This is a genomic window from Pseudoalteromonas sp. THAF3, from assembly GCF_009363775.1.
In the GTDB taxonomy this organism is placed as follows: domain Bacteria; phylum Pseudomonadota; class Gammaproteobacteria; order Enterobacterales; family Alteromonadaceae; genus Pseudoalteromonas; species Pseudoalteromonas ruthenica.
Genome location: NZ_CP045418.1, coordinates 2,877,309 through 2,992,651, shown reverse-complemented (window position 1 = coordinate 2,992,651; position 115,343 = coordinate 2,877,309). Strand labels below are relative to the sequence as shown.

The 115,343-nt window shown below is 47.3% G+C and carries 116 protein-coding genes (2 of these 116 cut by a window edge); 85 read left to right on the top strand and 31 right to left on the bottom strand.

The genetic code is table 11. From position 1 onward, the window contains the following. A protein-coding gene (gene lepB, locus FIU82_RS14025) for a signal peptidase I (RefSeq protein ID WP_172972734.1) crosses the window boundary here: on the bottom strand, positions 1-417 show its 5' portion. 435 nt of this gene lie to the left of the window's left edge; 417 of the gene's 852 nt are visible here — the first part of the coding sequence; it begins with the start codon at positions 415-417; the stop codon falls past the left edge of the window. Between the two features lie 580 nt (positions 418-997). On the opposite strand from lepB, the gene FIU82_RS14020 reads away from it, so the two are divergent. Next, entirely contained in the window at positions 998-2,089 is a 1,092-nt protein-coding gene (locus FIU82_RS14020) for a hypothetical protein (RefSeq protein ID WP_152441327.1), read from the top strand. A gap of 717 nt (positions 2,090-2,806) precedes the next feature. Here the strand turns inward: FIU82_RS14020 and FIU82_RS14015 are convergent. The 4 genes from FIU82_RS14015 to grxB all read right to left on the bottom strand — a co-directional run bounded on the left by FIU82_RS14015 (position 2,807) and on the right by grxB (position 4,642). Beyond that, entirely contained in the window at positions 2,807-3,208 is a 402-nt protein-coding gene (locus FIU82_RS14015) for a lysozyme inhibitor LprI family protein (RefSeq protein ID WP_152441326.1), read from the bottom strand. Next, on the bottom strand, positions 3,208-3,339 hold the full coding sequence (locus tag FIU82_RS18800; protein ID WP_301539932.1) for a hypothetical protein: 132 nt from the start codon (positions 3,337-3,339) through the stop codon (positions 3,208-3,210). Before FIU82_RS18800 ends, FIU82_RS14015 begins: the two co-directional genes overlap by 1 nt. A 199-nt stretch (positions 3,340-3,538) precedes the next feature. Then, a complete protein-coding gene (locus FIU82_RS14010) occupies positions 3,539-3,997 on the bottom strand; it encodes a PaaI family thioesterase (RefSeq protein WP_152441325.1) in 459 nt (152 codons plus the stop codon). A gap of 9 nt (positions 3,998-4,006) precedes the next feature. Further along, a complete protein-coding gene (grxB, locus tag FIU82_RS14005) occupies positions 4,007-4,642 on the bottom strand; it encodes a glutaredoxin 2 (protein WP_152441324.1) in 636 nt (211 codons plus the stop codon). A gap of 98 nt (positions 4,643-4,740) precedes the next feature. Between grxB and FIU82_RS14000 the strand changes: the two genes are divergently transcribed. Continuing rightward, complete coding sequence (locus FIU82_RS14000; RefSeq protein ID WP_152441323.1) at positions 4,741-5,271, top strand: DUF924 family protein; 531 nt, start codon at positions 4,741-4,743, stop codon at positions 5,269-5,271. On the opposite strand, the gene FIU82_RS13995 is transcribed toward FIU82_RS14000, so the two are convergent. Continuing rightward, on the bottom strand, positions 5,272-5,637 hold the full coding sequence (locus tag FIU82_RS13995) for an STAS/SEC14 domain-containing protein (RefSeq protein ID WP_152441322.1): 366 nt from the start codon (positions 5,635-5,637) through the stop codon (positions 5,272-5,274). Positions 5,638-5,702: 65 nt separating this feature from the next. Continuing rightward, complete coding sequence (locus FIU82_RS13990; RefSeq protein WP_152441321.1) at positions 5,703-6,452, bottom strand: HNH endonuclease family protein; 750 nt, start codon at positions 6,450-6,452, stop codon at positions 5,703-5,705. A 219-nt stretch (positions 6,453-6,671) separates the two neighbouring features. Here FIU82_RS13990 and lexA point away from each other — a divergent pair, with 219 nt between their 5' ends. The 5 genes from lexA to FIU82_RS13965 all read left to right on the top strand — a co-directional run bounded on the left by lexA (position 6,672) and on the right by FIU82_RS13965 (position 11,749). Beyond that, a complete protein-coding gene (lexA, locus tag FIU82_RS13985) occupies positions 6,672-7,289 on the top strand; it encodes a transcriptional repressor LexA (RefSeq protein WP_022943698.1) in 618 nt (205 codons plus the stop codon). A gap of 318 nt (positions 7,290-7,607) precedes the next feature. Continuing rightward, positions 7,608-8,741 carry a cytochrome c oxidase subunit II gene (coxB, locus tag FIU82_RS13980; protein ID WP_022943699.1) on the top strand — a complete coding sequence of 378 codons (1,134 nt, stop codon included), beginning with the start codon at positions 7,608-7,610 and terminating at the stop codon, positions 8,739-8,741. Continuing rightward, the gene (ctaD, locus tag FIU82_RS13975; protein WP_022943700.1) at positions 8,738-10,312 is read left to right on the top strand and encodes a cytochrome c oxidase subunit I; all 1,575 of its coding nucleotides are present in this window, start codon (positions 8,738-8,740) and stop codon (positions 10,310-10,312) included. Before coxB ends, ctaD begins: the two co-directional genes overlap by 4 nt. Then, on the top strand, positions 10,312-10,854 hold the full coding sequence (locus tag FIU82_RS13970) for a cytochrome c oxidase assembly protein (protein WP_022943701.1): 543 nt from the start codon (positions 10,312-10,314) through the stop codon (positions 10,852-10,854). Before ctaD ends, FIU82_RS13970 begins: the two co-directional genes overlap by 1 nt. 19 nt (positions 10,855-10,873) lie before the next feature. After that, positions 10,874-11,749, top strand: a complete 876-nt coding sequence (locus tag FIU82_RS13965; protein WP_045979080.1) for a cytochrome c oxidase subunit 3 — start codon at positions 10,874-10,876, stop codon at positions 11,747-11,749. On the opposite strand, the gene FIU82_RS13960 is transcribed toward FIU82_RS13965, so the two are convergent. Further along, positions 11,649-11,888, bottom strand: coding sequence for a DUF2909 domain-containing protein (locus tag FIU82_RS13960; protein ID WP_231658027.1), 240 nt, complete (start codon positions 11,886-11,888; stop codon positions 11,649-11,651). The two genes, FIU82_RS13965 and FIU82_RS13960, sit on opposite strands and share 101 nt — an antisense overlap. Positions 11,889-11,980: 92 nt before the next feature. Here FIU82_RS13960 and FIU82_RS13955 point away from each other — a divergent pair, with 92 nt between their 5' ends. The 13 genes from FIU82_RS13955 (at position 11,981) to FIU82_RS13895 (ending at position 24,390) form a co-directional block, all read left to right on the top strand. Beyond that, positions 11,981-12,715, top strand: coding sequence for an SURF1 family protein (locus FIU82_RS13955; protein ID WP_172972733.1), 735 nt, complete (start codon positions 11,981-11,983; stop codon positions 12,713-12,715). Beyond that, positions 12,702-13,205 (top strand): transmembrane cytochrome oxidase associated protein, encoded by a 504-nt coding sequence (locus FIU82_RS13950; protein ID WP_152441319.1) that lies wholly within the window; start codon positions 12,702-12,704, stop codon positions 13,203-13,205. The genes FIU82_RS13955 and FIU82_RS13950 overlap by 14 nt, the downstream gene beginning before the upstream one ends. Before the next feature lie 10 nt (positions 13,206-13,215). Continuing rightward, entirely contained in the window at positions 13,216-14,205 is a 990-nt protein-coding gene (locus tag FIU82_RS13945) for a heme A synthase (RefSeq protein WP_152441318.1), read from the top strand. Between the two features lie 14 nt (positions 14,206-14,219). Next, positions 14,220-15,128 (top strand): heme o synthase, encoded by a 909-nt coding sequence (gene cyoE, locus FIU82_RS13940; protein ID WP_022943706.1) that lies wholly within the window; start codon positions 14,220-14,222, stop codon positions 15,126-15,128. Continuing rightward, positions 15,118-15,723 (top strand): SCO family protein, encoded by a 606-nt coding sequence (locus FIU82_RS13935; protein ID WP_152441317.1) that lies wholly within the window; start codon positions 15,118-15,120, stop codon positions 15,721-15,723. The genes cyoE and FIU82_RS13935 overlap by 11 nt, the downstream gene beginning before the upstream one ends. Positions 15,724-15,881: 158 nt before the next feature. Beyond that, positions 15,882-16,151: a lipid asymmetry maintenance protein MlaB gene (locus FIU82_RS13930; RefSeq protein WP_022943708.1), complete on the top strand. Its 270-nt coding sequence runs from the start codon at positions 15,882-15,884 to the stop codon at positions 16,149-16,151. A 13-nt stretch (positions 16,152-16,164) separates the two neighbouring features. Then, positions 16,165-16,527 carry a response regulator gene (locus FIU82_RS13925; RefSeq protein ID WP_026110938.1) on the top strand — a complete coding sequence of 121 codons (363 nt, stop codon included), beginning with the start codon at positions 16,165-16,167 and terminating at the stop codon, positions 16,525-16,527. Positions 16,528-16,539: 12 nt separating this feature from the next. Then, positions 16,540-18,636 carry a chemotaxis protein CheA gene (locus tag FIU82_RS13920; protein ID WP_152441316.1) on the top strand — a complete coding sequence of 699 codons (2,097 nt, stop codon included), beginning with the start codon at positions 16,540-16,542 and terminating at the stop codon, positions 18,634-18,636. After that, positions 18,633-19,115, top strand: coding sequence for a chemotaxis protein CheW (locus FIU82_RS13915; RefSeq protein WP_138508125.1), 483 nt, complete (start codon positions 18,633-18,635; stop codon positions 19,113-19,115). Before FIU82_RS13920 ends, FIU82_RS13915 begins: the two co-directional genes overlap by 4 nt. Positions 19,116-19,146: 31 nt before the next feature. After that, entirely contained in the window at positions 19,147-21,855 is a 2,709-nt protein-coding gene (locus FIU82_RS13910) for a methyl-accepting chemotaxis protein (protein WP_152441315.1), read from the top strand. A gap of 59 nt (positions 21,856-21,914) precedes the next feature. Then, the gene (locus FIU82_RS13905; protein WP_152441314.1) at positions 21,915-22,736 is read left to right on the top strand and encodes a protein-glutamate O-methyltransferase CheR; all 822 of its coding nucleotides are present in this window, start codon (positions 21,915-21,917) and stop codon (positions 22,734-22,736) included. After that, the gene (gene cheD, locus FIU82_RS13900) at positions 22,733-23,350 is read left to right on the top strand and encodes a chemoreceptor glutamine deamidase CheD (protein WP_138508122.1); all 618 of its coding nucleotides are present in this window, start codon (positions 22,733-22,735) and stop codon (positions 23,348-23,350) included. Before FIU82_RS13905 ends, cheD begins: the two co-directional genes overlap by 4 nt. A gap of 8 nt (positions 23,351-23,358) precedes the next feature. Beyond that, a complete protein-coding gene (locus FIU82_RS13895; protein ID WP_045979087.1) occupies positions 23,359-24,390 on the top strand; it encodes a chemotaxis response regulator protein-glutamate methylesterase in 1,032 nt (343 codons plus the stop codon). Here FIU82_RS13895 and FIU82_RS13890 read toward each other — a convergent pair. Further along, positions 24,368-25,411 (bottom strand): polysaccharide deacetylase family protein, encoded by a 1,044-nt coding sequence (locus FIU82_RS13890; protein ID WP_152441313.1) that lies wholly within the window; start codon positions 25,409-25,411, stop codon positions 24,368-24,370. The genes FIU82_RS13895 and FIU82_RS13890 overlap by 23 nt on opposite strands. A 39-nt stretch (positions 25,412-25,450) precedes the next feature. Between FIU82_RS13890 and dinF the strand changes: the two genes are divergently transcribed. Next, entirely contained in the window at positions 25,451-26,722 is a 1,272-nt protein-coding gene (gene dinF, locus FIU82_RS13885) for an MATE family efflux transporter DinF (protein ID WP_249364393.1), read from the top strand. On the opposite strand, the gene FIU82_RS18765 is transcribed toward dinF, so the two are convergent. After that, the gene (locus tag FIU82_RS18765; RefSeq protein ID WP_045979089.1) at positions 26,667-26,963 is read right to left on the bottom strand and encodes a hypothetical protein; all 297 of its coding nucleotides are present in this window, start codon (positions 26,961-26,963) and stop codon (positions 26,667-26,669) included. The genes dinF and FIU82_RS18765 overlap by 56 nt on opposite strands. Further along, positions 26,941-27,516, bottom strand: coding sequence for a Fe-S biogenesis protein NfuA (nfuA, locus tag FIU82_RS13875; protein WP_022943718.1), 576 nt, complete (start codon positions 27,514-27,516; stop codon positions 26,941-26,943). Before nfuA ends, FIU82_RS18765 begins: the two co-directional genes overlap by 23 nt. A 150-nt stretch (positions 27,517-27,666) precedes the next feature. Here nfuA and FIU82_RS13870 point away from each other — a divergent pair, with 150 nt between their 5' ends. Further along, a complete protein-coding gene (locus FIU82_RS13870) occupies positions 27,667-30,216 on the top strand; it encodes a M14 metallopeptidase family protein (RefSeq protein ID WP_152441312.1) in 2,550 nt (849 codons plus the stop codon). A gap of 29 nt (positions 30,217-30,245) precedes the next feature. On the opposite strand, the gene FIU82_RS13865 is transcribed toward FIU82_RS13870, so the two are convergent. Further along, positions 30,246-30,923: a ComF family protein gene (locus FIU82_RS13865; RefSeq protein ID WP_152441311.1), complete on the bottom strand. Its 678-nt coding sequence runs from the start codon at positions 30,921-30,923 to the stop codon at positions 30,246-30,248. A gap of 95 nt (positions 30,924-31,018) precedes the next feature. Here FIU82_RS13865 and bioH point away from each other — a divergent pair, with 95 nt between their 5' ends. The 3 genes from bioH to FIU82_RS13850 all read left to right on the top strand — a co-directional run bounded on the left by bioH (position 31,019) and on the right by FIU82_RS13850 (position 32,964). Further along, complete coding sequence (gene bioH, locus FIU82_RS13860) at positions 31,019-31,753, top strand: pimeloyl-ACP methyl ester esterase BioH (protein WP_152441310.1); 735 nt, start codon at positions 31,019-31,021, stop codon at positions 31,751-31,753. Between the two features lie 96 nt (positions 31,754-31,849). After that, positions 31,850-32,158 (top strand): hypothetical protein, encoded by a 309-nt coding sequence (locus tag FIU82_RS13855; RefSeq protein ID WP_152441309.1) that lies wholly within the window; start codon positions 31,850-31,852, stop codon positions 32,156-32,158. 2 nt (positions 32,159-32,160) lie between these two features. Further along, positions 32,161-32,964 (top strand): putative metalloprotease CJM1_0395 family protein, encoded by an 804-nt coding sequence (locus FIU82_RS13850; RefSeq protein ID WP_152441308.1) that lies wholly within the window; start codon positions 32,161-32,163, stop codon positions 32,962-32,964. A gap of 161 nt (positions 32,965-33,125) precedes the next feature. Here the strand turns inward: FIU82_RS13850 and FIU82_RS13845 are convergent, their stop codons facing one another. The 3 genes from FIU82_RS13845 to FIU82_RS13835 all read right to left on the bottom strand — a co-directional run bounded on the left by FIU82_RS13845 (position 33,126) and on the right by FIU82_RS13835 (position 36,511). Then, positions 33,126-35,450 (bottom strand): Tex family protein, encoded by a 2,325-nt coding sequence (locus tag FIU82_RS13845; RefSeq protein WP_152441307.1) that lies wholly within the window; start codon positions 35,448-35,450, stop codon positions 33,126-33,128. Between the two features lie 133 nt (positions 35,451-35,583). Further along, a complete protein-coding gene (locus FIU82_RS13840) occupies positions 35,584-36,162 on the bottom strand; it encodes a hypothetical protein (protein ID WP_152441306.1) in 579 nt (192 codons plus the stop codon). Positions 36,163-36,196: 34 nt separating this feature from the next. After that, the gene (locus tag FIU82_RS13835; RefSeq protein WP_152441305.1) at positions 36,197-36,511 is read right to left on the bottom strand and encodes a hypothetical protein; all 315 of its coding nucleotides are present in this window, start codon (positions 36,509-36,511) and stop codon (positions 36,197-36,199) included. A gap of 75 nt (positions 36,512-36,586) precedes the next feature. Here FIU82_RS13835 and greB point away from each other — a divergent pair, with 75 nt between their 5' ends. From greB to envZ, 3 genes are all read left to right on the top strand, one after another. After that, positions 36,587-37,069: a transcription elongation factor GreB gene (gene greB / locus FIU82_RS13830; RefSeq protein WP_152441304.1), complete on the top strand. Its 483-nt coding sequence runs from the start codon at positions 36,587-36,589 to the stop codon at positions 37,067-37,069. Positions 37,070-37,167: 98 nt separating this feature from the next. Then, on the top strand, positions 37,168-37,887 hold the full coding sequence (gene ompR / locus FIU82_RS13825) for a two-component system response regulator OmpR (protein WP_022943728.1): 720 nt from the start codon (positions 37,168-37,170) through the stop codon (positions 37,885-37,887). After that, positions 37,888-39,195, top strand: a complete 1,308-nt coding sequence (gene envZ / locus FIU82_RS13820) for a two-component system sensor histidine kinase EnvZ (protein WP_022943729.1) — start codon at positions 37,888-37,890, stop codon at positions 39,193-39,195. It begins immediately after the preceding gene. 57 nt (positions 39,196-39,252) lie between these two features. Here the strand turns inward: envZ and FIU82_RS13815 are convergent, their stop codons facing one another. The 3 genes from FIU82_RS13815 to hslR all read right to left on the bottom strand — a co-directional run bounded on the left by FIU82_RS13815 (position 39,253) and on the right by hslR (position 42,313). Continuing rightward, a complete protein-coding gene (locus FIU82_RS13815) occupies positions 39,253-40,791 on the bottom strand; it encodes a phosphoenolpyruvate carboxykinase (RefSeq protein WP_022943730.1) in 1,539 nt (512 codons plus the stop codon). A 263-nt stretch (positions 40,792-41,054) separates the two neighbouring features. Next, the gene (gene hslO, locus FIU82_RS13810) at positions 41,055-41,900 is read right to left on the bottom strand and encodes an Hsp33 family molecular chaperone HslO (protein WP_138508111.1); all 846 of its coding nucleotides are present in this window, start codon (positions 41,898-41,900) and stop codon (positions 41,055-41,057) included. 8 nt (positions 41,901-41,908) lie between these two features. After that, positions 41,909-42,313, bottom strand: coding sequence for a ribosome-associated heat shock protein Hsp15 (gene hslR / locus FIU82_RS13805; protein ID WP_022943732.1), 405 nt, complete (start codon positions 42,311-42,313; stop codon positions 41,909-41,911). Positions 42,314-42,525: 212 nt separating this feature from the next. On the opposite strand from hslR, the gene gspC reads away from it, so the two are divergent. Genes gspC through FIU82_RS13740 form a run of 13 tightly spaced genes read left to right on the top strand, consistent with a single transcriptional unit; the run spans position 42,526 to position 54,440 of the window. Then, positions 42,526-43,452: a type II secretion system protein GspC gene (gspC, locus tag FIU82_RS13800; RefSeq protein ID WP_138508110.1), complete on the top strand. Its 927-nt coding sequence runs from the start codon at positions 42,526-42,528 to the stop codon at positions 43,450-43,452. Positions 43,453-43,474: 22 nt separating this feature from the next. After that, positions 43,475-45,541: a type II secretion system secretin GspD gene (gspD, locus tag FIU82_RS13795; RefSeq protein WP_130147076.1), complete on the top strand. Its 2,067-nt coding sequence runs from the start codon at positions 43,475-43,477 to the stop codon at positions 45,539-45,541. Between the two features lie 52 nt (positions 45,542-45,593). Beyond that, entirely contained in the window at positions 45,594-47,090 is a 1,497-nt protein-coding gene (gspE, locus tag FIU82_RS13790; protein WP_231658024.1) for a type II secretion system ATPase GspE, read from the top strand. Beyond that, positions 47,090-48,322 (top strand): type II secretion system inner membrane protein GspF, encoded by a 1,233-nt coding sequence (gene gspF / locus FIU82_RS13785; protein ID WP_022943736.1) that lies wholly within the window; start codon positions 47,090-47,092, stop codon positions 48,320-48,322. The genes gspE and gspF overlap by 1 nt, the downstream gene beginning before the upstream one ends. Positions 48,323-48,363: 41 nt before the next feature. Next, complete coding sequence (gene gspG / locus FIU82_RS13780) at positions 48,364-48,786, top strand: type II secretion system major pseudopilin GspG (protein ID WP_026110940.1); 423 nt, start codon at positions 48,364-48,366, stop codon at positions 48,784-48,786. 5 nt (positions 48,787-48,791) lie between these two features. Further along, a complete protein-coding gene (gene gspH / locus FIU82_RS13775; RefSeq protein WP_152441303.1) occupies positions 48,792-49,370 on the top strand; it encodes a type II secretion system minor pseudopilin GspH in 579 nt (192 codons plus the stop codon). Further along, a complete protein-coding gene (gspI, locus tag FIU82_RS13770) occupies positions 49,367-49,771 on the top strand; it encodes a type II secretion system minor pseudopilin GspI (RefSeq protein ID WP_045979099.1) in 405 nt (134 codons plus the stop codon). Before gspH ends, gspI begins: the two co-directional genes overlap by 4 nt. Continuing rightward, positions 49,758-50,414, top strand: coding sequence for a type II secretion system minor pseudopilin GspJ (gene gspJ / locus FIU82_RS13765; RefSeq protein WP_045979100.1), 657 nt, complete (start codon positions 49,758-49,760; stop codon positions 50,412-50,414). The genes gspI and gspJ overlap by 14 nt, the downstream gene beginning before the upstream one ends. Then, entirely contained in the window at positions 50,401-51,399 is a 999-nt protein-coding gene (gene gspK / locus FIU82_RS13760; protein WP_022943741.1) for a type II secretion system minor pseudopilin GspK, read from the top strand. The genes gspJ and gspK overlap by 14 nt, the downstream gene beginning before the upstream one ends. Further along, positions 51,396-52,604 carry a type II secretion system protein GspL gene (gene gspL, locus FIU82_RS13755; protein WP_172972732.1) on the top strand — a complete coding sequence of 403 codons (1,209 nt, stop codon included), beginning with the start codon at positions 51,396-51,398 and terminating at the stop codon, positions 52,602-52,604. Before gspK ends, gspL begins: the two co-directional genes overlap by 4 nt. Continuing rightward, positions 52,601-53,068, top strand: a complete 468-nt coding sequence (gspM, locus tag FIU82_RS13750; RefSeq protein WP_022943743.1) for a type II secretion system protein GspM — start codon at positions 52,601-52,603, stop codon at positions 53,066-53,068. The genes gspL and gspM overlap by 4 nt, the downstream gene beginning before the upstream one ends. A 2-nt stretch (positions 53,069-53,070) precedes the next feature. Continuing rightward, positions 53,071-53,835 (top strand): type II secretion system protein N, encoded by a 765-nt coding sequence (locus tag FIU82_RS13745; protein ID WP_130147082.1) that lies wholly within the window; start codon positions 53,071-53,073, stop codon positions 53,833-53,835. Further along, positions 53,835-54,440, top strand: coding sequence for a UPF0149 family protein (locus FIU82_RS13740; RefSeq protein WP_022943745.1), 606 nt, complete (start codon positions 53,835-53,837; stop codon positions 54,438-54,440). Before FIU82_RS13745 ends, FIU82_RS13740 begins: the two co-directional genes overlap by 1 nt. 197 nt (positions 54,441-54,637) lie before the next feature. Here FIU82_RS13740 and FIU82_RS13730 read toward each other — a convergent pair whose 3' ends face one another. Then, on the bottom strand, positions 54,638-54,979 hold the full coding sequence (locus tag FIU82_RS13730) for a hypothetical protein (RefSeq protein ID WP_152441301.1): 342 nt from the start codon (positions 54,977-54,979) through the stop codon (positions 54,638-54,640). 187 nt (positions 54,980-55,166) lie between these two features. Between FIU82_RS13730 and ccoG the strand changes: the two genes are divergently transcribed. Genes ccoG through FIU82_RS13710 form a run of 4 tightly spaced genes read left to right on the top strand, consistent with a single transcriptional unit; the run spans position 55,167 to position 58,885 of the window. After that, positions 55,167-56,600 carry a cytochrome c oxidase accessory protein CcoG gene (gene ccoG, locus FIU82_RS13725; RefSeq protein WP_022943748.1) on the top strand — a complete coding sequence of 478 codons (1,434 nt, stop codon included), beginning with the start codon at positions 55,167-55,169 and terminating at the stop codon, positions 56,598-56,600. 1 nt (position 56,601) lies between these two features. Further along, on the top strand, positions 56,602-57,579 hold the full coding sequence (locus tag FIU82_RS13720) for a serine/threonine protein kinase (protein ID WP_152441300.1): 978 nt from the start codon (positions 56,602-56,604) through the stop codon (positions 57,577-57,579). Positions 57,580-57,619: 40 nt separating this feature from the next. Further along, on the top strand, positions 57,620-58,240 hold the full coding sequence (locus FIU82_RS13715) for a thiol:disulfide interchange protein DsbA/DsbL (protein WP_152441299.1): 621 nt from the start codon (positions 57,620-57,622) through the stop codon (positions 58,238-58,240). Between the two features lie 12 nt (positions 58,241-58,252). Further along, entirely contained in the window at positions 58,253-58,885 is a 633-nt protein-coding gene (locus tag FIU82_RS13710) for a thiol:disulfide interchange protein DsbA/DsbL (RefSeq protein ID WP_022943751.1), read from the top strand. A 65-nt stretch (positions 58,886-58,950) separates the two neighbouring features. Here FIU82_RS13710 and trmA read toward each other — a convergent pair whose 3' ends face one another. Continuing rightward, complete coding sequence (gene trmA / locus FIU82_RS13705) at positions 58,951-60,048, bottom strand: tRNA (uridine(54)-C5)-methyltransferase TrmA (RefSeq protein WP_152441298.1); 1,098 nt, start codon at positions 60,046-60,048, stop codon at positions 58,951-58,953. A gap of 195 nt (positions 60,049-60,243) precedes the next feature. Between trmA and FIU82_RS13700 the strand changes: the two genes are divergently transcribed. From FIU82_RS13700 to FIU82_RS13680, 5 genes are all read left to right on the top strand, one after another. Then, positions 60,244-61,395, top strand: a complete 1,152-nt coding sequence (locus FIU82_RS13700; RefSeq protein WP_138548677.1) for a DUF5610 domain-containing protein — start codon at positions 60,244-60,246, stop codon at positions 61,393-61,395. A 371-nt stretch (positions 61,396-61,766) separates the two neighbouring features. Beyond that, entirely contained in the window at positions 61,767-62,828 is a 1,062-nt protein-coding gene (locus FIU82_RS13695; protein ID WP_152441297.1) for an OmpA family protein, read from the top strand. A gap of 257 nt (positions 62,829-63,085) precedes the next feature. Then, a complete protein-coding gene (gene acnB / locus FIU82_RS13690; RefSeq protein WP_138587342.1) occupies positions 63,086-65,683 on the top strand; it encodes a bifunctional aconitate hydratase 2/2-methylisocitrate dehydratase in 2,598 nt (865 codons plus the stop codon). A 229-nt stretch (positions 65,684-65,912) separates the two neighbouring features. After that, positions 65,913-66,545: a 2OG-Fe dioxygenase family protein gene (locus FIU82_RS13685; protein ID WP_022945502.1), complete on the top strand. Its 633-nt coding sequence runs from the start codon at positions 65,913-65,915 to the stop codon at positions 66,543-66,545. Positions 66,546-66,554: 9 nt separating this feature from the next. Further along, on the top strand, positions 66,555-67,796 hold the full coding sequence (locus FIU82_RS13680) for a cysteine desulfurase-like protein (protein WP_022945503.1): 1,242 nt from the start codon (positions 66,555-66,557) through the stop codon (positions 67,794-67,796). A gap of 40 nt (positions 67,797-67,836) precedes the next feature. On the opposite strand, the gene FIU82_RS13675 is transcribed toward FIU82_RS13680, so the two are convergent. After that, positions 67,837-68,541, bottom strand: a complete 705-nt coding sequence (locus FIU82_RS13675; protein WP_022945504.1) for a 2OG-Fe(II) oxygenase — start codon at positions 68,539-68,541, stop codon at positions 67,837-67,839. A 27-nt stretch (positions 68,542-68,568) separates the two neighbouring features. On the opposite strand from FIU82_RS13675, the gene FIU82_RS13670 reads away from it, so the two are divergent. Beyond that, complete coding sequence (locus FIU82_RS13670) at positions 68,569-68,961, top strand: thioesterase family protein (protein WP_022945505.1); 393 nt, start codon at positions 68,569-68,571, stop codon at positions 68,959-68,961. A gap of 149 nt (positions 68,962-69,110) precedes the next feature. On the opposite strand, the gene FIU82_RS13665 is transcribed toward FIU82_RS13670, so the two are convergent. The 3 genes from FIU82_RS13665 to FIU82_RS13655 are packed head-to-tail and all read right to left on the bottom strand — an operon-like array spanning position 69,111 to position 69,873. Continuing rightward, positions 69,111-69,368 carry a hypothetical protein gene (locus FIU82_RS13665; RefSeq protein WP_152441296.1) on the bottom strand — a complete coding sequence of 86 codons (258 nt, stop codon included), beginning with the start codon at positions 69,366-69,368 and terminating at the stop codon, positions 69,111-69,113. Then, positions 69,365-69,634, bottom strand: a complete 270-nt coding sequence (locus tag FIU82_RS13660; RefSeq protein ID WP_152441295.1) for a hypothetical protein — start codon at positions 69,632-69,634, stop codon at positions 69,365-69,367. Before FIU82_RS13660 ends, FIU82_RS13665 begins: the two co-directional genes overlap by 4 nt. 11 nt (positions 69,635-69,645) lie before the next feature. After that, the gene (locus FIU82_RS13655; RefSeq protein WP_152441294.1) at positions 69,646-69,873 is read right to left on the bottom strand and encodes a hypothetical protein; all 228 of its coding nucleotides are present in this window, start codon (positions 69,871-69,873) and stop codon (positions 69,646-69,648) included. Positions 69,874-70,139: 266 nt separating this feature from the next. On the opposite strand from FIU82_RS13655, the gene FIU82_RS13650 reads away from it, so the two are divergent. Continuing rightward, a complete protein-coding gene (locus FIU82_RS13650) occupies positions 70,140-72,275 on the top strand; it encodes a winged helix-turn-helix domain-containing protein (protein WP_152441293.1) in 2,136 nt (711 codons plus the stop codon). A gap of 45 nt (positions 72,276-72,320) precedes the next feature. Here the strand turns inward: FIU82_RS13650 and uvrA are convergent, their stop codons facing one another. Further along, positions 72,321-75,143 carry an excinuclease ABC subunit UvrA gene (uvrA, locus tag FIU82_RS13645; protein ID WP_152441292.1) on the bottom strand — a complete coding sequence of 941 codons (2,823 nt, stop codon included), beginning with the start codon at positions 75,141-75,143 and terminating at the stop codon, positions 72,321-72,323. A 242-nt stretch (positions 75,144-75,385) separates the two neighbouring features. On the opposite strand from uvrA, the gene FIU82_RS13640 reads away from it, so the two are divergent. From FIU82_RS13640 to FIU82_RS13630, 3 genes are all read left to right on the top strand, one after another. Then, complete coding sequence (locus tag FIU82_RS13640; protein WP_152441291.1) at positions 75,386-76,753, top strand: MFS transporter; 1,368 nt, start codon at positions 75,386-75,388, stop codon at positions 76,751-76,753. A gap of 19 nt (positions 76,754-76,772) precedes the next feature. Continuing rightward, on the top strand, positions 76,773-77,480 hold the full coding sequence (gene ssb, locus FIU82_RS13635) for a single-stranded DNA-binding protein (protein WP_152441290.1): 708 nt from the start codon (positions 76,773-76,775) through the stop codon (positions 77,478-77,480). 153 nt (positions 77,481-77,633) lie between these two features. Then, on the top strand, positions 77,634-79,229 hold the full coding sequence (locus FIU82_RS13630; protein WP_152441289.1) for an EAL domain-containing protein: 1,596 nt from the start codon (positions 77,634-77,636) through the stop codon (positions 79,227-79,229). Here FIU82_RS13630 and FIU82_RS13625 read toward each other — a convergent pair. Beyond that, a complete protein-coding gene (locus tag FIU82_RS13625) occupies positions 79,216-80,124 on the bottom strand; it encodes a 1-aminocyclopropane-1-carboxylate deaminase/D-cysteine desulfhydrase (RefSeq protein ID WP_152441288.1) in 909 nt (302 codons plus the stop codon). The two genes, FIU82_RS13630 and FIU82_RS13625, sit on opposite strands and share 14 nt — an antisense overlap. Before the next feature lie 91 nt (positions 80,125-80,215). Here FIU82_RS13625 and FIU82_RS13620 point away from each other — a divergent pair, with 91 nt between their 5' ends. From FIU82_RS13620 to tldD, 26 genes are all read left to right on the top strand, one after another. Further along, positions 80,216-81,151, top strand: a complete 936-nt coding sequence (locus tag FIU82_RS13620) for an MSHA biogenesis protein MshI (protein WP_152441287.1) — start codon at positions 80,216-80,218, stop codon at positions 81,149-81,151. Continuing rightward, a complete protein-coding gene (locus tag FIU82_RS13615; protein ID WP_152441286.1) occupies positions 81,148-81,741 on the top strand; it encodes a PilN domain-containing protein in 594 nt (197 codons plus the stop codon). The genes FIU82_RS13620 and FIU82_RS13615 overlap by 4 nt, the downstream gene beginning before the upstream one ends. Further along, positions 81,738-82,394, top strand: coding sequence for an agglutinin biogenesis protein MshJ (locus FIU82_RS13610; RefSeq protein ID WP_152441285.1), 657 nt, complete (start codon positions 81,738-81,740; stop codon positions 82,392-82,394). The genes FIU82_RS13615 and FIU82_RS13610 overlap by 4 nt, the downstream gene beginning before the upstream one ends. Then, positions 82,372-82,689, top strand: a complete 318-nt coding sequence (locus tag FIU82_RS13605; protein WP_138508094.1) for a hypothetical protein — start codon at positions 82,372-82,374, stop codon at positions 82,687-82,689. The genes FIU82_RS13610 and FIU82_RS13605 overlap by 23 nt, the downstream gene beginning before the upstream one ends. Further along, on the top strand, positions 82,673-84,364 hold the full coding sequence (gene mshL, locus FIU82_RS13600) for a pilus (MSHA type) biogenesis protein MshL (protein ID WP_138587335.1): 1,692 nt from the start codon (positions 82,673-82,675) through the stop codon (positions 84,362-84,364). The genes FIU82_RS13605 and mshL overlap by 17 nt, the downstream gene beginning before the upstream one ends. Next, positions 84,364-85,266 (top strand): ExeA family protein, encoded by a 903-nt coding sequence (locus tag FIU82_RS13595; protein WP_152441284.1) that lies wholly within the window; start codon positions 84,364-84,366, stop codon positions 85,264-85,266. Before mshL ends, FIU82_RS13595 begins: the two co-directional genes overlap by 1 nt. Next, positions 85,263-86,483: a lipopolysaccharide assembly protein LapB gene (locus tag FIU82_RS13590; RefSeq protein ID WP_152441283.1), complete on the top strand. Its 1,221-nt coding sequence runs from the start codon at positions 85,263-85,265 to the stop codon at positions 86,481-86,483. Before FIU82_RS13595 ends, FIU82_RS13590 begins: the two co-directional genes overlap by 4 nt. Continuing rightward, on the top strand, positions 86,483-88,195 hold the full coding sequence (locus FIU82_RS13585) for a GspE/PulE family protein (RefSeq protein ID WP_272946260.1): 1,713 nt from the start codon (positions 86,483-86,485) through the stop codon (positions 88,193-88,195). Before FIU82_RS13590 ends, FIU82_RS13585 begins: the two co-directional genes overlap by 1 nt. Beyond that, complete coding sequence (locus FIU82_RS13580; protein ID WP_022945523.1) at positions 88,195-89,421, top strand: type II secretion system F family protein; 1,227 nt, start codon at positions 88,195-88,197, stop codon at positions 89,419-89,421. Before FIU82_RS13585 ends, FIU82_RS13580 begins: the two co-directional genes overlap by 1 nt. 1 nt (position 89,422) lies before the next feature. Further along, on the top strand, positions 89,423-89,911 hold the full coding sequence (locus tag FIU82_RS13575) for a hypothetical protein (RefSeq protein ID WP_138508089.1): 489 nt from the start codon (positions 89,423-89,425) through the stop codon (positions 89,909-89,911). A 77-nt stretch (positions 89,912-89,988) separates the two neighbouring features. Then, complete coding sequence (locus FIU82_RS13570) at positions 89,989-90,567, top strand: prepilin-type N-terminal cleavage/methylation domain-containing protein (RefSeq protein WP_138508088.1); 579 nt, start codon at positions 89,989-89,991, stop codon at positions 90,565-90,567. A gap of 21 nt (positions 90,568-90,588) precedes the next feature. Next, the gene (locus FIU82_RS18795; RefSeq protein ID WP_138548661.1) at positions 90,589-91,134 is read left to right on the top strand and encodes a prepilin-type N-terminal cleavage/methylation domain-containing protein; all 546 of its coding nucleotides are present in this window, start codon (positions 90,589-90,591) and stop codon (positions 91,132-91,134) included. Positions 91,135-91,137: 3 nt separating this feature from the next. Next, positions 91,138-91,596: a type II secretion system protein gene (locus FIU82_RS13560; RefSeq protein WP_138508087.1), complete on the top strand. Its 459-nt coding sequence runs from the start codon at positions 91,138-91,140 to the stop codon at positions 91,594-91,596. Then, entirely contained in the window at positions 91,586-92,146 is a 561-nt protein-coding gene (locus FIU82_RS13555; protein WP_152441282.1) for a prepilin-type N-terminal cleavage/methylation domain-containing protein, read from the top strand. The genes FIU82_RS13560 and FIU82_RS13555 overlap by 11 nt, the downstream gene beginning before the upstream one ends. Beyond that, complete coding sequence (locus FIU82_RS13550) at positions 92,146-92,847, top strand: type II secretion system protein J (protein ID WP_152441281.1); 702 nt, start codon at positions 92,146-92,148, stop codon at positions 92,845-92,847. Before FIU82_RS13555 ends, FIU82_RS13550 begins: the two co-directional genes overlap by 1 nt. 34 nt (positions 92,848-92,881) lie before the next feature. Then, positions 92,882-93,322: a hypothetical protein gene (locus FIU82_RS13545; protein ID WP_138508084.1), complete on the top strand. Its 441-nt coding sequence runs from the start codon at positions 92,882-92,884 to the stop codon at positions 93,320-93,322. Further along, a complete protein-coding gene (locus FIU82_RS13540) occupies positions 93,319-96,969 on the top strand; it encodes an H-type lectin domain-containing protein (protein ID WP_152441280.1) in 3,651 nt (1,216 codons plus the stop codon). The genes FIU82_RS13545 and FIU82_RS13540 overlap by 4 nt, the downstream gene beginning before the upstream one ends. A gap of 109 nt (positions 96,970-97,078) precedes the next feature. Continuing rightward, positions 97,079-98,296 (top strand): PEGA domain-containing protein, encoded by a 1,218-nt coding sequence (locus tag FIU82_RS13535; RefSeq protein WP_152441279.1) that lies wholly within the window; start codon positions 97,079-97,081, stop codon positions 98,294-98,296. Between the two features lie 148 nt (positions 98,297-98,444). After that, entirely contained in the window at positions 98,445-99,488 is a 1,044-nt protein-coding gene (locus tag FIU82_RS13530) for a rod shape-determining protein (protein ID WP_022945533.1), read from the top strand. Then, positions 99,488-100,333 (top strand): rod shape-determining protein MreC, encoded by an 846-nt coding sequence (gene mreC / locus FIU82_RS13525; protein WP_152441278.1) that lies wholly within the window; start codon positions 99,488-99,490, stop codon positions 100,331-100,333. The genes FIU82_RS13530 and mreC overlap by 1 nt, the downstream gene beginning before the upstream one ends. Then, a complete protein-coding gene (gene mreD / locus FIU82_RS13520) occupies positions 100,326-100,805 on the top strand; it encodes a rod shape-determining protein MreD (protein WP_022945535.1) in 480 nt (159 codons plus the stop codon). Before mreC ends, mreD begins: the two co-directional genes overlap by 8 nt. A 2-nt stretch (positions 100,806-100,807) precedes the next feature. Continuing rightward, positions 100,808-101,365 carry a nucleoside triphosphate pyrophosphatase gene (locus tag FIU82_RS13515; RefSeq protein WP_152441277.1) on the top strand — a complete coding sequence of 186 codons (558 nt, stop codon included), beginning with the start codon at positions 100,808-100,810 and terminating at the stop codon, positions 101,363-101,365. A 2-nt stretch (positions 101,366-101,367) separates the two neighbouring features. Continuing rightward, positions 101,368-102,840, top strand: a complete 1,473-nt coding sequence (gene rng / locus FIU82_RS13510) for a ribonuclease G (protein ID WP_152441276.1) — start codon at positions 101,368-101,370, stop codon at positions 102,838-102,840. 29 nt (positions 102,841-102,869) lie between these two features. Further along, positions 102,870-106,679 carry a YhdP family protein gene (locus FIU82_RS13505; protein WP_253946325.1) on the top strand — a complete coding sequence of 1,270 codons (3,810 nt, stop codon included), beginning with the start codon at positions 102,870-102,872 and terminating at the stop codon, positions 106,677-106,679. Further along, complete coding sequence (locus FIU82_RS13500) at positions 106,676-107,506, top strand: carbon-nitrogen hydrolase family protein (RefSeq protein ID WP_253946324.1); 831 nt, start codon at positions 106,676-106,678, stop codon at positions 107,504-107,506. The genes FIU82_RS13505 and FIU82_RS13500 overlap by 4 nt, the downstream gene beginning before the upstream one ends. After that, positions 107,503-108,942, top strand: a complete 1,440-nt coding sequence (tldD, locus tag FIU82_RS13495; protein WP_022945540.1) for a metalloprotease TldD — start codon at positions 107,503-107,505, stop codon at positions 108,940-108,942. Before FIU82_RS13500 ends, tldD begins: the two co-directional genes overlap by 4 nt. A gap of 70 nt (positions 108,943-109,012) precedes the next feature. Here the strand turns inward: tldD and yjgA are convergent, their stop codons facing one another. Continuing rightward, on the bottom strand, positions 109,013-109,525 hold the full coding sequence (gene yjgA, locus FIU82_RS13490; protein WP_045979155.1) for a ribosome biogenesis factor YjgA: 513 nt from the start codon (positions 109,523-109,525) through the stop codon (positions 109,013-109,015). A gap of 100 nt (positions 109,526-109,625) precedes the next feature. Here yjgA and pmbA point away from each other — a divergent pair, with 100 nt between their 5' ends. From pmbA to FIU82_RS13470, 4 genes are all read left to right on the top strand, one after another. After that, the gene (pmbA, locus tag FIU82_RS13485; protein WP_152441274.1) at positions 109,626-110,975 is read left to right on the top strand and encodes a metalloprotease PmbA; all 1,350 of its coding nucleotides are present in this window, start codon (positions 109,626-109,628) and stop codon (positions 110,973-110,975) included. 134 nt (positions 110,976-111,109) lie between these two features. Next, positions 111,110-111,526, top strand: a complete 417-nt coding sequence (locus tag FIU82_RS13480; RefSeq protein ID WP_152441273.1) for a VOC family protein — start codon at positions 111,110-111,112, stop codon at positions 111,524-111,526. A 224-nt stretch (positions 111,527-111,750) separates the two neighbouring features. Then, positions 111,751-112,314, top strand: coding sequence for a BON domain-containing protein (locus tag FIU82_RS13475; RefSeq protein WP_022945544.1), 564 nt, complete (start codon positions 111,751-111,753; stop codon positions 112,312-112,314). A gap of 81 nt (positions 112,315-112,395) precedes the next feature. Beyond that, on the top strand, positions 112,396-112,554 hold the full coding sequence (locus FIU82_RS13470; RefSeq protein ID WP_022945545.1) for a YqaE/Pmp3 family membrane protein: 159 nt from the start codon (positions 112,396-112,398) through the stop codon (positions 112,552-112,554). Here FIU82_RS13470 and mgtE read toward each other — a convergent pair. From mgtE to ptsN, 4 genes are all read right to left on the bottom strand, one after another. Beyond that, on the bottom strand, positions 112,551-113,909 hold the full coding sequence (mgtE, locus tag FIU82_RS13465; RefSeq protein WP_022945546.1) for a magnesium transporter: 1,359 nt from the start codon (positions 113,907-113,909) through the stop codon (positions 112,551-112,553). The two genes, FIU82_RS13470 and mgtE, sit on opposite strands and share 4 nt — an antisense overlap. Before the next feature lie 116 nt (positions 113,910-114,025). Then, positions 114,026-114,298 (bottom strand): HPr family phosphocarrier protein, encoded by a 273-nt coding sequence (locus tag FIU82_RS13460; RefSeq protein WP_053909878.1) that lies wholly within the window; start codon positions 114,296-114,298, stop codon positions 114,026-114,028. After that, positions 114,298-115,143, bottom strand: coding sequence for an RNase adapter RapZ (rapZ, locus tag FIU82_RS13455; RefSeq protein ID WP_022945548.1), 846 nt, complete (start codon positions 115,141-115,143; stop codon positions 114,298-114,300). Before rapZ ends, FIU82_RS13460 begins: the two co-directional genes overlap by 1 nt. 66 nt (positions 115,144-115,209) lie before the next feature. Next, positions 115,210-115,343 carry the final stretch of a PTS IIA-like nitrogen regulatory protein PtsN gene (gene ptsN, locus FIU82_RS13450; protein WP_022945549.1) on the bottom strand. The gene runs 313 nt beyond the window's last position, so only the last 134 of its 447 coding nucleotides appear in the window; its start codon lies off the right edge, out of view; it ends in the stop codon at positions 115,210-115,212.

The following is a 115,343-nucleotide window of genomic DNA, read 5'->3' as shown; positions in this document are numbered from 1 at the left end:
TTTGGAAGGGGATTCTTTTTTTAGTTGAATGCCCGCTAAGCGATGATTTTCATAACCGAGCTTATTTACCACCACAACGCTATTAGGCGTTAACGTAGGGCTCATTGAAGAGGATGGTGCAGCAAACAATTCAAAGGCATTGATTCGCGTAAACAATATAAGTACCAGAAATAGGATGAAACCTAACAGCGATATCCACCAGTTAGCATACCAACTACGGGGTTGGTTGCTGTCATAGTTTTTTGCGAGCCAAAGAGTGTGGATGAACATCAATATAAGTAATAAAAATGCGAGATCGATGTAGCTAGGTAAAAAAGGTGTCAGCTTGGGGCCTAATAGAGCGACCAGTGCAAAAAGGCCCAAATATGCGAAAAGTAATTGTCCTCTGTTAACATAAAGGAACGCGAAAGGTTGCATAAAAACACCTAAAATGACTGAAACCCAAGTATTTGGTTTCCATAGCTGTTTTTGAGTTGTCATACTTATCCTTGTATATCTTATTCTCCATGGTGGGAGTCATGACTCTACAACAATTCCTATTAAAGGCCAAAGGTATGGTGTTTTTTCAGTTAGGTTGAAGCGCGGTGTTTCTATTCGCTATTTACTGAATACCTTAAACCTTATTTTCCGTGTATCCATGTCGATGCAGAGGGATTGGGCTGATACATTGATGCTTATAAAAAGAAATGAGCATATGGTTGTAGGTCAGTCTTTAGCCCAGCCATATTTAGCATGATCATATACTAGAAATAGAGGTGCAAATACGGATGCTATAAGCTCGTTACTTCTGCAACTCCTGCTAATGCGTTAATAGCTTGGTTATGCTAACTTTTTGTTTTCCCTTTGACGAATTGGAGCAGTATGAAAGCAAGGCGATCGAGTTACATGTTGCGACATGGGGTATGTCGAAAGGAAAGCTGCTATTACATTCGGTTACCCCTCAACGATCACTTACCTTTTCAGATTTTATGACCTATTACTACGGGCTTGTAGCTGCATGATGAACCCCTTATTCCTAGCTCTTATTTTATGCTTTTTCTCATTTGGTCTTTCGGCAGATCAGCTGACAATTAAGCATGAAAATATGATGCCTAAAACTTTGGATGCAAAGGTGTCTTATTTAGGGTATAGCCCGAACGGAGGGGCGTTGCTGTTGTCCTCTTTTGTGCGAAAGGAGGCCTTTGTTGTCGCTTCTGATGGAAGTTTAAAGGCACTCGCTTTAACGCCAGCAGTAGATGAGCAAAGAATGGCTTACACTGATGAAGCCTTGTATTTTTTGGCGGGCTCGCAACTGTATAAATTGTTGGATAATGGAGAGTTGTTATCTATTAATCAGGCTGAGCCTGCTTTAGGTTATGATCTCGATGTCAGTCGCTCAGGCCACTACGTACTTTCAGGTAATTATGAATTGTTGCGCATTAACTCCTTGGATGCAGCAGCTAGAATGCTTAACGTATCGGGAGTTCACCCCAGCGATGATTTTACTATGGGATATGAAGTGCTATCGATGCAACGTGAAGTATCAACATGGTTAAGTGATAAAACTTTGCTTAGAGCGTGGAAGTTAGCTGATGCCCAAACGATCAATGACATCGAAGTTAGAGGTAAAGTGCGGACACATATTATTCTGAATGAAGCAGAATTTATCATTGCATACATCGTAGGCGATACAGTGCGCTTTTGGAATTACAAAACCAATACGCTATTAAAGCAACAACTGGAATTTGGGAATGATATCAGCTTAGGTAAATGGAATAATAAAGTTTGGCTACTTAGTGGCAAAACGCTCTACAGGCTTGTATGGGACGGAAATAGCGCCACTGCGCAGGAAGTATATCAAAGCAATGCTGATGAAGTCATTGACCCCCTCAGTCGGCATAACTTTTCTAGTGATGGTAAATATGCTGTGTTAACCGAGCGCAAGGGAGAGGCGTTCGACACTGCACTCTATCGGCAGGACCGCGATAGACAGTTTGTTAAGCTGAGTGAGCTTACTTTTGGACCTGGTCGTCTCAGCCTTCACCCAACAAAACGGGAGCTGGCACACTTCAGCTATGACGATAATACTCTGCGAATATACAGCTTTTAACTATGTGGTACCTCACTCGTATCATAATTGAGATGAGTGTATTGCGCTACCTTGTAGGCTAGGCCATCAGCCTTGCAATCGACAAAGACGCTCATATCATCAAAATTTGGGCTTTAGCGTTCAAACGTGTTTTTCACATAACGGTTAGGCTGAAGCCCAACCTACAGGGAGAGGTCACCCTGTTGGCAAGGCCTTCAGCCTTGTGATTGCAACCGACAAATACATTCCAGATTTCTGGGCTGAGAACACAAATGTGTTTGTCACATATGGTTAGGCTAAAGCCCAACCTACAGGGGAGGTCACTCTGTAGGCAAGGCCCTCAGCCTTGTGATTGCGACCGACAAATACATTCCAGATTTCTGGGCCGAGAACACAAATGTGTTTTTCACATAACGGTTAGGCTAAAGCCCAACCTACAGGGAGAGGTTACTCTATTGGCAAGGTCTTCAGCCTTGTGATTGCGACCGACAAATACATTCCAGGTTTCTGGGCTGAGAACACAAATGTGTTTGTCACATATGGTTAGGCTGAAGCCCAACCTACAGGGGAGGTCACTCTGTTGGCAAGGCCTTTAGCCTTGTGATTACGACCGACAAATACATTCCAGGTTTCTGGGCTGAGAACACAAATGTGTTTGTCACATATGGTTAGGCTAAAGCCCAAACTACAGGGGAGGTAGCTCTGTAGGCAAGGCTTCAGCCTTGCTACTCCAAAGGGCTAATTAAGTATCTGGGAAAGAGCCTTTATCCTAGTTTGGTTCATACGCAACTCACAATTATTTATAGCGGTCTCATACGCACTTGTGCCTTGCTCAATCTCGAATGCCTCAAGTTGACAACTTTGAGCCTTAAAATCGCTCCATGCCAATTGAGTTTTTTCTACTTGGTCGATTAATGTGTTACCTAATTCAGCCTCTGCAGCATAAGCCATCTGAATTTGCTCCCGTAAAAGCCTTAACTTGTTTGTTAGGCGGTGTTCGGACTCGTCTTTTTTCTGCGCTATGCATTGCTCGAGTTCAAGACTGTTGGTGGCATCTTCGCAATGGAGCTTTGTATTACTGGAATTAGCGGCACAACTAAATGTAATCAATGCCATGATAGCAAAGTATAATGCTTTCATTAGTTCACACCTTCGGTGGCTTTAGGTTTACGCTGTTCTAAATACTTCACACGATTTCTAGCCAGTTCATAGAGCCTTAAAGTAGTGGAGTTGCGAATACAGTCGATGAGCTCATTAAAGTCGTTATTCATACCAGCTTTCATCGAGGGATTATAGTAAAGTCTTGGTGTAAGAAGTTTACAAAGGCGTCTCTAATTAGAGGCTCTAAACGTTGCTCTCCGATCCTGAGAAACATTCCGAAAAAGCTCAATTCAAAGCGCCTTTGGCAAGGCTAAAGCCTTGCCTATTTATTGTCGGACTGAAGTCTGACCTACAGGTGAGCATCCCGCCTTAAAGCCCAGCGCTTTTGCTTCTTTTCTCCACCACCGCAGCAGTCATCCTTGAAATACAACACAAATCGCCAGCGCTGTTGTAAATTTTTATCTCCCACACTGATGAGCGGCCGCCTAGGTGCACGGGCTTGGCCACGGCTTTGAGTGTGCCGGTGCGTGAGGCTTTAAGGTGGTTGGCGTTGATCTCTTGGCCGACGCAGTAGTATTTGCGGGTATCGACCACAAAATTGGCGGCGTAGCTGGCCACGGTTTCGGCTAATGCCACGTAAACGCCGCCATGAACAATGCCCATGGGGTTATATAATTCGTTGCTCACAGGGAGGCAGGCGACCAGGTAATCGTCGCCTATCTCTGTGATCTCAATGCCGAGTTTAGTCATTAAGGTGCCTTTTTCACCTACACCTAAATCAAGCTTTTTACATAAGGCTAAATCAATCTCTTGGGCCCAAATACTCATCTGTACTCCTTAAACTGCAACGCGGGTAAAGGTTTTAATTCGGTGTTCAGTGGCTAATGTATCGACATAGTTGAGTACATGCTCTGGAAAGGTTAAGTCTTTGACTACAGTGAGGTTGCGCAGAAAAGGAAATAACGCCACATCGGCCCAAGTAATATGTTCTGGGGTTTGCAGCCATGTTAACTCACTCAATGCGTGTTCCATTGTGGCGATGTCAGCGTCGCTATTGGCTAACACGCTATCGAAAGATTCGCCCAAGCGCTGCTCTTTCTTCTCGCGAAAATAGCTGATAGCTGTATCAATAGCGTATTCCGGCAGGGCCAGTTGCGGCCAACGCACAAAGGTCAGCCGTAAAAAGGTTTCAAGATGCTTTTCAACCCACTGTTGGGCTTGATTAAAGTGCTCTCCCAGTGACAGCTCCTTGTTGGCAAGAGTACAGAAATACTCGGCAATATCTAAGCTTTCGGCCATCGCGGTATCATCATCTTTGACCAAAATAGGCACTATTTTTTTACCCACTAACTGGTTGGGCGTGGCCTCGTCATCGTTGAGTAGGAAGCGCACGTCCACCTCTAGCCCCAAGGCGCGTGCAACCAGTAATGACTTTATACAATAGGGGCAATGTTCAAATATAAATAGCTTCATAAAAAATACCTCAGAGCTTGCGAATTACTACCTTTTGGCCTTAGCTGTAACTAAACAATAGTTGCCGGACGAAAGCAAACTTTCGCCATTAGATCATCATGCAATATGAATCCGTTTACGAATTTTGGTTTACTCACAGCAGTCCACAGGATTGGTTTAAAAAAAGCGCCGATTTTGACGCCACAGTAAAAAAGCAATTTTTACCTACTTACGAGGCAGCGCGCCAAGGCGAGCTTTATTCTTGGCGAAAATCTGCTCGAGGCGCGTTATGTGAAATTATAGTGCTGGATCAGTTTCCTCGTAATATGTTCCGCGATACGGCCCAAGCGTTTGCAACCGATGCACTGGCTTTATGTTTGGCGCAGAATGCGGTGGAGAAAAAGTTTGCTTTAGAGCTTGATGATACCGAGCGTAGTTTCTTATACATGCCCTATATGCACAGTGAGAGCCAGGCGATTCATGTGGTGGCCGAGCAGCTTTTTCGGCCCTTAAGTAACTATAAATATGAACTGGCTCACAAAGAAATCATTGACCGTTTTGGGCGTTATCCACATCGTAATGATATTCTCGGTCGGCAATCGAGCGACACTGAACAGGCGTTTTTGAATCAGCCTGGTAGCCGCTTTTAGTTAAGGGCTTTGTGCCCAGCGCTTCGCTTGTTCACGTTGTTCATAACGAAAGGATTTAACTTCTGCATGAATAAAGTGTGCGCCAAGGTGCTGGGCAAAGTTACCAAGCAACGAATTGGTGGCAATGGCTACTTTATTCACCTTTTGATGATGGTCGCGCACAAATTGCAGATGAGAGAGTAATGCGGCAAATGAGTCCCAACCCGGAAAGTGTTCAGTAGCAATAATGAGAGCATGTAGCTTTGTATGCTGTTCAATATAAGGGTCGATAATACGCACGGCTGCTGCAAAGTCTTCTGCTGTCAGCTGGCCTTGTGGTTCGAGTAGGGCGGTATTGTGTGTTTCGTGTATAGTGATATTGAGCATATATCCTCGCCAACGAGTTCATTGGATGCTCTATCAATATAGAATATTTACTTACAAGCGGTTGGTTATTGGTGCAAGGTTGTAGGTAGTGCGCTGAGGTTTAAAGTTTCACCTACGCAGCTTTGCAGCAAACTCTGAACTTGGTCTTTTTCGTTTTGCGAGTAGCGAAGGTCATACTTGCTCATGATGTAATTAAAGCGCTGAATGTACTGACAGCGGTAATCTTGATGCGGCGGCAACCATTGCCAAGGGCCTTTTGCGCCTTTGCTACGATTTAGGCCATCATCAACAGCAAGCAAATTCTCCATATCGTTGGCAAATTGTGCCTTTTGCGAACGACTCCAGGTGGCAGCACCGTGTTCATAGGCAAATTTAAGCGGCACAATATGGTCTATATCTAAGTCATCGTCATTGCGTAGTAACTGCCCCGAATAAGGGTCATGCCACTGGCCGCTGGTGACGGTGCAGCGCGCTTGAGTGGTGTAGCTTACATCACTGTGTGATTGGGCAATCAGCACTTCAGCACGGGCATCTTGGCAGTCGTGATCGGTGTCTAGCCAATGTGGCCAGTTACCCCGATGATAACTATTTTCTGATGTTTGTTTAGTGTAGTTCTTTGGTAAACGTCCACCGTCTGCTAGACAGCTTTCTAAGTTCGCATAGGGAGTGAAAGATTGAGTGCGTTGATAATGAGCCGAGTCTTCAGGGTGACAAAGGCCGCTGCGCGACATCTTGACCGTATCGGCTTTGCACGCACCTATCGTCAGTGCCGAAATAAGTAAAAGGAACGCTGAAAATACACCTTGGCGAGTCATCTAACTGCTTAATAACATGACTAAAATAGCGCTACTTTAAAGCATTGTCGCGCATTCGTCACCTATCACTTTATGAGTATGAGGTGAGGTTGCATATGAATAAAAGCGAAGTTGCATTAATTAAGGTTGCAATGGTCAGCAAATTCCCTGATTTTATTTGCGATTTTCATTTAACTGTATATACTCACAGTTAAATGTACTGTATGGAAACCCAGTTGTATGCGCCCATTAACTAAACGCCAATCGCAAATTCTTGAGCTGATTAAAGTCTTTATTAAAGATACCGGCATGCCGCCGACGCGTGCAGAAATTGCACAAACACTGGGGTTTCGCAGTGCTAACGCCGCAGAAGAACATCTTAAGGCGTTGGCTAAGAAAGGCGTAATCAAAATGAAGCCTGGCGCGAGTCGAGGTATTCAATTGGTCGAGGAAGAAGAACCCGAACAATTGGGCCTGCCTTTAATTGGCCGTGTTGCTGCGGGCGAGCCCATTCTTGCCCAACAGCATATAGAGAGTCACTGCCAGATAGACCCATTGTTGTTCAAGCCTGCTGCAGATTATTTGCTGCGCGTAAATGGCATGAGTATGAAAGATATCGGCATTATGGATGGTGACTTATTAGCGGTACATCGCACTCAGGTGGCTGAAAACGGCCAAGTGGTGGTCGCGCGGGTTGATGAAGATGTCACCGTGAAGCGCTTAGAAAAAGCAGGGCGTAAGGTTCTGCTGCATGCAGAGAATGAAGAATTCACACCCATCGAAGTCGATTTAGAGAACGAATCCTTTAATATTGAAGGCTTAGCTGTAGGTGTGATCCGAAACGCCGACTGGATGTAATTAAATTTACTTATTTTGCCTCTAATAGGTCTGTTATTAGGGGCTTTCCCCATGTTTCCTCCTTAGCCACAGTGCTTTCTAACAGCTTGAATCTCCCTGTTAATTTATTAATAAAACGTAAACAAAAATAGTGTATTAACTTGCTATTAGCTCAATCTTTGACTAATTGGTTATATTACAGGCTTTGCTGGTCGGTTTTTCAACAGTTTATTTAGGGTCAAAGTTGTCGACTGGTAAAAGCATAATAATAACGAAGATTGGGTATTAAGCTGTAACCGCCTCTTCCTTGCATTGCGCAACAATAAGGAGATGGTACACATGAAGAAGCTGAGCTCCCTCATGTTGCTATGTCTGTTATTCCCTCAATTGGTGTCCGCGAATAGCAAGTACAACTTGCGCCAAGGGGTAACTGACATTAGCGAAAATGTTTACCAACTACACATGACCATATTTATTATATGCTGTGTGATTGGTGTGGTTGTTTTCGCGGTGATGTTTTGGGCGCTGCTCAAACACCGCAAGTCAAAAGGGGTCACCCCCGCTACCTTTCATGAAAGCACCAAAGTAGAAATACTTTGGACAGCGATTCCATTTGTTATTCTCATAGCCATGGCTGTACCGGCCACCAAAACCCTGATTGCTATGGAGGATACAACAAAGGCCGATATCACTATTAAGGTGACTGGTTCACAATGGAAATGGCACTACGAGTATATGGGCCACGATGTGGGCTTTTACTCACTGCTGTCAACGCCTCAAGAGCAAATCAAAAATGCGCAAAATAAGGGCGACAATTACCTCCTCGAAGTAGATAAACCCTTGGTTATTCCCACTAATCAAAAAGTACGTTTTTTAATGACCTCAGATGACGTCATTCACTCTTGGTGGGTGCCCGATTTTGCAGTAAAGAAAGACGCTAACCCTGGGTTTATCAACGAAGCTTGGACACGCGTAAACGAACCGGGTACGTATCGCGGCCAGTGCGCCGAGTTATGCGGTAAAGACCACGGTTTTATGCCGGTGGTCGTAGAAGCAAAACCCCCTGAAGAGTTTGACGCTTGGCTGGCAGAGCAGAAACAAGCGAAGCAAGCTCAGGCGCAGGCCGATGCTGAGCTGCTAGAACAAATCCTCTCTGAAGATGAGCTAATGGCATCGGGCGAGCAAGTGTACATCACGCGCTGCGCAGCTTGTCATCAGCCTACGGGGCTTGGTTTACCTGGAGTCTTCCCCGCCATAAAAGGCAGTCCAATAGCCACCGGCGATATTAACGACCATATCGATATTGTGGTGCACGGTAAGCCAGGGACTGCGATGCAGGCATTTGTCGGTCAACTTACGCTTAAAGAGTTGGCTGCGGTGGTTACTTACCAACGCAATGCCTTTGGTAATGAAACCGGTGACATCGTTCAACCAAGCGTGATTCAGGCCTATATTGATGGGGAGGAACAATGAGTACAGCAGCTGCAACACATGAACATCACGGGCCTGCAACCGGAATAAAACGCTGGCTTTTTACTACTAACCACAAAGACATCGGCACCTTGTACTTATTATTTTCGTTGTTGATGTTTTTAACCGGTGGCGCCATGGCAATGGTGATCCGAGCCGAGTTATTCCAACCAGGACTTCAGCTGGTTGACCCTCATTTTTTCAACCAAATGACCACAGTACATGGTTTGATTATGGTCTTCGGCGCCGTGATGCCTGCCTTCACGGGCTTAGCTAACTGGATGATCCCCATGATGATTGGCGCGCCAGATATGGCTTTGCCGCGAATGAATAACTGGAGCTTTTGGATTCTGCCATTCGCTTTTGCCATCCTATTGCTGTCGCTGTTTATGGAAGGCGGCGGTCCAGCCTTTGGATGGACCTTCTATGCGCCCTTATCAACCACCTACAGCAACGACAATACTGCCCTGTTTGTATTTGCCATTCACATTATGGGGATAAGTTCCATCATGGGGGCCATTAATGTCATTGTGACCATCGTTAATATGCGTGCTCCAGGGATGAAGTGGATGAAATTACCGCTATTTGTGTGGACCTGGTTGATCACTGCGTTTTTATTAATTGCAGTGATGCCGGTGTTGGCGGGTGCGGTGACCATGGTGCTCACTGATAAGTATTTTGGCACTGATTTCTTCAATGCAGCCGGTGGTGGCGACCCTGTGATGTTCCAGCATATCTTTTGGTTCTTTGGTCACCCGGAAGTGTACATTATGATTTTGCCAGCGTTTGGCATTATCTCCACCATAGTTCCTACCTTTTCACGCAAAAAACTGTTCGGCTATTCGTCCATGGTATATGCCACGGCCTCCATCGCCTTGCTGTCTTTTGTGGTGTGGGCCCACCATATGTTTACCACCGGTATGCCACTGGCCGGGGAATTGTTCTTTATGTACTCGACCATGTTGATATCGGTGCCAACGGGAGTAAAAGTATTTAACTGGGTAGCCACTATGTGGCGCGGTGCCATCAGCTTTGAAATACCAATGATGTTTGCTATCGCCTTTATTGTGTTGTTTACCCTCGGGGGCTTCTCAGGATTGATGTTGGCAATTACCCCAGTGGATTTCCAGTACCATGACACCTACTTCGTGGTGGCGCACTTCCATTATGTTTTAGTGACAGGGGCGGTGTTCTCGATTATGGCCGCTGCTTATTACTGGCTGCCAAAATGGACTGGGCACATGTATAGCACCACGTTAGCGAAATGGCATTTCTGGCTGTCGTTGGTTAGCGTTAATGTGCTGTTCTTCCCCATGCATTTTGTAGGTTTGGCGGGTATGCCACGACGTATTCCAGACTATGCGCTGCAGTTTGCTGATTTTAACGCCATTATCAGTATTGGTGGTTTCGCCTTTGGTCTCTCTCAACTGCTGTTCGTTGCCGTGGTGTTCAAGTGCATCAAGGCTGGAGAGCAAGCACCAGCGAAAGTGTGGGATGGCGCAGAAGGCTTGGAGTGGGAGGTGGCATCTCCGGCACCCTACCACACCTTTGAAACGCCACCTAAGGTGCAGTAATGAACCACGCACCGTTATTAAAGAAACTAGTCATCAGCGTCATCGGCATGTTTGCGTTCGCCTTTGCCTTGGTGCCGCTTTACGACGTGTTCTGCGAAGTAACAGGGCTTAATGGTAAGCCCTCACTCGAACAGGCGCAGCAAAGCGAGCATGTGGATGACTCTCGCGAAGTGACGGTGAGCTTTACAACCCATGCGCAAAGTGGTGCCCCCTTTGAAGTGTTAGCGCAAAAGCAAGAAGTGGTGGTGAAACCCGGGGCGATGACAGTGGTGACATTCGCCGCAGCGAATACCAGTGGTGAGCCGAGAGTCATGCAGGCTATTCCATCTGTTTCTCCAGGGCTCGCAGCCAAGTATTTACACAAATTGGCGTGTTTTTGCTTTGACCAGCAGCCGCTACAAGCCAATGAACGGCTTGAATACCAATTGCGCTTTTATGTCGACCCTGCGTTGCCGCAGGAGTATGAGGAATTAACGCTATCTTACACCCTCTTTGATATCAGCGCTAAGCGACAAGACTTACTCGCAGCGCAAGCGCGATAAACCGAGCGAGGTTAACGAAATGAGTAATCAATACGAAAAATATTATGTTCCGGAGCAAAGCCCCTGGCCGATAGTGGGGGCTGTTGCGTTGTTTTTTATCGCTGTGGGCGCGGGTCTTAGCGTTATGCAGTTAGAGCAAGGCGGTGGCTCTGGTACCTATTGGCTTATTGCTGGTATTGCGGTGCTGGTGTACATGCTGGTGGGGTGGTTTCGCAATGTGATTAATGAGTCACAAAGTGGCTTGTATTCGGCGCAAATGGATCGTTCTTTTAAACAAGGAATGAGCTGGTTCATTTTCTCAGAAGTCATGTTCTTTGGCGCTTTTTTTGGGGCGCTATTTTATGCCCGTATGTTGGCTGTACCTTGGCTTGGTGGTGAGGGTAATAACTTGATGACCAACGAAGTGTTATGGCCTGAATTTAGCGCCTCATGGCCGCTAGAGTTAACACCAGGCGGTGATACAACTCAGGCTATGGGATGGCAAGGTTTGCCGCTAATTAATACCATTATTTTGCTAGTTTCTTCGGTGACTTTACAGTTTGCGCATACTGCAATTGAGAAAGACAACCGTAAACAGCTTACGGTGTTTCTTGCTCTGACGGTGATACTCGGCGCGGTATTTCTGTTTCTTCAAGGGGAAGAATACATTCACGCATATCAGGATCTAGGCCTTAAGTTAGACTCGGGTATTTATGGCAATACCTTCTTCTTGCTCACAGGCTTCCACGGTATGCATGTCACCTTAGGGGCGATCATGCTTACCGTGGTACTCATTCGCGTAATCAAAGGGCACTTTAGCAGTGAAAAGCACTTCGCATTTCAGGCTGCGGCTTGGTATTGGCACTTTGTTGATGTGGTGTGGTTGTGTCTATTCGTATTTGTGTATGTGTTGTGATAGGAGAAGGGTTAAAGCGCAGCAAGCCAGCTTGCTGTGCGAGCAGAATAATAATCAGGACGATGGCGCACAAGGCAACACGTTTGCCTAAGTAGTGCGACATCGGCACCTTGGAGTCAGACTTCAGCATAGCCAACATGGCACGGAATAAGGTGTATATGACAAAAAGTAGCAGCGCAACAATAATAATTTTTATAAGCACAGTGCAGTTTTCCTCTAATTGGTGTGCGAGTGAATACTCATAAGCTTAGCGCATTTTTGTGGAGTAGCATTGTCGTGTTAGTAGTAAGTACTTGTGTAGGCTTGGGTTTCTGGCAGTTAGATCGTGCCGAGCAAAAGCAAGCGCGCGAGCAGCTATTGCAGCAATGGGCCAGTAAAGGGTGCATTCCTTTTACCCAAGCTCAGCGCCTGATCAATTCAGATGTTGATGCCACAGGTATGCAAACCGCAGTGTCTGGTCGTGTGCTTCAGCATTACTGGTTGCTTGATAACCAGGTTTATCAAGGCCGGGTTGGCTATGACGTATTGGTGCTGGTTATGCCTCAAGGAGCTAGTCGGTGGCTACTGATCAACCTTGGCTTCATTGTTGCGCCAACAACACGTGAGCAACTGCCTCAGTTGCAGCTACCGACACAGATAACGCTTGATGATGTGCTCATTAAAGAAGGCCCGTTAGGGTCAATTACCTTGGCGCAAAGCTCACCATCAATGGGTTGGCCTAAGCGTGTACAGCAAATCGACATAACACAAATCGCGAATCAAGCGAGAGTTCCCGTTTATAATTTTATGGCGTATGCGCAAACGCCTTCGCCGTTAGTTGCTACCGAGCCACATTACCAGCCTGTGACCATGCCTGCAGAAAAGCATATAGCCTATGCATGGCAGTGGTTTCTCATCGCCTTAGCGGCGTTATTGATTGCGCTTACCGCCTTTTGGCGTGCAAGGAGAGGGTATGACAAATCGTAAACCATTAGTGATTTTTATTGCTTGTTTCATTATTCCCGTTGTTGCGGCTATTGCCGTTCTTAAAAGTGGCTGGCTACCAGCAAGTACCAGTAATAACGGCACTTTAATGAGTGAGCAGGTGGAACTTGAACAGTGGGGCCAGTACCCCGTGTCGCCCTGGACTATCGCGCTAGTGAATCAAGCTGATTGTGGCCCTTGCCAAGCTCAGTGGCAAGACATGCAGTCGCTCTATGTAGCGCTCGGGAAAAACCAAAGTAAGGTGCGCATGGCAGTACTAGGGGAGAGGCCACGCAGCGCCGAGGTACCCGAGGTGTTGCATGTGGATTCAGTGCCCAGTGCATTAAAAGCAGGTCATCTGTACTTGATAGATCGCCATGGTTTGGTGGTATTGGAATATGACTACGCTGAGCAGGAGCAGCAAAACCGACTTATCCACAAAGGATTACTAAAAGACATTAAAAAACTACTTAACTATTCTCGCAGCAGCTAACGAGGCCAGTATGACAAAAAATTATAAAACTCTGGTGTTATGCACTGCCATTCTCGCAGTGTTGGTGGTGGGCTTGGGCGCTTATACACGTTTAAGTGATGCAGGGCTTGGGTGCCCGGACTGGCCCGGTTGTTATGGCTTTCTCACCGTACCCGATCAAGCCCATGAAATACAAAAAGTGCAGCAGCACTTTCCTGGTGCGCAGGTAGATCAAGGTAAAGCCCTCAAAGAGATGGTGCATCGCTATTTTGCCGGCGGCCTAGGCTTATTGATCCTAGCTTTAGCAGTGTATGCATTACGCCATGCAAAGTTGCCCCATGTCCCGTTGCGTCTACCAATGGTGTTGTTGTTACTGGTTATTTTCCAAGCCTTACTGGGCATGTGGACGGTGACCATGAATTTACAGCCTTTGGTGGTGATGGGGCATCTTCTTGGTGGCTTTTCCATTGCTAGCTTACTGTGGTTACTTTACCTGCGAACCCATTCTCAGCCCGTATTTGGTGGCGACCCCGGAGCGCGAGCAAGTCTAGGTTGGAGCCTGTCCGCGTTATTTGTGGTGGTGATACAGGTTGCCTTAGGGGGATGGCTCGCGGCAAATTATGCAGCCACACATTGTATTGGTTTCCCGATGTGTGCGGGCAGTGAGGCGTTCTCACTCAGTAGTGTTTTCCAGCTACCTACCGAGCACAGTAATTATGAATTTGGGGTGTTGTCGTTCGAATCGCGTATGTCTATTCATCTATTGCATCGCTTTGGCGCACTCATTACCGCCGTGGTGTTGCTCAGTGCCATGTGGCAGGTATTTCGCAGTGCGCAATCACAGATGATTAAACAGGCGTGTGGCTGGGTTGTGGCGGCCTTAGTGGCGCAAATAAGTTTAGGTATCGCGTTAGTACAGATGAGTATTCCGTTAAATGTGGCACTTGCCCATAACTTGATGGCGCTATTGCTATTACTGACCTTAGTGCGGTTGTGTTATCTACAAAAATCAAAAAGTTAATAAGGGAGCAGGCTATGAGCAAAGCGATTTATTGGCAGTACGGAGATAGTAAAGACACCACATGGCGCGATTATTTAGCCATGTGCAAAGCGAAGGTTGTGCTGATGTTGGTATTAACCGCTTGGGTTGGCGTAGCTTTAGCTCCCGACATGGGGCGTAGTTGGTTATTGCAAGCAGTGAGCCTACTGGGTATCGGCTTATTATCAGCAGCCGCAGCGGTAATTAACCATATTGTGGACCGAGAAATTGATATGAAAATGGCCCGCACCCGCCATCGCCCTGTGGCCCGTGGCAGAGTGAGTGAACGCAATGGCTTTATGTTTGCAGCACTGATTGGTGGGCTTGGGTTTGCTGCTTTGGTTAGCGCTGCTAACTGGCTGTGTGCCATTTTGACGCTGATGGCACTGGTGGGTTACGCAGTTGTATATACATTATTTCTAAAGCGGGCAACGCCTCAAAATATCGTTATCGGGGGGCTTGCAGGGGCGATGCCTCCTTTGCTTGGTTGGGTTAGTGAAACGGGGCAACTTGCTGCAGCACCATGGCTCTTGGTGATGATCATTTTTACTTGGACCCCTCCGCATTTTTGGGCTTTAGCTATTGCTAGAGAGGCAGATTATCGCCGAGCGAATGTGCCTATGCTGCCTGTGACGCACGGTATCGATTTTTGTAAAACATGTGTATTGGCGTATACCGTGATTCTCGCCTTAGTGTGCGTCTTGCCCTATTTAATTGGTATGTCAGGGCTATTTTACTTGTTATCAGCAGTTATTCTTAATGGTGTGTTTATTGCCTACGCTTGGCGTTTAAAGCGCGAACAGGATCATCGCAGTGCAATGGCCGTTTTTAAGTTTTCAATTGTGCATTTAATGGTACTCTTTGTCGCATTATTCATAGATAAGTGGATGTTTTATGTGGCGTAAATTAGGCGCTGCCGCGCTATTTTCTGTTCTGCTACAAGGGTGTTCAAAGCCGACATTAGAGGTTGATGCGCTGGTGTATGAGCCAGCCAAAGTCGTGAAGCCATTTAAGCTGAAAAATCAACACGGCAACGATGTCGGCGTTGATGACTTAAAATCGCAGTGGGATTTGCTGTTTTTAGGTTACACCAGTTGTCCTGATGTGTGTCCCATGACCTTGGCAAAGCTCCGGCAGGTAGAAAAAAAGCTTGCCATAGAAGATATAAACGTTTGGTTTATATCAGTAGATCCTAATCGCGATACTGCACAAAAGCGTCTACAGTATATTAATTACTTTAATCCTAATTATCAGGCCGTGTCGGGACCGCACAAGGCGCTTTACCCCTTTGTCCAGAATTTAGGGCTAATTTATGCAGTGACTGAAGAGCAAACAGGAGACTATTTAGTGGACCACAGTGCCTCGGTGGTACTGGTCGATCCGCATGGGAAAATACGGGCTATCTTCAAACCTGAATTTAAAGCTGGCAGTGTACCAACCATTAATACAGACACCATGATCAAGGACCTTAAATCTATACTCAGCTACTACGGTGGCTGAGCCAGTACCAGCGTGTCCCTTTCGGTTGTCTATACTTAGGCAGCCAACTCACCTAACTCTCTATTTATTTAAAGATTTTTTTACAAAATTCGCTGGCAATCTAACTAACTAGGTCTAAGCTTTTGATATGAGAAATGTTAAATGCTCAAGCATAATTTATGTTTAGGTTGCCTAACGAATTAACCATTTCACAAGTTGAAAATTTACAGGCAGAGCTACTGAAGCAGCTCCAGCAGGGCAGTGATCTATGTTTGGATATGAGCGATGTAACTCGCGCCGATACTGCCTGTATTCAGCTTTTGTGTGCGTTACAAAAAGCATTACAACTTGGCGATCACAGCATTACATGGGAAGGCTCGAGTGAAGCGCTCATAAACGCTTGTCAAAGCTTGGGTGTAGCCAATTATTTAGCGCTAAATGGAAACTAAATTAGGGGTGGGTATGACGAAGATTCTAGCCGTGGATGACTCAGCTTCAATGCGTCAAATGGTGAGCTTTACCTTGAAAAAGGCAGGTTATGAAGTCACTGAAGCGAAAGATGGCAGTGAAGCGTTAGCGATCGCCAAAAAGGATAAGTTCGATGCTGTGATTTCAGACGTCAATATGCCTGTTATGGATGGCATCACCTTGATTCGAGAGCTAAGAACCTTAGGTGACTACAAATTTACCCCTTTGCTTATGCTTACTACCGAATCCGGGCTAGATAAAAAGTCTGAGGGCAAGGCTGCGGGGGCCACCGGCTGGATAGTTAAACCCTTTAATCCAGACCAACTACTTGCAGTAATGAAAAAAGTAATTCGCTAAGGCTGCGCGGCTATGAGTATCGATCTCAGCCAATTTTTCGAAGTCTTCTTTGAGGAGAGTTTCGAGGGCCTTGATGCCATGGAGAGTGAGCTTTTAAACCTTACTCCAGGCGAAGCCGATAGCGAAACGCTCAATACCATCTTCCGCGCAGCCCACTCAATCAAAGGCGGCAGTGGTACTTTTGGGTTTACTTCAGTGTCCGATTTTACCCACGTTTTAGAAACCTTGCTGGACCAAATACGCCAAGGTCAGCGTCAACTTGAAGCACAGCACGTAAACCTGCTATTGCGTTCGGTCGACTGCTTGCGAGAGATGTTGCAGGCACTGCAAAGCGAACAAGAGCCAGAGCTAGACACTGCCAAGGAGCTACAGCAACAATTTGAGGAAATTCTTGGTCTAAGTGAAGGGGAAGTGGCGGCCAACGAAAACGAAGCGAGCGCTTCACCGTCGCAGCAAGCAGAAACTAACACCTATCAAATTTTATTTAAACCGCACCATCATTTATTCAAAACAGGCAATGAACCCCTGTTTATGCTCAGTGACTTGGGGGATCTAGGATCCATTGAAGTTGAAGCTGATTTATCCGCCATCCCTGAAATTCAGAATCTACAGGGTGATGAATGCTTCATGTCTTGGAAAGTATTTTTGCAAACTGAAGCAACACAAGAGCAAATAAAGGAAGTGTTTGAGTGGGTAGAAGATGATGCTGATATCGATATTAGTCTGTGCGGAGGCTTGTTCTCAGAGCAAGAGCCATCCGCACCGGCTGAGCCACTGGAGCACGATGATGCTGCACCGCAATCAAGTGAAAACGAACCGGTGGCCCAAGCGACTCAAGCACCGGCAAGTAAAGGCAAAGCAAATAAAGCTAAATCTAATGAGTCGACTTCCATTCGTGTTGGCATAGACAAAATTGACTCGTTAATCAATATGGTGGGTGAACTGGTTATTACGCAATCCATGCTCAGCCAACTGGGTGAGCAGGAAGTGACCGAAAATACCCTGGCTGCACTGCAGGAGGGGCTTGCACAGTTAGCGCATAATACCCGCGATTTACAAGAAAATGTCATGCGTATTCGCATGCTGCCAATTAGCTTTGTATTCAGCCGATTCCCACGTTTAGTGCGAGATATATCGCAAAAACTCGGTAAGCAGGTGGAGTTAAAAATTCTTGGCGAGGGTACCGAGCTTGATAAAACAGTGATGGAGAAGATCTCTGATCCCATGGTGCATTTAGTGCGCAACTCGTTGGATCACGGCCTAGAGACGCCAGAACAGCGTAAACAAAGTGGTAAACCTGAAATTGGCACGGTGACACTCAACGCCTTTCATCAAGGCGGCAATATTGTGATTGAAATAATGGACGATGGCCGAGGCCTAAATACCGAAAAAATCAGAGAAAAAGCTATCGCTAATGGCCTAATCGATGGCAATGAAGAGCTCAGTGACGACGACATTAACGAGCTCATTTTCGAACCAGGGTTTTCCACAGCCGACGAAGTGAGTGACATCTCCGGGCGCGGTGTCGGGATGGATGTGGTGCGCCAGAACATTAGCTCCTTAAGCGGTTCTATCGAAGTGGTGTCGACACCCGGTACGGGGTCAACTTTTACCATCCGTTTGCCACTAACGCTCGCTATTTTAGATGGTCAACTGGTCCGCATTGCCGAACATACCTATATCGTGCCGCTCATTACCATCGTTGAGTCATTACAAATTGATACGAATAAGGTCAGTCGGGTCGGCAAAAGCTTGGAGGTACTGCGCCTGCGTGATGAATATATTCCCATTTTGCGGTTATACCAATTGTTCAATCATCATGATGCCATTACCGAACTTGATAAAGCTCTTCTGGTCGTGGTCGAGTGTGATAACCAAAAAGTGGGCCTGCTGGTGGACGACTTACTGGCGCAACAGCAAGTGGTAATAAAAAGTTTAGAGGCGAACTATCAGAAGGTTGATGGTGTTTCCGGTGCGACTATTCTCGGTGATGGGCGGGTATCGCTGATTGTTGATATTGCCGGTTTAACCAAAATGGCCGGTTTGAAAAAGCCAGGTGCACAAGAGGCACTCATTGATGCTGCAGCCCTGCATGAGGAGCAGGTATGAAAGTAGAAGGCATTAACGAACATATTATCTTGCAGAATAATCAGGGTCACATTCAGCAATACCTGACATTCATGATGGCTGACGAAGAGTACGGCATGGATATCCTGAGTGTACAAGAAATACGTGGTTGGGAGGAAATAACCGCGATTCCTAATGCCCCAGATTATATCAAAGGGGTCATTAACCTCAGAGGAACTATTGTACCGATCATTGACTTGCGTTTGCGCTTTGGGATTGAGCCTCAGCCTTACGGGCCACTGACGGTCGTCATCGTGGTTAAAGAGCAAGTAAGAGAGAAAACTAAGGTAATGGGCTTGGTGGTTGACGCTGTGTCCGATGTTTACGCAATTAATCAACAGGATGCGAAAGGGATCCCGGAATTTAACGATTCAAGCGACAACGAATTGGTGGAGCGACTCGTTAATGTAGGGGAAACCATGGTCATTCTTCTGGATTTGCCAAAAATACTCAATTGTTAATGGCGAACAAGTACTAACAGGGTGGAAAAGCATGGGCTGGTTTACAAAGGAATCTAACACTTCAAACGAAGACACAATGCTATTAAAAGCATTAAACAGGTCTCAAGCAGTGATCGAATTCACCCCATCGGGGAACATCTTAACCGCTAATGATAACTTCCTGCGCGTGATGGGTTATAACCTTGAAGAAATCCAAGGTCAACATCACCGATTATTTGTCGACGCCAAGGAGGCTTCAAGCCCTGAATATAAACGTTTTTGGCAGCGCTTGAGCGCCGGCGAATATATTGCTAATGAGTTTCGGCGTGTAGGTAAATCCGGGGAAGATGTCTGGATCCAAGCATCGTATAACCCCGTCATGAATCAGCAGGGTGAGGTCGTTAAGGTGGTCAAGTTTGCCACTGATATTACCGAAATTAAGCTCGAGCGCGCTGAGCTAGAAGGGCGGGCAAAAGCGATATCACGGGTTCAAGCAGTGATAGAGTTCGAGTTAGATGGCACCATTATCACTGCCAATGATAACTTTTTATCAACCTTAGGCTACCGCTTGGAAGAGATTAAAGGCCAGCATCACCGCATGTTTGTCACCCCTGAGGAGGCGGCAAGCCCTGAGTATACCGTGTTTTGGCAGCGCTTAAGCCAAGGAGAATATCACTCGGGGCAATACAAACGTATCGGTAAAAATGGTGTAGAAATATGGATCCAAGCATCTTATAACCCTATTTTTGATATGAATGGCGATCCCGTAAAAGTAGTGAAATATGCCACTGATATCACCGAGCAGCGCCAACAAGAGCGACAAGCGCGGGAGTCTGCGCGCCTAGCTAGTGCATTAAAGGTCTGCCAAGCCAATGTCATGATGGCTGACAACGACCTTAATATTGTGTTTGCCAACGAACAAGTCAAAACCATGCTGCGCAATCGCGAAAAGCAAATTCAATCAGCATTGCCTAACTTTAAAGTGGATGACTTGATAGGAACGTGCGTGGATGACTTCCATGCTAAACCATCGCACCAGCGAGCAATGCTGGCAAAACTTGATGACCCCTACAACACTAACCTTAAACTTGCAGGGCTGACTTTCAACCTAATAGCATCGCCTTGGGTCGACGAAGATGGCAAGCGTTTAGGAACCATTGTTGAATGGCAGGATTTGACCGAAGAGCTTGCTCGTGAGGAGAAACAAAAACAGGCAGCACGAGAGAACCTACGTGTACGCCGTGCCTTAGATAATGTCTCGACCAATACCATGATTGCCGACAATGACCATAATATTGTGTATTTGAACGAGGCGGTGGTCAACATGATGCGCAATGCTGAGCGAGACTTACGCAAAGACTTACCCAACTTCGACAGTAGCAACTTGCTTGGTCAAAACATTGATGTATTCCATAAAAACCCAGCGCATCAACGCTCAATGTTAGAGAAACTCTCTACCACCTACAGCACAGAGATTGTCGTCGGTGGGCGGACCTTCGGGTTAGTTGCCAACCCAATATTAACCGAGGAAGGTGAGCGTGCGGGGACCGTAGTCGAGTGGGACGATCGCACCGCCGAGGTCTCTATTGAGAAAGAAATCAATGACTTAGTAGGCGCTGCTCGCAGAGGAGAGCTGAATGCTCGCGTGAGTTTAGATGGCAAAGATGACTTCTTCCTGCGTTTATCTAAAGGCCTTAACCAACTGGTAGAGGTGGTGGATGAAGCAGTGGATGAAACGGCCACTATGCTGGATTCATTAGCTCATGGTGATTTAACTAAGCGTATTGATAGTGACTTCCAGGGAGCCTTCGAAAAGCTCAAGCGTGATGCCAACAGTACCGCTGATAAGCTCACCGAGATGATTGAGAAGATCACCAGCTCAGCCAACTTGGTGGCCACTGGAGCGGAGGAAATCTCACAAGGTAACACCGACTTAAGCCAGCGTACCGAGGAACAAGCCTCATCGCTGGAAGAAACCGCATCGAGTATGGAAGAGATGACCAGCACGGTGAAGCAAAATGCCGATAATGCCAAGGTTGCCAGTGAGCTTGCAGAGAAAACGTGCGACAAGGCCAAGCAAGGTGGCGACGTGGTTAACCGTGCTGTCTCAGGCATGGCAGAGATTAACGAAGCGAGTAAGAAAATTGCCGATATTATTGGTGTTATTGATGAGATTGCTTTTCAAACCAATCTGCTTGCACTTAATGCCGCCGTGGAAGCGGCCCGAGCTGGTGAGCAAGGTCGCGGCTTTGCGGTGGTTGCCGGTGAGGTGCGTAACTTAGCACAACGTTCAGCGGGTGCGGCCAAAGAAATTAAGGAGCTTATCCGTGACAGTGTCGGCAAGGTTGAGGATGGCACCGTATTAGTGAATGAATCAGGTGCAACGTTGCAGGACATTGTTGAGTCGGTGCAAAAAGTAACGCAAATGATCTCTGATATTTCAGAAGCTTCCATTGAGCAAAGTGCAGGTATTGAACAAGTAAATAAAGCCGTGGCGCAAATGGATGAGATGACTCAACAAAATGCAGCCTTGGTTGAACAAGCCTCTGCTGCTAGCGAATCGATGGCGGAGCAGGCCAATAGTATGCGCCAGCTACTGAGTTTTTTCTCCATCAATATGCAAGCAGCTCTTCCGGATATAAGTACGAGCCCGAGTAATGCTATGAAACGTTTGAACGGAGCTAAAACGCAAGCAAATAAATCACCTGCCCCCTCAGGGAATAACTTTGTTGATGATGGAGACGAGTGGGAAGAATTTTAATAGCGTAGTGGCTACATGATGTGCCCAACTAAAGTGCGTATTGGCGAGGAGGCCCAGCAATGTCGGAGTTTATTTTTACAGATAAAGACTTTAAAAGTATTGCTGGGCAAGTTTATCAAGCGTGCGGCATCGTGCTCGGACCGCATAAACGAGAAATGGTGTATTCGCGGCTGGCAAAACGGTTGCGCCAATACGGGTTTACCAAATTCAAGCAATATCTAGCGTTTTTGGAGCAGCATCCGGAGCAGGAGCTTAGCCACTTTATCAACGCATTGACCACCAATCTAACGTCATTTTACCGTGAGAAGCACCACTTCGATTACCTAGAAAAGGAGCTGCTTCCGCGAGCGTTAAAAGAAAATACTCGCGATCATAAAATTCGTATCTGGTCGGCAGGGTGTTCCACAGGCGAGGAACCATACTCCATTGCGATGTCGGTTGCCAAAGTTTGTCCGCGTGTTGGCTGGGATATCAAGATTCTCGCGACCGATTTAGATTCCAATGTGCTGCACAGCGCACAACAGGGAGTGTACAACCTGCGACAGGTCTCAGGGATCCCGGAGCCACTGTTGAAAACATGGTTTTTAAAAAGCCGCAGTGGCGAACAAATGAAAGTGAAGCAGGCGCTACAGAAGTACATAACCTTTAAGCGCTTAAACTTACTCGAGCCTTGGCCTATGAAGGGCCAATTCGACGTTATTTTTTGCCGAAATGTAGTGATTTACTTCGACAAAGTGACCAAAGAGCACCTCTACAATTTATTTGCACAGCGGCTCAAACCCGGAGGGCACTTATTTTTAGGCCACTCCGAAACCATGGGTAAAGAGCAAACTCAGTTCAATAACCTAGGTCGTACTATGTATTCTAAGGTAGGTTCATGAACCCAGCATTCAAGCCAACCTTACGCGGGTTTGAGCAAATAAAGCGGTTTTGGGACTCAGGCCGCAATAAAGTGATGGCTAAGGTGTTGCCCGGTGAGTTTTATGTCACCAAGCAAGATGAGTTGGTGTCAACGGTACTGGGGTCATGTATTGCTGCGTGTATCTACGACCCGGTAATGGGAATCGGTGGTATGAATCATTTTATGTTACCCAGCTCTTTGCAGCTGGAGCAAATAGATCCCGATAGCACCGACTGCCGCTATGGGAACTGGGCAATGGAATTTTTGATTAATGAAATTGTTAAAAATGGTGGACTGCGCAAGAACCTACAAGTGAAACTATTTGGTGGCGGTAAGATTATTCGCTCTATGACCGATGTCGGTATGGGCAATATCCGCTTTGCCAATGCATACCTAAAGGAGGAAGGGCTCAACTTGGTTGCGCATGATGTAGGTGGCCCTTGGCCGAGGAAAGTGCTCTTTCACCCAGAATCAGGCGCAGTGAAGGTGAAAAAGCTGCGCACAATGCACAACGACACCATTGAGAAACGAGAACTGAAATACCTTCGTGATCTTGAGCAGACAGACAGCAATAGCGATATTGAGCTGTTTTAGGAGTGACCATGATCCGTGTATTAATTATCGATGACTCAGCGCTAATCCAGTCACTATTAAAGGAAATTATTACTGACGCCCATGATATGGAGGTGGTGGGCTGTGCCAGCGATCCCTACCAGGCAAGGGAGATGATAAAACAGCTCAACCCCGATGTGCTCACTCTCGATATTGAAATGCCAAAAATGGATGGCATCAGCTTTTTAAAAAACCTCATGCGCTTGCGACCAATGCCGGTGGTGATGATTTCGACACTGACCCAGCAGGGCGCACCTATTACACTCGAAGCGTTGGAGTTGGGAGCTGTAGACTTTGTTGCTAAGCCCACCAATAATGTTCGCGCCCAAATGCAAGCTTATGCAGGTTCAGTACAGCAAAAAGTGCGCACTGCGGCTAAGGCCAACATTCGTCGTCATTCCAGTAAAACACTTGCGCCGGTAACAGTTCAAAAAGACCAACAGTTTAAACTCAACCACCTCGTAGCCATAGGTGCATCTACCGGTGGTACAGAAGCTATTAAAGAAGTGATTACTCGCTTACCTGAAAACTTCCCTGCGGTGGTTATCACCCAACACATACCACCGGTATTCAGCCAGTCTTTTGCCATACGTATGAATAATGTTTGTGCGATGCAGGTGCATGAGGCAAGTGACGAGCAAGTCATTAAGGCGGGCAATATCTATATCGCGCCAGGTGGCGAGCACCTGATGGTGCAGCGTAAAGGCGGTAAACTAGTGTGTCGGTTGTCATCAAGCGAACCGGTTAATCGTCATCGTCCAGCGGTGGATGTGATGTTTTCGTCCATTGTTGAGCAACAACTAGCTAAGCACACCTGTGCACTATTGCTAACGGGCATGGGGGCTGATGGTGCCAAGGGGCTGTTACAGTTAAAACAGGCAGGAGCAGTAACAGCGGCCCAGGATCAGGCAAGTTCAGTGGTTTGGGGCATGCCCAAGGCCGCCATTGACCTTGGGGCCGCACAGGTAACCTTGAGTTTAGCTAAATCTCCGCAATGGCTTATTGAGCAGGCGAAGAAGTGATCACCCAAGGTTGTGAAAACCAAAAGTAGCGCCCGCTCGCTTGTTGTGAAGGCGCAGTGCAGTTGTAACGGGCACGCCCGTCTCCCAACTCTTGTTTAGCGGTGATTTTAACCTGCTTAGCAGAGAGCCAGTTGAGTTCGGCCCGACCTTGACCAGACACATAGCAAGCGAATTGATTTTGATGAAAGCCTTTTTCTTTGAAAGAGATCGTCAGTTCAGGTTGGCGCTTTGTCGTGACTGTATCGTCATAGGTTAAGGTATCGATATGAAACGGCAGGGATGCCAGTTTAGTAGACAGGGTATCCAAGTCTGCATAAAAACCAGATGCGGGAAAACGTGGTAAACGCGTAAAGTCGTTGTCTGGGCCTACGGCCCCTGAATGTTGTCCTATGCCAACATAACCCATGTCTTGCACCAGTTGTTGTAAGGCTCGGTCAAATTCGCCATAAGGGTAGGCTAAATACTTTAAGCTGTAACCCAACTCTTCCTCTATACGTTTTTCTGAATACTGTAAATCCGCGCGGATACGCTCTTGCCATTGGGCGTCACTCTCGCCATCTAAGCGGTGGTGCAGATAGTCATGCTGAGCGCTATGATTAGCGATAAGGGCACCTTGCTGACTGAGTGTCTTGAGCTGCTCCCAGGTCATGACATAGCTGCGCTGCTCATCAATAAGTTTGGGGTTAACAAATATGGTATAGGGGTAGCCGAACTCGTTAAGAATAGGCGCTGCTTGCTCAATGTTGTTGTCGTAACCATCATCAAAGGTAATGGCCACGGTTTTATTATTATAGCTTTCGCCCTGTTTGAGTCCTTCAATCAGAGTGTCTAACGCAATGACTTTAAAATCATTTTTTTTAAGGTACTGCATATGAGCACGAAATGTACTGGCATCAACACTGGTGACCTTAGGCAAGGTTTTACTTACGTGATGATACTGTAGAATAACGGCAGCTTGAGCCGATGCGCACGCCAGTGCAAAGAAAGAGAAAATTACTACATGGGACACTTTTTTAAACATAATACCCACCATAAAAGCTTATTGATGCTTGCTGGGCCTATGATTCTATCGAATATCACCGTGCCATTACTAGGCTTGGTTGATACGGCGGTCATAGGTCACCTCGGGAGTGCCCATTATTTAGCAGGTATAGCCCTAGGTGCAACGGTTATTTCCATGTTGTTTTGGCTGGCGGGCTTTTTGCGCATGAGTACCACCGGGCTTATTGCTACGGCTTATGGCGAACAGAACAAGCGCCAGCTTGTGGCCTCGCTACAGAAAAGTATCATGTTAGCGCTGCTGGTGGCGCTACTACTCATTGTTTGCCAGCATCCTTTAGCCTGGTTAATGGCACAACTCTCCGATGCCTCGGCGCAAACAATTGAGCAAGCCAATCATTACTTTTATATTCGTATTTACAGTGCCCCCGCAGCACTGAGTAACTTGGTGTTGTTGGGTTGGATGCTCGGTGTACAGTATGGTCGTGGCCCTTTCCTACTGGTGTTATTAACCAATGTGGTCAATATAGCACTCGATCTTTACTTCGTATTGGGCCTAGAAATGGGAGTCAAAGGTGCGGCCTTAGCATCCGTGATGGCTGATTACTGTGCTCTCGGGTTTGCACTGTGGTTAGTGAGCCGTTTATTTAAACGCCATCAATTGCAATGGCACTGGTATTTATCCCCTAAGCTACTGCAGTTAGGCGCCTTGCTGCGTCTCAATGGCGATATTTTCTTTCGTTCGTTGATGCTGCAGCTGTGCTTTAGCTTTATGACTTTTTACGGGGCGCGCCTTGGTGATGTGGTGTTGGCGGCGAACGCGGTGTTAATGAATTTCTTATTGCTAATCAGTTTTGCTATGGATGGTATTGCTTATGCAGCGGAGGCCAAAGTGGGGCAGGCTAAAGGAGCCAAGGATGAGCAACGTGTGCGTATGTGGGTACGTATCAGTATGCAATGGGGCTTAGTTTTTGCGTTGCTATATGCACTTATCTTCCTACTCGGTGGTGCGCAAATTATTCGTCTGCTGACCGATGTGCCCGCAGTTAACGCTATGGCGATTACTTATTTACCTTGGCTTATCGCCATGCCACTTATCGCTATGGGCTGTTTTCTATTCGATGGTGTTTTTGTGGGGCTAATGCGGGCCAAGGATATGCGCAATACCATGATCTTCTCAGCAGCTGTGGGCTTCTTTGGTGTTTTTGCCCTGACTCAAGGTTTAGGTAATCACGCGCTGTGGGCGGCGATGACGGCCTTTATGGGCTTGCGCGGGATTACTTTGGCGCTGCGTTATCATCGTCTGGCCAAGTCACATCAGTTGCTGATATAACCTGCGAAAAGCGATTAGCAAAAATTCCCAGGTAGCCCCAAAAGGCAAAAAATAGGGCAACGGCGAGTAGAATAAGGCCAGGGACTTGTAACAGTGGTACATAAAAGTAGCCTGCCGCAATCAGGCCCATGGCGATGGCAAATAAGCCTAAACCGATAAAAAATCGCCTGAGGCTTAGCTTGGGCTCGCTGCCCAAGCTATATACTAGGCGTTTAAACTTAGTAGTATGAGTGTTCGCCACGGCTATGCTCGGTGATATCACGCACGCCAGAGATTTCGCTAAATTTAGCGACCATTTCCTTCTCGATACCCTCTTTGAGGGTCACATCAATCATTGAACAACCATTACAGCCGCCACCGAATTGTAAAATGGCAATGCCATCAGCGGTTATTTCTACTAGCTGAACTTGACCGCCGTGATTCGCAAGCTGTGGGTTTACATCAGTTTGCAACATGTGCTCTACACGCTCCTCTAATGAGGCATCGTCAGACAACTTACGTGCTTTAGCATTAGGTGCTTTGAGAGTGAGTTGTGTGCCCATTTGGTCGGTAACAAAGTCGATTTCGGCATCTTCCAAAAAGGGTGCACTCTCACTGTCGACAACAGCATCGAAGCCATTGAAGTTCAGACGAATGTCACCTTCTTCAACGGCATCGGCAGGGCAGTAAGACACCCCGCACTCAGCTTGTGATGTGCCAGGATTGACAACAAATACACGGATGTTGGTGCCTTCGGCTTGCTCACTAAGCAATTTGGCAAAGTGGCTTTGAGCAGATTCTGAAATTGTGATCATAGTAACAACGCTATACTTGACTATTTTACTCGGTTACTGCGTATCATACTCTGCTCATCGCGTTGTCGCCAGTGTTGACCGTAAAAAGTTGGCTTAATTTTAATCGGGTGGTAGCGTGAGGACTATGGTCCTCTAACAGCAATAAATTCCATGCGTCGAATACTTTTTCTAGTGGTGCTTTTATTTGCATCTTCACTGAGTGCTAAGCCACTCGATTACTACTTTAACAATGATATTCAGTTCGACCCTAATGTCCCTACACCTCAGTCGGTGCTTGGGTATGAAGTCGGTGAATGGCATGTGCGCCACGATCAACTGGTTTACTATATGCGTGCTTTGGCCGATGCCAGCGAACGTGTCAATATTGAAACCATTGGTTACACCCATGAGCAGCGACCATTGCTGATGTTAACGTTTGCTGCACCACAACGCTTAGCCGATATCGAGCAAGTTCGCGCACAACACTTAGCGCGCTTAGAGGGTGAGCCAAGCACGAACGATGACCCAGCTGTGGTTTACATGGGTTATAGTGTTCATGGTAATGAATCTTCAGGCAGTAATGCGGCATTATTAGTAGCGTATTACTTGGCCGCAGCACAAGAACAGCGTGTTGAGAAGCTACTCAATGACACTGTGGTGCTGTTGGACCCGTCGCTGAACCCAGATGGCTTGGCACGTTTTGCAAACTGGGCAAACTCAAACCGAGCCATGACACCCAGTGCCGACCCTCGCACACGCGAACACGATGAAAACTGGCCGAGTAGTCGCACTAACCATTATTGGTTTGACTTAAATCGCGACTGGTTACTACTACAACACCCTGAGTCTCGGGCACGCATTGCTCAGTTCCATAAGTGGCAGCCCAATGTGCTGACCGACTTTCATGAGATGGGGCCAAACAGTACTTATTTCTTTCAGCCAGGTATACCATCACGGAAAAACCCGCTAACACCCAATGGTAATGTTGATCTAACCAAAGCCATCGCGAAACATCATGCTCGCATCCTTGATAGTGAAGAGCGCTTATATTTTACCGAAGAAGCATTTGATGATTTTTATGTTGGTAAAGGTTCCACTTACCCAGATGTGAATGGCAGCATCGGTATTCTCTTTGAGCAGGCGAGTAGCCGAGGCCATGTTCAAGACACTGTTAATGGTCAAATGGACTTTGCTTTCACCATAAAAAACCAGCTCCTCACTAGCTTCTCTACTTTTGACGCGGTGCTTGAAAACCGTCAGCAGCTACTTGATTATCAGCAGGACTTTTACCAACAAGTAGGTAAGCTCGCAGATAAGGACAAGTTGAAAGGTTATGTGGTGAGCGCACCTAAGGATGCTACCCGTTTAGATTATTTCTTAGAGTTACTCGCGCAGCATCAAATTAAGGCTTATGCACTCGAAGAACAAACCACTGTTGATAAGCGCACTTTTGCTGCGGCTAATAGCTACTTTGTGCCACTGACGCAACGCCAATACCGACTGATTAAGTCAATTTTCTCTGAGCAGCAAAGTTTTAATGACAATACCTTTTATGACGTATCTGCTTGGACACTTGCCCATGCCTTTAACCTTGAGTTTGCACCATTAAGCAGTACTTGGGGGCTGGAGCTTGCACAGCAGCCATGGCAACAGGGTGCGCAGCCATCAGCGCAAGAACTAACAAGACACTACGCGTATGCCTTTGAGTGGTTCGACTATGATGCACCTAAATTATTAAGCTACTTGCTGCGTGAGGGAGTCAACGCTCGTGTTGCCTTAGCACCACTGAGTGCAAAAAGTAGTAACGCGACAAAAGAGTTTGCGGCGGGATCTATTGTTATTCCAGCAGGCATACAACAACACGAACATTGGCTAGATATTTTAAATGAGGCGCAACAACGCTTTGCTATACCTATCGTTGCCTTGGATTCAGGATTAACCAGTACAGGCGTTGATTTAGGTTCGCGGCAGCTTGCTCCTGTGCACTTACCAAAAGTCTTGCTGGTGGGCGGTAAGCAAACCAGCCAGTACGAGGTGGGCGAGCTGTGGTATTACTTAGATCGCCATGTGGGTATCACGCCAAGCATTATTGAGTTGGACAACCTAAGTGGTGTGAATCTAGATAATTACACCCACATCGTGCTCGCCAATGGTCGCTACTCGGCAATGAGTAAAGCGCAAAAAGTGGCACTACAAAAATGGGTTAAACGCGGTGGTGTTATCTGGGGCCAAAAAGGTGGAGCTAAGTTCTTGGTTGACCAACAAATACTAAAAGCCAGTTATGTATCGCGTAAAGATATGGCCGCAGTATTCGCAACCGAAGGTCTCAAATATGGTGACCAAGATATGCTTGCCGGTAAGCAGCGTATCGCCGGGGCTATTTTTAATACGGAAGTCGATTTAACGCACCCGCTGAGCTACTCGTTAACTCGTAAGCAGCTGCCAGTATTCAAAAACAGCACCTTTTTGCTTGAGCAATCCAGTGCTCCATTTGTTAACGTAGCGAAATACACCGAGAAGCCATTATTAGCTGGGTTTACCCATGATAATAACGTAACGCAAATCGCTAATGCAGGAGCCATTGTTGCGCACTCATATGGGCAAGGTACGGTGGTCGCGATGACAGATAACCCGGTTTTCCGAGGTTTCTGGTATGGTACTAGCCGTATCTTTAGTAATGCCTTATTCTTCGGTGAGCATATTCACGCTCGCGGTGAATAATCCAAAGAGCCGGCTTTAGCCGGCTCTTTTTACTTTGCGGTTAGGCACACAACCCAAGCCGATACTTCTTTTGCCCCAGCCTCTTTTAACTTACGAGCAGCACTGTCTACGGTAGCGCCTGTGGTCATGACATCATCAACGATGGCAATGTGCATATCCTGAACACGCATTCTAACGGTAAAGGCGTTGGCTAAGTTTTTGCGTCGCGAACGCGCTCCCAGCTTAGCTTGTTGCTTTGTGCTCAATGGTCTGGCAAGAGCATTGGCGACAAATAAACCTTGTGGCACCGCCTGCTGCCAAAGCAGCACACATTGATTGAAGCCGCGCCAAACAAGCCGGGGATGAGCTAAAGGGATAGGCACGATACTATCAGGCCATTGCCAATTATCAGCACGGCTAAGAGTATATAAATGCTGCTGTAAAAGCTGAGACACGGCGACTTGGTAGTGCAGCTGATGGGCGTACTTGTATTGCTTTAGCCAAGTACTCACGGGTGGCTGATACCACTGCAAAGCCACTAAGTGATCAACATAGCGCAATGGAAACAGTCGTTGAATATCGGCACGAACTAATAAGTCGGGCTCATTGAAGGTGCTAAATGTCGCGCAACAGTGTTGACATAACTGTGCTCCCATCGGCAGAGACTGTGAACAAAGCTTGCAGTACTGCGGAAATAGCCAACTGCGCAGGTGTGATAGAGCATCCATTGCATAACCTTTAAATCCCGTTATTATTGCTACATTGCGCGCTTGGGCTCTTAGCCCAGGCGATCCGTTTTAATAGTGGGTGTGGTCGTTAGAAAATGCAAAAACAATTGGTGTTACTGCACGGTTGGGGAATGAATAACAAGGTATGGGAGCTTATTCGCCCAGAACTCAACTTTTTATTTGATGGCGACGTACGTGCGTTGGACTTGCCAGGATATGGTGAGAGTCAGCAGTTACACACTTATGATTTACCGACTATGAGTGCGGTGCTTGCAGATCAACTGCAGGACAACAGCGTTATCGTGGGGTGGTCTTTAGGTGGGTTGGTGGCGCTTTACCTTGCCTATTTTTACCCGCATAAGGTCAGCAAAGTTATTCTGGTGGCATCCACTCCATTTTTTGCCCAACAAGCCGACTGGCCGGGCATAAAAGCACAGGTTCTAGAAGATTTTAGCTCGCAACTGCTGAACAACAGCGAAAAAACCATCGAACGCTTTTTGGCTATTCAAGCAATGGGTAGTGATACGGCCCGTGCCGATACAAAGCAATTAAAAGCGTTACTTAAGCAAGCACCACCGCCTCAGGCTGAGGCATTGCGCCAAGGCCTGGATATTTTACAACACCGTGACTTACGCCACGAGTTTGCCCATATTAAGCAACCAGTGGGTGCTATTTTTGGTCGTTTGGATGCCTTGGTTCCCTACAAAGCTATTGCACAAATGCAGGCGTTGCGTAGCGATTTAGATATCGCCGTGCTTGATAAGGCCTCTCATGCGCCTTTCATATCTCATAAAGATGAATTTTTAGCTACTTTAAAATCAATGCTTTGACCTAAAACCAGCGAGACATAGCCGAAACACCTTTATTTCGTCTACTTTTTGCGCAATAATAACTATAAGTGTAATTGTAATGTAGGTGGGAAAGTTATGCCTGTAGGAGCTATTTTTAATGCTGGTGTAGAAGGCTTTAATCGCGCTCAACAAGATGTTGAGCAAGCGACCGCTAACATTAGTCGCGCTACTATTGAGCGCCAAGACCAACAGCAAACTCAACAGGGTCGTCAACTTCAAGGTGCCAATGCTGATGAAGCGGTAACGGCTCCGGTGTCACAGGCTCCGCGCGTGGATGAGGAGCTGGTGAATCTTAAAGTAGCTGAATTCAATGCTAAAGCTAACACTGAGTCAATTCGTACTGCCGATGAAGTGTTAGGAACAATTATCGATATTCGTGCATAGACATGAACATAGTCACGCCAACGCCAACTATTAATTTTAATACCGCAAACGTTTACACCGAGAGTGTAAGGCGTGACAACCAGCTGCGCGAAGTGATCCCCGAGCCTAAGCAGCCAGCACAGAGCGCAACCGATAATAAAGCTGCATCAGACGCAGACAAGGCACGTAACCCCGGTCAGAGTAAAGACGCGCAAAGCAGCGAAAAAGAAACAGTTGCCCAGCAGAAAACGATTAACGAGCGCGACAGTGAGGGGTCTGAGGAGCAATCTAGCGAGCAGCAGCAACAGCAGCGCGAGCAGGAACAGCAACAAATCCAAGAGCTTGCAGAACGTGACCGTGAAGTTCGAACCCACGAACAAGCCCATGCATCGGTAGGGGGTCAATATGCCGGCTCACCGAGCTACGACTATCAACGTGGTCCAGATGGCAAAAATTACGCGGTGGGTGGAGAAGTACAAATAGATGTGGGCGAAGTACCGGGCGATCCACAAGCAACCATCGAGAAGATGCAGCAAGTACGCTCAGCGGCGCTGGCGCCAGCAGAGCCCTCCGGTGCTGATCGAGCCATAGCGAATGAAGCAACGCAAAAGCTGGCCCGGGCTCAGGCTGAGTTGGCTGGGCAACAGCTCAACACCTCTGAAGAGGAGGAAACGCCAACACCGCCAGCATTCGCAACCAATGAGCCTACTCGTCGTTTTGAGCGTGACCAAGAGGTTGAATCAAGAGCCCTGCGTATTGCTGATTTTTATCAGCAAGTCAGTGCACCGCAAGAGCGCAAGCAGTCGGCTTTTATGACGCAGGTTTAGCGCTACTTTTCCCCTTACTCGTTACCCCTATACTCGACACATTTCCTATTTCGGCCTGAAATGCTTTATTTAAAAACAACGGCACCATCATAGCGACCGCTGATGCGTTAGCGAGGGCAAAAAAAACGCAGCGGTTGCTGCGTTTTCTATCTTAAAAAAGCTTACTTCTTAAGTTTGGCAAAGGCCTCAGCGAATGCATTGCCCATAGCGGCGTTATTCGCTTCTTTAGGCTTGCGCGGTGCTCCTTTACCTTTGTTTGTAGCGCCTTGAGGCTTTCTCGTTTGTTTGCGCTCTGCTTTCGCCGCACCAGCAGCCGGTAGCTCATCGTTTAAGCGCATGGTGAAGCTGATGCGCTTACGCGACACATCCACTTCCATGACTTTAACTTTAACAATATCACCGGCTTTGACCACTTCGCGTGGATCGCTAATAAACTTGTCGGTTAACGCAGAAATATGAACTAAACCATCTTGATGGACGCCAACATCAACAAAGGCGCCAAAGTTGGCGACATTGGAAACGACTCCCTCAAGCACCATGCCCGGCTTTAAATCGGCTATGGTATCAACACCGGCTTTAAAGGCCGCAGTCTTAAACTCAGGGCGTGGGTCGCGGCCCGGTTTGTGTAGTTCTGCAATAATATCGGTGACCGTAGGCAGGCCAAACTTATCATCGATATATTCTTGTGGATTGACGTCTTTCAATGCTTCTGCATTGGCTATCAGGGCATCAATGGGCTTACCCGTTTTTGCGCAAATGGCCTTTACGACTGGGTAGGCTTCTGGGTGCACAGCTGAAGCGTCCAGAGCATCTTTACCACCGACAATACGCAAGAATCCGGCACTTTGTTCAAAGGCTTTAGGACCTAGGCGCTCTACTTTTTTCAGCTCAGAGCGACTTGCAAAGGCACCATGCTGGTCACGGTATTGAACGATGTTCTGCGCCAAGGTTTTATTCAGTCCGGAAACTCTAGTTAATAGGGGCGCAGATGCGGTATTTACGTCAACACCCACGGCATTTACACAGTCTTCAACAACTGAAGTCAGGGTTTGCCCAAGCTGACTTTGTGATACATCGTGCTGGTATTGGCCAACACCGATGGATTTTGGTTCAATTTTTACCAGCTCTGCTAGAGGGTCTTGCAAGCGACGAGCAATAGAAACTGCGCCACGTAATGAGACATCTAAATCTGGAAACTCTTGAGCTGCAAACTCAGACGCAGAATACACTGAAGCGCCCGCTTCACTGACCATCACTTTATTCAGTTTGAGCTCCGGTTGTGCCTTGATCAGTTCGGCAATGAGTTTATCGCTCTCGCGGCTGGCAGTGCCATTACCAATAGCAATTAACTCGACTTTATGTTGACGACACAGTTGCTCAATCGTGCGTAGCGATTTATCCCATTGATTTTGTGGGGCATGTGGGAAGATGGTGGCGGTCGCTAATACTTTGCCGGTGCTATCGACAACGGCCATTTTACACCCGGTACGCAAGCCAGGATCAAGGCCTAAAGTGACTTTCGCACCTGCTGGCGCAGCCATTAATAAGTCTTTTAGGTTCTTGGCAAACACATCTATGGCACCGGTTTCTGCATGCTCACGCATCGCCGCTAAAAACTCATTCTCTAGATGCAGTGATAGCTTCACTTTCCATGTCCACTGCGCCACTTGGGCGAGCCAGGTACTGGCTGCTTTGCCTTCCAGCGGCAAATTGAAATGCTCGGCTATCATCGACACACATAAAGCATGGCCATCAGCACTCTCGGCGTCTGGGTTAATGCTCAGTGCCAGTACGCCCTCGTTGCGCGCACGAAGCATGGCTAAAGCGCGATGAGAGGGAACACTCGCCACACCTTCATTGTGTTCAAAGTAATCTTGGTATTTAGTTCCTGACTGCTCTTGGCCAGCAATAACCTTACTTTCAATATGACCATGTTGCTTAATATGTGCACGCAACTTGGCAAGCAGCTTGGCATCTTCGGCAAAGCGCTCCATCAGAATAGCGCGGGCACCATCTAATGCTGCCTTATTATCTGCGACTCCTTTATCGGCATCGACATATTCTGAAGCTTGGCTTTGTGGGTCAAGATCAGGGTTCTCGAATAAGGCATCGGCCAAGGGCGCCAGACCTGCTTCGATAGCAATTTGCCCTTTTGTGCGGCGCTTGGGTTTGTAGGGAAGGTAGAGGTCTTCAAGCTCTGTTTTAGTCGTTGCTGCGGCGATGTCAGCTTGCAGTTCGCTAGTGAGCTTATCTTGCTCTGCAATGGTTTTAGTAATGAATTGACGGCGCTCTTCGAGCTCACGCAGGTAACCTAATCGCTGCTCTAGGGTGCGTAATTGAGTATCGTCTAATCCACCAGTAACTTCTTTTCGGTAACGCGCGATAAACGGTACTGTTGCCCCTTCATCAAGCAACTTGGTTGCTGCGATCACCTGTTGCTCTTGCGCTTGCAACTCTTGCGCAAGCAAAGTTGTGAGATTGCCCATTGAAAACCTTTACACTTGTCGCCCTAATACGGGCACATTAATCATAATTGCATTGGATAATATCACAGCCAACAGTGAACAGAAGGGCAAATTTCGCCGTCCCTGGCGAGGTGTTTCACTTTGCAAAACTTTGTTAATGCGGATGCTCGACGCTGGCTACAATCTCTTGAAAAGATTGTGCGACAGGAGTGATATCTAATGCGATACCTAACTTTCTGGCAATAGCACGGGCGCAGAAAACTCCAGTTACTTGCTCTTTGTCAGTCACTAATAAATAGAAACTGCCACAGTGTTCCATAGTGCTGAGTACATTACCCAAAGTGGTATTACGTGCAGCAAGCATACTGATACAGGGCAGGGTATGCAGCGAACGCATCATGTCATGAACCAGCAGCTCACTGGGGTTGATGCCCATTTGCGCTGCTTGAGTCGTGACTCGCGCGCTCTGTAATTCGACGCTAGAAGTAACGCCTAGCACGTTGTTTTGTTCATCGACCACTAACAGTGCGTCGGTGGGAGTAGCGCTGGCAAGTTTTCGTGCAGCATTCAAAGGGGTGTTAGCCAAAATGCGAATAGGCGCTTGGGCTGTAAAATCTTGCAGTAATGTCATGGCATTACTGTTGGTGTTTAACGCCTCTGGTACAACTTGGGGAGCATTAAATTGGCTCGCACTTGTTACATAATGAGTACGTAAGGTTTTAAAATCAGTCATGATCTTCTCCAAATAATTGTTAATAAAAAACAGCTTATTTAAAGAAAATAGGAGGCGCTCGTTGTTGTGGGCGTAAGTTACATAGTGCACCTTTACCTAGCTCGGCGTGAGCCGCTCTAAGTGCTAAGGATTGGTATGTATTTGCTGAAATTGAAGTAGCGGTAAAGTCAAAATCTTTCTCGCTATCTTTATCTTGAGCTGGGCTTGATGTAGCTTCTAACTCGAGGGCGGCACTCGGCTGATCAGTAACGCTACAAAATTGCGTGTGAGCATTGGCAACTCCCCAGCTGTTAAGCACAAGTAGGCTGAGTACCAATAATATTATGTGTTTTACACTGAATTTGTGCATCACTATACACGCCTAAAAATACCGCTACATTTAACTATGTAATGTAGACTGTGAATTAAAACTGAACAAAAAGCAATGAAAACGAAATTAATTACACGCCGTGGATACCAGCAGTTGCAACGAGAGTTAGACCACTTATGGCGCACCGAGCGCCCAGAAGTAACGAAGAAAGTCGCTTGGGCGGCGAGCTTAGGTGATCGCTCGGAAAATGCCGATTATCAGTATAATAAAAAGCGTCTGAGGGAAATAGACAGGCGCGTGCGCTATTTGCGTAAGCGCTTAGAAGACCTTCAAGTTGTTGATTACAGCCCTCAGCAAGAAGGAAAAGTATTTTTTGGCGCCTATGTCGAAGTGGAAGATGAACAAGGCGAAGTGTTACGCTTTCAAATTGTCGGTCCAGATGAAATTTATGATAGCAAAACTGTCATCTCAATCGATGCACCAATGGCGCGAGCGTTGTTAAAAAAGCAGGTTGACGATGAGGCCTGGGTATCTACCCCGACAGGGCGCAAACTTTGGTACATCAATGACATTCACTATCGCAGTGACAATAGTTAGGCCGACAACAAATGTAACAATCTAATTGGTGTTGTACATTTCCCCTGCCCGCTATTTCGAATATAGTTAATGGAGGAAAAACAACGAAAAGAAAAATAATGGGACAGGAAACAACAAAAATCCTCGTTGTCGATGATGACATGCGCTTACGCAGCCTTTTGGAGCGCTATCTAGTTGAGCAAGGATTTATCGTACGCAGCGCCGCCAATGCCGAACAAATGGATAAGCTTTTAGAACGAGAAAACTTTCATTTGATGGTTTTAGATTTAATGTTGCCCGGCGAAGATGGCCTTTCAATTTGTCGTCGTTTGCGACAAAAAGAAAATGAAATTCCTATCGTGATGTTGACCGCTAAGGGTGACGAGGTTGACCGCATTATTGGCCTCGAGTTAGGTGCTGACGATTACATTCCTAAACCGTTTAACCCACGCGAACTATTGGCTCGAGTGAAGGCTATTTTGCGTCGTCGCGCTAAAGAAGTGCCGGGTGCGCCTTCATCAGAAGAAAACTTAGTTAAGTTTGGTGACTTTGCGTTAAATCTGGCGACGCGAGAAATGACTCAAGGGGATGAGGTTATTTCACTGACCAGTGGTGAGTTCGCGGTACTGAAAGCCCTCGTTTCACACCCACGTGAACCACTGAGCCGCGATAAGCTTATGAACTTGGCTAGGGGCCGTGATTACAGCGCTTTGGAGCGCAGTATTGATGTGCAAGTATCACGTTTAAGACGGATGATCGAAGCCGATGCCGCGAACCCTCGTTATATTCAGACAGTATGGGGACTGGGCTATGTATTTGTGCCCGACGGCAACAAGTAAATGAGCTTATTTCCCAAAAGCGCATTTGGGCAAACGGTATTTTTAGTTGGTGCTTTGCTACTTATAAACCAAGTGGTGTCCTATGTTGCGGTGAGCTTCTACGTGGTCAAGCCGACCATCGAGCAAGTGAATATCATGCTCGCAAAGCAGGTGAAAACGGTATTCATTGGTGTCGATGATGGCGTCGAAGTTAGTGATGAAGTGTCGAAACGCTTCTTAGAAGAAACAGGAATCGAGTTACTCACCCAGCGCGAGGCTTACATTAACGGGCTAGGGCAAGCTCGTGAATATTCAATGCTCTCCAACATTATGTCGGAACAGCTTAATGGCTCGGCCCGTGTGCGTATTAGTCAAACTAATCCATTGGTGTATTGGATAGAACCGCCGCAGGCTCCAGGATACTGGGTGCGGGTGCCATTATCTGGCTTCACCGAAGCCAATATTGAGTTTTTAACCTTTTACCTAACCAGTATTGGCTTTCTCAGTGTGCTGGGAGGGTGGTTATTTGCGCGGCACCTAAACCGCCCACTCAAAGCACTCCAAGAAGCGGCGATGAAGGTGAGCAAAGGCGACTTTAGCACCGTTGTTGATGAGCAAGGTTCGACTGAAATGGTTGAGGTAACGCGAGCCTTCAATCAGATGTCGCGTAGCATTGCTGCGCTAGAGCAAGATCGGCGCTTGTTAATGGCTGGGGTATCACATGACTTGCGAACGCCGTTAACCCGTATTCGCCTAGCCACTGAAATGATGTCTGATGATGAGGACTATCTGCGTGAAGGTATTATTCACGATATAGAAGATATGAACGCAATCATTGATCAGTTCATTGAATATCTACGCCACCATGACAAAGGGGATAACCAACCTGAAGATCTCAACGCTTTGGTTGAAGAGGTGGTCCATGCTGAGCAACAGCATGGCCGAGATATCACACTCACTTTGAACCCCAGCCTTCCCAATGTGCCGATAAGTTGTGTGGCAATCAAGCGTGTACTCACCAATATGATAGAGAATGCCTTGCGTTATTCTGATGACAGCATAGAGGTGAATACTCACTTTTGTGCGCGCAAGAAATACGTCTGTGTCAGTGTGTTAGACAAAGGGCCTGGCATCCCTGAGTCTGAGCTGGAGAAGGTGTTCGCGCCTTTTACCCAAGGTGATCAGGCGCGTGGCAGTGAAGGCAGCGGTTTAGGGCTGGCGATTATTAAGCGCATCGTTACTATGCACAATGGCAAGGTTGAGCTCAAGAACCGTGAACAGGGCGGCTTGTGTGCAACTATATACTTACCAATAAAAACGCCAGCGTAATGCTGGCGTGGGATTGAATTCTCAGCGCAATGGCTAAGTATAAACAGCAGCCCGCCCTTAGCTTTGCGGGCCGGCTTGTTTAATCGCATCAGAAACATCGTATTTAGCGAAGTTCTGATTAAAGTCGTCTGCGAGTTTCTTCGCGTATTCGTTGTATTTGTCTTTATCAGCCCAGGTGTTGATAGGGTTCAGTACCTCAGTGTCGACACCAGGTACAGCCACCGGCACGTCTAGGTTTAATACATCGATATGTTGGGTCTCTACATCGGCTAAGTTGCCTGACACAATCGCATCAACTACAGCACGCGTGGTTGGGATATCAAAACGCTTACCAATACCGTAAGGACCGCCTGTCCAACCAGTGTTAACCAAGTATACTTTAGCGCCGAACTCACGCACGCGCTTCATTAATAGTTCCGCATAAACACCCGCTGGGCGAGGGAAGAATGGCGCGCCGAAACAGGTTGAGAAAGTAGATTCAATATCAGACGTTGAGCCAATTTCTGTTGAGCCCACTTTAGCGGTGTAGCCGCTTAAAAAGTGGTATGCTGCAGCTTCTTCACTTAATACTGATACTGGTGGTAATACACCGCTCACATCACAGGTTAGAAACACTACGGCTTTTGGTTCGCCGGCGCGATTTTCTTCTTTGCGCTTGGCAATGTGCTCTAGTGGATATGCGGCACGGGTATTTTGCGTCAAGCTAGCATCGCTGTAATCAGGCGTACGGGTGTCGTCTAGTACCACGTTCTCTAAAATAGTACCAAAGCGAATAGCATCCCAAATAACCGGTTCGTTCTTTTGCGATAAGTCGATACATTTGGCGTAACAACCGCCTTCAATATTGAAGACGCTACCAGGGGCCCAACCGTGCTCATCATCGCCAATCAAGAAACGACTAGGGTCGGCAGACAGGGTGGTTTTCCCCGTGCCTGAAAGACCAAAGAACAAGGCGGTATCGCCATTCTCACCCACGTTTGCAGAGCAGTGCATAGGTAGAACACCTTTCCCTGGCAGTAAGAAGTTTTGCACTGAGAACATCGACTTCTTCATTTCACCAGCATAGTGCATACCAGCAAGTAACACTTTTCGCTCGGCAAAGTTGATGATCACAGTGCCATCACTATTAGTGCCATCGCGCTCTGGGTCGCATACGAATGAAGGTACATTCAAAATCTGCCATTGCGGTAAATTCGCGGCATTGAACTGCTTTGGCTCAATGAACATATTTTTCGCGAACACGTGGTGCCATGCAGTTTCTGTAGTAACAACAATAGGTAAATAATGCTCTGGATCGGCGCCTACTTCTAAGTGAGAGACAAAGTGATCGTTTTCAGCAACGTGGTTTTCCACACGTTCCCACAACGCATTAAATTTATCGGCATCGAATGGGCGGTTAACATTGCCCCACTGAATATCATTTTCAGTGCTTGCTTCTTTTACGATAAAGCGATCTTGAGGAGAGCGACCAGTGCGACGGCCTGTTTTAGCAACAAATGCACCGTTAGCGGCTAGAGTACCTTCGCCGCGACGAACTGCCTGCTCGATCAGTTCTGCGGTTGTAAGATCAACAAAACGAGTAGCGCTTGAAGTCATTTTTTTACCTAAAATTGTGAGAGGTTGAACGGGTTAATCTAAAGCTGTGTGAGAGTGCTTTATAGATTTTATAGTAACAGAAGGTTTGCTTGTATACGAGCGGTCAAAGCCCTAAAAATGGCGGTTTTATATGAAAAAACATGAATAATTTCAGTGATACCGGTGTCATAAAAAAGCAAAATTTCATGATACCGGTGTCATTATTTTAAACAAAAAAGCTCGAGTTTTTCGTACTCGAGCTTTTTAAATGAATGAATGCTTAATTAATTGAAGATTGCTTTAATTTGCTCTTCGTTAAAGCGGTATTCACTGAGGCAATAATGGCAGTTAATAACAATTTCGCCATTCGCCTGTACGTCGGCAAGTAATTCATCTTTGCCGACATTAACGAGTGCATCAATGGTTTTCTCGCGACTACAGGTACATTTAAACTGCACTGGCTGTGGCTCGAACAGTTTAGGGTTGTCTTCATGGTACAAGCGAGTCAATACGGTGTGTGCATCTAAATTTAATAACTCGTCTTCGGTTACTGTATCGCTGAGCGTCTCTAAATGACTAAAATCAGCAGTCGCTTTGTCTTGGTTGACGGGAAGCACTTGCAGGAAAAGGCCCGCTGCACGTTCTTGACCAGGGCTTATATTCGTGGCGAACCACATCCGTGTTTTTAGTTGCTCAGATTGAGCAAAATATTGTTCTACGCACTTAGCTAAGCTGTCATGCTCTAGCGGCACAATCCCTTGATAGCGTTCGCCTTTGACTGGGGTGATAGTAATAATCATATGACCTTTACCCATCAACGCCAGTAACCCATCTCCTTTTACTTCACCTTGCATGCGAGCGACACCGCGTAGGTTTTGCTCATGATCGCCGTTGATGGCTGCAAACTTTACTGGTCCATCACCTTGGATTTGCACATTAATATGGCCTTGAAACTTGAGTGTCGCAGTCAACAACGAAGTGGTTACGAATAGCTCGCCCAAGAGCTTTTTTACGGCGTCAGGGTAGTCGCGGTCTTTGATCACTTGCGCGAAAGCATCGCTTACTTGAACGAGCTCACCACGAACATCGTGTTGCTCAAAAATATAACGGTGTAATAAATCGTTTTGCATGAGTTTCTCTATTTGGCTTTCATCTTAATCAGTTCACGGCGCTGCTTTTTGTCCGGTTTCTGATTAGGGTGTGGCGCAAAGAAGGCATTGTTTTTACGCGCAATGGCATTTTCTTCGCGTTTTAACTTACTTTGCTCGGTTTCTTCGTAGCAGGTCAGAGCAATGGGGGCACCCACACGCTTTTCAAGTAGTTTAAGCACTTTAATATGTTTTTCATCGAAGCCTTGAGCAAGGCGGATGCTCGCTCCCACTTCGACCTGACGACTAGGCTTGCAACGTTGACCGTTATAGTGGACCTTGCCCCCTTGCACCATTTCTCGTGCTATGGCGCGAGTTTTGTAGAGGCGCACGGCCCATAACCATTTGTCTAAGCGCACAGATTCGCTGTGTTCGTTCGCTGCTGACTTGCTCACTTTACCTCGGTACTATTTTCTCTAAGTTAAGGGCGAAATTTAGCACAACACAACGACCAAAAAAAGCACAGAACGCTGTCATATTGCTGTCTTGCGCGGAGGTTATACTAGGCTACATGTTTTTACATTAATGCTACATGGTGTGCTTGTTGTCACTCAGTGATAGATGTACTATGTGACGTTAACGACTACAATAATAATAGTATAGAGTTTTGGATTCAGCCCAACTACAACAATGGCTTAAGCAGCTCCCACAGAAAAAAATCGTGGCCACTATCGTGCTGGTTGCGGTGTTGTATTGTGGTTATCTAGCCGCTGGGTTGCTTTGGCTGGTATGGCCACAACCGCAAGCAAGCACGGTGATGCCACCTGTGAGCCAAGCAAACAAAGGTGCAGAGCGAGCAAATATTGCCGCCATCCGTTCAGTTAATTTGTTCGGTGATGCCGCCGCTGTCGAGCAAGCTGAACCTAAACAGGAAGTTATCAGCGACGCCCCTGAAACACGTCTAAGCATAAACCTAACCGGCGTGGTAGCAGCTACCAACGACAAAACCGCCGGGCTCGCCATTATTGAATCCCAAGGGCGCCAAGAGACCTACGGTATTGATGATGTTATCAAAGGAACACGCGCTAAACTGGCAAAAGTACTTCCTGACCGAGCTATTTTGGATGTCGGTGGGCGCTTTGAAACACTGATGCTTGACGGCTTGAGCTTCACTAAAACCGTATCTATGCCTGTGCCAGCAAGTCGGTCACAAGCTGATAATGCTCCCAAAGCGAGTGCCGGTAAGGCGAAAACCATCAATGCCACAGCCAGTGCCGAGGCCAAGCAAGCTCTACAGCAAACACGCAAACAAATTCTTGCCGACCCAGGAAAGTTATCGGAGTATCTACGTATCACTCCGGCACGTAACCAAGGTCGTCTACAAGGGTATAAATTAAGCCCTGGAAAAGACCCGGCTCTATTTAAACAAATGGGCCTTGAAAATAATGACATCGCCATTGCTATAAATGGTTATCAGCTAACCGATATGAAACAAGCCATGGCAGCATTGCAAGAGCTGCGCAATAGCACCGACGCATCTATTACCGTGAACCGCAACGGGCAACTGTTCGATGTGCAATTTAGCCTGCAATAATCACACGTTTGGAGTAAGAACAATGGGCGCGAAATTTCGCACAAAAATAATAAAAGGGCTTGCCAAGTATGGCGCGCTACTTTTCGCCGCTGGGGTAAGTTTAAATCTATACGCAGTCGAATATGCGGCAAACTTTAAGGGCACAGATATCAACGAGTTTATCAATATCGTTGGTAAAAACCTTAACAAGACGGTGATCATTGACCCCAATGTACGTGGCAAAATTAATGTGCGTAGCTACGAGCTCATGGATGAACAGCTGTACTATCAATTCTTCCTCAACGTTCTCGAAGTACACGGCTATGCTGCTGTCGAAATGCCAAGTGGTATCATTAAAGTAGAGAAAAGCTCAGACGCGAAAAAGTCTAATGTGCCAGTCATCGGTGAAGATGACGGCATGGGCGGTGATATGCTGGTAACTCGGGTTGTGCGAGTGAAAAATGTAACCGTCCAAGAGTTGGGTCCACTGATCCGTCAGTTTAGTGACCAAAAAGATGGTGGCCATGTTACCAACTTTAACCCCTCTAACGTCATGATGCTGACCGGTCATGCCGAGTCGGTAAACCGCCTAGTGGAAATTATTCGCTTGGTTGACCAAGCCGGTGATAAACGTGTTGATATTGTGCGTCTGAAACACGCCACGGCCTCTGATGTGGTGTCTGTTGTCGATAATATTTTTAAAGACAATGGCAAAGGCAGCGTCCCCGACTTTTTGATCCCTCGGGTCGTTGCAGATGAGCGTACCAACAGTGTGATTGTCAGTGGTGAAGGGCAGGCCCGCACGCGCGCCATTGAATTAGTCAAGCGCTTAGATAACGAGCTAGAGACAACCGGGAATACCAAAGTATTTTACCTTAATTACGCTAAATCAGATGAGCTGGTTAAGGTATTACAGGGGGTTAGTAAGTCTTTAAAAGAAGAGCAGCAAGGCAATGGTAATGCTGCGCGCACCACACGTCGCGGCAGTGATGACATCAGCATTGAAGCGCACGAAGCGTCGAACTCATTGGTGATTACCGCCCAACCCGACATGATGCGTTCACTTGAAAAAGTGATTGAACGATTAGATATTCGCCGTGCGCAAGTCTTGGTAGAAGCCATTATTGTTGAGGTTTCTGAAGGCGATGGCGTTAACTTTGGTTTGCAATGGATCACCGAACAAGGTGGCATGTTGCAGTTTAACAACGGCACCACCGTGCCCGTTGGCTCACTGGCGGTGGCAGCAGAGCAAGCCCGTGATAAAACCGTAAAACGCACTGTGGTAGGTGATGAAACTGGTAATGCCAGTGAGTTTGAAGAAACGATAGAAGGTGATTTAGGTCCTCTTGGTACCCTTTTAGGTGGAATCAATGGCTTAGCCATGGGTATCGTTAAGAATGACTGGGGCGCGATAGTCCAAGCCGTTTCTAATGACACGAATTCGAATATCTTGGCGACTCCTTCGATTACTACGATGGATAATGAAGAAGCGTCGATGATTGTCGGCCAAGAAGTACCCATTATTACCGGCTCGTCGACCGGCAGTAACAATGAAAACCCATTCCAGACTGTTGATCGTCAGGAAGTGGGTGTGAAGCTTAAAGTAACACCGCAAATAAACGATGGCTCGGCAGTGCAGCTAACCATTGAACAAGAAGTATCGAATGTCGCGGGTTCAACGGCGGTGGATATTTCCATTAACAAACGTGCCATTACCACCACAGTGCTAGCCGACGATGGTGGTATGGTTGTGCTCGGCGGTCTTATCGATGAAGATGTCCAAGAAAGTGTCTCTAAAGTACCGTTACTTGGTGATATTCCTGTGCTCGGCCACTTATTTAAATCCACCAGTACGTCAAAGCGTAAACGCAATCTTATCGTCTTTATTCGCCCCACAATTTTACGCGATATTGAGAGCATGAACCGTTTGAGCCACAGTAAATATAAATTTATCCGTGGTGAGCAGCTCAAACAAAGCGATGACGGTATCGACTTGATGCCAACCGAGCAAGTGCCATTACTCCCTGAGTGGAATGACGCGCTCGTATTGCCGCCTACCTATGAAGAGTATTTGAAAGAGCAAAATAAGGCTGAGCGAGACAATGACTGAGCAAATCGCCGCCCAAAGCAGCGCCGAGGTGCCCGTCACTGACGAAGCGCTGATGGAGGTATCAGAAACCGTTGCCACAGCGCCACTGCGACTGCCATTTGCCTTTGCGCGTCGCTTTCAAGTGCTATTGGTGGAGCATGATGAGACGTTACTGCTTTACCATAGCCATGATTTAGAGCCTCAGGTTATGTTGGAGGTGCGCCGCTTCGCAGGCCGAGGGTTTAGCGTAGAGCGGTTGCCGGAAGACAAATTCGAACTCGTCCTTGAGGCGGCCTATCAACGCGATAGTTCGGAAACCCAGCAGTTAATGGAAGATATCGGCAATGAGGCCGATTTATTCTCTCTCGCCGAGGAGCTACCGCAAACCGAAGACTTGCTCGCTGCTGACGATGATGCGCCGATTATCAAGCTGATTAACGCCATGTTGGGCGAGGCTATCAAAGAGGGCGCATCGGATATCCATATCGAAACCTTCGAGCAAGAGCTTGTGATTCGTTTTCGCGTCGATGGCGTGCTCAAAGAAGTGCTCAAACCCAATCGCAAGCTAGCTTCGCTGCTCGTATCGCGTATTAAAGTTATGGCTAAACTGGATATTGCTGAGAAGCGTGTTCCTCAAGATGGTCGTATCAGCCTACGCATTGCTGGGCGCGCGGTTGACGTGCGGGTGTCAACGATGCCATCAAGCTTTGGTGAGCGGGTGGTGCTGCGTCTACTTGATAAAAACAATGCCCGCCTTGATTTACAAGACCTGGGAATGACGCGACGCAACCAAGAACTGTTTGCGGAGCTCATTCGTAAACCCCATGGCATTATTCTCGTAACCGGCCCAACAGGTTCGGGTAAAAGTACCACCCTGTATGCCGGAATGACGGCCATCAATAGCCGAGACCGCAATATCCTCACTGTTGAAGACCCTGTTGAGTACGAGATCCCCGGTATCGGCCAAACTCAGGTCAATCCGAAAGTGGATATGACGTTTGCGCGTGGTCTGCGAGCTATTTTGCGTCAAGATCCAGATGTGGTGATGGTAGGTGAAATCCGTGATTTAGAAACCGCGCAAATTGGTGTTCAAGCGTCACTGACCGGTCACTTAGTACTGTCGACTTTGCACACCAACACCGCAGCCGGGGCGATCACCCGTATGGAAGATATGGGGGTAGAACCTTTCTTATTGTCCTCGTCGCTGTTAGGAGTCTTGTCTCAACGTTTAGTGCGCACCTTGTGTAATAATTGCAAGCAGGCCCATGAAGCTGATGAAAGTGAATGCCAGCTATTGGGTGTGCCCGCTGAAAACCCACCCACTATCTATCGCGCCCAAGGCTGTGAAGAATGTAACTATAACGGTTATAAAGGGCGTACCGGTATTCATGAGTTATTAGTGGTGGACGACCATATTCGTGAGCTGATTCATAACGGCCATGGTGAGCAAATGGTTGAGAAATATGTGCGTCAGCACAGCCCAAGTATTCGCCAAGATGGCTGCTCTAGAGTTCTTGCTGGGAAAACGACTTTGGAAGAAGTGTTACGGGTTACCCGTGAGGAGCAATAGTGGCGGCATTTGAATATCGCGCGTTAGATGGGCGAGGCAAAGAAAAAAAAGGGCTTTTAGAGGCCGATACGGCAAAGCAAATACGTCAGCAATTGCGTGACAAAGGACTGATGCCTGTTGCCGTGGAATTAGCTGCTTCTCAAGAAAAGGCCAATGCTGCCAATAAAGGCTTATTAGGCAACGTATTTAAAGCGAAAATATCGACGTCAGATCTTGCCCTTATTACCCGTCAGCTTGCCACCCTTATTCAATCCGCTTTGCCAGTTGAAGCTGCGGTCATGGCCGTGGCCGAGCAATGCGAGAAGCCGCGCTTGAAGAAAATGTTGATGGCGGTACGCTCGAAAGTGGTTGAGGGTTACACCCTAGCCGATGGCCTCGCGGAGTTTCCTCACGTGTTTGATAATCTGTATCGGGCGATGGTCTCAGCAGGTGAAAAATCAGGGCATCTAGACCAGGTTTTAAACCGCTTAGCTGATTACACCGAGCAACGTCAACACATGCGCTCACAGATTACCCAGGCCATGGTATACCCTATCATTTTGGTGATTTTTGCCGTGGCCATTGTTTCTATTCTTCTGGGAACTGTGGTGCCCAAGATATTGAAAACATTTGAAAAGTCAAAGCAAGCATTACCTTGGACCACCGAGTGGGTGATGGCTGCCAGCCACTTCGTGCAAAACTATTGGTTTGTGTGCATCGCAGTATTTGTGTTGCTCACAGTCGGTATTAAGCAAGCGCTGAAAAAGCCCAATATTCGCTTTTGGTATGACAGCAAGCTGCTGACCTTACCCGGTATCGGCAAAGTGAGTCGGGGCTTAAATACTGCGCGTTTTGCTCGTACCCTAAGCATTCTTTCTTCCAGTGCTGTGCCGCTGCTTGAGGGTATGAAAATTTCAGGTCATGTGCTTGCTAACGAGAAGATTAAAGCGGCCGTTGCCGAGGCGGCTACTCGAGTTAGTGAAGGGGCTAGCCTTCGTGCGGCGCTTGAGCAAACTAAGCTTTTCCCGCCCATGATGCTACATATGATAGCCAGTGGTGAGAAGTCAGGCGAGTTAGAGCAAATGTTAGAGCGCGCCGCCGATAACCAAGATCGTGAGTTTGAGACCATGGTCAATGTGTCACTTAAACTTTTGGAACCCGCGATGATAGCAACCATGGCTATTATCGTGTTATTTATCGTAATGGCCATATTGCAACCGATTATGGCGATGAACAAGGCCATTGGCTTATAAGCTAAGGCGCAGATGGATTTAAGCAATTAGAGGTAATGACAGTGAGAAAGCAATCTGGTTTTTCATTATTAGAAGTGATGGTAGTTCTGGTCATTATTGGCATGATCATGTCAATTGTGGCACCCAACATTATGGGGCAACAGGAAGAGGCCGCATTAGACAAAGCAAAGCTAGATATTCAACAGCTTGAAGATGCATTGAGCCTGTATAAATTAAAAAATAAGACCTACCCAACCACGGAGCAAGGTCTTGAAGCTTTGGTGACCAAAACAAGTATTGAACCGGTGCCAAAACGTTTCCCTGATGGTGGTTTCATAGAGAATTTACCAGAAGATCCATGGGGTAATCCGTATCAGCTTATTTACCCAGGAGAAGTCGGTAAGATTGACGTATTTTCAATGGGTCCGGACGGTGAAGCGGGTACTGAAGACGATATCGGTAACTGGGACGAAGAAGAGCGTTAATTTGTATGGCAGTTGCTCGTCATCGTGGCTTTAGTTTAATCGAGATTTTAGTGGTTTTAGCGATCATCGCTTTTACCGCTAATCTCGTGGTATACAGCATCGATGACTCACATGAGGATGAGCTCGAGCAACACGCCCTCGCGCTGCAGACCAGTATTAATTATGCCTCTGAGTACGCCATTTTAAATCAGCGTCAATTAGGGTTGTATGTTGCTGATAATGGCTATGAGTTTTTAACCTATGCTGAGCAGGAATGGCGGCCATTGGAAGATGCCGAAGGGGTACTGAAAGGCAAGCAATTCGAACCGCCTTTTGAGTTGACCCTGAATCAAGAAGATTTGCCATGGGCGCAAGATAGCCTGCTCGATGCCGTCGACTGGCAGCAGCTTTTAGGGGTCGATGAAGAGGACTTCCTTGAGCTGGAAGAAATGAAAATCCCGCAAGTGATGATCCTTTCCTCTGGAGAGGTCAGCCCGTTTGAGCTGGCGTTGGCCGTGGATAGCCGTGAAGAAGAGCTTATGCCCTACACTATTACCGGTGAGTTTATGGCTCCCGTGGCACTTGATAGAGAGCAGTGGCCATGAATCGAGGCAGGGGTTGGTGGTATCAGGGCTTTACGTTGTTGGAAGTTATGGTGGCCTTGAGTATATGCGCCATGGCCGGCATCGCGGCGATGCAAATCAGCGGCGAGCATATTAATCACTTAAGTACCATCGAAGAGCAAACCTATGCGTCTTGGGTGGCAGAAAACCAGTTAGTTGAAATTCGTGCTCAAGGTGACAAGTGGGCTGCTAAAAATAACCATAAAGGCAAAGTCGAGTTGGCTGGACAAACCTGGTATTGGCAGCAAAAAGTCACGCGCACGGCTGACAGTAGCTTTGTAAAAGTGGATATCGAGGTGTACACCGATGAGCAATACGAGCAGTTTGCTTACACTCTGTCCACTTATATCGATAAAGAGGCCAAAAGCAATGGCCGGCGCTAATGGCTGTCACAATGGGAGCGAAGGCGGTTTTACCTTAGTCGAGGTGTTGGTCGCGTTGGCTGTGATGGTGTTTATTATCGGCGCAACCCATCAGATTTTGGATGTAACCACACGCACCAAGGAAGCGTCAGAGCAAACCTTGGATGAGCTCTCACGGCTACAAAACGTATTTCGTATGCTAGAGCAAGACTTTAGCCAGATCACTAAACGCAAAGTGCGCAACGAGGCGGGTGATACGCAAGAGCAATTCCTGATGCACGAACGCTATTTATTCGATAGCGAGTTTGATGGTATCGGCTTTGTACGCAGCGGCTGGACAAACCCCGGCTACCTATTACCGCGTAGTGAATTGCAAGCTGTGGCATATCGGGTACAAGAAGAGCGGCTAGAGCGGCTATATCGACTCTATGTCGATCAGTTAGATAGTACAGAGCCACGTGTGCAAGTGCTGTTGGAGGGGGTGCAAGAGCTCACCTTTGAATTTTATGACAGTAAAGGAGAGCAGCCATGGCAGCCACAGTGGCAACAAGAGGGATTACCCAAAGCGGTATCTATTGAGCTGACGCTAAAAGACCGGGAGCCAATTAAACGTTTGTTTTTACTTGCAGGGCAAGGCAAGGAGGCAAAAAGTGGCGAAAAGTAAACAGTCAGCTCGTGGTGCAGCGCTGGTTATCGTGTTGTTTATTGTCGCCTTGGCGACGACTATAGCGGCACAAATGAGCATCAATTTAATGGTGCAAGTGCAAAAGTCTACGAATTTAGACGATTTCCGCCAGGCGAAATGGTATGCCTATGCAGCGGAAGCGCTGGCACAAAAAGTGTTGCGGGAAAGTATTGAAAAAGAGCCCGATAAAATGCATTTACAACAACCTTGGGCACTCGCCGCTGACACCCCTTATCCGGTGGAAAACGGCACCATTAGTGGTGCGATAAGGGACTTACAAACGTGCTTAAACTTAAATGCCTTGCGCGCTGAGCCCAGTGCTGCTGAAGGCGGCTTTGTTAAATCAAATCCTGCGCACAAGGCGCTGCTAGCCTTGCTCAAAGAAGTTGAGGAGTTGCCTGCGCAAGAGTCGGAAGAGGCCATGGCTGACAGTGTCTTTGATTGGCTTGATGAAGACAGTATTACCATGCGTTCAGGCGCGGAAGAAGATGAGTATTTGTCACGTGATGTGCCTTACTTAACCGCCAATAACTTCTTCGCCGATATTTCAGAGCTGCGTTTAGTGAAGGGCTTTAACCCCTTAGTCATGCAGAAAATAGCGCCCTATGTGTGCGTTATTCCTGATGACGAGCTGTTTTCTATTAACGTCAATACCATTACTGAAGATCAGGCGCTGTTATTGGCAGCAATGGTCAATGGTCTCAGTGAGTCAGGTGCGCAGGCGGTGATTGCCGCTCGTCCCGACGAAGGATTCGATGAGCTCAATGAGTTCACCACAGAAGTAAAAAAACAAGGCGGACAGGATGTGAAGGCAGATGATGAGCGTTTTGTGTTGAAAAGTGAGTACTTTCAATTACAAACCACCGCTACCTTCGTTGATTTCGAGTTTACTATGACGTCATTACTACAAGCAGATAAAAACAACGTAACTATTTTGGCGCGAAAATTTGGAGGCGTGCAGTGAGAGAGTCCTTACTGATCCACGTGGGCGAGCGCCCCGATCAGCCCATACATTGGCTGGTCTATAACCGCAGTGAAAATGAAATTATTGGCAGTGGTCAACTACATGATGCCAATGAATTAGAGCAGCTAGCAACGAAAGCACATAACCGTGAGTGCACCTTAGTGTTACCCAGCGCTCAGGTACAATGTCACCGCGTGCAATTGCCGACTAAGTGGAGCCGCAAGCTAGAGCAAGCGCTTCCTTATATGATTGAGGAGCAGGTTGCCGTTGATGTCGACAGCTTGTTTATCGCTCACGGCCAGGCGCACAGTGATGGCGAGCAGCACTTCATTCAGGTTGCTTTGGTGAACCGTCAATGGTTGCAAAATTGGCTATCAGTATTGAGCAATGCGCAATTGCTTGTCGAGCATATTCACAGTGATGCTCTGTTATTACCGGAGCCTCAGCCACAGCGAGCTACAGCGATGGCTGTCAATGAGCATAGCTTTTTGGTGCGCTATGGAGCGTGGCATGGTGCACAGCTAGAGCCACAGTGGGCCGAAGCCTTTTTAAGTGCCGTTGGCGTACAAACCTTAGATTTGTATAGCCCGTTGCCTGGTTATCACAGTGAGCAGATAGCCACCGAAGTACATGAAGAGAAGTTTGAGTTACCTTTGGCGATGTTCGCCACCGCCTCGTCGCCAATCGATCTTCGCCAAGGCGAATTTGCTTATAAAAAGCAAAGCTATGGCTGGTTAAAAACTTGGCGCCCGGCGATGGTGGCAGCAGCGGTGACCTTGGTCTTTATGCTTGGGGTTAAAGGCGCGCAGCTTTATCACTATAGCAGCCAAGCTGAAGCAACCAAGGCTCAGGTGATCAGCACTTATGAACGTGCTTTTCCAGGCACTAAAGTGCGTCCTCATTTATTACGGAGCCAGATTAACGGTGCTTTGAAAGAAAGTGGCCAAGGGCCGAGCGCCCAATTTTTATTATTACTACAAGATTTTGCCGACGTGGTGCAACAAAGCAAACAGTTTGTGCCGCAAACATTACGCTTTGACCAACGTCGCAATGAACTGCGCGTAGGGGCTCGAGGACAAGATTTCCAAAGTTTTGGGCAGGTAAAAGCCAAACTCGAGCAGCGCGGTTTAGATGTTGAGCAAGGCTCACTCAATAACGATGGTGAAAGTGTCATCGGCGAGTTAAGAATAAGGGGAGCACAATGAGCGCACTCACTAATTATTGGCAGTCCTTAAAGCCGCAAGAGCAGCGCTTACTCTTAATTGCTGGTGCGGTATTTGTGGTGTTCTTCTTTGTCATGGTGGTGTATCGGCCGTTGAATAATGCCATTGAAGACGCCAAGCAAGACCAGTTAAAACAACAAGAGTTGCTGCAATTTGTGCAGCAAAGTGTGGTCAAGCTCAAAGCAAAAGGCGCCGTTGCCAACACCAGTGGCAAAAATGTGACGCAAATCGTCAACCGCACCCGGGGGCGATATCAAATAGCGATCAGCCGTATGCAGCCAAGCGGTGATGGCTTACGGGTAAACATTGATAGTGTGCCGTTCAACCAGTTGTTAGCTTGGCTTGACGAGTTGGTGAACAATCACGGCGTTAGCATCGCCAATATTGAACTGTCGCAAGACCAAAAGCCTGGGCATGTGCGCGTTAGCCGCATTGTATTGGAGTAACTATGTCTGTGAAGAAAGCATTCGCTCTGGGAAGCTTATTTTTACTATCTTTTATCATCTTTGCTGTGGCTTTATTTCCCGCCTCTATCGCGCTTAATTTGGCGGCTAAGCAATTGCCGCCAGGGTTACAGCTAGGCCCAGCAAGCGGTACCATCTGGCAAGGACAAATAAATGGTGTGCGCTATCAAGGTCAATACCTGAGCAAAGCGCAGTGGCAAGTGAATGCCTGGGCTTTACTAACAGGTAAAGCGCAAGTGGATGTCACCTTAGGGAATAAACGTAACCCTGAAGAGCTCTCTGCGGGTGGGGTGATTAATTATGGGCTGTTTGAGAAGGACTTAACGGTTACTGACGCTAATGCCCGTATTCGTATAGAGCAGGCATTGGCACAAGTACAACTGCCTATTCCCACCCAAGCGCGGGGGCGGATTTTTGTCGATATTGCCCAATATCAATTGGGTCAGCCGCACTGCCAAGTTCTCGCTGGCGAAATTAGCTCACCAGATATCACCGTGAAAGGGCGTAATGGCTGGTTCAGTATTGGTGAATTAGAAGGACAGTTAGCCTGTAAAAACGGCGGTATTAGCGTGAAAGTTGATAAAGAGAATCGCCTTGGGCTGCAAGTTGATGCGGGCCTTAACGAGCGTAGTCAACTTACAGCAAGTGGTTTTGTAAAGCCGGATGCGAGTCTACCTAAGGATGTGCATGATGCTGTACAGTTCCTTGGCAACCAAACCAGTGATGGGCGTTATAGGATCAACTTCTAATGACCGACAGTGTGCAGCAACAACTGCAAAAATACTTGGATGAACATGACCATGCAATGGACTTTGTGCAGCTGCAAGGCTACTTGTTTGCCCTTGTGTGCGCCCCTCAGCCTATCGAGCCAGAGCAATGGTTGGTCGATGTGTTGGGCGAGCAAGCAGCGAAGAGCGATGAGAGCGTATTATTTGCGTTAATGAATGCGCAGCAACAGGTGAGCGATCAAGTTTATAGTGAGGGGTTCAACCTGCGTAAGGTTGTGCAATTGCGTCAGCCTTGGCAGCATAACTTTGCCAATGATGCACCTATACTTCTGTGGAGCCAAGGGTTTGCGATTGGTGTTAGCTATTATATTGAGCCGTTGCTAACGGCGCAGGCGGTGGATGATGACAGTCGCGAGATGTTGCTACAAGCGGTGACCGTACTGAGTTTGTTCAGTGAACAACAAGCATTTTGCGCACAAGCGGCACAAAGTGGGCAGAGCGAGCAACAGTTTGCCGAAGTTTTGTTCGATATGATGGCCGACTTTAGCCTCGGCTTTGCTGAGCTGATTGAGCTTGTCGCGGTGCAAAGTGGCTTGTTTGATGATGAGCAAGAATGGGACGGCTAGGATAGCTGCAATAACACGTCGGTACAGCCCTTTTCGCACCGTGCGCTCGCATAGCCCGGCTCACCCAGAGCTAGGGTGACTTTTCCGTGGCAGTGCTCGCAGCGCACCTCTTGACCCTTAGACAGTCGCTGTAGCAATTTTTTTTGCTGCACAAACGACTGGGTTTGCTTTTTGGTCAGTGACGAGAAATCCATAACTTAGTGGGTGCTGGCGATGACCGAGCAGCTTTGGCGCAAAGCATCACCAAACAGATATTCATTAAGCTCGCGGTTTAAACAGTATTTATGCTCCCATGCGTACATGCTCTTAACGGTACGCAAAGCAGACGCTAGATGTTGATCCTGTTTGTCTGTCAAGCGTACCTGTTGGCGAATTTGCTCTAGGGCTCGTTTGGCTTTGACTTCTTTGTTCACTTTACTGGCCGCGCTCAAATCGGACATGGTCTGATTAAACAGCTTGTCGCGGGGGCCTTTTACTATCGGGTGGTCTATGGTGAAAAAAGCCAACACCAAAAAAATAATAACCAATAACTTCTTCATAACTAAACCTTGATCTAGGTAACTGCGAGCGCAGCCCTAGTTTAGTAAACTCTGTGTTTTAAAAGCAAGCAAAAGCCATCATATATGCCTGCAAAGGCATCATTTTTGTCGCTAAATTGATATACTTGCACTCTAAGCAGTTAAACTAACTGTCCCCTTCCTAAAAACGTGGCGTTGAGGAAAGACAATGGATAAAGAGCAGCGGATCAAGGTAAAAAATATCCCTACTGACGTGAAGATCGAAAAGCCCAGTGCGGCGCAAAGCGATCGATTTAATCCCCGTAACCGCATTTACGTTCGCGCTGTAACAGGCCTCCATCAATTGTTACGTCAACGTATTGGTCTAGTAGGAATGTTGGCCTTTATGTTACTTCCTTGGATTAATTACAATGGCCAGCAAGCGGTGTTATTCGATTTAATGAACCAGCACTTCACCATTTTTGGGCTGACGTTTTTACCGCAAGACCTCACCATTCTCGCGTTTATTTTTATGATTGCTGCCTTTGCGCTGTTTTTGGTGACCACCTTTTATGGCCGAGTATGGTGTGGTTATACCTGCCCGCAAACCGTGTGGACGTTTATTTTTATTTGGTTCGAAGAGAAGATAGAGGGCACTGCAAACCAGCGTAAAAAGTTGGATCAGCGCCCCATGGACTTTGATAAGTTTTGGCGTAAAACAGCCAAGCATGGTAGCTGGCTGCTTTTCTCTCTCTATACCGCAATTACCTTCGTTGGCTACTTCACTCCTATTCGTGAGTTGTTGCCCGACTTTTTTACCTTTTCAGCCGGTGGTTATGCGGTATTAAGTATTGCTGTCTTTACGCTATGCACCTACGGTAATGCTGGGTGGATGCGCGAAATCATGTGTTTGCATATTTGTCCTTACTCACGTTTCCAATCAGCCATGTTTGATAAAGATACCTTCACAGTCAGTTACGATGCTAAGCGCGGTGAGAAACGTGGTCCACGTGGGCGCAAACAAGATCCAAAGGAACTGGGTTTGGGCGATTGCATCGACTGTAACTTGTGTGTGCAAGTGTGCCCGACCGGTATCGATATTCGTAACGGCCTACAGTATGAGTGTATAAACTGTGGCGCCTGTATTGATGCCTGTGATGGCGTGATGGATAAAATGAACTATCCACGCGGACTCATTTCCTACACCACCGAGCGCAATCTTGAAGCGTCGGCAGAGAAAACCAAACCCGTTCGTGGCAAGCTGATAGGCTATTCAGTCATTCTATTTATTCTTATTGGTGCGCTGGCGGCCAATATTATGATGCGCGTGCCGATGGACTTAGACATTATCCGCGATCGTAATCAGCTGTATCGGGTCAATATGGAAGGCTTGGTAGAGAATACCTATACCTTGAAAATTCTTAATAAAGCCCAGCAGGAACAACGCTTTAGAGTCGAAGTGCAGGGGTTGGAGCATTATCAAGTGATTGGTGAGCAGGAGTTCACCGTGCAGCCGGGGCGCTCCCACAATGCACCGTTGTCGGTGATCATTGACCCTTATGACTTACGTAAGCCAATGACCGAATTTGAGTTTGTGCTTTATCCAGTGGATAGCCCTGACACTCAGCTTAAGCAATCCAGCAACTTCTTTAAAGGGCGTTAATGTGAGCGAGTTTAGTTTTGCATCTTTGACACCTGACACCATTTTAGATGCCCTTGATTCGGTTGAGGTGTATGCCGAGTCGGGGTTATTAGCACTCAACAGCTATGAGAATCGGGTGTATCAATTTTTGGCAGAGGATAAGCGCCGCTATGTTGTAAAGTTCTATCGCCCAGAGCGTTGGAGCGATGCACAAATTTTGGAAGAGCACCGCTTCACCCAAGAATTAATGGATGCTGAGGTGCCAGTGGTGGCACCTTTGACAATCAACGGCAAAACCCTGTTTAAGCATCAAGGTTATCGTTTTACTCTGTTCCCAAGTGTGGGGGGGCGGCAGTTTGAAATGGACAATCTGGATCAGTTGGAGCAACTCGGGCGTTTAATCGGGCGGATGCATCAAACAGCTAAAGCGTCTGCTTTTGAGCAGCGACCAACGCTTGGGTGCGACGAGTATTTGCATCAAGCTAAGGTTCATTTGCAGCAAAGTAACTTGGTGAGCACAGCCATGTCGCTGCCATTTTATACGGTACTGCAACTGGTTATCGATAAAACGGTACAACTTTATGATTGTTCGCAGAGTATTCGCTTGCATGGTGACTGTCACGCTGGCAACATTCTATGGTCTGCGGACAACACCCTGACATTCGTTGACCTTGATGACAGCCGACAAGGCCCTGCGATTCAAGATTTATGGATGATGCTCAGTGGTGACAGGCAAAATCAGTTACTGCAGCTTGATACCTTGGTTCTGGCATATGAAGAGTTTGCCGACTTCGACCATTCTCAGTTGCGATTGATTGAGCCATTGCGAGCCATGCGCATGGTGCATTATATGGGCTGGATAGCAAAACGTTGGTCAGATCCGGCGTTTGAACGGAACTTTTCTTGGTTTGCTGAAGACAAATACTGGGAACAGCAAACTCTGGCTTTAAAAGAGCAGTTGGCGGCGTTAGATGAGCCACCATTAAAACTTTTACCTTAAGCACCTGCTTTTGATGTTTAATGTATACATTGAGATGACTATGATAAAAACTTTAAAATATTCACTACTACTACTTTGCCTACCAGTTGCCGCTTGGGCAGCTGACTTTAAAGCGGGCGAGCACTATCAAGTACTTGAAGCTGAAGCGTCTGAAGCTGATAAAGTAACCGAATTTTTCTCTTTCTACTGCCCTCATTGCTTCAAGCTTGAGCCCATTGTTGGGGCGCTTGAAGAGTCACTGCCTGAAGGCGTGCCTTTAGTTAAGAGCCATGTAAACTTCTTACGTATTGATAAAGATGCGCAAAACCGCCTAACTCGGGCTTACCTCGTTGCCAAAGAAGAAGGTAAAGATGCCGAAGTAGCGCAGGCGATTTTCGATAGCATTCACCGTCAACGCGAGCCATTACAAACGCAAGAGTCTGTGGAAGCATTGCTCGCAGAGCAAGGCATTGATGCCCAACGTTTCGCTATGCTTGCTGCGAGCGAGCCTGTTGTAAATGGCGAGAAACAAGCCGTGGATGACCAAACAACTTACTCAAAGCTAGGTGCTTTGACCGGTGTGCCAACACTCATCGTTAACGATAAGTACAAAGTGCATGTGCATAAAGTGGCATCGCAACAAGAGCTAAACGAGCTCGTAAACTATTTATTAGAAAAATAATCGGAGTACTCGATGAAGAAGTTCATTGCTTTAGCCATGATGGCATTGGCGCTGCCCATCAGTGCGATTGCGGCACAGTTTGAAGAAGGCACGCACTATGAAGTGGTTTCGGATAGAGCTAGCCGTAAGCCGGAAGTGAAAGAGTTTTTCTCTTTCTATTGCCCCGCATGTAACGCCTATGAAGGCTTGCTTATGGATGTAAAACCTAAGCTCAGCAAAGATGTTGATTTTAAGAAAAGCCACGTTAACTTCATGGGCGGCCGCAGCACCGAGAATCAAGATATGCTGTCACAAGCACTCGCGACTGCTGAAGTGCTGCCGCAAAAAGACAAGTTGATTGCAGCCATGTTCAGTCATATCCACACTAAGCGCGCTAAGTTTAATGAAGTCGCTGATGTGAAAGATATTTTTGTTGCCAACGGCGTAGATGGCGACAAGTTTGACAAGCTATTCAAAGGCTTTGCTATTCGCACCAAAGCCTCGAAGATGCAGCGCGATCAAGAATACTTTAAAGAAAAAGGGGCCCTACGCGGTGTTCCTACCTTTATTGTTAATGGTAAATATCGCCTACTACTAGGTCGTGAGTCAGGTGTTACCGACCCCGAAGATATTGCCGCACTGATTAACTTTCTTGCGAAAAAATAAGTTAAGAAAGACACAAAAAAACCGCATTTAATGATGCGGTTTTTTTATTCTGCAAATAATGTCAGCTACTTGCGGGTGAGAAACACACCGGATTCAATATGATGGGTGTAAGGGAACTGATCAAAAATCGCGAATCGCGTTACCTTATGAGTACTTGCTAGCCTATCTAAGTCGCGCTCTAATGTGTCTGGGTTACAGGAGATGTAGACAATATTGTCATACTCACTCACCAACTTACAGGTTAACTCATCCATACCAGCACGCGGCGGATCAACCAAGATGGTCTGGCAGTTATACTCTTGTAAGTCGATGTCTTTTAAGCGGCTAAAGCTACGTTCTTGACGCATAGCTTGGGTAAACTCCTCGCTACTCATACGAATAATATCGAGGTTAGTCACCTTATTAGCAGCGATATTGTATTGTGCCGATTTAACCGATGACTTCGAAATTTCTGTGGCCAATACACGATTGAAAGACCCTGCTAAGGCGACTGAGAAGTTACCATTACCGCAATAAAGCTCGAGCAAATCATTATTCAAAGGGGCGCACACATCTTGAGCCCAGCCCAGCATTAGCTCGTTCACCTTGGCATTGGGTTGGGTAAAGCTGTTTTCTACTTGCTGATAAACGTACTGCTGGCCATTTACCTGCAAGCGCTCGATAACATAGTCATTTCCTAACACTTCTTTTTGTTTGCGAGCACGGCCAATGAGTTCAACATTAAAGCGTTGTTGTAATCTTGCTTGTAATTCCTTGGCACCAGCTAGCCATTGCTCGTTGAGTGGCTTGTGGTAAAGCAGGCTCACCAACGCCTCACCGCTTAGCGTTGTGAGGTAATCGATTTGAAACAGTTTACGGCGCATCAACTCATCATCTTTGAGCTCGTTGATAAGCGCGCTCATAAGGTCATTGATTAACGACGCACCAGGGTCAAAGTGATCAACGCGGATCCTCTCTTTGCTCACAGGGTCAAACATAATGTGGTAGAGCTCGTCCTGATCATGCCATACTCTAAACTCAGCACGTTGACGGTAATGCTTCGGCGGCGAAGCAAACACTTCAAGCTGTTGCACACCAAAGCGCGAAAACTGTGTCGTGATTCGTTGTTGTTTTTCTGTTAGCTGCGCGTCATAGGTGCTGGTATCGATATCAATTACTGGCATGCAAACCTCTCGTTATTAAGTGCGCCGCTATTGTAGGCAGTTGCCACGGTTTGTCCAGTATCGGCCATTATAAAGTGCACAAAATTTCTACAGTTTCTGTGCGTGCTGCCGATAACAGCGGTAGTAGTATATTAATTGACTCATGAATGTGTGCTGCCAAGGCTTGGCAACCACTGCAGAGGAGGGCCTTAGCTCATGAAAATTAGCGATTTAAATCATATCTTTAACCAAAGCAACCGTTCTGGTTTAAAAAATAAAGGTGATGCGCCGGCACAGCCCGCGATTAACTCTCCGAGGTTTGATAGTTACTCATCGGGTTATGGCCAAGTGGGTGCCAAGGTATTGAATGACAAATTGGCGCAAGCGTTAGGTCTCGAACAACCAAAACAGCAAAGCAAGCCGTTATTTGACTTCGAAGAGGTAGTGAAAAATGTGCTGCAGTTTGTCACTGGTGCGGTGAAAAAAGCGAAAGCCGATGGCGCCAATGACGACAAGTTACAAGAAATGCTGGCGCAAGCGCGCGAAGGCGTGCAAACCGGTATTGATGATGCCTACGGTGAGCTTGAAGATGCTGGGCTACTCAACGACGAAATTAAAACCGGCATTGAGCAGTCACAAAAAGGTATTGAGGAAGGGCTCAATGAGTTTGAGCAATCGCTTTTTGGCGAGCAAAGTATTGGTAATGGCGTAGCGGTAAGCCAAGCCCAGTATATGCAGCTACAAAATAATGCCGAGTATCGTTTTACTACCGCTGAAGGCGATGAAGTGGTCGTTAGTTTAGCGCAAAACTACCAAGCTGGTGCGGCAGCCAGTTTATTTGCCCCCGGCGAAAAGCAAGGGGCTGGCTATGCATCTGAACAGTTTGAGAAGCAGGAATTAAACTTCACGTTATCGGTTAATGGCGAATTAAATGAAGATGAGCAGCAAGCTGTAAATGATTTCATGGCACAACTGCAAGGCGTAAGTGAAGACTTCTTTAGCGGCCAATATGATGAGGCGTTCAATAAAGCCAGTGAGCTGCAGCTAGATAACCCAGAGCTAGTCGCCTTCTCTATGGATCTGACACAAACTAAAACTCGTGCTGCAATAAGAGAGTATGAGCGCACGGCACCAGGTAAAGAAGTTGCCAAAGAGCTGCAACCTTTCAATGAGTCGCTGAAAGAGGCATACAAGCAGGCCGGTGACTTAGGGCTGCAAAATGAGCTATCGGGGTTGATGCTTTGGCTCAATCAAGATAAAGAGCAAGAGAAAGTGCAGGAGTTTATTGATTACAGCAAAGCGATGTTCTCGCAGCTGGAGCAGCTGTTAAAAGACTCACCATCGACTCCCAGCGATGACAGCGAGTAATAGACAAAAAGCACCATTCGGTGCTTTTTTAATGCCTTGGTTACATTCAGTTCATAGTACTTTAATATGATGCTCAGCAGCTATTCAGCAAACCTGTGTTTAAATTTGAAGTACAAAGTGGGGCTAAGCTTTTGTTTTTGCTTCACTGCGGTCTACACTTTGGGTGTGGAAATGAACTGTTGGCTTGGACCACGACGTAAACCACATTGATTAATGTGGCTACGATAAGAGCAAGAAATGCCAGCTAATAAAGTCAATAACAATCGAACGAGCTCAGATTTATGAAGCAGTATTAGCCGCTTTTTCAATCTGGTGTGTGACGCACAAATGCTAAGCGCGTGCTCGATAATCGTTAACATGGGATGGATACAATGAAAATCAAATCACTCTCTGCAGCTATTGTACTGGCTTTCGCAACTCAAGGCGTTATGGCTGACGAACAAACAAACCCGCAAGAAGGCCTCCATATTGGTGTTTTTGGGGATTATTTCTGGGCCGATTGGGACCGCATCGATGGTGCGCCTGTAGGCACTGAAATTGGCGAATCTTTTGGCTCAGGTGTTGAAGTGGGTTATCGCTTTAACGAATATTGGACTGCACGCCTAGAGTTCGCTGCACTCGAGCTTGATATTGAAAATACCGACAATCATAAAACCGGCGAGCGTTATGGTGCGGACGTACTATACCACTTTAACGATACCGTTTATGGTGTGTTGGGTGCTAAGAAGTTTGATGTTTATAACGACTTCAATGCGGCAAATCTAGGTGTGGGTTTTCGCCATCACCTAACTTATAACTGGGCTGCCTATGGTGAAGCAAATTACTACGAAGGCTTGAACCAAAATCACTCAGATTTCGGCCTTAAACTTGGTCTTAGCTATCACTTTGGTGATAAGCCGCAGCCGAAAAAAGTAGAGCCGGCGCCAGAGCCTGTTGTTGCTCCAGTAGTGAAAGAAGAGCCGAAAGACAGCGATAAAGATGGTGTTATTGATGCGCGAGATAATTGCGCAAATACACCTATGACCGATGCGGTGGATGAGAACGGCTGTACTCGTTACATGGAAAAAGGCGATAAAGTGAGCTTGTTAGTGCGCTTCCCGCATGATAACTCAGACGTGAACCAGCGTTACTTCGATGATATTCAAGAAGTGGCTGACTTTATGAAAGAGTACCCAAAAACCACTGTGCTATTGGAAGGTCACGCCTCTGCAGTGGGTGATGCCGCTTACAACAAAACGCTCTCTAAAAAGCGTGCCGATCACGTAGCGAATCAACTTATCGACGACGGCATTGCCGAGTCGCGCATCAATACGGCGGGCTTCGGTGAAGAGCGCTTGTTAAACGATGCAAATACTGCACAAGCGCATGCGCAAAACCGTCGCGTTGAAGCACATATCTCTGTAACTGAACGCGTAAAAGTAAATCGCAACTAAGTATCATCTGATGAAAAAGCCCAGCGCGATGCTGGGCTTTTTTGTTGCAAATAATTATTACTCAACATTCACCACTTTATATCTTTTCTTAATTGATATTCATCAAATTTATAGTGACTATTTCCTTACTGGGCAATGGCAGCAATTTTCTTCTATCTTTAAAGCCTTTATAATTGTATTCGTGTCAAAATTTTATAAATAGCACGTAAGCGCTTTGGCGATACGCGCTGTTTTCACGTCACCAAGAGGGCAAAATTGTGCTTCAAGAATATCGTAAACATGTTGAAGAGCGTGCAGCCCAAGGTATTGTGCCTGCACCACTAGATGCTCAGCAAACAGCTGACTTAATCGAACTTATTAAGAACCCACCAGCCGGTGAAGAAGAATTCATTTTAGACTTACTTGTAAACCGTGTACCACCTGGTGTGGATGACGCGGCTTACGTAAAAGCAGGTTTCCTTGCTGCAGTTGCTAAAGGCGAAACGCAAACGCCACTTATTGATAAAGAAAAAGCAGCAGAGCTACTAGGTACTATGCTTGGCGGTTACAATATTGCGCCAATGGTAGACCTTCTTGATGACGACGCTTTAGCACCGATTGCCGTAAAGGGCTTGTCACACACTTTACTTATGTTCGACGCGTTTTATGACGTGGAGGAAAAAGCCAAAGCAGGTAATAAGTACGCGCAGCAAGTTATCGAATCATGGGCAAATGCTGAGTGGTTTGAGAAAAAGCCAGCAGTACCAGAGAAAATCTCTGTTACCGTGTTCAAGGTAACCGGTGAGACTAACACCGATGACCTTTCTCCAGCTCCTGATGCGTGGTCACGTCCTGATATTCCATTGCATGCTTTGGCAATGCTGAAAAATGAGCGTGATGGCATTAACCCTGATAAAAACGGTGAAGTAGGTCCTATTTCACAGCTAGAAGAGCTAAAAACAAAAGGCTTACCACTTGCCTATGTAGGTGATGTTGTAGGTACTGGTTCTTCACGTAAATCAGCGACTAACTCAGTACTTTGGTTTATGGGTGAAGACATTCCTCACGTACCGAATAAGCGTGTTGGTGGTGTTTGTCTTGGCGGTAAAATTGCCCCTATTTTCTTCAACACTATGGAAGATTCGGGCGCGCTACCAATCGAGTTAAATGTTGATGACATGAATATGGGCGATCAAATTGATATCTACCCATATGAAGGTGTGGTGAAGCGTCACGGCACCGATGACGTGATCAGCACTTTTGAACTTAAATCTGACGTGATTCTTGACGAAGTGCGTGCTGGCGGTCGTATCCCACTGATTGTTGGTCGTGGCCTTACTGATAAAGCGCGTGCCTCATTGGGTATGGAACCGGAAGATATTTTCCGTAAGCCGAAGATCATCACCGACTCAGGTAAGGGCTTTACCCTAGCGCAGAAGATGGTTGGTCGCGCTTGTAACATGCCAGGTGTTCGCCCAGGGCAATACTGCGAGCCGAAGATGACTACCGTGGGTTCACAAGACACCACCGGTCCAATGACGCGTGATGAGCTTAAAGACTTAGCTTGCCTTGGTTTCTCTGCTGATTTAACCATGCAGTCTTTCTGCCACACTTCAGCCTACCCGAAACCAATCGATGTGAAAACGCACCACACGCTGCCTGATTTCATCATGAACCGTGGCGGTGTATCACTGCGCCCAGGCGATGGTGTTATTCACTCTTGGCTTAACCGTATGCTACTTCCAGATACAGTCGGTACGGGTGGTGACTCACACACCCGTTTCCCTCTAGGTATTTCATTCCCAGCGGGTTCTGGTGCGGTTGCGTTTGCAGCGGCGACTGGGGTTATGCCACTGGATATGCCTGAGTCTGTATTGGTGCGCTTTAAAGGTGAAATGCAGCCAGGTATCACGCTACGTGACCTTGTCCATGCTATTCCTTATTACGGCATCAAAGAGGGTCTGCTTACCGTTGAGAAGAAAGGTAAGATCAACGAATTCTCTGGCCGCATTCTTGAAATTGAAGGTGTTGAGCACCTTACTGTTGAGCAAGCATTCGAGCTCTCTGATGCATCAGCAGAACGTAGTGCCGCCGGTTGTACTGTGAAGCTTAGCCGTGAATCAATCGCTGAATACCTAGAGTCAAACATTGTCATGTTGAAGTGGATGATCTCTGAAGGTTACGGTGATGTACGTACTATCGAGCGTCGTATTAAAGCGATGGAAGAATGGCTTGCCAACCCAGAGCTAATGGAAGCGGACAAAGACGCAGAGTACAAGCACGTGATTGAAATTGATCTTGCAGAGATCAAAGAGCCAATCCTGTGTGCGCCAAACGACCCAGATGATGCGCGTTTACTCTCTGATGTAACCGGTGAGAAAATCGACGAAGTATTCATCGGTTCGTGTATGACTAACATCGGTCACTTCCGTGCCGCTGGTAAGCTTCTTGATAACTACGGCGGTCGTTTGCCAACTCAACTTTGGGTTGCGCCACCAACGAAAATGGACCGTGACCAGCTAACAGACGAAGGTTACTACGGTATCTTTGGTCGTGTCGGCGCTCGTATTGAAACACCAGGGTGTTCATTGTGTATGGGTAACCAAGCACGTGTTGCTGATAAAGCGACTGTGGTGTCTACCTCAACGCGTAACTTCCCGAACCGTTTAGGTACTGGTGCTAATGTATTCTTGGCTTCTGCTGAGCTTGCAGCGGTTGCAGCGATTTTGGGTAAACTTCCTACGCCTCAGGAATACCAAGAGTATGCCGAGAAGATCAATGCGACAGCGGCTGATACGTATCGCTACTTGAACTTCCATAAAATGCCTCAGTACACCAAAAAAGCGGATGAGGTCATCATCCAGCAAGCGGTGTAATGCAGCGTTAAATAAAAAAGCCCACGCAAGTGGGCTTTTTTATGCTCAAAACGAAGTTGACTAGGTGTTTATTTTTTCACTGTATAAAAATGTTAGATTATTTACCTGTTATATTTTTATGTTTGCATTTTTGATGCAAAAACACATAAACTAACTGGGTAAATAAAATCAAACCACCACCGAAAATAGCTTAAGATCCCCGCAAATTTGCATAAAAGGCAGGATCTTTATGACAACGTTAAATAATCAGAACCTTCTCCAGCTTCGTTTTATCGACCAAGCTCATATCGACGCAGTAAAGCCTTCGTTTGATAATCTTCCCGACAACCCGTATGCCGATGGTGCATTTCGTAAGCGTCGCTACTCAGTAGTTAAAATGCAGCAAGGCGAGCTTACGCTACAGCCGACGAAAGCCTTTGTTCAGGATGACTCCATCAATAACTTCCAAGGCAATATTGAGCGTACCTACGAGAATCTAGAACAGTCGCTGTTGGCCAGTGCAGGCATGAAGCGCATTGTGGAAGAGTTTCGCACTATGACCGGCATCAGTGATGATCGTGATATTGAAATTCATCAGTTCCGCATGTTGGCGATTGAAAGTGACACGCCGCCGGCACCTGAAGGCGTGCATCAAGACGGCTTTGACCATGTCTGTGTATGTGGCGTATCGCACGAAAACCTAGAAGGCGGAGAGCTGCTGGTGTATGAGCATAAAGAAGCGAAACCGTGTTTTAAAATGGAGATCAAAGACGGCATGTTTGCGCTGATTGACGATCGCCAAGTTTGGCACAACGCCACGCCGATGAATAAAATTGATGATAGCAAGCCAGGTTACTTGGACTGCTTCGTGCTGACAGCTTAAGGGACAGCCATGAACTTAACCGAATTACGCCAGCAGTTTCCGGCGTTAATGCAGCAGGTGGATGGTCAATCTCCGATCTTTTTTGATGGTCCAGGTGGAGCGCAGGTTCCGCAGTCTGTTTTAGACGCGATGAGCAGCTACCTTGGCCACTACAATGCTAATTTGGGCGGCGCGTTTTTCTCCAGTGACAAAACCGTGGCGGTGATGAGCGCAGCGCGTCAAGCAGTGGCTGATTTACTTAATAGCCCAAGCCCTGAGCAAATTGTCTTTGGCGCTAACATGACCAGCCTGACATTCAGTTTCAGCCGCGCTTTGGCTAGAGACTGGCAAGCGAGCGATGAGATCATTGTCACCAATGCTGACCATTATTCAAATGTATCATCATGGGTTCAGGCTGCTGAAGACAAGGGGGCGCGAGTGCATGCGCTACGCGTCAACGAGCAGGATTGCACCTTGGATATGGCTCATTTCGAGCAGCTTCTTAATGACAATACTAAGCTGGTGGCAGTGACCTATGCTTCCAATACCACAGGCTCTATCAATGATATTAAGCGCATTATTGAGCTTGCTCACCAGCACGGTGCGTTAGTCTATGTGGATGCCGTGCACTATGCACCACATGAGCTTATCGATGTACAAGCCTTAGACTGTGACTTCCTTGCTTGCTCAGCTTATAAGTTCTTTGGTCCGCACGTGGGCATCGTTTACGGTAAGCGCGCTCATTTAGAGCACTTTACTCCTTACAAGGTCGCGCCGGCGAAAGATGTGGTTCCGGGACGTTGGGAAACGGGCACACAAAGCTTCGAGGGGTTGGCCGGTGTCACCGCCGCAATAGAATATATCGCCAGTTTAAGTGGGCTTGATGCCAGCACACCACGTCGTCAGCGTTTGCAAGTCGCCTTTGCCAATAGTAAAGAGCATGAAATGGCGCTCAGTCGCCACTTCTTAACGCGTTTGGCGGAGTTTCCACAGATCACTCTGTATGGCATTAGCGATGTTGAACGAGTGCAACAGCGTACACCCACCTTTGCACTGACCATTGCCGGCTTCGAACCGCGCCAAGTTTCGGAGTTTTTAGGCCAGCATCACCTCTGTGTATGGGATGGTAACTTTTATGCGCAAGGTCTGTGTGAGCAGCTCGGCGTGATGGATAAAGGCGGAGTCGTGCGTATTGGTTGCATGCACTATAACAGCATCGCCGAAATAGACCGCTTATTCGAGCTCTTGGCAACGCTTATTAACAACGAGTAATTATGCTTGTTAAAAGGCGGCGTAACAGCCGCCTTCTTTGTTAGCTACTAGGCTGTCCGTAAATTTGCTCGGCACGGTTAAACAGCACCCAGGAAGTGAGAATGTATTTGTCATTGGATATTGGCTTATTGCCTCGGTGGGTGTGGGTGAAGTAACCCGGAGCAACCACCATGGTGCCACGTTTAGGCGCTATCTTACGGTTCTGATAATAAAACTCGGTTTCTCCCCCTTCGCTGACATCATTGAGATAAAACATAAACAGCAATACCCGATGCAGCGCTTCGTTGTGGCCTTGTTGGGGATATACTTCGCTGTGCCAATAGGGGTAGCCGCCCTTATTCACTTCATACTTTTGCGCTTGAATATTTCCCAAACGAAACAATTGCTGTAGTAAGGTGCCCATCTGCGGCTTTGCCACTTCATCAAAGTTTTCCACCGTAACATCAACTGGCTGTCCGGTTTTGGGGTGATAAACTTTAAGGCCAAAGGCGCCAATCATCATAAAAAAGTGCTCTTGCACGTAGTCCATCACGTGTCGCGCTGTTACTTGCTGGATATGTTGTAGCGCTTGAGCATACTCGGGGTGGGCATTGAGGTATAAATCGCGGCTATCTTTTTTCGCTAAATCAATACCGCCTGAGGTGCGCCCTGGTTGGGTATGCGGGCTTTGCTCAAAAAGGTCGATAAACTGACTACAAAACTCGTCACTAAGCGCGTTATCATAAACGCCAATAAAGTCTGACATGACTCAACCTTACCTTTTGGAATTATTATGCTTATTGAGAAGGTTCAGCCCCGTTTTAGCGAAACTGATGTCCTTGGACACATTAACAATACCGTACTCCCTGTATGGTTTGAAGCCGCCCGTACCCCTATTTTTAAAATCTTTACCCCCGATCTCAATCCCCACCAATGGCGGTTAATCGTCGCTAAAGTGGAAGTGACTTTTATGGGGGAGTTATTTTACGGCCAAGAGGTCGAGGTAAAAACCATGATAGAGCGTATCGGGTCAAGCTCCTTCGTCATTAAACAACAAGCCTGGCAGCATGGTGAATGTTGCGCTGAGGGAAAAACGGTGATGGTGCGTTACAATTTCAGTGATAAAACCTCTCAGCCCCTGAGCGATGACGAGCGCACAGCGCTCAGTGAGTATTTATCAGACTGACTACGCAGGCCGACATAAAGGGCCGCAGAGGCGGCGGCTGATACGATGGCAATGGCCTCTTGATGGTTTTAGTTAGCGTGCCATTGCTTATGCTTCAGTGCTCGCCCCTGCGGTCGCCCCTGCAGTCGCCCCTGCAGTCGCCCCAATATTTAATCGATGGATTTTGGTTGCTGCTGAGGGGTGGTCGCGACCATGTAATTATAAGCATTGGCACTGTCCTGCTCGTGCCACCATGACAACTGCAACTGCAACTGCAACTGCAACTGCAACTGCAACTGCTTACTATGGCGCTGTACCAGCGCGCTGCTCTCTCGCAATTGTTGCCAGTCAATGCTGCTCAATTGCGCCAACGCCAAAGTGCCAAAGAGCAACAGGTAAGGAAGTGCTTGCTTGGTTGTTTTGGTCATCTTTCTCTTTGCTCCAATTGCTGCTCAATACGTGCTCTCAGCGCGCGTTCTAATGCTTTGTCATCAACCTTAATCACTAAGCCCTGCTCTAAGCGGCGCTGCATCTTGCGCTCAAGTGTAGCCAGCGAGCGCTGCTGTTGTGTATGCGCTGGGTTTTCAGTCGCCGCCGTGGCTGTATTAAGGCTCATAAGTACTTGAGCTCCGCCGGCATGCGCCGAGCTCAACGTCAGCGCTAATAGGGGGACGGATAAACTGCTGGCTTTCATCACCGTGCTCCTTAGTTGCCTTGCTGCTCGATAATGCGCTTGGCGACATCTTGGTTAATACGGCCAATAGACTCATGTAACTGCATATCAAGTTGTTGTTCTAATTTATTGTTTAATTGCGTCAAACTGGTACTTGGCAGAGTCGCTTTGGGCTGTGTATTAACTTGCGATTCGCCAGCCTGTGTTGCTGTCGCGAGAAGAGTGCTTATTAGTAATACTGCTTGCAGTGGCTTGTTCATAATTTAATCCTCGTTATGGGTGTTGTTTGCAAAGCCGCTTGGCTGTGCCGTTTTGTTGTTATCCATATTAGGCCGAGGTTTTCGCCGCGTCGCTTATCTACATATTACGGATTTTTCATAACTTCATATTATTCAAAATAAATATTTAAAATCATGAAGATACATCTAATCATTATATTTAAATATAACCTTTTATAAGGTTTTGATTTACTTTTTGTTCACCTGTGTTAGCATTGCGTTGGCTTTAATCAAGGGACTTTTTTCGAGTGCAGTACAGAGTTGGACCATGGACATTACTTGAGCAGCGAGGAGTGTTGCTTAGCGGGGATATTGAGCGAGAATTAGACCCGCTGCTGATTAAGCTGATCACTTTTTTTCTCCAACGGCCGCAGCAGATTGTTACCCGTGAACAATTAATTGAGCATGTTTGGCAGCAAGGCTATGTTGATAATAATGCCATAAATCGCGCTGTTTCTGAGTTGCGGAAAAAGTTAAAACACCCTGACGATCCAGCCATTTTTATAAAAACCCACTACCGCCAAGGCTATAGTTTGGTCCGTGAAGCGGCGACATTGGATAACGCTGCCAGTACAGCTGCACCACAAACTGCGGCGCCAGAGCTGCTTAGGCACACTCAAGTTAACACCCACGAGGGCAAGCAGCCGATAACACCTACGCGCTCAAAGCCCAGTTATGCTTGGTGGAAGTATATTGCTGCGGTGGTGTTTATCACTGTGCTTGCTAGCGCCGCTTACACGCTGAACGGGTCTGAGTTCTTTGCATCATCACAAACAACCGCTGTTGTCGCTGAGCAAAAGCCAATGAGTCGCCACAAAGTGACCTGGAAAGTGGGTAGTGAATATGTGCCTCTTATCAACGATAGCGGACGCTTACTGGCTTACAGCAATGAAAAAGACGCATCAGGGAAAGAAGGCGCCTTTGTTCTCGATGTGATCACTCGGGACGAAGTCGCCATAACCTATAAAGATGCTGAAGTGGCCGCCCTGTCTTGGCAACATAATAGTGATACCTTGGTGATACGCGCCAGAAACGCGACTGATAGCAGTTGCCAATATTTAGCCATAGATTTCACCAACTTCCCTGAATTAGGCGAACCTAAGCCGCTCATGGAGTGTGATCATCGTTTTGATTACAGTGGCCAATTAAGTAATGATGGTCGCTATTTCTATTTTATCCGTGGTGAGTTGTACTCGCATTATATTGGCCTATTTAGGTACGATGTATACTCGGGCACGACTTCTCAGCTGATTGCGCCTATGGCGGACAAGGTCGGTCCAGGGTCCTTGTCGTTATCTCCAGATGGAAAGCATATCGCCTATTTACAGCTGGATCTCGACTTTCAGGTAGAGGTTTATGTATACAGCTTGGACACCGGTGAAATAAAACGCATGAACTCACCGCCCGCTAGTTTTTACAGAAACTCGGCATTGGATTGGTATAACAGTGAGACCTTGCTCTATGGTGATGAAAAAGGGCGGCTATTATTTATAGACATTCACAGCGCTGAAATCGCCGAGGCCTATGCCTTACCTGATGATATCAAAATGTCAGATATCAGCTATTACGACAACTCGGTGTATTACTCACCGCTTAGTGCCATAACCTATCAAGTGGTCGCTTTGGAAAGTTTTACCGAGGCGGCTCAATATCAGCAGCTTTATGCCTCCGATAGCAGTGAATATGGGTTAGTCGCTCATAGTACCGGGCACTATTTTATTTCGCTACGCTCTGGCCGTCCTCAGGTATGGCACGCCCGAGATGGACAGGTGAAGCAGATATCATTTCTAGATCACCCAGACCATGCTCTTTTGGACAACTTAAGGGTATCGCCTAGTGGCGAAAACATCGTGCTGACAGAACAGAAAAAACCTTTCTTACTCGATGTTGAAACCGCAAAGGCAACGGCTATTAGTGAGCTTGCACACATTCCAATAATGGACTGGGCGTGGCATGAAAGTGGCCAATCGTTGTATGTGTTAAGCAAATCATCGTCACCACGGACTCTTTATCAGTTTGATTTTATCACTCGGGAGCTTAACAAGGTGCGCGAGACGGATGCCTTACAGCTAGTCACCGGTGCTAACGGCGAGGTCTTTTTGTTCAAAGATAAGACCTTGGTGTCATTAACGGATAATGCCCAGTACAGTGTGCCCTGTGAGCTATCAATGTCTTCTCATGTGCCTATCCATGTGCGCGATGGCTACGCCTATTCCATGGACTATACATACAACGTGTATCGCTGGGCTTTGACTGGAGAGCGGTGTGAGCAGGTGCAGCTGCCATTTGAGATACTAAGCGCGGTGCCCGATGCTGATGGGCGCATCATTATCACTCGCAAAATTAGTGAAGATAGCTCAATCAACCGCCTTATGTGGGAATAATAAGGCCTGAGTTTAAACAATTAAACTCAGGCCCGAGAGTGGGTATTACTTGAGCATAGGTTTTAAGTATTTACCGGTATGTGAGCGCTCGCACTCGGCTACTTGTTCTGGCGTGCCAGCAACGAGAATTTCGCCCCCGCCGCTGCCCCCTTCAGGGCCTAAATCAACGATCCAGTCTGCGGTTTTGATGACATCCAGGTTATGCTCAATCACCACGATGGTATTACCATGGTCGCGCAAACGGTGTAATACCGCCAGCAGCTGCTGAATATCATGGAAGTGCAGACCTGTCGTTGGCTCATCAAGTATATATAAGGTTTTGCCGGTATCGCGCTTGGATAATTCACGGGCGAGTTTTACCCGTTGCGCCTCACCACCGGAGAGGGTGGTTGCGGCTTGGCCAAGTCGAATATACGACAAGCCGACATCCATCAGCGTTTGCAGCTTGCGTTTTATCGCGGGGATGGCATCAAAGAACTGTCGCGCATCTTCTACCGTCATCTCTAACACTTGGTGAATATTCATGCCCTTGTAAAGCACTTCTAGGGTTTCGCGGTTATAGCGTTTGCCCTGACAGACGTCACACGGCACGTATACATCAGGCAAAAAGTGCATTTCTACTTTAATTACGCCATCGCCTTGGCATGCCTCACACCGGCCGCCTTTAACATTGAAGCTAAAGCGGCCCACCTTGTAACCCCGTGAACGCGCCTCTTGCGTGCCCGCAAACAGCTCGCGAATGGCGGTGAAAATACCGGTGTAAGTGGCGGGGTTGGAGCGTGGCGTGCGCCCGATAGGGCTTTGATCAATATCGATAACCTTGTCGAAATGATCTAAACCTTGAATATCCTTGTACGGCGCAGGTTCAACGGCGGTTGCGCCGTTCAGTTCGGTGTGCGCCACCTTAAACAAGGTATCGTTAATAAGGGTCGATTTTCCAGAGCCGGAGACCCCGGTGATACAGGTCATCAAACCAAAAGGAATACGCACATCGACGGCTTTAAGGTTATTGCCGGTGGCACCGAATAGCTCCAGCCATTTATCAGAGGCGGCATGGCGCTCTTTGGGTACTGCGATTTCTTTGCTGCCACTGAGATACTGCCCGGTTAATGAATCAGGGTTGGCCATGATTTCATCTCGGGTGCCTTCAGCAACCACATAACCACCATGTACCCCAGCGCCGGGGCCGATATCAATAACATAGTCGGCGGCGCGAATAGCATCTTCATCGTGTTCCACCACGAGAACGGTGTTGCCTAAGTCGCGCAGACGAGTCAGCGTTTGTAGCAGGCGATCGTTATCGCGTTGATGCAGGCCAATCGAGGGCTCATCAAGCACATACATCACCCCCACCAATCCCGCACCTATCTGGCTGGCGAGACGAATACGCTGCGCTTCCCCCCCGGAGAGGGTATCGGCGCTGCGCTCAAGCGACAGATAATTTAGACCCACATTGACGAGAAAAGACAAGCGGTCGCGAATTTCTTTGAGGATCTTATCGGCAATTTGCGCTTTTTGGCCGCTAAAATCGAGCTGCTCAAAATAGTCATAGGCTTGACCGATACTCATCAGGGTGACGGCAGGTAAGTTGGTGCCACCGATAAATACATTCCGGGCCTCTTGGCGCAGTCGTGAGCCATGACAGCTCGGACAGGCTTGCGAGGTTTGATACTTAGCCAGCTCTTCACGTACCGAGTTTGACTCGGTCTCATGATAGCGGCGCTGCATATTGTTAAGAACGCCTTCAAACTCATGATTGCGGGTAATTAAATCGCCACGGTCATTGCGGTAGCTAAAGGCTATTTTCTCCCCTCCTGAACCTTCTAGAACCACTTTTTGTGCTTGCTCATCAAGGTCTTGAAAGGGGGTGTTAAGATCAAATTGATAGTGCTCGGCGACCGATTGCAGCATTTGGAAATAGTAGAAGCTGCGTTTATCCCAGCCTTTGATAGCGCCGCCAGCAAGGCTGAGCTCACTGTTGTGAACAACGCGGTTGGGGTCAAAGTACTGGCGTACCCCTAAGCCATCACAGCTTTGACAAGCACCTGCGGGGTTGTTGAAGGAAAATAACCGTGGCTCCAGCTCGCTCATGGCATAGCCACAGGTCGGGCAAGCAAAATTGGCGGAAAACACCATCTCTTCCTTTAAGGAATCATCCATAGCGGCAACCTGAGCAACGCCCCCTGAAAGCTCAAGGGCGGTTTCAAAGGATTCGGCTAAGCGCTGTTGCTGACCCTCTTTCACCTTAAGGCGATCGACAACCACTTCAATGGTGTGTTTTTTATGTAACTCAAGCGGCGGTGGATCGGACAAGTCACAGACCTCGCCATCAATACGGGCACGGATGTAGCCTTGGGCGGCGAGTTGCTCGAGCAGCTTTACATGCTCCCCTTTACGGTTTTTGACCACCGGGGCGAGCAGCATCAACTTACTGCCCTCAGGTAACGCCAAGACTTGATCCACCATTTGGCTAATGGTTTGCGCCGCTAAGGGTAAATTGTGGGTTGGGCAACGTGGCTCTCCAACACGGGCAAACAGCAATCGCAGGTAGTCGTATATTTCAGTGATGGTGCCCACCGTCGAGCGCGGGTTGTGTGATGTCGACTTTTGCTCGATGGAAATGGCGGGGGAGAGGCCCTCAATATGATCGACATCGGGCTTTTCCATAAGTGATAAAAACTGTCTGGCGTATGCGGAAAGCGACTCAACATAACGGCGCTGACCCTCGGCATATAACGTATCAAAAGCGAGGGAAGATTTGCCGGAGCCTGATAAGCCGGTGATGACAATCAGCTTATCGCGAGGGATTGTGAGGTTGATGTCTTTGAGGTTGTGGGTGCGTGCACCGCGAACTTCGATATTTTCCATTCTTCGCCTTTTACCCGTGCAATTTAATAGCCCGTAAGTATCGCATATTTGTACAGGATTTAGCGATGCCTTATTGACCTAAAGAGTGAATACTGTAACAACGAAAAACTCAGTACGAAGCACAGCAGGGCAGGCGATCAGTGTAATATTAATGCCGCTGGGCATGTCATATTGGCGCGTGGATATGCTATCATCGCCGGCCAATAAATTTAATTTGCTTTATGGCTGCTTAGTACTTCGTCATGTCCGCATCTCAACTTAATACTGTCGAAAAACGTGCAGCGGTATCGCTAGCCAGTGTCTTTGCATTTCGTATGCTTGGGCTGTTTATGCTGATGCCGGTGTTGGCTGTCTATGGACAAAGCCTCAGTGGCTTTTCTCCGTTATGGATCGGCCTCGCGATTGGCGCTTATGGCCTTACCCAAGCGTTGTTGCAAATTCCTATGGGGTGGTTATCTGACCGCATTGGTCGCAAGCGGGTGATCATCGGTGGGTTGGTATTGTTTACCTTAGGCTCGGTGGTCGCCGCGTGTGCCGAATCCATGTATACCCTGACATTAGGGCGGGCGCTACAAGGGATGGGGGCGATTGCCAGTGCACTGCTGGCGCTTGCTGCCGACCTCAGTCGTGATGAGCAGCGTCCTAAGGTGATGGCCGTGATCGGCATGTGCATCGGCATGAGCTTTGCCGTCGCCATGTTGCTAGGGCCCATGGTTGCCGCGAGCTTCGGTGTCTCCGGGATTTTCTGGCTGACCGCTGCGCTGGCGGTGTTAGGCATGGCTATTGTTACTTGGATGGTGCCTACGGCGGTTAATCGTGCGCCCAAGGGCGAAACCAGTGTTACCCTTGCTGATGTGGGTAAGTTAGTGCGTCACCCAGACTTAGCTCGCTTAGATTTAGGGGTACTGTTTTTGCACCTGTCACTGACGACCGTATTCGTGTCACTACCGACGCAACTAATTGCCGATGGGCTTGAAGCCGCCAAACACTGGCAATTATATATCCCCGTATTTGTGCTTTCTTTTGTGCTCATGGTGCCGATGATGATCGTCGCCGTAGCCAAGCAAAAAGAAAAACCCTTGTTTTTAGTCGCTATCGTGATGCTCATTGTGAGTATGCTTGGGTTGGTTGCTGGGGCGCATTCAGTGTATGTCATCGCGGCATGTATGATGCTGTACTTCGTGGCTTTTAACTTTCTTGAAGCCACTATGCCGGCCTTGGTATCGCGACTGTCTCCGGCGAATCAAAAAGGCTCAGCGATGGGCGTTTTTTCCTCATCGCAATTCTTGGGCGCATTTTTAGGAGGCACTTTAGGCGGTTATGTGGCCCAAACCGGCAGCCCTGAGATGGTGTTTGCGGCGGCTGCTGTGGTTGGGGTAATATGGCTTGTCATAGCCGCGAAAATGCGAGTGCCGCCGCGTAGCAAAATTATTAGTTTGCTTAGTGCTGTTGATTCAGAGCAGGATGCACAGCAGTTGGCGGGTCGTTTAGTGGCATTACCTGGGGTGTTAGAGGCCACGGTGGTGTGTGATGAAAATCGCAGCTATCTTAAAGTAGACGACAAAAAATTTGATTTAGAGGCGGCGCAAAGACTCGTCGCCGCAGTGTAATTTATAGGAGTAAAAATCCATGGCGCGCGGTGTTAATAAAGTAATTTTGGTGGGTAATCTGGGTCAAGATCCAGAAGTTCGCTATATGCCAAACGGCAATGGCGTAGCAAATATCAGCATTGCTACCACAGATAGCTGGAAAGATAAAAATACTGGGCAAATGCAAGAGCGCACAGAGTGGCACCGCGTGGTGCTATTTGGCAAGCTGGCAGAAGTGGCGGGTGAATACCTGCGTAAGGGCTCACAGGTTTATATCGAAGGTCGCCTACAGACCCGTAAATGGACCGACCAAAGCGGTCAAGATAAATACACCACTGAGATCGTTGTCGATATGGGCGGGCAAATGCAAATGCTTGGTGGTCGTGGCGATAACCAGGGTGCTGCCTCAGGCGGTTATCAAGGTGCTCAGCAACAAGGCGGTTTTGGTGGCAATAACCACGCACAAAGTAACCCACAGCAGGGAGCTCCTCAACAGGGTGCTGCGCAGCAAGGTGGTTACGGGCAGCAACAAAGCAATAACTATGGCCAGCAACAAAGCAACCAAGGTATGCAGCAAGGCAATCAACAGCAAGGTGGCTTTGGCTCTCAGCAGAATCATCAGAGCAATCAGCATGGTGGTGGCCAGCAAGGTGGTGGCTTTGCCCCTAAACCACAAAATGCTCCACAGGGTGGTGCTTCAAACCCCATGGAACCCCCCATTGATTTTGACGACGATATCCCGTTCTAACAACTAAAAAGTTGTGCGAAAAGCTTATTGATATCTCGCTATTTTATTCCACAAGCCCCATTCTATGGGGCTTTTTTATGGGTTCTTGCTTGAGCTTCCCCCTTTCATGGACAACACTTTAGGCATGAGAATGATTATTCGTCGGCCTGTATTTTGTCTTTATTTCGTCCATACCGTACATGGATCACTGTTGGTTTAGCGGCTATTACACTCGCTATATTGTGTAATGCTGTACTTGCGTATGCCTTGCATATGCAGCGCCAAGCCGATATCCATCAGCTATCACATCAGCTAGATCGGGTTACTGATGTAGATGATGCGTTATTAACGACCTTACTCGAACCTTATGGCTTTTTCCTTGAGCCTCCTCAGCATGCTTATGTTGACCCTGTGTCTGTGGTTATCTCCACCGGGAATGAACATCAGGAGATATTTGGCTCGCCATTGTGGTTGTCGAAAAGTCACTGGTTTATCATCGGTAATGCGCTGCTGGCGTACATGTGTTGGCAGGTGGTCAACCTTCTTAGGCGAAAGCGTATATCGCAAAAGAGCAAAGTACCATCGTTAGAAAAAACAGAACAAGCACCGATGAGTGCGAGTATTTTAGGCTTAAACCACTTGTATCAGAGTGTGTTTGCAATCGCCCATTGCACTAAACTGAGTGTTGCTGCAAACGGGGTCGCGAGTTTGCTTGAGGCTTTGTTGCAAGAAAGCTTAAGCTACCAGCAACAGCTGTCGGTGAAGGTGCTTAACACCGGCAGCTTCGCTATTACCATCCATGATATTCATTACCAACACCTCGAGAAGCAACTTGAGGCACTCAGTGCCACCATCTTACAAAGCTGTCGAGCTTTACTCCCTGAATTGCGGGCTGCAGAGGTTAAGGTGGGCATTTGTAACTACCGAAGCGGTGCCGACCAAGCCATTGTGTATCAATTAACGCAATCGGCGTTGGCATTGGCAAAGCAAAGTAAAGACAAACATTGCTACCGTATCCCCTTTAGCCATAACCACTCTATGCTGTTGGCGGCGAAGTCCTGCTCGCTGAGTGAAAGTGTGCAAAAAGATCACTTTATTTGCTTTTTCCAGCCCGTATTTGATTTGCATAGCGAGCAAATACTGCATCACGAAACCTTGCTACGTGTTCGCCACCAGCAGTTGGGCCTGATTTCACCAGAGTACCTCGAAGAGCCGCAAACACGCAAAGCAGAAAGCAGTGTGGATAGCGCCGTTTTAGCACGATTGGATAAAATGCTTGCCACCGAGGTGCAACAAGGTGATGTCAGCATCAACTTGCAACAATCAAGCTGGTTCGATGGTGAATTTTGGCAACGTCTTGAGCTCTTTCTCGAGCAACATCGCAATGTTCTTATCGAATGTAAGGCCGAACTTTTAGAGCAGCATCAATATATCGTGCGTAGGCGGCTACGCCGAACTAAGGCATGCCAACGCGGAATTATTATTGACCAATTACGAACATGGCCAAATGTGGATCTCGATAAGTTGGCGGTGCCCGTACAAGCGATAAAACTGGCGCCCGAACTTATTGCCCACATTGAAGTGGATAAAAATGTGCAAAAGCGTGTGCTGGCTTACGTTGCAAAGGCCCAACAGCACACTATTCCAATAATTGCCGTAGGCGTTGAAAGGCAACAACAAGTTTTGGTGTTACAGCAGCTCGGGGTTAGGGCTGCACAAGGTGCATACTTCTCTGGTGCACTGCAACTGTCAACCTTCAAGTCGCTTTGAGTAGGCCGCGATAACGCAAGCCATTGAGCCCTTGCAAGCCCCCGGTATGTACGGCAATGATGCGACTGTCGGGAGGGAAATACCCTTGTGCAATCAGTTGCCACAGTGCGTACATCATTTTCCCCGTGTAAATAGGCTCCAGTGGCACTTGATAGGTGGCTCTGAAGTCTTGGCAAAAGCGCCATTGTTTGTCACTAAAGCGGCCATAACCGCCATCATGAAAGTGCTGCATTAATTGCCAGTCACAGTGGTGTGTGGAGGTTAGTTGGCTTATTTCATGATTCAGGTAATCTGCATTTTTGAGCACGGCAATACCAAGCACTTTTCGCTGCGTATGGCCTGCGCATAACCCTGCTAAGGTACCGCCACTTCCTGTGGCGCACACTAGATAATCGTGTTCTGGTAAGGTCTGTGCTAGCTCCGCTACACCGCGTAGCGCCGCGTGGTTGGTTCCGCCTTCAGGGAGAATGTAGACATTACCAAAGTGTTGCTTAAGCTCATTGAGGTAATCTTTTTGCTGGCGCAAGCGGTAGTCTTTACGCGTGACCGCCACTAACTTCATACCGCAGGCGTGGGCAAAACGCAATGTGGGGTTGTGCATATCAAGTTCAGGGCCGCGCACGATGCCAATAGTGCTTAGACCAAATAGTTTTCCAGCGGCGGCCGTTGCGTATAAATGATTGGAGAAAGGACCGCCAAAAGTGAGCAACTGCCTACATTCAGAAGCCTGAAAAGCCGCTAAGTTGTACTTTAATTTTCGCCATTTATTACCTTGGATCAGAGGGTGATACAAATCGTCGCGTTTGATGCTTAGTTGCACGTTGTGATGTCGCAGCAGCGGATGGTGAATTTGCTGCATGGGTGACTCTTTAATGGATGTGATCACTGAGTTCATAGTTTTGCCCTAGTTTTCCCCCTAATTAACTTGCTAAATTCCGCAAATTATTGATACTTTGTATATTCTTATAGGTGATACTGCAGACTATATGGCATCTAAACTCTTGGCCCGTGTTCCTTGGCTAAATACAAAGAAAAAGTCCGAAGCAATAGTGGGCGTTGCCTTGTACGCAGACGTGTTACGCGCGGTGCAGTTAAAGCAAAAAAAGCAACAATGGTTTGTCAGTGATACCGCAGAGCTGCCGCTCAACGATTCAGCTAACTATTCGAAAGCATTACTTAAATTGCTACGCAAGATCTCTTCTGACGCTTGCGACTTGTACGTGGTGTTACCACAATCCTATTATCAGATAGTACAGGCCGAGAAGCCAGAGCTGAGCGAGCAAGAAATCACTCAGTCACTGCCGTGGACACTAAAAGACTTGGTGAGCATAAGCGCCGAGAATATCATTGCTGATTATATCGATTACCCGATTCAAAGCACCGGTCAAAAGGCCAAGATTAATGTGTTTGCTACCGATAAGCAGCAATTGCGGCCACTGGTCTCTGAGCTCGATAAGCTCAATGACTGCCACCTTCAGCAACTATCGGTGAAAGAAACCACCCTCGCAGCGATGACCGCCAAAGATAACTATGCCCGCTTGGTGGTGTACCAGGAGCCTGGTGATGAACCCAGTGTGTTAATCATTCGCGACCAACAATTGCTGCTTAATCGCAGGCTACGAGGGTTCAGCGCGTTACAGCAACAGCCCGATGAGACCACTTTGTCGCACTTAAGTGATTCGTTAGGGCTTGAGATTCAGCGCTCCATGGACTTTTATGAGAGCCAGCTCAAGCAGCCACCAATAAAGGAAATTCTTATTCAAGGCATTGATGATGCTCAGGCGGTGATCTCGCGTTTGCAAGCGTTTCAAACTACCCCTATTGTGGAGTTTAAACCGGTTATGGATTTGGCTGATGTGATTGACCCTAAATTCCATATGGCTTTGGCGGGCGCCTATTTTCCGATGTTGGAGCAGGCATGAAGAGCAGCATAAATTTTTACCAAGAAAGCTTGAAGCCGCGTCATGATCCGCTGCCGCTGGCTCAAGTCGTAAAAATATTCATCGCTGCATTTGTCGTGTTGGCTGTGGTTATCGCCCTGCAAGTGTGGCGTAACAACCATCAGCAACAGCAGCTGCAGGAGCTTACACAGCAACATAGCCACCTAAAAGCTGACGTGGCAGAGCTTAACAAGCAATTAGCGCAGCGGCGCGATACCAAGAACTTGCAGCAGCAACTAGAACAGCAGCAGCGTGCAGAGCAGCATCGCCTTAGTTTGATCGCATATTTACAAGGGAAGGGCAGCGGTGCACCACTTAGTTACAGCGCCTTGATGAATGACTTGGCGCGCTATCACAACCCACAAGTGTGGCTGACAGAAATTAATATTAGCCAGCGTCATGTGCAGTTACAGGGCAAAACGGCGGTACCCAGTGAAATAGCTCCATGGCTTAAACAATTAAGAAATTCCAACTACTTTATAGGTAAAGAGTTTTCGGTTTTGGAATTCGATCAAAGTGATGAGCTGAGACAGTTTAATGTGTCTACTAGCATTGATGGGGAGCAGCCATGAAGCGTTGGCAACATATAAGTAACCAGTTTAGCCAGCTGCAACAGCGGGAAAAGATGCTGGTGCTGACAGTGGGGCTGTTCTGTATTCTGTACTTAGGTGGGTGGTTTATAAGCATGCCATTGATGGAAAATCACGACCAAACAGCCACGCAAATTGCCGGTTACCAGAGTGAGAATGCATCACTGCGCACACAGCGACAGGCACTCACTCAAGCTTTGGCTATTGATTATAAAGCTAATCTCAAGTTGCAGCTTCAAGAGCTGCACCAGCGTAACCGCGATTTAGACCAACAATTACAACAACTCAGTGATGGTTTTGTGTCTGGCGACCGTATGCCGGATGTCCTCAGCGATTTGCTAGCTCAGCAACAAGGGGTGCAGTTACTGGGCTTTAAAGTGATGGGTGTGGAAGCGGTGCAAACAGGCGAGCAAAGTGAGCCATCGTCACCACAATTACAGTTTTATCAGCACAATATGCAGATGACCTTGCAAGGTAATTACTTTGCTTTGCGAGATTATATGGCACGAATTGAGCAGGCAGCCACTCGGGTACTCATCACTGGTTTTTATTATCAGGTGCAGGAACATCCGAGAGCGCAACTCACCTTGAACTTAGCAACGGTAAGTAACAATGAAACATTTATTAGCCTGTAGCCTGTTCATGGTCGTAAGTGTGCCAATAGCGGCACAAGTATTACAAGACCCAACCCGCCCCGCTGTGCAAGCGCAGACCTCACGTAGTACTGAGTCGGTGCAGCAGCAATGGGTATTGGAGTCGGTAGTGAGTAAAAAAGGTCAACATAAGGCCATTATTTCTGGGCAGTTATACGCTCAGGGTGATAAGTTAGCCGATTACACTGTCACCAATATTAGCGCCCATGCTGTGCTCCTTGTTCAAGGTGCAAAGCAATTGAAGTTAGAGTTATATAGCAATGAAATTAAACAATAAGTTATTAGTCCACTGGTTTATAGTTGGTACCTCTTCGTTGCTGGCTAGCGCCTGTGCGACCTTCGGCACCGGAGAACGAGTGCAACCTCATATTGCCAAGGAACTAGAACCCGCAAAACAGTCGCAGGTTAGTGAGGCGCCGCAACCCCCGAAAGATTTTGAGCAAGAATTGCTGAGTTCGGTATCAGCACACACTAAGGTGCAGCCCAGCACGGCTATTGAGCGCTTCGATGTGGTCGCCAATGAAGTTGCACTGCGGCCATTTTTTAACGCCCTGGTAGACGATACCCCTTTCAGTGTCGCTATTCATCCTGAGGTATCCGGCGCCATTAGTTTGAACCTTAAGCAGGTCAGTATGGATGAAGTGCTTAAGATCATCACCCGCATGTATCCACTTGATGTGTTTCTTGAAGGCCAGGTAGTGCAAGTCCTACCAGCAAAAATGCGCACCGAGTCTATAGCGGTAAACTATCTGATGATGCGTCGCTTTGGTGTATCGAATGTCAGCGTCATCTCTGGTGGCGTGAGCGATTACGATCAGAATAATAACGGCAACAGTGGCAACGGAAATAACAACTTTAGTGGCAATAATGGCGGTAATAACAACGCCATTAATAACAATAATGGCAACAACAGTGGCTCTGGAAATATTCAACAGCTTAACGGCTCAAATATTCAAACCAGTAGCGAGAGTGATTTTTGGGCTGACTTAAAAGAGGCATTGCAATCGCTGGTGGGCACACACGGTGGTCGTTACGTCATTGTTAGCCCACAGGCAAGCTTGGTAACAGTGCATGCACTACCGAGTGAAATTGCTGCCATGAAAGAGTTCTTGCGCCACAGTGAGGAAAGCTTGCAGCGGCAAGTGATTTTAGAAGCGCGTATCATCGAGGTGACACTCAAAGATGAGTATCAGCAGGGAGTCAATTGGTCTGAAATAGCGGCAAATATTGGCAGTACATCACTGTCATTCTCCTCGACAGCAGCGCAGCTCGGTAATCAAATTTCTGCGGAATTAGGGGGGGCTGCTAGTTTGGTTTTCTCTAATCCCGATTTTGCTGGGGTGATCAATTTATTGCAAACCCAAGGTGATGTGCAAATGCTCTCAAACCCTAGAGTGACTGCAACTAATAACCAAAAAGCGGTGATTAAAGTAGGGGAAGATGAATACTTTGTAACCGATGTGTCCAGCAGCGAAGACATTGGCAGTGTCACTCAACAAAATAACAATGACATTGAGCTTACGCCCTTTTTCTCTGGAATAGCCTTGGATGTAACACCTCAAATAGACAAATATGGCTCGGTGATTTTGCACGTACACCCGTCAGTGACGCAAACCGAAGAACAAACCAAGTCAATTAAATTAGGGAGCGAAAGTATCGAACTGCCTTTGGCCCAAAGCAATATTCGTGAGTCTGATACGGTGATCAGGGCATCGAGCGGTGAAATCGTGGTTATCGGAGGCCTAATGCAAACCATTACCTCCGACGAGGTTTCGAAAACGCCGGTGTTAGGCGATATTCCTCTCGTTGGTAATCTGTTTAAAAGTATTCGTAAGAAGCAGAATAAAAAAGAGTTGGTCATCTTACTGCGTCCGACCGTGGTTATGCCAGACACATGGAAGAAACAACAACAACGCTCACGTAAATTGTTAGAAACCTGGTACCGCAATTAATGTATCTCAGCTTTTTTAACCTAACGGAAATGCCGTTTTCGCTCACCCCGAACACGCAGTTCTACTGTGCTCTTGAGCCTCATAACGAAGCGCTGAAAGTGCTGCTCAGTGCACTGAGTATGTCCGAAGGGTTTATAAAAGTTACCGGGGAAGTAGGTACAGGCAAAACGCTGATTTGTAGAAAGTTGATAAACCACCTTGAGGATAATTATGTGGTTGTCTATTTGCCCAACCCTTATTTGACCCCAGCTGAATTGCGATGGGCGGTGGCGGCTGAGTTGGGGCTGGAACTTGCGCCCGAGCAAGATCAACAAACATTGAGCCAATCCATAGAGAAGCGCCTGTTAACCCTGAGTCAAGAAGGGAAAAAGGTGGTTATGATTGTTGATGAGGCACAATGTTTTAGTTGGGAAGCGCTGGAGGCGTTGCGGTTATTAACCAACTTAGAAACGGAGCAAAAAAAACTGCTCCAAGTAGTCCTCTTTGGTCAACCAGAACTGGATACTAAGTTAGCCAACCCGCAAGTAAGGCAATTGCGCCAACGTATCGGTTTCTCCTACCAACTTAGGCCGATGACAGCAGCGGAAGTGGACTACTACATTAATCATCGCCTTCGCCGCGCAGGCGCGCAGTCCCCCCTCTTTTCACCGCGTCTGAACCACCATATAGCACGGGCTTGTCGCGGCATTCCTCGGTTAGTAAATACGGTATGCCACAAAACGCTATTATTGGCTTATGGGGAAGGGAAAACTGAACTCAATAAGCGCTATATTCGCGCGGCAATTGCCGATACCGAGGATTGCTACGCGCCAACATCTATGCGGCGCTGGTGGTTGTTTGCAGTGCTCAGTGCGACAGTGTTAGGCGTGGCGGGTATTTGGTTGTGGAGACAAGTGCTGTGAGTCTACTAAACAAGGCCCTGAAAGATATTGAGCAGCGCGATGGCGAACATGAACTGGCGTTAGAGCCGACCGTACAACTACCGCAGGCGCGGCCTTGGCGAAATGTCATCACCATTGTTGCGGTGTTAGTGAGCGCCATGGTCGTCATAGCCCTTGCTTATTTATTAATTCCTCAAGCACCTGAAGAGTCAGAGGCTGCTCATTCAGCACCTGAACCAAAAGGTTTAGTCACTAAACCGCTCGAAAAGCAACCTATAACACTTAAACAATCAGTTGCGAGTCAAGTCATTCAGCCACAATTAAATGAGGTTGATGGTGAGGCTGAGCTACGTCGGCTAAGTAACCGTGAAACACGTGTTACTAATGAGAGTACTTACAACGGCAATAAAAACGGTAAACAACGAGTATCGCCATCACAAGACTCATCTTTGAGCCAGTCACGGCAATTACCCGATACTAAAGAGCCCGTCGCTGAAATTTCCCAAGATAAGATGCTTGAGTCGGCGCCAAAACCAATAATAAAGCAGCCAAGAACGTCTAAGACCGAGTCTCCCGCAAGTGCAGCCAACGCCACGCAGCCAGTAACGTCATCCAGTGATACCGCCGTGAAGGTCGTCAAGGCGTTAAGTGTTCAGCAGCGCGCGCAGCGCTGGTTTGAGCAAGGACAACAGTCGCTGCGCTTTGCAATGACGAACGAGGCCATAAAGCAATTTGAACAAGCCGTTATTCTTGTTCCCGAACATGAACAAGCCCGGTCATCACTCGCTGCGACCTTATATGGACAACAGCGCTTAGAAGAAGCATACAGTGTGCTTATTAATGGCTTAAAAGTGGCGCCAGAAACCCTTTCATGGCGTGTCATGATTGCCAAAATGGCCATTGAACAACAGCAATATCAGCGCGTGCTTGAGGTGTTAGGAGATGGCCAGGATGCGCGCGCAACGCAACTGGGTAACAACGACTATTGGATTTTAAAAGGATCGGCAGCGCGCCAGCTAAAGCAGCACGATATTGCCAAGGTATGCTTTACTGAATTAGTAAGGCGTCAACCCAATGTAGCTAAATGGTGGTTGGCGTTGGCCACATCAGAAGACGCACTAGGCCAATACCATAGCGCTCGAGGGCATTATGCTACCGCCTTACAATTAGGTGGCTTATCAGGGCCGTCACAACAATACGCTCGGGCTCGCTATGATAGTTTACAGGACACGCCATGATTAGACCTCGCTTAAAAATGCGCTTAGGGGACCTCTTAGTCCACGAGCAAATAATTACCGAAGAACAGCTTGAGCAAGCGCTGGCGGCGCAAAAAAGCTCCGGGCGGAAACTTGGCGCGACCCTAGTTGATTTAGGCGTGATTGCCGAGCCACAGTTACTGCGCTTTTTGGCTCAGCAACTGAATGTTCCTTTTTTAGATATTTCGCAACGTCGCATCGCGCCAGAAACCGCCACCCTCTTACCTGAGGTTTATGCGCGCCGTTACCGTGCGCTAGTTATTGAGGATAACGGCGACAGCGTGTTATTGGGTATGAGTGACCCTGCTGATTTAAGTGGTCTCGACCAGTTAGGGCCTATTCTGGGTTCGAAGCGTATTGACCTTGCGGTGGTGCAAGAGTCACAAATGTTAGAGGCGTTCGATACCGTATACCGACGCACCCAAGATATTGCTAACTTTGCTGAACAACTTGATGAGGAATATCAAGAAGGGGAAGAGTTCGAACTCAACGCACTCGATGACAGCACCTCAGATGCAACAGTTGTTAAGCTACTGCAATCCATTTTTGAAGATGCGGTACAGGTTCGTGCCTCGGATATCCATATTGAGCCCGATGAAAAGATGCTGCGCATTCGTCAGCGGGTGGATGGTGTGTTGCAAGAGAATATCTTAGATCACGTTAAGATTGCCTCAGCCTTAGTGCTACGCCTTAAGTTAATGTCTGGCTTGGATATATCAGAAAAGCGCATTCCCCAAGACGGGCGCTTTAATATCAAAGTAAAAGGCCACAGCATAGATGTGCGGCTCTCGACCATGCCGGTGCAAAATGGTGAATCGGTGGTGATGCGTTTGCTGGATCAATCCGCCGGGCTGCTCACCTTAGATCAAACCGGTATGCCAGCACCTTTGCTACGTAAGTTACGTGAAACGCTGAAGCGTCCGCACGGCATGATCCTTGTTACCGGCCCCACCGGCTCGGGTAAAACGACGACCCTGTATGGGGCCTTGAGCGAACTTAATCAGGCTCAGAATAAAATAATCACTGTGGAAGATCCCGTTGAATACCGTATCAGCCGTATAAATCAGGTCCAGGTGAACAGTAAAATAGGCTTGAGCTTTGCGAATGTGTTACGTACAACCTTGCGCCAAGACCCTGATATTATCATGGTCGGCGAGATGCGGGACCAAGAAACCGTGGAAATAGGGCTGCGAGGTGCACTAACGGGACACTTGGTATTGAGTACTTTGCACACCAATGACGCCATCACCAGCGCCATGCGTCTTATCGATATGGGCGCGCCACCTTATTTGGTTGCCAGCTCCTTGCGAGCGATTATCGCTCAGCGCTTAGTGCGCCGTATTTGTCAAAACTGTCAGCAACCCTATGAAGCCGACGAGCAAGAACGTGCCTGGGTACGTTATTTACAGCCTCACCTAGCGGATGCGCAATTCTACCAAGGGCGAGGCTGCAACAGCTGCAATCACACCGGTTATAAAGGCCGTATCGGGGTTTTTGAGCTACTAGAAATGAACGAAGATATGATGGATGCGCTGCGCCAAAGTGATACCCAAGCCTTTGCACAAGCAGCGAAGAATAACCCCGATTTCTCACCTTTATCACATATGGCAATGGACTACGCTCAGCAAGGGATCACTACCTTGGATGAAGTATTCAAAGTAGCTGAATATGTACCTGAGGTGGTAAACAACTAGTGGCGCATTTTCGTTATCAGGCCAAAGATAGCCAGGGCAAACTAATTAAAGGCGTGGTTGAGGCTAATAACGCACAAGCGGCTGCGGATCAGTTATTGGCGCGTCAAAGTGTGCCCATTAAGATAGATGAAACACAGGTGGTAAAAAGCGCCGACAACAAACCGCTTATGGCCTGGCTTCAGCCCAAGGTCGGCCTTGATGAGATGATTATCTTTTCACGGCAAATGTATTCACTGCTCAAAGCGGGGATCCCGATTATCCGCGCTATTAACGGCCTGGCTGAAACCACCACAAATCCGCGTTTTCGCGAAGTATTAAAAGAAATTACCACTCAGCTTGAGCAGGGGCGCAATTTATCCGCTGCTATGGCGAGCCACAAGGAGGTTTTTCATCGTTTAATGATCTCTATCGTGGTGGTGGGTGAAAACACCGGTAAGCTTGAGGATGCCTTTTTACAGTTGGCTGAATATTTTGAACGCGAGCAAGAAACGAGAAAACGAATAAAAGCGGCATTGCGCTACCCAACGTTTGTGATCATCGCCCTCATCGCGGCCATGTTTATCTTAAATATTTTTGTGATCCCCGTGTTCGCACAAATGTTCTCTAAATTCGATGCTGAGTTGCCGCTGATGACGCGCATTCTCATTGGCACTTCTAATTTCTTTGTTCATTACTGGTGGTTGTTACTGGCATTGATGGCGGCAAGCTATTACGGGATACGGCGTTACTTAGGTACCGAGCTAGGGCGATTGAAATGGGATCGCGTGAAATTACGTTTACCCATTATTGGCAGTATCATTGAACGCTCTTTGTTATCTCGATACAGCCGCAGTTTTGCCATGGTGTTACGTTCTGGTGTACCAATGACCACCGGGCTATCCCTTACGGCTGATGCCGTTGATAATGCCCATATGCATCAGCGTATTGTCGAGATGCGACGCGGCATAGAAAAAGGCGACAGCCTATTGCGGGTTTCCCGACAGAGTGAGCTCTTCTCGCAATTGGTGTTGCAAATGGTTGCAGTCGGGGAGGAAACTGGTCGCGTTGATGAACTGTTGCAAGAAAGTGCCGACTATTATGAACGCGAAGTGGATTTTGATTTAAAGAGCCTGACCGCGAAGATAGAGCCCATTTTAATTGCTTTGGTGGCGGTAATGGTGCTAATACTGGCATTGGGTATTTTTACTCCTATGTGGAACCTGATGTCTGCGATTAAAGGGGGCTAAAGTGCGTAATCAGCAGCAGGTGAGCCGGCGTTTGAGCCGGGTTTATCAACTGCTTATTAGTGGGTTGCTGATTTGTGTGTTTATTGGCTTTTTTATTTACTATATCAGCCAGTTATTTAATACTGTCAATGACGTGAACTTGCATAAAGCGGTGGCGGAGTTCCATCACAGTGCCGTTGCTATTCATGGTAAGTGGCTAGCCCATAAACAAGATACCATTCTTTTAGAGCAGGTGAGCGCGCAAATGCAGGTGGTGGGTCAACAACAGTTTGTGGTTAATCGCTTTGGTTGGCCGACAGGCCTTGAAGGCGATGGGGCTCCCTGTCAGGGCTTATTCGCCCGCATGCAAGGGCAGGGCAACCTAGCTGGGGTCAGTGTTAAGCCGATATGGGCAGGGCAAGCCTTAGTCGGGTGTGAGTTTCTTTTTAATGAGCGAACCTGGTTTCGCTTTGATGTACACACGGGCCAAGTGGCTGTTACACTCAAATAAAAAAATATAATGATTTTTGAGTAATTTAGCCTTTGGTCTAGAATGAATTTAGGTACTTAACTCTGTTGGAGTAGGCAATGAAACGCAAACAACAAAGTGGCTTTACACTCATAGAGCTTATTATAGTGGTCATTATTTTAGGGCTTTTGGCTGCAACTGCATTGCCGCGCTTTATTGATGTTACCGATGATGCTCGCGAAGCATCGGTTGAAGGCGTGGCTGGTGGATTTGCAGCGGCGATAGGATTAGTGCGTTCACAATGGGAAGTTGACGGTCGCTTAGTCGATAACGGTGGTGCTGATATTACCACTGTGGTGTATGACCAAGTTACCTTAGGTGTAGATGGCGATATTGGCTACCCTACCAACGATGGCAGCTCCGATACCACTGTTGGCGCTATGGCGCGCCAAGATTGCAAAGATGTGTTTGATCTTATTTTACAATCAGCGCCTATTAATACTATTGATCCAAATCAGGCTACGCAAAGCCGCTATTATGTTCAATTTAACGCAGCCAATTCGCAGTGTATTTACTATCTTGTGGATTCACTCGACACCACCAATGTCGCGAATTTGCCTGATGATTCTGTGCCTGATGGTGCAGCTACTGATGGTTTTACTTACTTCCCCGCAACTGGGCAAGTAACCGTATTTTAAGTTTGCTATAACGAGGTACAGATGATGAAAGCAACAAAACAGCAAGGCTTCACCTTAATCGAATTGATTATTGTGATTGTTATTCTAGGGATTCTCGCAGTCACAGCGGCGCCACGCTTTTTAAACCTGCAGGGTGATGCCAATGCGGCAACGGTACAAGGTGTGAAAGGCGCGATGAATTCTGCCAAAGATATCGTGTACGGAAAGGCCATTATTGAAGGTCTTCAAGACGATGCAGGTGATGGCACTATAGGGGTTGACTTAGGCACCGATGGAACCGTTGATGTAACAACTTCCTTTGGTTACCCGCAAGCTGCAGCTACAGGTATTGCTGCAGCGATGGATATTGATTTAGCCAACGACTTTGCAAGCAATGTGATTGCCGCTACAGGCGGGACACCGGCTATTTTTGTGGTAAGAGCTGATGGCAGTGCAGAACCGACTGCGGTAGTGGCAGGTAATGGCACCGGTGGTGAAGCTAATGATGGCTGTTATGTGGCCTACACAGAAGCAGCTGATGCTAATACACCTCCAGTGATCACATTAAACCTCGACGATTGTCAGTAAGCAATGAACAACCGTGGTTTTACGCTCGTTGAGCTCATAATCACGATTATCCTTATTGGGGTATTGGCGGTGACTGCCATACCCCGCTTTCTCGGCTCCAACAACGAAGATGCCTATACTTTAAGAGATCGCACGCTGGCGATGATCCGCAGTATCCAGTTGCAGGCGATGCACAATCTTAATAGTAATAATTGCGTTAAAATTACCACCACGTTAGTTGCCCCCCCCGCTAATCAAAATTGCACAAATCCTATTTCTACAGCCTTTGACGACTACCTCGTTGTTGATAGCACCGGCACTGATATCACTTTTACCACCACCGATAACAACGGTGGCAGCTTTAATTCATTGTCTTTTAACCATTTAGGACAACCAGATATTAATTGCGCCAAGACCTGCCGCGTACAGGTGGGGAATCAAGCCGTGTGTATTAGCGGCGAAGGGGCCTTGTATGGCTGTTAAGCGCCCACGAGCAAATGGCTTTACGCTGGTCGAATTAATTCTTGGCATTGTTATTTTTGCCATTGCGATGGTCATTGTATTCACCTTGATTGCCCCGCAAGCAAGGCAAAGCGCAGAGCCGCTGGTGCAAGTAAAAGCAGCCAAGCTTGGGCAGTCATTGATGAATGAAATTCTGGGTAAATCCTATGATGAAAACAGCGATCGCAGCCCGCCCTTTCAGCGCTGCGATGAGAAGCCCGTCGGTTGTACGCTGGCAGCTAATCTTGGTGAAGATACAGGCGAGAGTGACAGTGGCAATGTCTGTGGTGGTCGTGTTAACTACGACGATGTCGATGATTATATTGATATGCCGCAACAACCAGTTTGTGACGCGCAGGGCTCGCCCCTTTTAGACTATGGCCAGTACAGAGCAAATGTTTCGGTTGTTTATGATCAGGATTATACTCAAAGTACGTCAGATACAGGAGATAGTGCCAAACGCGTTGATATAAGTGTTTTTGCTCCGAACGGAGAAGTGTACCGCTTTCAAATTTATCGAGGGAACTATTAATGAGAGGTGTTAGCGGGTTTACCCTAGTTGAACTGATAATAGTGATAGTCCTCCTTGCTATTGTCGCTATTGGCACTACCCAGTTTATTAGTCTTGGTGCGCAAATTTATACCGAAGGTCAACAACGTTCAGAGCTGGTTTCTCAGGCACGTTTTCTCATACTGCGGTTAGAGAAAGAGTTACGCAATGCACTACCCAATGCAACAAATTTTGATACATCCACTGGGTGCTTAAATTTCATACCAATCGTAAGTAGTGGTACTTACTTAGATGAAGCGACTGACAATCCATTGAGAATCGTGGATTTTCAAGATGCAGTTAAAGCGGGGAACTCAATATCAATTTTCCCCGTTGGTCCATCAAATTTACGTAAAGAGACTGTGAGTAGCGTGGTAGTAGAAAACACCGGAAAATTGACTAAAAAGGTTACCTTCAATACCGCTTTTGAAGTGGAATCTCCGGCAAAACGTTATTTCATTATAGACGAGCCAGTTAGTATTTGCGCTAAAAGCGAGGGTGGCAGAACGGTGTTAGAACGCCGGGTAGACAGTTCAGGCTCTTGGCTGGCAGTTGACATTAGGGATTGGGTGGCAAGCTATGACCCACAAACAGCCAACGTACATTTTGCACTTGAATTACGTTCTGCAAGGGGGGAATCTCTTCAAATTAGCCACGAGGTTCATATAGCCAATGCGCCATAGAACTTGCGTTAACATACACAGTCAAAGGGGCTCAATGCTTGTTATTGCTGTCGTGGTGTCGGTGTTGTTATTAACGCTGGGGTTAGCTATGAGTAATATATTGACAGCAGAAACAAAGAGGAACGCGGTGGAATACTATGGTGTTATGGCTTATGGTGCCGCGCAAAGTGGTGTCGAGCGTACGCTCGTGCGCTTATACACTCATGATCATAGCGTATCCGAGCTGGAATGTTCTGACTTAGAAGTTGGAACTTTAGCCACCCCAGGTGATGGTATGACTTTTGATAGTGGGCAGTTGAATAGCTGTGAAATAGATATCATAGATTGCAAAAAGGCTGACGATGTAGCAGAGCGAATGGCCAGTTCTGGCTTTGTGGATGTTTACCGTTTTACAAGTTATGCGCAATGTGGCGCTAGCAACCTTGATACTAGCCGTAGCATCGTAGTTGAAGTGAAAAGAGAAGATAAGCTATGAGGAAGTTTACTTGGCTATGGTTATGTTTACTTCTTGTGAGTAGCTTCTTTGCGAACGCAGTTCCTAAAGTGGAAGGGCGTTTTATTGAACTGCAAAATACCTACGATAACCCTATTTGGACAACCATCAACTTTTCACAAGCGTATGATGAACCTCCAGCGGTTTTTATGCTCTCGACGAATCAAGGGAGTAACCCAGCGATTGTAAAAATTCGCAATGTGACAAGAACTGGATTTGAAGCCTTACCTTTGGAGCCACCGGGTGAAGATGGTGAACATATTACTATGGGGGCACATTATTTAGCTATTGAATACGGTGTACATGAGTTTGAAGATGGCTTGTTTATGGAAGTAGGTAAAACTATTTTGGATCAATCCAGCTTGCAATATGGGAGCGGCTCTACTTTTACTTTACCCCAAAGCTACAAGCGAGTTAATTTTGACTATGAATTTAGTGAGCGTCCGGTTTTAGTACATTCCATCCAAACTTTAAATAGCAACGATACTAACCCGCCAAGAGATGCCTTAAGACCGTTTTTGACTGTGGCTATCGAATCGGGAAGCTTAGATACTCAGGGGGTTAATATGGCGCTGGAAGCGTCCGAAACTCAAGCGGGTAATATTGTCCCTGAGACGATTGCTTATTTGGCCGTTATCGAGGGGAGCAACCGATTATTTAATGATGATGATGACAAAGAAATTTATTGGGAGGCGCTATTCAGTGGTGAACGTATAGATGGTTGGGACGATGGCTGTGACGATACTTTTTTTAATAATAGCTATAGCTCTTCTCCCTTAGTTGCTGCTAGTAAGATTAGCCGCAATGGTGCCGATGGTGGCTGGCTACGTAGCTGTCGATTAAATAGCTCGCGGCTAGGGTTGACGGTCGATGAAGACCGATACAATGACTCTGAACGTAACCATACCGTTGAAGAAGCAGGTATTATTGCGATGACATCGAATTTTGTTTTTAGTGGTAACTCCCCCTCTTGCGAGATTGTTTTTCCGGGTGCGTTGGCTACTTTCAACAGTGCTCCAATTCGGTTGGTAGATGGTGTTATAGTCGATGATCCCAATGGGGGGGTTGTGCAAACAGAGATTTTGGAAGATACATCCACGGAACCAAACAAAGCACGCTGTGATGGTGTTCAATGTATCGCAAGCGGCGTGAATGCAATCACCACTGCACAAGCTGAAGGTATCCCGACAATTGATAATGATGGCTCAAGCTCACCAAATTTACCCAGTGAGTTGATCGGCGACTACTTTATAGATGCTAGCCTGGTACAAATGGTCAACACCACATACGAAGTACTAGGTAAAACGCGTATATTTATAAAAAGCTCTTCAGCAGTGGCGCCGTTATTGCAAATTAGTAATACGCAGTTAAATATTTCAGGCTCACCAAGTGATCTAACAATTTACGTTGACGGGAATATAAGCATAGCAAATTCCAATGTTACAGCTTATATGATGTCTACAGGCACGGCTATTGTTGGAGCTGCCTCGAAGGTTAGAGGTGCGCTTACAGCTGGGGGAGACATAGACACGGGGGCGCAGAGCGAATACCTTTACGTAAGACCAAATAACCTCGCCGGTATCTGCGGTAAAGAAGTTATTGAAACTGTGAACCATTACCGCTTTGAGCTCGCAGACAACAAGGGCTCTACTTGTGCAGCTAAGCCGGTAACCTTGAAGGCATGTGCAAATGTTAGCTGTAGCCAATTATATTCACAACCAACAAGCGTAGACTTATTGCCCGCAACCGGTGGCAACAATACTTGGTTACCGAGTGATAGTGTTACTTTTACTGGGCAGACAGATCTACAGTACGCACGTTCGGGAGGGGGCAATGTGAAGTTGGCGATTACGAACCCTATGCCTTCATCGCAGTTTAGGTGTTTTATTGGGGGGAGTGAAGTAGGAATCGAAAGTTGCAAAGTGAAGTTCGAAAAAGAAGGAATGGTATTTCGCAATCTTACTGATGGCGACGAAACTATTGTCACTCAGTTTGCAGGTAAACTCTCAGATGCTGGAGTTAACGCCAAAACCTATGCGGTAGAAGCGTGTGGTAACGGTAACCAGCTGGCCAACAAAACGCTAGACTCTCGTTTGAAGTTTAACTGTGGCGCGGGCCAAAGTTGCACAAATAGTTTGCTATTTAACCATCAAGGTGACAGTTACTATTTAAGTACTTTGAGCTTTTCGGACATACCTTTGAGGTTCGATGCTGACTCTAGAGCAGAGTTTACAATAGCTTATCCCGATGCTGGACAATTAAGCATAAGTGGTGAGCTGGATGTGCCTATTAACCCGAATTCGAATAAGACGACTACGTTGAGTGGGGCGAGTAATCAGTTTGTGGTGCGCCCCTTTGGGTTTGATGTCACTGCCAGTGGAGCTAATAGCCAAGCACTCGATGCCAATGGATCACTCTATCGACTTACGGGTGAAAGGTTTCCAGTTATTGTTCGCCCTGTGCAGTGGCAAAGTGGTGATGATACTAATAACGATGGTGTTCCTGATAACTACCAAAATTTGCGCGATAACTTAGTTGCAAAGCATTATGTTGGTATGGTTGGTGTCACAGCTGAAAATGTCATACCTGCAGGTGGGAAGGATGGTGTATTTGATATCGATGACGAATCCGCGTTCAAGTTCGAAGGTAATGATACCCAAGTAATTAGTAACATCAGCTATGACCAAGTAGGTGTGATTAATGTCATCGTAGAATCTGAAAACAGCTATCTGGGCTCGGGTAAAGTTCGTGGTCAAGCCAATAACGTTGGTCGCTTTGCGCCATCTGATTTCAGTATGAAAAATGCAAGTATTGAGCCGGCCTGCCCAAGTGGAGACTTTACTTATTTTAACCAACCTTTTAACACCGTTACTTATACGCTAGTTGCTGAGAACCATAAAAACGAAATTATGCGTAATTACCGTGCTGGATTCGATAAACTCTATACACCTAGTTTAATTGCAGTGCACGGGGGGGAAGAGCTAGAAAATCGTATTATCAACGTGGATTCTCTAAGTTGGCCACAAAATGCACTTCAAGCTGGGGAAATCAAAGTAACTGAAAGTGATGTGACTTTTATACGCCAAACTAATGCTTCTCAAATAGATGGCCCTTACGACAATACTAACATCAATTTGCTATTAAAAGCTGAGCAACTTGAAGGAGCGGTGTTGAATGGACAGCCTTGTGGAGGAGACTGCTCGCAAACAATAGCATCGCCAGTGAAGTTAAGATATGGCCGCCTAGCTCTACAAGATAATTACGGCCCTGCGAATGAGGAGTTACTCGTCCCCATGACGGCTCAGTTTTGGAACGGCCAGGGTTGGGCGATCAATAACCTAGATAATTGTAGTCAATATAAGTACCAAAGTTTGTCGTATCCTAGTGATTTAACAGTGACAGGGAATAATGGGCAATTGATCTCTGGGGGCTACAAAAGCGGAGAGGGTATAGAAGTGGATGCGAATGGAAATACTGGCTCGTATTCAGTGAGCTACCCTGCGCCTGATTGGCTGCTCTGGGATTGGAACGGTGATAATGCGGCCGATGAAAACCCCAGTGCGACACTCAAGTTTGGTACTTTCCGTGGTAATGACCGTATTATTTATTGGCGCGAGCAGCTCAACTAACTGACCTTTTTTAGGTAATGTGCTGGTTTTCATTCATTTTCTAGTAGAAATGGTTTTTTATACTACGCTTAACAAAACAAGATGATGCTTATTTGTTAGGAAGGAAACCATGCGACTAGCTCTGTCATCACTACTACTATGCGCCCTTGCAGTATTCAGTATGGCGACTAACGCTCAAGATACCTCAAAAGTAGCGGAAATCGCCGAGCAGCTTAGCGAAAACCAGCAGCAATTCGAGCGCGATCAACTGCAAATCAAAGCACACCAAGATGAGCTGACTTTATTGCACACTCAGTTACAGCGTATGCAAGCGCAGGTAAAGCAGGCTGAGCGTCAACAACAGCTTGCCAAACAGGCACTAGATGAGGGCTATCAGACTTTTCTGAAAGACCCAAACACGCCCTTGACCAGTTTACAAAAAGACTATCAACAGGCAACTCAAGCTCTGCATGATAAGCAAGCGCAAATTCACGCTCAACAAGCGGCAATCAGTGGTCAGCGTGAAAGTATTAGCACATTGAATACCGCTGTGGCACAAAACCGTAAAAGCAAACTGGCATTGCAGCAATCGCTTGACCAAGCTCGCGTTGAGCGTTTACGCACCGAATTTGCCCGTAAAGGAACCTTGGAAGTGGTGCATACTATTAACTGTCAGCGCGATGAAACCTTAGGGCAATGCGAGCGCCGAGGGCAGCAACAAGGGCTTAGTAAAGCGACCTCTCGCTTTTTAGATCAAGTGTACAACAATTTATCCGAGTACCGTTTAGTCAGTGCCAAGCGTGATTTGGCCAACGCTCGGGTTAAAGTGGTATCCAGTCATGTAGTTGACAGTGCCTTTAGTGGCCAAGGTAATTTTAATGTCAATTTGAGTGTGGCCATGGCTGGCGAAGTTGATAATTCGCAATTGTGCTCGTTGCTCGAAGTTGACCCGGGTTATTGCCAAAGTCGCACAATCACAGTGAACCGATTACAAAATCACACCATCAATAATGAGGTGAGTCAGGGGCAGTTAAGTGAACAAAGCGATAATACCGACTCGGCAATCGAGGTTGGTCGCATAGCCGCTTTAGGAGACTTCCAAGAACACGCTAAAAACGTTGAACAGGTAACGTTAACGGTACGCTCCAACGTTGTTGAGGACACCGTGTTTATCAATGGTGAACCATATGGGCAAACTAAATTGGATGTCACATTGCCACTGGGTGAGTATCAAGTAGAAGTGCGCAAACCAGGTTACAAAAGTTACCAAGTAAAGGTGGTGCTCGAAAAGCCCCAAGTGGTGTATGCCCAACTCAGCAAAAGCGCCGTAAAATTAGCCAGTAAATAAGCGTTATTATGGCCGTTTATTAAACAGTTTTGCCCTTGAAGCTGTTTTTTCGTGCTAGCGCAAGCTTTATGTTGCCGCGAGGGGGATGCATTGGTAAAGTGTCTCAAGCTTTCAGATAATAAGAATTTTTCAAAGGTCAACCAGTTCCATGTTTAAGAAACTCCGTGGTCTCTTCTCCAACGATCTTTCGATCGATTTGGGTACTGCCAATACCCTAATTTATGTAAAAGAAGAAGGTATCGTGCTTAACGAGCCTTCGGTTGTAGCTATTCGACAAGAACGTGCTGGTGGACCAAAGAGTGTGGCCTCGGTAGGTACTGAAGCAAAGCAAATGTTAGGCCGTACGCCAGGCAATATAAAAGCGATTCGGCCGATGAAGGACGGCGTAATTGCTGATTTCTATGTTACCGAAAAAATGCTGCAGCACTTCATCAAGCAAGTCCATAACAACAATTTCTTGCGCCCAAGTCCGCGCGTGTTGATTTGTGTTCCTTGTGGTGCAACTCAAGTTGAGAAGCGTGCTATTCGTGAGTCAGCAATGGGTGCGGGAGCTCGCGAAGTGTACCTTATTGAAGAGCCTATGGCGGCTGCTATTGGTGCCGGTTTACCCGTGTCTGAAGCAACGGGTTCAATGGTTGTTGATATTGGTGGCGGTACCACTGAAGTGGCCATCATTTCACTTAACGGAGTCGTATATTCTTCGTCTGTACGTATTGGTGGTGATAAGTTCGATGAAGCCATCATTAATTATGTACGCCGTAACTTCGGTAGCTTGATTGGTGAAGCCACGGCTGAGCAAATTAAACATGAAATCGGCTCGGCATTTAAAACCGATGATGCAAAAGAAATTGAGGTCCGTGGTCGTAACCTAGCTGAAGGGGTGCCGCGCTCGTTCACTCTGAACTCACATGAAATTTTAGAGGCGCTGCAAGAGCCGCTTATGGGTATTGTTAGCGCAGTCATGGTTGCTCTAGAGCAATCTCCTCCCGAGTTAGCCTCTGATATCTCTGCTCACGGCATGGTATTAACCGGTGGCGGAGCACTATTAAAAGATTTAGACCGCTTGTTAATGGAAGAAACGGGTATCCCCGTCGTGGTTGCTGATGACCCATTAACTTGTGTTGCTCGAGGCGGCGGTAAAGCCTTAGAAATGATAGACATGCACGGCGGTGATGTATTTAGCTACGACTAATGAAGCTATTATTTGGTCGTACTGTCTCAATGCAACTGCGGTTGACCATCGCAGTTGTGCTGAGTGTTATCTTGATTGTTGGCGATCGCTACACCAGCGGTGGCACCGCTGTTCGTACTTCGCTTAATACGCTAGTAAGCCCTTTACTTTACCTAGCAAATCTTCCTTATGAGCTTATCTCCACCAGTGCTAAAAACCTCACCTCTCGAGAGCAATTACTGCGAGAGAATCAAGCGCTGAAGACGAAGCAACTATTGCAAAGTGAACAGCTGCAGCAACTTGAGTTTTTAGCTCGTGAGAATGACAAGTTACGGGCGTTATTGGGCTCGGACCCAAGACAACAGAATAATAAGCTAGTTGCGCAAGTGCTGTCGGTGCACTCTAACCCCTATAGTCATCAAGTGGTTATCAATAAGGGCACCTCCGATGGTCTAAAAGAAGGCTTGGCGGTAATTGATGAGCTCGGCGTGGTGGGGCAAGTGGTGCAGGTGGGCGCGAATACCAGTCGTGTCTTGTTGATCACAGACACAACTCATGCCACCCCCGTGCGCGTATTACGCAACGATGTGCGAACTGTGGTTGAAGGCATCGGTAAAATTACCCGAGTTAAACTCTCGCATGTGCCCCACAGTTTAGACATTCGTATCGGCGATGTGTTGCTAAGTTCAGGTTTGGGGGAGCGCTTTCCTGAGGGTTACCCGGTGGCGGTAGTTACGGAAATTAATCGTGATGAAGGACGACCGTTCGCGCAGATTTATGCGGAGCCCGTAGCGCAACTTGATCGCATTCGTTTGTTAGTGGTCTTGAACAGTGCGGCGGCGACGCCTGAGGTAAATAATGATTAATCGTCAATTTTGGCTCATTATCGTTACCATCTTTTTTGCATTGGTGCTGGCGCTGATGCCATTGCCTATCTCTTTTGAACCCTTTCGCCCTGACTGGGTGTTACTGGTACTTATGTATTGGTCCCTTGCGGTCCCTCATCGTCTTAATATTGGCAGTGCATGGTTAACAGGGCTCGTAATAGACCTCGCAACGGGCTCACCTCTGGGGGTGCATTCGTTGACTTATGCCATTACTATTTACATTACCGCGAGTAATTACCAAAAGCTGCGTAATTTCTCTATTTGGCAACAAGGATTGCTTGTGGCGGTGTTTTTGGCTCTGCATCATTTATTGCAATTCTGGCTGCACCACTTTTTGCTTGAAGTCTATTTTGCACCGCAATTTTTATGGCCGGCAGCGACCGGTGCTATTTGTTGGCCATGGCTATTTTTATTATTACGTAAATATCGCCGCCATTTTCGGATCCGTTAGTTATGTCTGCTATATATCTTGCTTCGCAATCGCCGCGTCGGCGTGAGCTATTGCAGCAATTGGGCATTGAATTTGAGCAATTTGCTGTTGATGCCGATGAAACTCCACTCGCACATGAAACACCAAGAGAGTTGGTAGAACGTCTCGCACGCTTAAAGGCTGAATCAGCCGTGGCTATGGGCTATACCGACCGCCCTGTTTTGGGTGGCGATACGGTGGTGGTATACGACCACCAAGCCTTAGGTAAACCTAAAGACTATAATGATTTTGTTGCTACAATGAACAAACTCAGTGGCCGCACGCATCAAGTGATGACGGCAGTCGCTTTGGCTAACGAGACTAAAACCAGCTCCTTAGTCGTCACCACTGACGTACAGTTTAAAACCTTGACCGCGTCAGAAATTGAGGCTTATTGGCTCACCGGTGAGCCACTCGATAAAGCCGGCGGCTACGGAATTCAAGGACGCGCTGGTGCCTTTGTCGCCCACCTCAGCGGTAGCTATTTCGCCGTGATGGGGTTACCTTTGTATGAAACACAGAAACTAATAGCTGAATTTTAGCCATGAGCTCAGAATTACTTATTAATGTAACGCCCAGTGAAAGCCGTGTAGCACTGATTGAAAACGGCGTATTGCAAGAGGTGCAGGTTGAGCGCATAGGCAACCTAGGCATCGTCGGCAATATTTATTTAGGCAAAGTAAGCCGGGTATTACCGGGTATGCAGGCCGCTTTTGTTGATATTGGCCTAGAGAAGGCAGCGTTTCTACATGCCTCAGACATCGTCAATAGTGCGTCTTTTGAAGAAGGGGTGGACGACCAGCATATCAAAAAGGTGCAGGATATACGTGAATTGGTGCGTCAAGGTCAGCACATTATGGTGCAGGTGGTCAAAGATCCCATCGGCACTAAAGGAGCGCGCTTAACCACGGATATTACGATTCCATCACGTTATTTGGTGTTTATGCCAGATGCCACTCATGTAGGGGTTAGTCAGCGTATAGAAGGCGACGAAGAGCGTCAGCGCCTGAAGGATATTGTTGCCCAGTACAACGACGAAAACGGCGGCTTTATAGTTCGTACTGCAGCGGAAGGAGCCAGCGAGCATGAACTTAAACATGATGCAGAATTTCTTAAGAAACTGTGGTTGAAAATAGTCGACAGGCGGAAGAATACCCGTAAAGAAAACATCCTCCACGAGGATTTAAAGCTTGCTTTTCGTACTTTGCGTGACTACGTAGGCGAAGACATGGAACGCATTCGCGTGGACTCTAAGCTTACCTATCAAGAGCTGACAACCTTTACAGAAGAGTTCGTACCACACCTCGCGAAGGTATTAGAGTACTACCCGGGCGAGCGCCCTATTTTTGATTTATTCGATGTAGAGAACGAAATACAAAAAGCACTGCATCGTAAAGTAGAGCTTAAATCCGGCGGCTATTTGATCATCGATCAAACCGAAGCCATGACCACGGTGGATGTTAATACCGGCGCCTTTGTTGGTCACCGTAATCTAGAAGAGACAATTTTTAATACCAATATTGAAGCCACCAGTGCCATCGCCCGGCAACTAAGACTGCGTAATTTAGGCGGTATTATCATTATCGACTTTATCGATATGGTGTCTGAAGAACATAAACGCCGAGTATTGCACTCTTTGGAACAAGCGTTGTCCAAAGACAGAGCGAAAGCGAATATTAACAGCCTTTCTGCACTCGGGCTTGTGGAAATGACGCGCAAGCGTACCCGGGAGAGTTTAGAGCATATTCTCTGTGGGGTGTGTCCGTCTTGTGCAGGTCGTGGCTCGTTGAAAACGGTCGAGACCGTGTGTTACGAGATTCTGCGAGAAATTGTTCGAGTTAATCGAGCCTATGATGCAGATAAATTTATGGTGTATGCTTCTGCAGCGGTTAGCGAAGCGCTAATTAATGATGAATATCATAACCTTGCAGAGCTAGAGCTCTTTATTGGTAAACAGGTCATGATTCAAACAGAAAACCTATATAGCCAAGAGCAGTTCGATGTGGTGATGATGTAGTGAACGCCAAGTCGGTTTGCTTTTTTTGTTTGCGGAAAATTTGGCAAATCAGCGCAGTTACCCTAGTGTTGCTTGCTGTGCTGGTGTCGCTGGTCAAATACAGCTTACCTTATGCCAATGATTATCGTGCTGAGGTCGAGCAGTTCCTTGGTGAGCAGTTAAATGCCGATATCTCTATTGGCTCATTAAGTGCAAGCTGGCAGGGTAATGGCCCAGCGCTTGTTATAAACCAAGTAGGGTTTGCCGACAATGCTAAGGCCCCTATTAGCGTCAGCATTGAACAAACCCGGTTGCATATTAATTTATGGCAATCATTACTGGATAGGCAGCTGCACTCCAATTACTTTGTACTGCAAGGGTTTGACGCTGAAATCGACGCTCGCGCCCTACTTAGCAGTGAGTCAAAAACCAGCAGCTCGCAGCAGCAAGCCTTAATCGAAAGCCTGTTTTTGGGTGAGCAAGGGCATTTTGCTATCGAAGATAGCGAACTGAACATCATTAGCCTCGATAACCGCCATCACCGTATTTTTTTAGAAAACTTGGTGTGGCAAAACCGCGCTAAAGATCATTTTGCCGAAGGTCAGGTGAGCCTCCCGGGCATCGAGCAAAATACTCTTGAAGCTCGCCTAAAACTCTCCGGCGCGCGCTTAAATAATATTTATGGCGATTTATATTTGCAGGCACAGAGTTTGAACATCTCTGGTTGGTTGCAAGAGTTTGTTCGCCCGGAATTAAGCCAATTACAATCCAACCTCAATTTTGAATCTTGGCTGCACTTTGCTGAAGGTCGCTTAACTGATGTGCAATTGGCGATGCAACCGAGCCAACTCAATTGGCAATACCAGCAACAACCTCAATACCTCGAGTTGCAGCAGGGGATGGTGCGTATTCATCCTCAAGCAAAAGGCTGGCGAGTGCGTACATCTGGGCTGCAGTTTAGCGATGAACAATACCAGTGGGCACCGATTATTTTTGATGCACTCATCAGCGAACAGCAACAAGTGTGGGTGCAAGACTTAGATATTTCCATGTTCTCCACCTTTGCACGGTTAGGTAAGTCGCAGTTATTACAAGAGTTGCTGACGGTGCAACCGCAAGGGTTTATCAACGAGGGCTACTTTCACTGGCAAGGCGATAAGCAATGGCGAGTATGGTTTGAAGCCGAACACTTAGGGTGGTCGGGGTTTCATGGTATTCCTGGTGCGCAAGACCTCAGTGCCAGCGCGCATATTAACAACCGTAAAGGTTTACTTAGTATTGCTGGTAGCGACAACCACCTATTGACCGGCAAGACGTTTAGCGAGCCGCTCGCATATCAACAACTCGCCGCAGAAGTCGCATTCTTTAATGATGGCGAGCATTGGTCCATCGAAAGTGATGAAGTTACTTTAAGCAATGATGATTTAGATTTAGTTGCCGAATTTGCGCTGACTCTTGATTCGCAGCCAAATATGAACCTATATGCAGAAATCAGTGGCGGCAGTGCAGCCAATGCCGGGCGTTACTTTCCTGAACCTTATATGCATAAAAACCTGATTGACTACCTCAATGGGGCAATAAAAAGTGGCGATATGCATTTTGCCCAGGTGTTGTTACAGGGACCGCTCGATCAGTTTCCCTTTACCGAACAGCAGGGGCGGTTCGCGGTCAATGCCCAAATAGAAGATACCGAGTTCGCTTTTGCCCCTGACTGGCCGACGATAAAAAATGCCGCTGTTGACTTAGCGTTTAACAATCAGCGCATGGATATTTATAGCCGCAGTGGCGAGTTACTCAATTTAGCGCTGGGTGACAGCGTCCATGTGTATTTGCAGGACTTGCTCAATGCTGACACTTTAGCCATTGATATTACAGCTAATATTGAAGCGCCTAAGCTACAGCCTTTTTTTGCGCAAACACCATTAGCTGAGCCGCTTGCTACCGTCTTTGATGTGATACAGGCACAAGACCGCCTAGATGGCGAGCTGCAGCTGCTTATCGACCTCAAAGACAGTGGAGTACGTGCTTCAGGCGAGGTGTTATTCGCTGGCAATGCCGTTCACCTAGCGCAGCCCGGTATCGACTTAAGTGAACTGCGGGGCAGGTTGTCGTTTGTAAACGATCGTATTGAGATAAATGAAGCCCAGGCCTATTGGCAAGGGATGCCGCTCACTGTGAGCTTACTAGGTGAAAGCCAAGGCGAAAACTATCACGCTGACCTTAACATTGGTTTGCAAGCTGATGTGGCGCAGTTACAAAAGCGGCTGAATGGCTTGTTAGATGCGCAGTTGAGTGGTACCACTGCGCTCAACGCGCAGTTGGCTCTAAACTTTGATAACCAAGGGTTTAGTTACGAGGCGCATGTGCAAAGTGATATGCTCGGGGTAACCAGTACTCTGCCGGCGCCGTATAACAAAGCCGCAGACGATGCGTGGCCGCTTAATGCCTTAATTCAGGGGGATGACATTTCTAACCTGATCATGGTCGAGTTGGACGAGCAATTATACTTTAACGGCATTCTCAACAACGGCGAGCAGCAAATGAGTAATGCTCACCTTATTGTCGGCAAGCAAAATTTAGGGCTCAACAAGCAAGGGTTTGAGGTAAGCGTTAATCTCCCCGAAGCCGATATCCTTGCTTGGCAGCCTGTGCTTAATAACATTATTGATGTGGCTGCACGCAGCAGTGGAGAGCCTTCGGTAATGCCACCGTTAACCAAGGTGGTGGGGCAAGTACGCACAGCTTATGTTGATGTGGTGCCCTTTAATGAGCTGGAATTTACGTTAATTAATCAACCCGCAGCAATGGATTTAAAATTGCTCGCCAAAGAGCTGCGGGCCCGAGTAGACATTCCCACCGGTAGCCAAGCAGAGCGCCGCGATATTCGCGCCCATGCTGACTATCTACGCGTGAACATCCCCACTAATGATAGTGGCGGTGATGACGTTACACACAGCAACGAAACGGATTTAAAATGGTTAACGCAGCTACCGAGTGTAGCGTTTACCTGCAGTGATTGTCGCATTAACCATTATCAACTTGATCAGGTCGAGCTTCATTTTGCGGGTGCTGGCGAGCAACTGACTATTAGTGAGCTGGTGGTCGATAAACGCGAACATGTGCTGCGTGCCGATGGCTATTGGCGCGATGGGCAAACTCATGTCAAAGGCCAATTTAATAGTGATGATATTGGTTCGCTGTTTGATGAGTTTGATATCACTTCAACGGTGCAAGACTCTGAAGCAAATATGGATTTTGCGCTGCATTGGCAGGCAGCCCCTTACGATATTGATATCGCCAGCTTGGGCGGTGAAATTAGTTGGCAACTCGGTGAAGGGCACCTAAGTGAAATTAGCGATGGCGGAGCGCGTGTCTTCTCGTTACTGAGCCTGGACTCTCTGGTGCGCAAGCTCAAGCTGGATTTTCGCGATGTGTTTGCGAAAGGCTTTTTCTACAACAGTATGCAAGGCAGTATGCAGTTGGCTCAAGGGATTGCTTACACTAAAGACACGAAGATGGATGGCGTGCCTGCTGATCTTACTATTAAGGGTTATGCCGATTTAAATACGCAAACCATTAACTATGATTTAGCCGTGGCACCACAGGTTACTTCTAGCTTACCCGTGATTGTTGCTTGGATGGTCAACCCAGTAACAGGGTTAGCTGCACTGGCCTTGGATAAGGTCATCCACTCAGCGCGAGTTATTTCTGAGATTAAATTTAAGGTCAGTGGGGCAATGGATAACCCTGAGGTGGTTGAACTCGATCGTAGCAGTCGAGAAGTCACCTTGCCGCAAGCTGCGCAAAATCAACCACCGGCATCGCAACCTGAACAACCACTGGAGAAACCTTTACTATGATGTTGTATGCGTTACAGTTTTGCGCCCAGCAAGACAGTGAATATAACTTTCAGCGTGTGCAGCAATTTTTATCTCAGTTACAGCCACAGCGGCCTTGCTTAGTGTGTTTGCCGGAAAGCTGGCTATGCTTTGCAAAAAGCAGTGAGCAGGTATTGGCTGTGGCCGAAAAACACTTATATTGGCGCCAGCGTTTAGCTGCGCTGTGTAAGCGTTACGGTATATGGCTTGCGGCAGGTACTCTGCCGGTCGCCACCTCAGAAGGGCGTTACCTCGCGGCATCCTTGGTCTTTGATGACCAAGGCCAAGAGCGAGCGCAATACAATAAAATTCACCTGTTTGATGTGACCGTAGCGGATGGCACAGGCACTTATCACGAGTCCAAACATACCGAAGCCGGTGAGCAGGTGGTGGTACTCGACTCGCCCTTTGGGCGGCTAGGGTTAAGTGTGTGCTATGATATGCGCTTTAGCGAACTCTATCGTCAGCAAGTGCAACTGGGGGCTGATATACTGCTTGTTCCTAGTGCTTTTACAGTACCCACCGGTCGAGCGCATTGGCACACCTTGTTGCGTGCACGAGCGATAGAAAGTCAATGTTATGTGGTCGCTGCCGGGCTGTACGGTCGTAATAATAGTGACTGCGCTCACAACAATGGCCGTGAGACCTATGGCCATAGCCTAATTGTTTCGCCATGGGGTGAAGTGCAAGCTGAGCTGAGCCATGGCGAGGGCTGGATAGCCCAATCAGTAAACAGTGAAGAATTAAATCAACGCCGTGAGTCCATGCCCATGCATGCTCACCGCCAAGCGAGAAAAGTAAGTTTATGAGTCAAGTTGAGCACAACCTTTTAACGCAAAGCCGATTGGATCGCGATGATCTCGCCAACGCCTTGCAATACATCCATCAGCATAAGGTGGACTATGCGGACTTATACTTCCAATCGAGCTACAACGAGTCGTGGGTGTTAGAGGACGGTTTAGTCAAAGAAGGGAGCTATAACATCGAGCGCGGCGTCGGTGTGCGCGCGATCAGTGGCGAGAAAACCGGTTTTTCCTATTCTGATGCTATTAATCTCGAAGCGATTAATAATGCTGCGATGGCTGCACGCAGTATCGCTGATGCTGATCAACATGGTCAGGTTAAAATATTCAGTGAGCAAGATGTGAAACGTCAATTTGCGCCGCTGCAACCGATTCAGAGCATGAGCGATGACGATAAGGTGGCGCTTCTGCGTGAAGTTGAAGAGTATATCCGTCAATTGGCGCCTGAAGCTGAGCAGGTAGTAAGCTCGATGTCCGCCGTCTATGAAGAAGTGCTCGTGGCGGCGAGTGATGGTACCTTTGCAACCGATATTCGCCCGCTAGTGAGATTGAACTGCTCAGTGCTGTTGAAAAAGGGTGATCGTCGCGAGCGTGGGGGGGCCGGTGGCGGAGCCAGACTCGATTTTAACTATTTCAAAGAATTAGTCGACGGTAAGCCGCGTTGGATGCACTACGCTGAAGACGCTGTACGTATGGCTAAGGTCAACTTAGAAGCTATTGACGCTCCAGCGGGAACCATGCCTGTGGTGCTGGGTGCGGGTTGGCCTGGGGTGTTGCTGCATGAGGCCGTAGGTCATGGCCTTGAGGGCGACTTTAATCGCAAAGGCGCTTCTGCGTTTAGTGGCAAAATTGGTCAGCAGGTGGCGTCAGAGCTGTGTACTGTGGTTGATGATGGCACCATGGCGAACCGTCGTGGGTCATTAAATATCGATGATGAAGGCACTCCGGGTGGTTACAACGTACTTATTGAGCAGGGTGTCCTAAAGGGCTATATGCAAGATAAGCACAACGCTAAATTGATGGGAGTAGCGCCTACTGGAAACGGCCGTCGCGAATCTTATGCACACTTGCCTATGCCACGTATGACTAATACCTATATGCTCGGTGGCGAGCATAGCCAAGAAGAGATCATCGGCTCAGTAGACAAAGGTATTTACGCGCCAAACTTTGGCGGTGGCCAAGTGGATATCACCTCTGGCAAATTTGTGTTCTCAGCCTCGGAAGCCTACTTAATTGAAAATGGCAAAATCACCACACCTATCAAAGGCGCCACGCTGATTGGTAATGGCCCAGAGGTAATGAAGCAAATATCTATGGTTGGCAATGATCTCGCGCTAGATAAAGGCGTGGGTATTTGTGGTAAGGATGGACAGAGTGTCCCGGTAGGAGTGGGGCAGCCCTCTTTGAAAATCGACCAACTCACCGTCGGTGGTACCGCTTAAACATCCCCAAAAGAAAAACAGCGCAAGAGCGCTGTTTTTTTCTAACTTAAAGCTGGTAACCTAGACTCTGCTAGAGCATTAACTCCTTGAGGATTTGAAATAGCTCTTTGTGAGACTTTCCGGGTTTCTCTTGCTTTACCTCTTTGCTTGCTTGGCGAATAATTTGTCGCATGCGCTGGCGGTCAAGCTGCGGATATTGCTCAAGCAGAGGATTTAAGCGGCTATCACCTTCAGCGATTAGCTCATCTCGAATTTGCTCTATTTGGTTTATCACCACATCTTTTTGATTGTTCTTATTGGTGATAATGGCCATAGCTTGATGAATGTCTTCGACATTATCGGTGCCGCGCAAGGTTTTGGCGATGTAATTGAGATGGCGACGATAGGCGTCTTTTTTCTCTTTCAGGCGGTCGGCTAAGTTCATCGCCTCCACAAGCTCGTTACTCAATGGTAGTTTTTCACGCGCTTTTTTTGAGAGGTTGGCGATTTCTACACCCAGCTCATGAAACTCCATGGCATCGCGTTTTAGCTCGCTTTTGGAAACGTAAATAATCTCTTCTTCAGGTTGTTTGCTCTTAGCCATAACATGCTCGATTAATGCTCTTTGCAGCCATTATATCACTAAAATGCGCAGATGCTTTGTGGTACGCTTAGATCAATATTCACCAACTGTGAAAGCCATTATGCAAGAAAATGAATCGGCAGCGATTTATAGCCAAATCGATGAAGTCAAAGAGGCCGTAAGCGAGGTGCTTGCTCAAGCTAAGAAGCTCGGTGCAACGGCTGCGGAAGCCGCTATGTCACGTACTTCTGGACTCTCTGTAGGCACTCGTCTCGGTGAGGTAGAAACCATCGAGTTTAACCAAGATGGTGGTTTGGGTGTGAGCATTTATGTAGGTAATAAAAAAGGCTCAGCATCAACCACAGACTTAAGCCCCAGTGCGCTGCGTTCGGTGGTGGAAAAAGCCATTGAAATCGCCAAGTACACTTCAGAAGACCCATGTAATGGCCTTGCTGATGCTGAGTTATTAGAGCAAAGCCCGCCGGATTTAGACTTGTACCACCCGTGGCAGGTGACCCCAGAGCAGGGCATTGAAATTTGCCAAGAGGCAGAGCAGGCGGCGTTAAACCTTGATGAACGCATCGTCAACTCTGATGGTGCCAGCTTTAGTAGCCACCAAGGGCTGCGTGTGTACGGTAACAGTCACGGTATGTTGGCAGGCTACCCGCGCACTCGCCATAGCATCAGCACTATGGTTATTGGCCAACAAGGTGAGCAAATGCAGCGCGATGCCGCCTATACCGTATCGCGTGAGCAAGCAGGCTTAAAAGCGGCGAAAGACGTCGGCCTGGAAGCGGCGCAAGAAACGCTTGCACGGCTTAATAGCCAAAAACTAGGAACCATGAAGGTGCCGGTGATCTTTCGTGCCGATGTGGCTAATTCTCTGTTTGGGCATTTAGTGTCGGCCATTGGCGGCGGTGCGCTTTATCGTAAGTCGAGCTTCTTGCTCGATAGTCTTAATACCCAAGTTTTCAGTGATATTGTTAATATTAGTGAGCGTCCGCATCTAGCCAAAGGTTTTGCTTCTTCACCCTTTGATGCGGAGGGCGTTAAAACGCAAGATCGTGAGATTATTCACGGTGGCGAACTGCAGACCTATTTATTAGCCAGTTATGCGGCGCGTAAAATGGGTATGACCGCCACAGGCCATGCCGGCGGTATTCATAACTGGTTGGTACAGCAAACCCATAATGACTTGCACGCTTTGCTTAAACAAATGGGTAAAGGGCTGCTAGTGACCGAGTTGATGGGTCAAGGCGTCAATACTGTCACCGGCGATTACTCGCGCGGGGCGGCCGGGTTTTGGGTTGAAAATGGTGAGATCCAATATCCTGTCAGTGAGATTACCATTGCTGGCAACCTTAGCTCGATGTTTAAAGGCGTTGCTGGCATTGGCGGTGATGTCGACCCTCGCGGCGGGGTGTTAACCGGTTCGGTGTTAATTGAACAAATGCAAGTTGCGGGGCAGTAGCTCAAGTAACACGATAAAGCCTAGAGCCCCTCTCTAGGCTTTTTTAAATAAATGCTAAAAAAGTGCTTTACCTCAACTTAAGTTGAGGAAATACCTTAGTCCCTGAAATAATAAATCATCTTCGGGAGAACGTTATGTATTTAGAGCATGTAAACCTAGTCGTGATTGACATCAACCAAGCCCTCAACTTTTATCGTGCCGCTTTTCCACATTGGCGGGTGCGCAGTCAAGGCGAGGGGTTATGGTCGGGGAAGCCGCGTACTTGGGTGCATTTTGGCGATGATTACCACTACCTTGCTTTTAGTGACAATGGCATTGGTGACAACCGTGATCTCAGCGGCCATCAAGTTGGTTTAGCACACTTTGCTTATGTCACAGAAGATCTTGATGGCGTCATTCAACGACTCCAAGACGCGGGCTTCGAAGTTGATAAAGTGGGCCCTGAAAATCCTTATCGTCGCAACGTGTACTTTAAAGACCCAGCTGGTTTTGAAGTGGAGTTTGTTGAATACGGATCGGATATTCCAGCACAGAGAAATAACGACCTATAGGCTTAAATGCTGCTAAAAGTTGCAAAATAAACACTAAATGAACGTAAATGTCTTGGTTGTTTGCTTTTCGGAAATTTTTTCACTGAGGTGTGTAACTTAGGTAAGGTTGTACCTAAATGCTTGCTGAATACGTTGTTTATACTCTTGATTTTATTGCCAAAATAAAGTTGGCAAGGGATTCGCAACACTTAAAGCGTCACAAGCAATAGTAAGGAGACGACATTATGAAAACGTTCACTAAGACAATCGTAGCTGCAGCTGTACTTGGTTCTACTGCCTTCACTGCCCAAGCAAATGATTGGCAGAACGAGAGTAAAGATGCATGGATTGATGGTAAAGCTGAAACTGTGCTGCTACTGAATGGTAACCTGAACAACTTTGACATCAATACTGATGTGAAAAATGGCAAGGTTATGCTCACAGGTAAAGTAGACAGCGAGGTCGATAAAGAGTTGGCCGAAGAGCTGGTAATTAGCCTAGATGGTGTAAACGATGTAGAAAACCAGCTAACGGTTATGAACAACGAAGAAGGTATGAGCCACAATGATGATGCAGGAGATACTGGCAGCGACTTAACCGACGCTAAAATCTCGACGGTAATCACTACCCGTCTACTGTTTGACTCAGAAGTTGCAGGCACTGACATTGATGTTGATACCGACCAAGGTGTCGTTACGCTTAAAGGCAACGTAGATAGCGAAGCCGAGCGTGACCTTGCGATTAAAATCGCTGAAAACACAGAAGATGTTCGTGAAGTAAACGATGAACTGCGTGTAATGGCTGAATAATTAGTTGTAAGTTCTCGGTAGAAGGCCCAGCGTTGCTGGGCTTTCCTTTATCTACAAGCAGGTGTAACTAGCGGAGCAATCATGGACATTATTAGAATCATTTTCTCAATTCTTATTCCCCCACTAGGTGTATTTTTGCAGGTGGGCTTAGGAATGCACTTTTGGCTTAATATTTTACTAACCCTATTGGGCTACTTCCCTGGCCTTATTCACGCTATCTACATTATTGGGCGGCGTTAAATAAGGAACCAAGTCGCGGTTCCAAGGAATGCGAAGATACCTACGATGTCGGTAACTGTGGTCAGCACTACATTACCGGCAAGCGCCGGGTCGATATTCATTCTCTTCAGAATTAGGGGAATAACCGCACCAGCAATACCCGCAGCGAGGAGATTCATAAACATCGCAAAGGCGATCACTAAACCGATTGTTAAATCCCATTTCCAAAGCGCGATGGCGCTACCGATAAGCAAAGCCCACAGCACCCCATTCAAGGCCCCGATGGCCAGCTCTTTGGTCAGTATAAATTTCTGGTTGGTGGCGTTAATATGGCCAAGTGCGAGGCCTCGAATAACCAAGGTCAGCGTTTGTGAGCCGGCCACGCCCCCCATTGACGGCACAATACCATTGAGCACGGCTAAAAATGGCAAGATACCCAAGGTGGTTTCGAAAAAGCTCGCCACAAATGCGGCCAGCATCGCGGTCAATAAATTTACTCCAAGCCAAACGGAGCGCCGCTGAGTACTTTTAAATACCGGTGCAAAGGTATCTTCTTCATCATCTAGACCGGCTAAGCTCAGTAAACTGTGTTCAGCGTCTTCACGGATAACATCGACGATATCATCAATGGTAATACGCCCAAGTAAGTGCGCCTGATCGTCGACCACAGGGGCCGAAATCCAGTTGTGGCGCTCGAACAGCTGCGCCACTTCAGACTCATCCATGGTGATTGGAATAGATTCACACTCTTCATCCATGATGTCGCGCACGATGGCATCTGGCATGGTGGTTAGCAAAGAGCTCAATGGCATTGAGCCTAAAAAGCAGTTATTTTTATCGACTACGTAGAGCTCATCGGTGCCTTCAGGTAGCTCGCCTTTGAGACGTAAGTAGCGCAGCACCACATCAACAGAGACATCGGGACGGATAGTCACTGTATCGGTATTCATCAGCGCCCCAGCTGAGCGCTCCTGGTAAGACAGAGCCGTAGTTGCACGGTCTCTATCTTGAATATCCATCGCCTCAATAACGTCTTTATAAACGGGCTCTGGTAAGCTTCGTAATACTTCCCCTAAATCATCATCGTCCATGTCCTCTGTCGCTGCGGCGATATGCTCAGGCTCCATGCGTGAGATAATGCTCAGGCGTACATCTTCAGAGAGCTCTTCAAGTACATCACCTTGGACATCAGGGTCGACGAGCGCCCATAGTTTAGAACGTGTCTTATGGGGCGATGATTCTAATAATAATGCGGTATCACAGGGCGCAGTTTTGGCGAGAAGCCTGCGTACATGAACAAACTGGCCGCTATTAAGAGCTTCGGTGACTTCTTGAAGTTGTTGCAGCGGGTAATCTTGTTCATAGGCTTCTGGCATAGGCATCCCTTAAATACAAAAAATGGGGTGGGAAATAGCGTGCAAGCAAGCGCTTACAAGCCGTTGATTAGTTTAACCTAACTAAATCAATGATAGCAAAAGTAAATGCCTAAGGGTTATTCTTGTTCGTGGAACTTTTCTGCAATGAGCGCCCCGATAGCTGCCAACGCGGCGTCGGCATCAGGGCCTTCACACTGCACGCGCACTTCCTTACCTTTGCCGCTCTCAAGGAGCAGTAAAGCCAAGACACTGTCGGCCTGAGCGCTCTTATCACCTTGATATAGCATTATTTCAGCATCAAAATTCATCGCCAGTTGCGCCAATTGTGAGGCTGCACGAGCATGTAGGCCTAACTTGTTTTGAATAATAAAAGTACCTTCAACCATCACTATTTTTCCTGCTCTCGATGGCGAATTTTCACGTTCGGATAGGTATCTAAAAAGCGCTCTCCCAAAGTTTGGGCAAGGTACACTGAGCGGTGTTGACCCCCAGTGCAGCCAATAGCAATGGTCAAATAACTACGGTTATTACGCTCTAAGTGGGGTAACCAAGTTTGAACAAAAGTTTGGATCTGCCAAGTGAACTTTTGCACGATTGAGTGACTGGCTAAATAGTCTTGAACGGGTTGGTCTAACCCTGTGAGCGCCTTTAGTTCAGGTTCCCAATGGGGATTGGGGAGAAACCGCACATCAAACACATAATCTGCATTCTTTGGAATGCCATGTTTAAATCCAAAAGACTCAAAAGTGATCAGTAATTGCTTGTCTTTTTTACCCAGCACTTTTTCACGGATCATCTCCGCCAACTGGTGAACACTGAGCTCAGTTGTATCAATAATAAAGTCGGCGTGGGAGATGAGTACATCAAGAAGCTGCTTCTCTTCACGAATAGCGACATCCAACGTCATATTTTGCATGGATAAGGGGTGTAGTCGACGAGTTTCAGAGAAACGCTTAATCAACGTTTGTTCATCACTATCAAGGTAAAACAGCGAAGGCTTAGCAAACTCAGGCAGGTAAGCGAGAATGTCGTTAAATTCATGCTGCTCTTTGGGCAAGTTGCGCACGTCGATACTGACGGCAATTTTGTCATAATTTGCTGAAACACTGCGCACCAAGGAGGGGAGTAAAATAACTGGGATGTTATCTACGCAATAGTACCCAAGGTCTTCGAGCACCCGTAACGCGACTGATTTTCCAGAACCCGAGCGACCACTGACAATGATAAGTTCCATCCGACAACTCCTTGTTTTACCCCAAAACGCACATTTAAACCACACCATGAATCAATACGGCGCGCATTAGTCGGCGATCAATTGATAAAGCTCTTGATCGCTGCTCGCCGAGCGCAGTTGTTTACACAGTTGTTTGTCTTTTAGTTTATCAGCAATTGTCGCTAAGGTCTTCAGGTGTTGTTCAGTCTCATTAGCCGGCA

Coding starts and splice junctions, on each gene's coding strand:
- FIU82_RS13730 (WP_152441301.1), bottom strand. CDS start 54,979: ATGAAGAAGTTATTGGTTATTATTTTTTTGGTGTTGGCTTTTTTCACC.
- FIU82_RS13595 (WP_152441284.1), top strand. CDS start 84,364: ATGTATCTCAGCTTTTTTAACCTAACGGAAATGCCGTTTTCGCTCACC.
- mreD (WP_022945535.1), top strand. CDS start 100,326: ATGATTAATCGTCAATTTTGGCTCATTATCGTTACCATCTTTTTTGCA.
- FIU82_RS13915 (WP_138508125.1), top strand. CDS start 18,633: ATGAAAGTAGAAGGCATTAACGAACATATTATCTTGCAGAATAATCAG.
- FIU82_RS13480 (WP_152441273.1), top strand. CDS start 111,110: ATGTATTTAGAGCATGTAAACCTAGTCGTGATTGACATCAACCAAGCC.
- gspM (WP_022943743.1), top strand. CDS start 52,601: ATGAGCGCACTCACTAATTATTGGCAGTCCTTAAAGCCGCAAGAGCAG.
- FIU82_RS13550 (WP_152441281.1), top strand. CDS start 92,146: ATGAGAGGTGTTAGCGGGTTTACCCTAGTTGAACTGATAATAGTGATA.
- FIU82_RS13640 (WP_152441291.1), top strand. CDS start 75,386: ATGTCCGCATCTCAACTTAATACTGTCGAAAAACGTGCAGCGGTATCG.
- FIU82_RS13990 (WP_152441321.1), bottom strand. CDS start 6,452: ATGACTCGCCAAGGTGTATTTTCAGCGTTCCTTTTACTTATTTCGGCA.
- FIU82_RS13895 (WP_045979087.1), top strand. CDS start 23,359: ATGATCCGTGTATTAATTATCGATGACTCAGCGCTAATCCAGTCACTA.
- FIU82_RS13865 (WP_152441311.1), bottom strand. CDS start 30,923: ATGGATGCTCTATCACACCTGCGCAGTTGGCTATTTCCGCAGTACTGC.
- cyoE (WP_022943706.1), top strand. CDS start 14,220: ATGAGCAAAGCGATTTATTGGCAGTACGGAGATAGTAAAGACACCACA.
- rng (WP_152441276.1), top strand. CDS start 101,368: ATGAGCTCAGAATTACTTATTAATGTAACGCCCAGTGAAAGCCGTGTA.
- FIU82_RS13710 (WP_022943751.1), top strand. CDS start 58,253: ATGAAGAAGTTCATTGCTTTAGCCATGATGGCATTGGCGCTGCCCATC.
- FIU82_RS13920 (WP_152441316.1), top strand. CDS start 16,540: ATGAGTATCGATCTCAGCCAATTTTTCGAAGTCTTCTTTGAGGAGAGT.
- mshL (WP_138587335.1), top strand. CDS start 82,673: ATGAAATTAAACAATAAGTTATTAGTCCACTGGTTTATAGTTGGTACC.
- FIU82_RS13615 (WP_152441286.1), top strand. CDS start 81,148: ATGAAGAGCAGCATAAATTTTTACCAAGAAAGCTTGAAGCCGCGTCAT.
- greB (WP_152441304.1), top strand. CDS start 36,587: ATGAAAACGAAATTAATTACACGCCGTGGATACCAGCAGTTGCAACGA.
- FIU82_RS13475 (WP_022945544.1), top strand. CDS start 111,751: ATGAAAACGTTCACTAAGACAATCGTAGCTGCAGCTGTACTTGGTTCT.
- FIU82_RS13845 (WP_152441307.1), bottom strand. CDS start 35,450: ATGGGCAATCTCACAACTTTGCTTGCGCAAGAGTTGCAAGCGCAAGAG.
- FIU82_RS13610 (WP_152441285.1), top strand. CDS start 81,738: ATGAAGCGTTGGCAACATATAAGTAACCAGTTTAGCCAGCTGCAACAG.
- coxB (WP_022943699.1), top strand. CDS start 7,608: ATGAAGAAGCTGAGCTCCCTCATGTTGCTATGTCTGTTATTCCCTCAA.
- FIU82_RS14000 (WP_152441323.1), top strand. CDS start 4,741: ATGCAATATGAATCCGTTTACGAATTTTGGTTTACTCACAGCAGTCCA.
- ssb (WP_152441290.1), top strand. CDS start 76,773: ATGGCGCGCGGTGTTAATAAAGTAATTTTGGTGGGTAATCTGGGTCAA.
- FIU82_RS13625 (WP_152441288.1), bottom strand. CDS start 80,124: ATGAACTCAGTGATCACATCCATTAAAGAGTCACCCATGCAGCAAATT.
- FIU82_RS13675 (WP_022945504.1), bottom strand. CDS start 68,541: ATGTCAGACTTTATTGGCGTTTATGATAACGCGCTTAGTGACGAGTTT.
- FIU82_RS13660 (WP_152441295.1), bottom strand. CDS start 69,634: ATGAAAGCCAGCAGTTTATCCGTCCCCCTATTAGCGCTGACGTTGAGC.
- FIU82_RS13840 (WP_152441306.1), bottom strand. CDS start 36,162: ATGACTGATTTTAAAACCTTACGTACTCATTATGTAACAAGTGCGAGC.
- FIU82_RS13655 (WP_152441294.1), bottom strand. CDS start 69,873: ATGAACAAGCCACTGCAAGCAGTATTACTAATAAGCACTCTTCTCGCG.
- ompR (WP_022943728.1), top strand. CDS start 37,168: ATGGGACAGGAAACAACAAAAATCCTCGTTGTCGATGATGACATGCGC.
- FIU82_RS13745 (WP_130147082.1), top strand. CDS start 53,071: ATGTCTGTGAAGAAAGCATTCGCTCTGGGAAGCTTATTTTTACTATCT.
- FIU82_RS13530 (WP_022945533.1), top strand. CDS start 98,445: ATGTTTAAGAAACTCCGTGGTCTCTTCTCCAACGATCTTTCGATCGAT.
- uvrA (WP_152441292.1), bottom strand. CDS start 75,143: ATGGAAAATATCGAAGTTCGCGGTGCACGCACCCACAACCTCAAAGAC.
- FIU82_RS13870 (WP_152441312.1), top strand. CDS start 27,667: ATGCGTCGAATACTTTTTCTAGTGGTGCTTTTATTTGCATCTTCACTG.
- gspD (WP_130147076.1), top strand. CDS start 43,475: ATGGGCGCGAAATTTCGCACAAAAATAATAAAAGGGCTTGCCAAGTAT.
- FIU82_RS13970 (WP_022943701.1), top strand. CDS start 10,312: ATGAACCACGCACCGTTATTAAAGAAACTAGTCATCAGCGTCATCGGC.
- FIU82_RS14015 (WP_152441326.1), bottom strand. CDS start 3,208: ATGAAAGCATTATACTTTGCTATCATGGCATTGATTACATTTAGTTGT.
- ctaD (WP_022943700.1), top strand. CDS start 8,738: ATGAGTACAGCAGCTGCAACACATGAACATCACGGGCCTGCAACCGGA.
- tldD (WP_022945540.1), top strand. CDS start 107,503: ATGAGTCAAGTTGAGCACAACCTTTTAACGCAAAGCCGATTGGATCGC.
- FIU82_RS14010 (WP_152441325.1), bottom strand. CDS start 3,997: ATGAGTATTTGGGCCCAAGAGATTGATTTAGCCTTATGTAAAAAGCTT.
- FIU82_RS13850 (WP_152441308.1), top strand. CDS start 32,161: ATGAACATAGTCACGCCAACGCCAACTATTAATTTTAATACCGCAAAC.
- FIU82_RS13605 (WP_138508094.1), top strand. CDS start 82,372: ATGAAACATTTATTAGCCTGTAGCCTGTTCATGGTCGTAAGTGTGCCA.
- FIU82_RS13515 (WP_152441277.1), top strand. CDS start 100,808: ATGTCTGCTATATATCTTGCTTCGCAATCGCCGCGTCGGCGTGAGCTA.
- gspJ (WP_045979100.1), top strand. CDS start 49,758: ATGGCCGGCGCTAATGGCTGTCACAATGGGAGCGAAGGCGGTTTTACC.
- cheD (WP_138508122.1), top strand. CDS start 22,733: ATGAACCCAGCATTCAAGCCAACCTTACGCGGGTTTGAGCAAATAAAG.
- ccoG (WP_022943748.1), top strand. CDS start 55,167: ATGGATAAAGAGCAGCGGATCAAGGTAAAAAATATCCCTACTGACGTG.
- FIU82_RS13945 (WP_152441318.1), top strand. CDS start 13,216: ATGACAAAAAATTATAAAACTCTGGTGTTATGCACTGCCATTCTCGCA.
- rapZ (WP_022945548.1), bottom strand. CDS start 115,143: ATGGAACTTATCATTGTCAGTGGTCGCTCGGGTTCTGGAAAATCAGTC.
- FIU82_RS14020 (WP_152441327.1), top strand. CDS start 998: ATGATGAACCCCTTATTCCTAGCTCTTATTTTATGCTTTTTCTCATTT.
- FIU82_RS13815 (WP_022943730.1), bottom strand. CDS start 40,791: ATGACTTCAAGCGCTACTCGTTTTGTTGATCTTACAACCGCAGAACTG.
- gspH (WP_152441303.1), top strand. CDS start 48,792: ATGGCAGTTGCTCGTCATCGTGGCTTTAGTTTAATCGAGATTTTAGTG.
- nfuA (WP_022943718.1), bottom strand. CDS start 27,516: ATGATCACAATTTCAGAATCTGCTCAAAGCCACTTTGCCAAATTGCTT.
- FIU82_RS13700 (WP_138548677.1), top strand. CDS start 60,244: ATGAAAATTAGCGATTTAAATCATATCTTTAACCAAAGCAACCGTTCT.
- FIU82_RS13470 (WP_022945545.1), top strand. CDS start 112,396: ATGGACATTATTAGAATCATTTTCTCAATTCTTATTCCCCCACTAGGT.
- FIU82_RS13685 (WP_022945502.1), top strand. CDS start 65,913: ATGACAACGTTAAATAATCAGAACCTTCTCCAGCTTCGTTTTATCGAC.
- FIU82_RS13740 (WP_022943745.1), top strand. CDS start 53,835: ATGACCGACAGTGTGCAGCAACAACTGCAAAAATACTTGGATGAACAT.
- FIU82_RS13950 (WP_152441319.1), top strand. CDS start 12,702: ATGACAAATCGTAAACCATTAGTGATTTTTATTGCTTGTTTCATTATT.
- FIU82_RS13535 (WP_152441279.1), top strand. CDS start 97,079: ATGCGACTAGCTCTGTCATCACTACTACTATGCGCCCTTGCAGTATTC.
- FIU82_RS13670 (WP_022945505.1), top strand. CDS start 68,569: ATGCTTATTGAGAAGGTTCAGCCCCGTTTTAGCGAAACTGATGTCCTT.
- gspI (WP_045979099.1), top strand. CDS start 49,367: ATGAATCGAGGCAGGGGTTGGTGGTATCAGGGCTTTACGTTGTTGGAA.
- FIU82_RS13855 (WP_152441309.1), top strand. CDS start 31,850: ATGCCTGTAGGAGCTATTTTTAATGCTGGTGTAGAAGGCTTTAATCGC.
- FIU82_RS13555 (WP_152441282.1), top strand. CDS start 91,586: ATGGCTGTTAAGCGCCCACGAGCAAATGGCTTTACGCTGGTCGAATTA.
- FIU82_RS13930 (WP_022943708.1), top strand. CDS start 15,882: ATGTTTAGGTTGCCTAACGAATTAACCATTTCACAAGTTGAAAATTTA.
- FIU82_RS18795 (WP_138548661.1), top strand. CDS start 90,589: ATGATGAAAGCAACAAAACAGCAAGGCTTCACCTTAATCGAATTGATT.
- FIU82_RS13835 (WP_152441305.1), bottom strand. CDS start 36,511: ATGCACAAATTCAGTGTAAAACACATAATATTATTGGTACTCAGCCTA.
- lexA (WP_022943698.1), top strand. CDS start 6,672: ATGCGCCCATTAACTAAACGCCAATCGCAAATTCTTGAGCTGATTAAA.
- FIU82_RS13500 (WP_253946324.1), top strand. CDS start 106,676: ATGATGTTGTATGCGTTACAGTTTTGCGCCCAGCAAGACAGTGAATAT.
- FIU82_RS13620 (WP_152441287.1), top strand. CDS start 80,216: ATGGCATCTAAACTCTTGGCCCGTGTTCCTTGGCTAAATACAAAGAAA.
- FIU82_RS13905 (WP_152441314.1), top strand. CDS start 21,915: ATGTCGGAGTTTATTTTTACAGATAAAGACTTTAAAAGTATTGCTGGG.
- mreC (WP_152441278.1), top strand. CDS start 99,488: ATGAAGCTATTATTTGGTCGTACTGTCTCAATGCAACTGCGGTTGACC.
- FIU82_RS18800 (WP_301539932.1), bottom strand. CDS start 3,339: ATGAATAACGACTTTAATGAGCTCATCGACTGTATTCGCAACTCCACT.
- FIU82_RS13890 (WP_152441313.1), bottom strand. CDS start 25,411: ATGTTTAAAAAAGTGTCCCATGTAGTAATTTTCTCTTTCTTTGCACTG.
- FIU82_RS13935 (WP_152441317.1), top strand. CDS start 15,118: ATGTGGCGTAAATTAGGCGCTGCCGCGCTATTTTCTGTTCTGCTACAA.
- mgtE (WP_022945546.1), bottom strand. CDS start 113,909: ATGCCAGAAGCCTATGAACAAGATTACCCGCTGCAACAACTTCAAGAA.
- hslO (WP_138508111.1), bottom strand. CDS start 41,900: ATGCAAAACGATTTATTACACCGTTATATTTTTGAGCAACACGATGTT.
- envZ (WP_022943729.1), top strand. CDS start 37,888: ATGAGCTTATTTCCCAAAAGCGCATTTGGGCAAACGGTATTTTTAGTT.
- gspE (WP_231658024.1), top strand. CDS start 45,594: ATGGAGGTATCAGAAACCGTTGCCACAGCGCCACTGCGACTGCCATTT.
- trmA (WP_152441298.1), bottom strand. CDS start 60,048: ATGCCAGTAATTGATATCGATACCAGCACCTATGACGCGCAGCTAACA.
- dinF (WP_249364393.1), top strand. CDS start 25,451: ATGATTCTATCGAATATCACCGTGCCATTACTAGGCTTGGTTGATACG.
- grxB (WP_152441324.1), bottom strand. CDS start 4,642: ATGAAGCTATTTATATTTGAACATTGCCCCTATTGTATAAAGTCATTA.
- FIU82_RS13665 (WP_152441296.1), bottom strand. CDS start 69,368: ATGACCAAAACAACCAAGCAAGCACTTCCTTACCTGTTGCTCTTTGGC.
- yjgA (WP_045979155.1), bottom strand. CDS start 109,525: ATGGCTAAGAGCAAACAACCTGAAGAAGAGATTATTTACGTTTCCAAA.
- FIU82_RS13545 (WP_138508084.1), top strand. CDS start 92,882: ATGCTTGTTATTGCTGTCGTGGTGTCGGTGTTGTTATTAACGCTGGGG.
- pmbA (WP_152441274.1), top strand. CDS start 109,626: ATGCAAGAAAATGAATCGGCAGCGATTTATAGCCAAATCGATGAAGTC.
- bioH (WP_152441310.1), top strand. CDS start 31,019: ATGCAAAAACAATTGGTGTTACTGCACGGTTGGGGAATGAATAACAAG.
- FIU82_RS13680 (WP_022945503.1), top strand. CDS start 66,555: ATGAACTTAACCGAATTACGCCAGCAGTTTCCGGCGTTAATGCAGCAG.
- FIU82_RS13960 (WP_231658027.1), bottom strand. CDS start 11,888: ATGTTGGCTATGCTGAAGTCTGACTCCAAGGTGCCGATGTCGCACTAC.
- FIU82_RS13715 (WP_152441299.1), top strand. CDS start 57,620: ATGATAAAAACTTTAAAATATTCACTACTACTACTTTGCCTACCAGTT.
- FIU82_RS13965 (WP_045979080.1), top strand. CDS start 10,874: ATGAGTAATCAATACGAAAAATATTATGTTCCGGAGCAAAGCCCCTGG.
- FIU82_RS13995 (WP_152441322.1), bottom strand. CDS start 5,637: ATGCTCAATATCACTATACACGAAACACACAATACCGCCCTACTCGAA.
- FIU82_RS13910 (WP_152441315.1), top strand. CDS start 19,147: ATGGGCTGGTTTACAAAGGAATCTAACACTTCAAACGAAGACACAATG.
- FIU82_RS13540 (WP_152441280.1), top strand. CDS start 93,319: ATGAGGAAGTTTACTTGGCTATGGTTATGTTTACTTCTTGTGAGTAGC.
- FIU82_RS13570 (WP_138508088.1), top strand. CDS start 89,989: ATGAAACGCAAACAACAAAGTGGCTTTACACTCATAGAGCTTATTATA.
- FIU82_RS13695 (WP_152441297.1), top strand. CDS start 61,767: ATGAAAATCAAATCACTCTCTGCAGCTATTGTACTGGCTTTCGCAACT.
- FIU82_RS13560 (WP_138508087.1), top strand. CDS start 91,138: ATGAACAACCGTGGTTTTACGCTCGTTGAGCTCATAATCACGATTATC.
- FIU82_RS13925 (WP_026110938.1), top strand. CDS start 16,165: ATGACGAAGATTCTAGCCGTGGATGACTCAGCTTCAATGCGTCAAATG.